The 115,343-nt window shown below is 39.4% G+C and carries 114 protein-coding genes, 1 pseudogene and 1 riboswitch (1 of these 116 only partly in view); of the genes and pseudogenes, 9 read left to right on the top strand and 106 right to left on the bottom strand.

Annotated features, from left to right (window positions below; all coding sequences use genetic code 11):
- Positions 1-432, top strand: partial view of a hypothetical protein gene (locus tag ACJ004_RS11955; RefSeq protein WP_410893210.1) — the 3' portion only. It extends 159 nt beyond the left edge of the window; only the last 432 of its 591 coding nucleotides appear in the window; its start codon lies beyond the left edge, outside the window; its stop codon occupies positions 430-432.
- Positions 433-651: 219 nt separating this feature from the next.
- Here the strand turns inward: ACJ004_RS11955 and ACJ004_RS11960 are convergent, their stop codons facing one another.
- The 4 genes from ACJ004_RS11960 to ACJ004_RS11975 form a co-directional block, all read right to left on the bottom strand.
- Positions 652-2,127, bottom strand: a complete 1,476-nt coding sequence (locus ACJ004_RS11960) for a sodium:solute symporter family protein (protein ID WP_410893211.1) — start codon at positions 2,125-2,127, stop codon at positions 652-654.
- Positions 2,127-2,324: a DUF3311 domain-containing protein gene (locus tag ACJ004_RS11965; RefSeq protein ID WP_410893213.1), complete on the bottom strand. Its 198-nt coding sequence runs from the start codon at positions 2,322-2,324 to the stop codon at positions 2,127-2,129. The genes ACJ004_RS11960 and ACJ004_RS11965 overlap by 1 nt, the downstream gene beginning before the upstream one ends.
- A 111-nt stretch (positions 2,325-2,435) precedes the next feature.
- Positions 2,436-3,620, bottom strand: coding sequence for a M20 family metallopeptidase (locus ACJ004_RS11970; protein WP_410893214.1), 1,185 nt, complete (start codon positions 3,618-3,620; stop codon positions 2,436-2,438).
- 12 nt (positions 3,621-3,632) lie between these two features.
- The gene (locus ACJ004_RS11975; protein ID WP_410893215.1) at positions 3,633-4,883 is read right to left on the bottom strand and encodes a Zn-dependent hydrolase; all 1,251 of its coding nucleotides are present in this window, start codon (positions 4,881-4,883) and stop codon (positions 3,633-3,635) included.
- A gap of 285 nt (positions 4,884-5,168) precedes the next feature.
- On the opposite strand from ACJ004_RS11975, the gene ACJ004_RS11980 reads away from it, so the two are divergent.
- Positions 5,169-7,019: a helix-turn-helix domain-containing protein gene (locus ACJ004_RS11980; RefSeq protein ID WP_410893217.1), complete on the top strand. Its 1,851-nt coding sequence runs from the start codon at positions 5,169-5,171 to the stop codon at positions 7,017-7,019.
- Between the two features lie 69 nt (positions 7,020-7,088).
- Here ACJ004_RS11980 and ACJ004_RS11985 read toward each other — a convergent pair whose 3' ends face one another.
- From ACJ004_RS11985 to ACJ004_RS12270, 58 genes and pseudogenes are all read right to left on the bottom strand, one after another.
- Positions 7,089-7,922, bottom strand: coding sequence for an EamA family transporter (locus ACJ004_RS11985; RefSeq protein WP_410893219.1), 834 nt, complete (start codon positions 7,920-7,922; stop codon positions 7,089-7,091).
- A gap of 160 nt (positions 7,923-8,082) precedes the next feature.
- On the bottom strand, positions 8,083-9,018 hold the full coding sequence (locus ACJ004_RS11990) for a manganese-dependent inorganic pyrophosphatase (protein ID WP_410893221.1): 936 nt from the start codon (positions 9,016-9,018) through the stop codon (positions 8,083-8,085).
- Between the two features lie 114 nt (positions 9,019-9,132).
- Positions 9,133-10,989 (bottom strand): bifunctional diguanylate cyclase/phosphodiesterase, encoded by a 1,857-nt coding sequence (locus ACJ004_RS11995; RefSeq protein WP_410893222.1) that lies wholly within the window; start codon positions 10,987-10,989, stop codon positions 9,133-9,135.
- A gap of 339 nt (positions 10,990-11,328) precedes the next feature.
- Positions 11,329-12,132: a sigma-70 family RNA polymerase sigma factor gene (locus tag ACJ004_RS12000; protein WP_410893223.1), complete on the bottom strand. Its 804-nt coding sequence runs from the start codon at positions 12,130-12,132 to the stop codon at positions 11,329-11,331.
- Between the two features lie 64 nt (positions 12,133-12,196).
- The gene (locus ACJ004_RS12005) at positions 12,197-12,520 is read right to left on the bottom strand and encodes a hypothetical protein (RefSeq protein ID WP_410893225.1); all 324 of its coding nucleotides are present in this window, start codon (positions 12,518-12,520) and stop codon (positions 12,197-12,199) included.
- A 17-nt stretch (positions 12,521-12,537) separates the two neighbouring features.
- Positions 12,538-13,443 (bottom strand): MinD/ParA family protein, encoded by a 906-nt coding sequence (locus ACJ004_RS12010; protein ID WP_410893227.1) that lies wholly within the window; start codon positions 13,441-13,443, stop codon positions 12,538-12,540.
- A 1-nt stretch (position 13,444) separates the two neighbouring features.
- Positions 13,445-14,749: a flagellar biosynthesis GTPase FlhF gene (gene flhF, locus ACJ004_RS12015; RefSeq protein ID WP_410893229.1), complete on the bottom strand. Its 1,305-nt coding sequence runs from the start codon at positions 14,747-14,749 to the stop codon at positions 13,445-13,447.
- Entirely contained in the window at positions 14,746-16,779 is a 2,034-nt protein-coding gene (gene flhA / locus ACJ004_RS12020; RefSeq protein WP_410893230.1) for a flagellar biosynthesis protein FlhA, read from the bottom strand. The genes flhF and flhA overlap by 4 nt, the downstream gene beginning before the upstream one ends.
- Positions 16,776-17,870, bottom strand: coding sequence for a flagellar biosynthesis protein FlhB (gene flhB / locus ACJ004_RS12025; RefSeq protein WP_410893231.1), 1,095 nt, complete (start codon positions 17,868-17,870; stop codon positions 16,776-16,778). The genes flhA and flhB overlap by 4 nt, the downstream gene beginning before the upstream one ends.
- Positions 17,871-17,874: 4 nt before the next feature.
- Positions 17,875-18,651, bottom strand: a complete 777-nt coding sequence (fliR, locus tag ACJ004_RS12030) for a flagellar biosynthetic protein FliR (RefSeq protein ID WP_410893232.1) — start codon at positions 18,649-18,651, stop codon at positions 17,875-17,877.
- A 3-nt stretch (positions 18,652-18,654) separates the two neighbouring features.
- Positions 18,655-18,924 (bottom strand): flagellar biosynthesis protein FliQ, encoded by a 270-nt coding sequence (gene fliQ, locus ACJ004_RS12035; protein WP_166261050.1) that lies wholly within the window; start codon positions 18,922-18,924, stop codon positions 18,655-18,657.
- 16 nt (positions 18,925-18,940) lie between these two features.
- On the bottom strand, positions 18,941-19,690 hold the full coding sequence (gene fliP / locus ACJ004_RS12040; RefSeq protein ID WP_410893233.1) for a flagellar type III secretion system pore protein FliP: 750 nt from the start codon (positions 19,688-19,690) through the stop codon (positions 18,941-18,943).
- Between the two features lie 4 nt (positions 19,691-19,694).
- Positions 19,695-20,261 (bottom strand): flagellar biosynthetic protein FliO, encoded by a 567-nt coding sequence (locus tag ACJ004_RS12045; RefSeq protein WP_410893234.1) that lies wholly within the window; start codon positions 20,259-20,261, stop codon positions 19,695-19,697.
- Positions 20,262-20,287: 26 nt separating this feature from the next.
- On the bottom strand, positions 20,288-21,145 hold the full coding sequence (locus ACJ004_RS12050) for a MotE family protein (protein ID WP_410893235.1): 858 nt from the start codon (positions 21,143-21,145) through the stop codon (positions 20,288-20,290).
- Between the two features lie 12 nt (positions 21,146-21,157).
- Positions 21,158-21,592, bottom strand: a complete 435-nt coding sequence (gene fliJ, locus ACJ004_RS12055; RefSeq protein WP_410893237.1) for a flagellar export protein FliJ — start codon at positions 21,590-21,592, stop codon at positions 21,158-21,160.
- Positions 21,589-22,911 (bottom strand): flagellar protein export ATPase FliI, encoded by a 1,323-nt coding sequence (fliI, locus tag ACJ004_RS12060; RefSeq protein ID WP_410893238.1) that lies wholly within the window; start codon positions 22,909-22,911, stop codon positions 21,589-21,591. Before fliI ends, fliJ begins: the two co-directional genes overlap by 4 nt.
- The gene (locus ACJ004_RS12065) at positions 22,895-23,722 is read right to left on the bottom strand and encodes a FliH/SctL family protein (protein WP_410893239.1); all 828 of its coding nucleotides are present in this window, start codon (positions 23,720-23,722) and stop codon (positions 22,895-22,897) included. The genes fliI and ACJ004_RS12065 overlap by 17 nt, the downstream gene beginning before the upstream one ends.
- The gene (gene fliG / locus ACJ004_RS12070; protein ID WP_410893241.1) at positions 23,706-24,716 is read right to left on the bottom strand and encodes a flagellar motor switch protein FliG; all 1,011 of its coding nucleotides are present in this window, start codon (positions 24,714-24,716) and stop codon (positions 23,706-23,708) included. The genes ACJ004_RS12065 and fliG overlap by 17 nt, the downstream gene beginning before the upstream one ends.
- 5 nt (positions 24,717-24,721) lie before the next feature.
- Positions 24,722-26,311 (bottom strand): flagellar basal-body MS-ring/collar protein FliF, encoded by a 1,590-nt coding sequence (fliF, locus tag ACJ004_RS12075; protein ID WP_410893242.1) that lies wholly within the window; start codon positions 26,309-26,311, stop codon positions 24,722-24,724.
- A 31-nt stretch (positions 26,312-26,342) separates the two neighbouring features.
- Positions 26,343-26,642, bottom strand: coding sequence for a flagellar hook-basal body complex protein FliE (gene fliE / locus ACJ004_RS12080; protein WP_410893244.1), 300 nt, complete (start codon positions 26,640-26,642; stop codon positions 26,343-26,345).
- Between the two features lie 11 nt (positions 26,643-26,653).
- Complete coding sequence (gene flgC, locus ACJ004_RS12085; RefSeq protein ID WP_410893246.1) at positions 26,654-27,109, bottom strand: flagellar basal body rod protein FlgC; 456 nt, start codon at positions 27,107-27,109, stop codon at positions 26,654-26,656.
- Positions 27,110-27,114: 5 nt separating this feature from the next.
- The gene (flgB, locus tag ACJ004_RS12090) at positions 27,115-27,507 is read right to left on the bottom strand and encodes a flagellar basal body rod protein FlgB (RefSeq protein WP_410893247.1); all 393 of its coding nucleotides are present in this window, start codon (positions 27,505-27,507) and stop codon (positions 27,115-27,117) included.
- A 156-nt stretch (positions 27,508-27,663) separates the two neighbouring features.
- Positions 27,664-28,347 (bottom strand): glucosaminidase domain-containing protein, encoded by a 684-nt coding sequence (locus ACJ004_RS12095; protein WP_410893249.1) that lies wholly within the window; start codon positions 28,345-28,347, stop codon positions 27,664-27,666.
- Between the two features lie 149 nt (positions 28,348-28,496).
- Complete coding sequence (locus ACJ004_RS12100) at positions 28,497-28,811, bottom strand: hypothetical protein (RefSeq protein WP_410893251.1); 315 nt, start codon at positions 28,809-28,811, stop codon at positions 28,497-28,499.
- Positions 28,812-28,958: 147 nt separating this feature from the next.
- Positions 28,959-29,043: riboswitch (cyclic di-GMP riboswitch) on the bottom strand.
- Between the two features lie 212 nt (positions 29,044-29,255).
- Positions 29,256-29,603 (bottom strand): flagellar protein FliT, encoded by a 348-nt coding sequence (gene fliT / locus ACJ004_RS12105; protein WP_410893253.1) that lies wholly within the window; start codon positions 29,601-29,603, stop codon positions 29,256-29,258.
- A gap of 14 nt (positions 29,604-29,617) precedes the next feature.
- The gene (gene fliS / locus ACJ004_RS12110; protein ID WP_410893254.1) at positions 29,618-29,998 is read right to left on the bottom strand and encodes a flagellar export chaperone FliS; all 381 of its coding nucleotides are present in this window, start codon (positions 29,996-29,998) and stop codon (positions 29,618-29,620) included.
- A gap of 217 nt (positions 29,999-30,215) precedes the next feature.
- Positions 30,216-31,118, bottom strand: a complete 903-nt coding sequence (locus tag ACJ004_RS12115; RefSeq protein WP_410893256.1) for a hypothetical protein — start codon at positions 31,116-31,118, stop codon at positions 30,216-30,218.
- A gap of 305 nt (positions 31,119-31,423) precedes the next feature.
- Positions 31,424-32,044 (bottom strand): flagellar brake protein, encoded by a 621-nt coding sequence (locus ACJ004_RS12120; protein WP_410893257.1) that lies wholly within the window; start codon positions 32,042-32,044, stop codon positions 31,424-31,426.
- Positions 32,045-32,178: 134 nt separating this feature from the next.
- Positions 32,179-33,069, bottom strand: a complete 891-nt coding sequence (gene flgL, locus ACJ004_RS12125) for a flagellar hook-associated protein FlgL (RefSeq protein WP_410893259.1) — start codon at positions 33,067-33,069, stop codon at positions 32,179-32,181.
- Positions 33,070-33,079: 10 nt separating this feature from the next.
- Complete coding sequence (gene flgK, locus ACJ004_RS12130; protein ID WP_410893260.1) at positions 33,080-34,525, bottom strand: flagellar hook-associated protein FlgK; 1,446 nt, start codon at positions 34,523-34,525, stop codon at positions 33,080-33,082.
- A 30-nt stretch (positions 34,526-34,555) separates the two neighbouring features.
- Entirely contained in the window at positions 34,556-35,041 is a 486-nt protein-coding gene (locus tag ACJ004_RS12135) for a flagellar protein FlgN (RefSeq protein ID WP_410893262.1), read from the bottom strand.
- A gap of 11 nt (positions 35,042-35,052) precedes the next feature.
- Positions 35,053-35,328, bottom strand: a complete 276-nt coding sequence (gene flgM, locus ACJ004_RS12140; RefSeq protein ID WP_410893263.1) for a flagellar biosynthesis anti-sigma factor FlgM — start codon at positions 35,326-35,328, stop codon at positions 35,053-35,055.
- Positions 35,329-35,600: 272 nt separating this feature from the next.
- Positions 35,601-36,176, bottom strand: coding sequence for a DUF6470 family protein (locus ACJ004_RS12145; protein WP_410893265.1), 576 nt, complete (start codon positions 36,174-36,176; stop codon positions 35,601-35,603).
- A 37-nt stretch (positions 36,177-36,213) separates the two neighbouring features.
- Positions 36,214-36,576, bottom strand: coding sequence for a flagellar protein FlaG (flaG, locus tag ACJ004_RS12150; RefSeq protein ID WP_410893266.1), 363 nt, complete (start codon positions 36,574-36,576; stop codon positions 36,214-36,216).
- 524 nt (positions 36,577-37,100) lie between these two features.
- On the bottom strand, positions 37,101-37,382 hold the full coding sequence (locus tag ACJ004_RS12155; protein ID WP_410893267.1) for a hypothetical protein: 282 nt from the start codon (positions 37,380-37,382) through the stop codon (positions 37,101-37,103).
- A gap of 63 nt (positions 37,383-37,445) precedes the next feature.
- Positions 37,446-37,562 (bottom strand): annotated as a pseudogene (locus ACJ004_RS12160) (flagellin); the annotation flags it as partial.
- Positions 37,563-37,903: 341 nt separating this feature from the next.
- Positions 37,904-39,169, bottom strand: coding sequence for a flagellin N-terminal helical domain-containing protein (locus ACJ004_RS12165; protein WP_410893269.1), 1,266 nt, complete (start codon positions 39,167-39,169; stop codon positions 37,904-37,906).
- Between the two features lie 109 nt (positions 39,170-39,278).
- Positions 39,279-39,626 carry a carbon storage regulator gene (locus tag ACJ004_RS12170; protein ID WP_410893270.1) on the bottom strand — a complete coding sequence of 116 codons (348 nt, stop codon included), beginning with the start codon at positions 39,624-39,626 and terminating at the stop codon, positions 39,279-39,281.
- A 341-nt stretch (positions 39,627-39,967) separates the two neighbouring features.
- Positions 39,968-41,422, bottom strand: a complete 1,455-nt coding sequence (gene fliD, locus ACJ004_RS12175) for a flagellar filament capping protein FliD (protein WP_410893490.1) — start codon at positions 41,420-41,422, stop codon at positions 39,968-39,970.
- A 170-nt stretch (positions 41,423-41,592) separates the two neighbouring features.
- On the bottom strand, positions 41,593-42,450 hold the full coding sequence (locus ACJ004_RS12180) for a flagellar hook-basal body protein (RefSeq protein ID WP_410893271.1): 858 nt from the start codon (positions 42,448-42,450) through the stop codon (positions 41,593-41,595).
- Between the two features lie 26 nt (positions 42,451-42,476).
- Entirely contained in the window at positions 42,477-43,361 is an 885-nt protein-coding gene (locus tag ACJ004_RS12185; protein WP_410893272.1) for a flagellar hook-basal body protein, read from the bottom strand.
- Positions 43,362-43,377: 16 nt separating this feature from the next.
- Entirely contained in the window at positions 43,378-43,809 is a 432-nt protein-coding gene (locus tag ACJ004_RS12190) for a DUF6115 domain-containing protein (protein ID WP_410893273.1), read from the bottom strand.
- Positions 43,810-43,828: 19 nt separating this feature from the next.
- Positions 43,829-44,272 carry a YaaR family protein gene (locus ACJ004_RS12195; RefSeq protein ID WP_410893274.1) on the bottom strand — a complete coding sequence of 148 codons (444 nt, stop codon included), beginning with the start codon at positions 44,270-44,272 and terminating at the stop codon, positions 43,829-43,831.
- A 150-nt stretch (positions 44,273-44,422) separates the two neighbouring features.
- Complete coding sequence (locus ACJ004_RS12200; RefSeq protein WP_410893275.1) at positions 44,423-46,603, bottom strand: HAMP domain-containing methyl-accepting chemotaxis protein; 2,181 nt, start codon at positions 46,601-46,603, stop codon at positions 44,423-44,425.
- 255 nt (positions 46,604-46,858) lie between these two features.
- Positions 46,859-49,066: a methyl-accepting chemotaxis protein gene (locus ACJ004_RS12205; protein WP_410893276.1), complete on the bottom strand. Its 2,208-nt coding sequence runs from the start codon at positions 49,064-49,066 to the stop codon at positions 46,859-46,861.
- A 15-nt stretch (positions 49,067-49,081) separates the two neighbouring features.
- Positions 49,082-49,594 carry a chemotaxis protein CheW gene (locus ACJ004_RS12210; RefSeq protein WP_410893277.1) on the bottom strand — a complete coding sequence of 171 codons (513 nt, stop codon included), beginning with the start codon at positions 49,592-49,594 and terminating at the stop codon, positions 49,082-49,084.
- Positions 49,595-49,633: 39 nt separating this feature from the next.
- The gene (locus ACJ004_RS12215) at positions 49,634-50,077 is read right to left on the bottom strand and encodes a chemotaxis protein CheW (protein WP_410893278.1); all 444 of its coding nucleotides are present in this window, start codon (positions 50,075-50,077) and stop codon (positions 49,634-49,636) included.
- A gap of 15 nt (positions 50,078-50,092) precedes the next feature.
- Complete coding sequence (locus tag ACJ004_RS12220; protein WP_410893279.1) at positions 50,093-52,108, bottom strand: chemotaxis protein CheA; 2,016 nt, start codon at positions 52,106-52,108, stop codon at positions 50,093-50,095.
- A 268-nt stretch (positions 52,109-52,376) separates the two neighbouring features.
- Positions 52,377-54,542, bottom strand: a complete 2,166-nt coding sequence (locus ACJ004_RS12225) for a HAMP domain-containing methyl-accepting chemotaxis protein (protein ID WP_410893280.1) — start codon at positions 54,540-54,542, stop codon at positions 52,377-52,379.
- A gap of 153 nt (positions 54,543-54,695) precedes the next feature.
- On the bottom strand, positions 54,696-55,097 hold the full coding sequence (locus ACJ004_RS12230) for a flagellar protein (RefSeq protein WP_410893281.1): 402 nt from the start codon (positions 55,095-55,097) through the stop codon (positions 54,696-54,698).
- Positions 55,098-55,144: 47 nt separating this feature from the next.
- Complete coding sequence (locus tag ACJ004_RS12235) at positions 55,145-55,507, bottom strand: response regulator (RefSeq protein WP_410893282.1); 363 nt, start codon at positions 55,505-55,507, stop codon at positions 55,145-55,147.
- Between the two features lie 49 nt (positions 55,508-55,556).
- Entirely contained in the window at positions 55,557-56,681 is a 1,125-nt protein-coding gene (gene fliY / locus ACJ004_RS12240; RefSeq protein WP_410893283.1) for a flagellar motor switch phosphatase FliY, read from the bottom strand.
- A gap of 1 nt (position 56,682) precedes the next feature.
- Positions 56,683-57,657 carry a flagellar motor switch protein FliM gene (gene fliM / locus ACJ004_RS12245; RefSeq protein ID WP_410893284.1) on the bottom strand — a complete coding sequence of 325 codons (975 nt, stop codon included), beginning with the start codon at positions 57,655-57,657 and terminating at the stop codon, positions 56,683-56,685.
- A gap of 64 nt (positions 57,658-57,721) precedes the next feature.
- Positions 57,722-58,612, bottom strand: a complete 891-nt coding sequence (locus ACJ004_RS12250; RefSeq protein ID WP_410893285.1) for a flagellar hook-basal body complex protein — start codon at positions 58,610-58,612, stop codon at positions 57,722-57,724.
- Between the two features lie 36 nt (positions 58,613-58,648).
- Entirely contained in the window at positions 58,649-59,086 is a 438-nt protein-coding gene (gene flgD / locus ACJ004_RS12255; RefSeq protein ID WP_410893286.1) for a flagellar hook assembly protein FlgD, read from the bottom strand.
- Between the two features lie 16 nt (positions 59,087-59,102).
- Positions 59,103-60,599: a flagellar hook-length control protein FliK gene (locus tag ACJ004_RS12260; RefSeq protein ID WP_410893287.1), complete on the bottom strand. Its 1,497-nt coding sequence runs from the start codon at positions 60,597-60,599 to the stop codon at positions 59,103-59,105.
- Between the two features lie 220 nt (positions 60,600-60,819).
- Entirely contained in the window at positions 60,820-61,854 is a 1,035-nt protein-coding gene (locus tag ACJ004_RS12265; protein WP_410893288.1) for a protein-glutamate methylesterase/protein-glutamine glutaminase, read from the bottom strand.
- The gene (locus ACJ004_RS12270) at positions 61,823-62,665 is read right to left on the bottom strand and encodes a CheR family methyltransferase (protein WP_410893289.1); all 843 of its coding nucleotides are present in this window, start codon (positions 62,663-62,665) and stop codon (positions 61,823-61,825) included. The genes ACJ004_RS12265 and ACJ004_RS12270 overlap by 32 nt, the downstream gene beginning before the upstream one ends.
- 305 nt (positions 62,666-62,970) lie before the next feature.
- Here ACJ004_RS12270 and motA point away from each other — a divergent pair, with 305 nt between their 5' ends.
- The gene (gene motA, locus ACJ004_RS12275; protein WP_410893290.1) at positions 62,971-63,768 is read left to right on the top strand and encodes a flagellar motor stator protein MotA; all 798 of its coding nucleotides are present in this window, start codon (positions 62,971-62,973) and stop codon (positions 63,766-63,768) included.
- Entirely contained in the window at positions 63,752-64,510 is a 759-nt protein-coding gene (locus tag ACJ004_RS12280; protein ID WP_410893291.1) for a flagellar motor protein MotB, read from the top strand. Before motA ends, ACJ004_RS12280 begins: the two co-directional genes overlap by 17 nt.
- A gap of 55 nt (positions 64,511-64,565) precedes the next feature.
- Here ACJ004_RS12280 and ACJ004_RS12285 read toward each other — a convergent pair whose 3' ends face one another.
- From ACJ004_RS12285 to ACJ004_RS12395, 23 genes are all read right to left on the bottom strand, one after another.
- A complete protein-coding gene (locus ACJ004_RS12285; RefSeq protein WP_410893293.1) occupies positions 64,566-65,414 on the bottom strand; it encodes a GNAT family N-acetyltransferase in 849 nt (282 codons plus the stop codon).
- A 91-nt stretch (positions 65,415-65,505) separates the two neighbouring features.
- On the bottom strand, positions 65,506-66,714 hold the full coding sequence (locus ACJ004_RS12290; protein ID WP_410893294.1) for an iron-containing alcohol dehydrogenase: 1,209 nt from the start codon (positions 66,712-66,714) through the stop codon (positions 65,506-65,508).
- 15 nt (positions 66,715-66,729) lie between these two features.
- Positions 66,730-68,256, bottom strand: coding sequence for an aldehyde dehydrogenase family protein (locus ACJ004_RS12295; protein WP_410893295.1), 1,527 nt, complete (start codon positions 68,254-68,256; stop codon positions 66,730-66,732).
- Between the two features lie 25 nt (positions 68,257-68,281).
- Positions 68,282-69,175, bottom strand: a complete 894-nt coding sequence (locus ACJ004_RS12300) for a R2-like ligand-binding oxidase (protein WP_410893296.1) — start codon at positions 69,173-69,175, stop codon at positions 68,282-68,284.
- A 23-nt stretch (positions 69,176-69,198) separates the two neighbouring features.
- Positions 69,199-70,719, bottom strand: coding sequence for a long-chain-fatty-acid--CoA ligase (locus ACJ004_RS12305; protein ID WP_410893297.1), 1,521 nt, complete (start codon positions 70,717-70,719; stop codon positions 69,199-69,201).
- Between the two features lie 51 nt (positions 70,720-70,770).
- A complete protein-coding gene (locus ACJ004_RS12310) occupies positions 70,771-71,715 on the bottom strand; it encodes an MBL fold metallo-hydrolase (RefSeq protein WP_410893298.1) in 945 nt (314 codons plus the stop codon).
- A gap of 229 nt (positions 71,716-71,944) precedes the next feature.
- Positions 71,945-73,150, bottom strand: coding sequence for an ABC transporter substrate-binding protein (locus ACJ004_RS12315; protein WP_410893299.1), 1,206 nt, complete (start codon positions 73,148-73,150; stop codon positions 71,945-71,947).
- Between the two features lie 88 nt (positions 73,151-73,238).
- The gene (locus ACJ004_RS12320; RefSeq protein WP_410893300.1) at positions 73,239-73,946 is read right to left on the bottom strand and encodes an ABC transporter ATP-binding protein; all 708 of its coding nucleotides are present in this window, start codon (positions 73,944-73,946) and stop codon (positions 73,239-73,241) included.
- Positions 73,939-74,703, bottom strand: a complete 765-nt coding sequence (locus ACJ004_RS12325) for an ABC transporter ATP-binding protein (RefSeq protein WP_410893491.1) — start codon at positions 74,701-74,703, stop codon at positions 73,939-73,941. The genes ACJ004_RS12320 and ACJ004_RS12325 overlap by 8 nt, the downstream gene beginning before the upstream one ends.
- Before the next feature lie 5 nt (positions 74,704-74,708).
- The gene (locus ACJ004_RS12330; protein WP_410893301.1) at positions 74,709-75,740 is read right to left on the bottom strand and encodes a branched-chain amino acid ABC transporter permease; all 1,032 of its coding nucleotides are present in this window, start codon (positions 75,738-75,740) and stop codon (positions 74,709-74,711) included.
- On the bottom strand, positions 75,740-76,606 hold the full coding sequence (locus tag ACJ004_RS12335) for a branched-chain amino acid ABC transporter permease (protein WP_410893302.1): 867 nt from the start codon (positions 76,604-76,606) through the stop codon (positions 75,740-75,742). Before ACJ004_RS12335 ends, ACJ004_RS12330 begins: the two co-directional genes overlap by 1 nt.
- Before the next feature lie 11 nt (positions 76,607-76,617).
- On the bottom strand, positions 76,618-76,887 hold the full coding sequence (locus ACJ004_RS12340; protein WP_410893303.1) for a hypothetical protein: 270 nt from the start codon (positions 76,885-76,887) through the stop codon (positions 76,618-76,620).
- A gap of 42 nt (positions 76,888-76,929) precedes the next feature.
- Positions 76,930-78,606: a long-chain fatty acid--CoA ligase gene (locus ACJ004_RS12345; RefSeq protein WP_410893492.1), complete on the bottom strand. Its 1,677-nt coding sequence runs from the start codon at positions 78,604-78,606 to the stop codon at positions 76,930-76,932.
- Between the two features lie 138 nt (positions 78,607-78,744).
- Positions 78,745-79,914: a thiolase family protein gene (locus tag ACJ004_RS12350; protein WP_410893304.1), complete on the bottom strand. Its 1,170-nt coding sequence runs from the start codon at positions 79,912-79,914 to the stop codon at positions 78,745-78,747.
- Positions 79,915-80,076: 162 nt separating this feature from the next.
- Positions 80,077-80,850 carry an SDR family oxidoreductase gene (locus ACJ004_RS12355; RefSeq protein ID WP_410893305.1) on the bottom strand — a complete coding sequence of 258 codons (774 nt, stop codon included), beginning with the start codon at positions 80,848-80,850 and terminating at the stop codon, positions 80,077-80,079.
- A 342-nt stretch (positions 80,851-81,192) separates the two neighbouring features.
- Positions 81,193-82,377, bottom strand: coding sequence for a thiolase family protein (locus ACJ004_RS12360; RefSeq protein WP_410893307.1), 1,185 nt, complete (start codon positions 82,375-82,377; stop codon positions 81,193-81,195).
- 29 nt (positions 82,378-82,406) lie between these two features.
- On the bottom strand, positions 82,407-83,555 hold the full coding sequence (locus tag ACJ004_RS12365; protein ID WP_410893308.1) for an acyl-CoA dehydrogenase family protein: 1,149 nt from the start codon (positions 83,553-83,555) through the stop codon (positions 82,407-82,409).
- A gap of 31 nt (positions 83,556-83,586) precedes the next feature.
- Positions 83,587-84,498, bottom strand: a complete 912-nt coding sequence (locus ACJ004_RS12370) for a ketopantoate reductase family protein (RefSeq protein WP_410893309.1) — start codon at positions 84,496-84,498, stop codon at positions 83,587-83,589.
- Positions 84,499-85,042: 544 nt separating this feature from the next.
- The gene (locus tag ACJ004_RS12375; RefSeq protein WP_410893310.1) at positions 85,043-85,810 is read right to left on the bottom strand and encodes a class II aldolase/adducin family protein; all 768 of its coding nucleotides are present in this window, start codon (positions 85,808-85,810) and stop codon (positions 85,043-85,045) included.
- Between the two features lie 260 nt (positions 85,811-86,070).
- The gene (locus tag ACJ004_RS12380; protein ID WP_410893311.1) at positions 86,071-86,472 is read right to left on the bottom strand and encodes a MaoC/PaaZ C-terminal domain-containing protein; all 402 of its coding nucleotides are present in this window, start codon (positions 86,470-86,472) and stop codon (positions 86,071-86,073) included.
- Positions 86,469-86,918: a MaoC family dehydratase N-terminal domain-containing protein gene (locus tag ACJ004_RS12385; RefSeq protein ID WP_410893312.1), complete on the bottom strand. Its 450-nt coding sequence runs from the start codon at positions 86,916-86,918 to the stop codon at positions 86,469-86,471. Before ACJ004_RS12385 ends, ACJ004_RS12380 begins: the two co-directional genes overlap by 4 nt.
- Before the next feature lie 20 nt (positions 86,919-86,938).
- Positions 86,939-87,703 (bottom strand): 3-oxoacyl-ACP reductase FabG, encoded by a 765-nt coding sequence (gene fabG / locus ACJ004_RS12390; RefSeq protein WP_410893313.1) that lies wholly within the window; start codon positions 87,701-87,703, stop codon positions 86,939-86,941.
- A 52-nt stretch (positions 87,704-87,755) separates the two neighbouring features.
- A complete protein-coding gene (locus tag ACJ004_RS12395) occupies positions 87,756-88,934 on the bottom strand; it encodes an acyl-CoA dehydrogenase family protein (RefSeq protein WP_410893314.1) in 1,179 nt (392 codons plus the stop codon).
- A 283-nt stretch (positions 88,935-89,217) separates the two neighbouring features.
- Here ACJ004_RS12395 and ACJ004_RS12400 point away from each other — a divergent pair, with 283 nt between their 5' ends.
- The 3 genes from ACJ004_RS12400 to ACJ004_RS12410 all read left to right on the top strand — a co-directional run bounded on the left by ACJ004_RS12400 (position 89,218) and on the right by ACJ004_RS12410 (position 92,010).
- Positions 89,218-89,370, top strand: a complete 153-nt coding sequence (locus tag ACJ004_RS12400) for a YpzG family protein (RefSeq protein ID WP_410893315.1) — start codon at positions 89,218-89,220, stop codon at positions 89,368-89,370.
- Positions 89,371-89,734: 364 nt separating this feature from the next.
- Complete coding sequence (locus tag ACJ004_RS12405) at positions 89,735-90,238, top strand: GNAT family N-acetyltransferase (protein ID WP_410893316.1); 504 nt, start codon at positions 89,735-89,737, stop codon at positions 90,236-90,238.
- A gap of 113 nt (positions 90,239-90,351) precedes the next feature.
- Positions 90,352-92,010, top strand: a complete 1,659-nt coding sequence (locus tag ACJ004_RS12410) for a PAS domain S-box protein (RefSeq protein WP_410893317.1) — start codon at positions 90,352-90,354, stop codon at positions 92,008-92,010.
- Between the two features lie 7 nt (positions 92,011-92,017).
- Here the strand turns inward: ACJ004_RS12410 and ACJ004_RS12415 are convergent, their stop codons facing one another.
- Genes ACJ004_RS12415 through ACJ004_RS12430 form a run of 4 tightly spaced genes read right to left on the bottom strand, consistent with a single transcriptional unit; the run spans position 92,018 to position 97,154 of the window.
- Complete coding sequence (locus ACJ004_RS12415) at positions 92,018-93,127, bottom strand: GerAB/ArcD/ProY family transporter (protein WP_410893318.1); 1,110 nt, start codon at positions 93,125-93,127, stop codon at positions 92,018-92,020.
- Positions 93,128-93,185: 58 nt separating this feature from the next.
- A complete protein-coding gene (locus ACJ004_RS12420; protein WP_410893319.1) occupies positions 93,186-94,292 on the bottom strand; it encodes a GerAB/ArcD/ProY family transporter in 1,107 nt (368 codons plus the stop codon).
- Between the two features lie 31 nt (positions 94,293-94,323).
- The gene (locus ACJ004_RS12425; protein WP_410893320.1) at positions 94,324-95,535 is read right to left on the bottom strand and encodes a Ger(x)C family spore germination protein; all 1,212 of its coding nucleotides are present in this window, start codon (positions 95,533-95,535) and stop codon (positions 94,324-94,326) included.
- Entirely contained in the window at positions 95,535-97,154 is a 1,620-nt protein-coding gene (locus tag ACJ004_RS12430; protein WP_410893321.1) for a spore germination protein, read from the bottom strand. Before ACJ004_RS12430 ends, ACJ004_RS12425 begins: the two co-directional genes overlap by 1 nt.
- A 197-nt stretch (positions 97,155-97,351) precedes the next feature.
- On the opposite strand from ACJ004_RS12430, the gene ACJ004_RS30215 reads away from it, so the two are divergent.
- Positions 97,352-97,588, top strand: coding sequence for a YczF family membrane protein (locus tag ACJ004_RS30215; protein ID WP_486348388.1), 237 nt, complete (start codon positions 97,352-97,354; stop codon positions 97,586-97,588).
- Between the two features lie 391 nt (positions 97,589-97,979).
- On the opposite strand, the gene ACJ004_RS12435 is transcribed toward ACJ004_RS30215, so the two are convergent.
- The 4 genes from ACJ004_RS12435 to ACJ004_RS12450 all read right to left on the bottom strand — a co-directional run bounded on the left by ACJ004_RS12435 (position 97,980) and on the right by ACJ004_RS12450 (position 101,747).
- A complete protein-coding gene (locus tag ACJ004_RS12435) occupies positions 97,980-99,209 on the bottom strand; it encodes an MDR family MFS transporter (RefSeq protein WP_410893322.1) in 1,230 nt (409 codons plus the stop codon).
- A 128-nt stretch (positions 99,210-99,337) separates the two neighbouring features.
- A complete protein-coding gene (locus tag ACJ004_RS12440; protein WP_410893324.1) occupies positions 99,338-99,604 on the bottom strand; it encodes a phage holin in 267 nt (88 codons plus the stop codon).
- A gap of 104 nt (positions 99,605-99,708) precedes the next feature.
- A complete protein-coding gene (locus ACJ004_RS12445; protein WP_410893325.1) occupies positions 99,709-101,061 on the bottom strand; it encodes an ABC transporter permease in 1,353 nt (450 codons plus the stop codon).
- Positions 101,058-101,747: an ABC transporter ATP-binding protein gene (locus ACJ004_RS12450; protein WP_410893326.1), complete on the bottom strand. Its 690-nt coding sequence runs from the start codon at positions 101,745-101,747 to the stop codon at positions 101,058-101,060. Before ACJ004_RS12450 ends, ACJ004_RS12445 begins: the two co-directional genes overlap by 4 nt.
- A gap of 223 nt (positions 101,748-101,970) precedes the next feature.
- On the opposite strand from ACJ004_RS12450, the gene ACJ004_RS12455 reads away from it, so the two are divergent.
- Positions 101,971-104,061, top strand: a complete 2,091-nt coding sequence (locus tag ACJ004_RS12455) for a transglycosylase domain-containing protein (RefSeq protein WP_410893327.1) — start codon at positions 101,971-101,973, stop codon at positions 104,059-104,061.
- Positions 104,062-104,251: 190 nt separating this feature from the next.
- Here the strand turns inward: ACJ004_RS12455 and ACJ004_RS12460 are convergent, their stop codons facing one another.
- Genes ACJ004_RS12460 through ACJ004_RS12520 form a run of 13 tightly spaced genes read right to left on the bottom strand, consistent with a single transcriptional unit; the run spans position 104,252 to position 115,332 of the window.
- Positions 104,252-104,968: an ATP-binding protein gene (locus tag ACJ004_RS12460; RefSeq protein ID WP_410893328.1), complete on the bottom strand. Its 717-nt coding sequence runs from the start codon at positions 104,966-104,968 to the stop codon at positions 104,252-104,254.
- Positions 104,965-105,456, bottom strand: a complete 492-nt coding sequence (locus ACJ004_RS12465) for an ECF transporter S component (protein ID WP_410893329.1) — start codon at positions 105,454-105,456, stop codon at positions 104,965-104,967. Before ACJ004_RS12465 ends, ACJ004_RS12460 begins: the two co-directional genes overlap by 4 nt.
- A 1-nt stretch (position 105,457) precedes the next feature.
- Positions 105,458-106,042, bottom strand: a complete 585-nt coding sequence (locus ACJ004_RS12470; protein WP_410893330.1) for a cob(I)yrinic acid a,c-diamide adenosyltransferase — start codon at positions 106,040-106,042, stop codon at positions 105,458-105,460.
- A 15-nt stretch (positions 106,043-106,057) separates the two neighbouring features.
- Positions 106,058-106,492: a bifunctional adenosylcobinamide kinase/adenosylcobinamide-phosphate guanylyltransferase gene (locus tag ACJ004_RS12475; protein ID WP_410893331.1), complete on the bottom strand. Its 435-nt coding sequence runs from the start codon at positions 106,490-106,492 to the stop codon at positions 106,058-106,060.
- Positions 106,444-107,055 carry a histidine phosphatase family protein gene (locus ACJ004_RS12480; protein ID WP_410893333.1) on the bottom strand — a complete coding sequence of 204 codons (612 nt, stop codon included), beginning with the start codon at positions 107,053-107,055 and terminating at the stop codon, positions 106,444-106,446. Before ACJ004_RS12480 ends, ACJ004_RS12475 begins: the two co-directional genes overlap by 49 nt.
- Positions 107,013-107,801 carry an adenosylcobinamide-GDP ribazoletransferase gene (gene cobS, locus ACJ004_RS12485; RefSeq protein ID WP_410893334.1) on the bottom strand — a complete coding sequence of 263 codons (789 nt, stop codon included), beginning with the start codon at positions 107,799-107,801 and terminating at the stop codon, positions 107,013-107,015. Before cobS ends, ACJ004_RS12480 begins: the two co-directional genes overlap by 43 nt.
- Positions 107,801-109,306, bottom strand: a complete 1,506-nt coding sequence (locus ACJ004_RS12490; RefSeq protein ID WP_410893335.1) for a cobyric acid synthase — start codon at positions 109,304-109,306, stop codon at positions 107,801-107,803. Before ACJ004_RS12490 ends, cobS begins: the two co-directional genes overlap by 1 nt.
- Positions 109,303-109,875 carry a bifunctional adenosylcobinamide kinase/adenosylcobinamide-phosphate guanylyltransferase gene (locus ACJ004_RS12495; protein WP_410893336.1) on the bottom strand — a complete coding sequence of 191 codons (573 nt, stop codon included), beginning with the start codon at positions 109,873-109,875 and terminating at the stop codon, positions 109,303-109,305. The genes ACJ004_RS12490 and ACJ004_RS12495 overlap by 4 nt, the downstream gene beginning before the upstream one ends.
- Positions 109,848-110,933: a threonine-phosphate decarboxylase CobD gene (gene cobD, locus ACJ004_RS12500; RefSeq protein WP_410893337.1), complete on the bottom strand. Its 1,086-nt coding sequence runs from the start codon at positions 110,931-110,933 to the stop codon at positions 109,848-109,850. Before cobD ends, ACJ004_RS12495 begins: the two co-directional genes overlap by 28 nt.
- Positions 110,890-111,873, bottom strand: coding sequence for an adenosylcobinamide-phosphate synthase CbiB (gene cbiB / locus ACJ004_RS12505; protein WP_410893338.1), 984 nt, complete (start codon positions 111,871-111,873; stop codon positions 110,890-110,892). The genes cobD and cbiB overlap by 44 nt, the downstream gene beginning before the upstream one ends.
- On the bottom strand, positions 111,870-113,336 hold the full coding sequence (locus ACJ004_RS12510; protein WP_410893339.1) for a heme ABC transporter ATP-binding protein: 1,467 nt from the start codon (positions 113,334-113,336) through the stop codon (positions 111,870-111,872). The genes cbiB and ACJ004_RS12510 overlap by 4 nt, the downstream gene beginning before the upstream one ends.
- Before the next feature lie 3 nt (positions 113,337-113,339).
- Positions 113,340-114,401, bottom strand: a complete 1,062-nt coding sequence (locus tag ACJ004_RS12515) for a FecCD family ABC transporter permease (RefSeq protein ID WP_410893340.1) — start codon at positions 114,399-114,401, stop codon at positions 113,340-113,342.
- Positions 114,367-115,332: an ABC transporter substrate-binding protein gene (locus ACJ004_RS12520; RefSeq protein ID WP_410893342.1), complete on the bottom strand. Its 966-nt coding sequence runs from the start codon at positions 115,330-115,332 to the stop codon at positions 114,367-114,369. Before ACJ004_RS12520 ends, ACJ004_RS12515 begins: the two co-directional genes overlap by 35 nt.
- Positions 115,333-115,343: the final 11 nt, after the last annotated feature.

The following is a 115,343-nucleotide window of genomic DNA, read 5'->3' on the forward strand; positions in this document are numbered from 1 at the left end:
TTAGGGATGCAAACACAATTACAAGAAAAAACACAATCCACCCAATGGAACAATGTAGGCGAACAACTGAACGATTTACGAAATCAGTTGGAGCGATACGAAAAGGCTAATCATCAACTAGTCCTTCAAATGAATGAACAGTTGGAATTACAAAAAGAGGTTGCCGAAAAAATCACGAAACAAGAGGAGTTTCAAGGTGGAGTTTTACAGCGTTTGGATACTCAAGAAGCCCTGATGGACAAAATCTCCCGTCAGATCAATCACATTCGTTCGATTCTGTTTGAACGGACGAATTACTTAGCCACTAAAATAGATGACGGGTATAAACTCACGTCAACTTATGTATATAAATTAATGACAGGTTCTGACCAGCCATTAACCTTTTTCTTAATGAATCAGAGAAAAGAAGAAAATCAAAATCAGATGGACTAAATTCACTTGGTACAAGGCTCTGTCAAACATGCCTGTTGATTTCCGCTCCAGGCGCTTCGCTTTCCGCGGGCGGTACGGGAAGCCTCCTCGTCGCTGCGCTCCAATCAACAGGGTGCCAAAATCAATAATAAGCTTTAACATAGCCTTTTACAAAAATAAAACACCCCAGTCGAGTCAGTAATCATCGACTTGGAGGTGTTTTATTTATTGATATCTTAATTATGCCACACGCTCATTGGTGTTTTTAGCAGCGTTCATTGATATGGTCACTAAACTTACTGCAAATGTAACGACTAAATTGATGATTAACGCGATAACGCCAACATTTAGGTCTTTAACGAATTGTGGCAGCGCCGGGAAAAGAGTCCCAACTGTCGAAGCACTGATTGTAATGTAGGCCACTGTAAATACCCCAACTGCAATACCTGCAAACGCTCCTGCTTTTGTGACCACATTCTTCTTAGCTAAGCTGAATACCAATGCTGGGAACAATTGTGTTACAAGGCTGTATCCCATTAATAACAAGGTTACTAGTGTGTCCCCGCCTTTAAAGGTAAAGTATAAAGCGATAAGGGCAACTACAGGGACTAAGTTCTTGGCTAATTTAGATACTTGATGGTCAGACGCTTTTGGTACAAACACCTTATAAACGTTTTTCGCTAATAAAGTAGCCGCAGACATCATAATCATGGAACCTGGGACGATAGCTGTTAATAAACCAGCCGCTCCGATTAATCCGACTACCCATGGATCAAATGTTTGCATCGAAAGCTTTAGTAAAGCAAGGTCACCTTCTGCTCCCTCTAACCCTTTCACCTGAAGGATAGCAGCAAAGCCTACAAAAAAGACAAACAATAACACTAGCTGATAAAGCGGCATGATAATCGCATTCTTACGGAATACCTTTGAACTTTGTGCTGAATAAATCGATCCGAACGTATGCGGCCACATATAGAAACCAAGTGCCGTTAATAGTACGGTAGAAATAAACCAAGATACACTTAAACCAGTTTCAGGAAGAGCAAGGAATCCCGGCTTTGCCGCTTCAATCGCTTCAAACATTGATTGGAAGCCACCATAGTAATGAATTGGCAGATAAATTCCCAAGAATAAAACAATACCTAAAATCATGATATCCTTAATGACTGCTGTCCAAGCAGAACCGTGAATTCCGGAAATCATTACGTAAACCGTTACTGCAATAACACCAATCCAGATCGCTGCAGTGGATGAAATGGAACCACCAGAAGCTTCAGAAACAATAATTCCTAGACCTTTTAATTGGAGGACAAGATATGGAATTAGTGCGACAACACCAACTAGAGAGACAAAAACACCGAGTAAAGGACTCTTATATTTACTAACAAAAAAGTCGGATTGAGACATTAATTTGTTATCCTTTGCGTATTTCCAAATGGCTGGAAGCAACCAATAAGACATGATGTACGCTAAACAGCCATACCCCAAGATATAATAAGTAGGCCCGCCCTTACCGTAAGCCCATCCACTTCCGCCTAAGAAGGTAAAAGTAGTGTAAATTTCCCCTGCCATTAATAAGAAAACGAAGATGGTACCAAAGCCACGACCGCCGACGGACCATTGTTCGAGGCTCATTTCTTTCCCTTTTTGGGCCTGAACACCAAGGAAGATGGAAAAAGCTAAAAATCCAAAAATAATAATTAATGCTGTATTCATTAGATCTCCTCCTCCTGATTTGCTGGGTCCAGTTTAAACACAATTGCCATAATTCCTGATGTAATCACTACCCAAAGAACAATGTAAAAGAGAACAAAAGGCATCCCGAACACGTAGGGAGTGACTTTATTAACGAAAGGAACTCCGCCTAGTAATCCAATAAACGGTATGATTGCAAGAAGTTGATGTAATTTCATAGATAAACCCCCAATTTTGTTTAATGATGCTGCCTTGTTTCTATCCATTTAGAGGAACCTTCGTGAATTCTATATTTCTATTATTTGCACGTAGGTTCTCGATAGAGTGATTTAAGCTAAAAATTTAAAGGTAGCATGCAGGAAAGTTTTTACCCCAATCTCTAGTGCCTCTTCATCAATTGTGAAACGTTCGTGATGATGTGGATAGGTAATTCCTTGCTCCTCATTACCCGCTCCCACATAGAAGTAACAACCTGGAGCTTTTTCCATAAATGCCGAGAAATCTTCTCCACCCATATTTGGTTTCATTAGATCAAGTGCCTCTTCACCAAGGACCTCGCGAACGGTTTCTTCTATCACTGCTGTCACTTCGTTATCATTGATGACAGGACGGTAGCCAAACTCATATTTGAATTCGTAGGATGCTTCATGTGCTTCGGTAATACCTTTGACGACGCGTTCCATTTTAGCAGGAATGGATTCTCGAAGTGTTGGATCAAAGCTGCGAACGGTGCCCCAAATTTTAACGGATCCAGGAATAACATTGTGAGTGGTCCCGCCAATAAATTGGGTAACGGAAATAACCAAGCTATCAAGTGGGTCCGTATTCCTTGAGACAATATGCTGTAAGTTAGTTACAACCTGGGCAGCAACAGCGATGGAATCGATGGTTTGGTGTGGCAGTGCTGCATGTCCACCTTTACCATTCACAGTAATCCAAAAGGTATCAGGTGAAGCCATCATCGACCCGTAAACCACCCCAACCTTACCTTTTTCAATTGGTGACCACAAATGCGTACCGATCACTAGGTCTACTCCGTCCATTACTCCTGCTTGAACCATTTCCTCAGCACCGCCTGGAAATAACTCTTCCGCATGCTGGAACAAGAAACGAACTTCCCCTTTAATTTGATCCTTTAAGCTTGAAAGAATTTTTGCTGTCCCGAGCAGCATCGCAGTATGGCCGTCATGTCCACAAGCATGCATGACGCCAGGATTTTGGGAGGCAAATTCGAATGTGTTCTCCTCTTGGATTGGCAAGGCATCCATATCCGCACGAATCGCCAGCGTTTTTCCTGGTTCTGGCCCAATTAAACGTGCAACCACACTTGTTTTTGTCGGCCTGGAAATCTCCAAGTTTCCAAACGACTGTAAGGTATCATAAATAAATTGCGATGTTTTTTCCTCATGGAAAGAAAGTTCAGGATTTTGATGCAAATGCCGCCTCCAGGCAATGACTTGCTCTTTTGTTTCTTCTGCTAGTTGATTAAGATTTAATGATGTTCTTATACTCATGCTTGCCATCTCCTATTTGTTTGTTGTTACATTCACTTTTTGAACCGCTAGATTTAGGACTGTATGATAAAGAACATTGGCACCTTCTGTACAGTCCTCTTTTGAACTCCATTCCGCGGGGTCATGACTAATTCCATTCTTGGAGCGAATGAAGATCATACCTATTGGACATAAGTCCATCAATTGCATCCCATCATGACCGGCACCACTTGGAAGGTAATAGCTTTCTAGACCTAACTTTTCAAAAGCGTCTTCTGCTGCATTCTTTACGATGTCCGAGCATGGTACCGGTGCAACCCGCTGCAGGTCTTCAATCGTTAACTTCACCCCTTGGGCTTCACAAATCTGTCCAGCCTTTTCTCTAATACTGTTCTCTACCTCATCGCGGACGATTTCACTAATATCTCGAAGGTCTAATGAGAATTCAACTCTACCTGGAATGATGTTGATTCCACCTGGTTGCACTTCAATTTGTCCCACTGTACCAACGGTGGTTCCATTCTTAGCCGCTTCTGCTTCAATTAGGAGCATCACTCTTGCTGCAGCTGACAAGGCATCATGCCTGATAGACATCGGGGTTGCTCCTGCATGTCCTACTTCTCCCTCAAATATAAACTTGAGCCATAACGGACCAGCTAATCCTGACACAATCCCGGTGGAAAGATTTTTTCCTTCAAGGACTTTCCCTTGTTCAATATGAAGTTCAACATAGGCCTTAACTTCCTCAGGTTTACGTGCTGCTTGGCCAATAGCTTCAGGCTGAAGCCCATTTGCGACAAACGCTTCTGCAATGGAGATCCCCTGCTTATCCTTATTTAGCAATTCCTCTTGTGTAAGTGTGCCAGCAATCCCCCGGCTGCCAATCATTCCAAAGCTGAATCTTGTCCCTTCTTCATCCGTAAAAGCAATGACTTCAATCGGATGTTCTGTCTCAATCCCTTGCTCATTCATGACTTGAAGGGCTTCCACAGCCGCTAGTACACCAAGCGGTCCATCAAAATTTCCTCCATTAAAGACAGAATCCACATGTGAACCCGTTAATACCACAGTAGCTGCAGGATTCAATCCTTCCTTCCTGCCGATCAGGTTTCCAACTTCATCCTCACGTACTTGTAAACTAGCTTCTTTCATAAATGTAGCTACAAGATCTTTAGCTGCTCTTTCTTCCGGAGTAAAAGACAAACGAGTGACACCATCAGATTCTGTTTTTCCAATTTCACTAAGAAGCTGCAAGCGACTCCATAATCTCTCTTTATTAATCAATGCTCTATTCCTTTCTGCCACATTCTCTGTTTGTTTAATACTTTAATGGCTTGTCTTATAATTTTTAATATATTTATAATTATAAGACTTATCTGAATATTTGTTATGTTATTTTCGACAAAATTTCTAATAAACAATTTGTGTAATATCACAAAAAAATCACAAAAATCTCCCTTTTGCATTATAATTCCTGATAAAAAACACACATTACCTAAAATAGTTTGTTACAATAGACAAAAGAAATGAAGTATTTACTTATTTCATGATAATTAGGATGTGAGGTGCATGATGAAAGAAACCCTTAGCCGACGTCAACTACAGTCATTAATCCATGTCTCCAATGTCCTAAACTCATCTCTTGATATTGATACGATTATTGATTCCATTATGGTCCAAACGGTATCAGTCATTGATGCAGCGCACGGGGGTGTTTTATTCATATATGACCCTAGCCAAGATTTGCTTATTCCAAAATCTGACAGCAATTTTACATCTGAAATTACCAGGGTTAGGTTAAAACCTGGCGAATCGATGACTGGCTTAGCTTTTTCCGCCCACAAATGCTTGATTTTTCACAACAGGACAGAAGTGGAAAAAGCAACGGCAACACTATCGGAAACTAATCATGCACTCATGGATCAATCAATTCCCACGCTTCCTTATTCATCGATATGTGCTCCTATATTGTCAAAAGGAGAATGTATCGGTGTGATAACGCTTGACTCATTTGATCCATCATTACACTTTATCCCAGAGGATATTAATCTTCTCACTGCGATTGCCCATCAAGCTGCCGTAGCACTGGAGAAAGCAAACCTTTACCGTGAGCAGGAAGAGACGGTAAAACAACTGGAAAAATTAAATAATACGATTTCCAAACAAAATGAGATGTTATCCCACTCTGTTGATATCCATAATCAGTTGGCTGCTCTTGTATTACATGGGGAGGGGCTCGATTCCATTATTACCTATTTGCATGATACAACAGGCCAGACAATTTTGTTATTTGATGATCTTGGTGAATTGATTTCCTCTGCCTTTAAAATCAACCTTACTGAAGATGAATTAATTACCATTCGGGAATTGGCACAAGAGTCTATTAAAACACCTGGAAAGATCCGTTCCTTGCCTGAAATAAATATGAACAATGAAAATCACTGGATTACCATCCTTCCGATTGGAGCAAAACCGACACTTTATGGCTCTCTGATTATCGTTTCAACTAAAAAAATGCGTGACGTTGATATTGCCGCATTAGAGCATGCTTGTACGGTCATATCACTCGAATTGGTAAAGGACCAAGCCATTTTTGAGGCACAGGAGACAATAAATGGAGAACTAATTGATGTTCTTTTTTCCGGTAAAATGGATGGTACCATTCTTCAAAAAGCAAAACAGATGGATTTCGATCCGCTGGGGGATTATGTAGCGGTGATGATTCGACTGGATGAAATGGATAATACCCATAAAAAGAACAGTATCATCCGCCATCTAGTCCAAATGGCGAACCGCGTATTTTTAAAAAATCCTTTAAAAGGGATGGCCGTCCGAAATCAAGATCAAATCGTTATACTGTTAACCTTTCACCAGAAAGTTTCCAGCACCTATGCACATCAGCAGGTGAAGGAACTAGTATCAAAATTCCAGCAGGAAATTCAGATAAAAAATTGGGGAACCACTGTTTCTATTGGCATCGGCAGAATCCATTCCAGTTTATTGAAGGTCTCGAAATCGATGCAGGAAGCAGCGAAGTGCTTACAATTCCTTCAAAGCTTTGGAGGAAAAAACCAAATAATCAGTTATAAAGAACTTGGTGTCCAAAGACTTCTCCTGCAAAATACCGAGGAGGAACTCCTAGATTTTATTATGGAAGTTCTAGGACCTCTTTTTGAATATGATCAATCTCGAAAGGGAGAGCTCCTCCCTTCGCTTTTCGCTTATCTCGAATACAATCAAAATGCGAAAGAAGCTGCCTCATCCATCCATGTTCATACCAATACATTGATGTATCGGTTAAAGCGGATCGAAGAGATTCTTTCTACAGATTTATCAGACAGCCAACAATTTTTGAATATTCATTTAGCAGTAAGCCTTTATCCGTTTGTGAAAGAAAAGCTGACACAACTGGTGAAGTAATTCACGTTTTGAATAAGGGACAGATGAGAAATGACGTGTGCATTGTGAAGTGCACACGTCATTTTTCAGTTAAACGACAGTAATAATAATACCCAGTATAGTAATCACACAAGCAGTTAGCTTAGCAGGCGTAATTCGTTCTTTAAAATAGTACCACGCTAAGAAAACAGCAAATAAAGGTGAGGTGAACGCAAGTGAGACGACCAGTGTTCCATCAGCAAACTTTAATGCTGTAAACAGACAGATCCATTGGATAATGACGGTAATTCCACGTAAACTTAGATGTTTATGAAGGCTCGGAAACCAGATCTTCGGACGGTAAATTACATAGGTAATAAGGGCAATACCGCAAGCACGGTAAAAATAAAGTGTAACTGGATTGACCCAGCCATGAACAAGTAACTGCTGAGAAGGCACCATACTAACACCGAAAACCACTGCTGAAGCAATCCCCAATAAATTCCCTGCTTTTTTCAATTCAAGAAATGGAGTTAGCGGGTTCCGACCTTTCAAATTTAAAAAATAAACCCCCACCATGATAAACAAAACAGACACGAGCACAAATGGATGAAAGCCATACAAGATAGAATTTGGAATAAACGTGAATAATGGTGTTAATGCCATATAAACTGAAAGGACGGATACCTCGATTTTGTTCATTGCTTTAAAGAACAGTAAATTCCCTAACATATCCAAGAAAACAACTAAAATTAGTAAAGATATCGAGATTGGGTTTGCTTTGAATAAATAAAGCCACGGCAATGTCAATCCAAGAAACAAACCTATGTAGGCAAATGATGTAACAATGAAACTATTATTATCTCTCATTTCCCCCACTATCTTCTTTGCATAAAGCGCATTCAATGCATTAAAAAAAGAACTAATCAGTGACAAAAACAGCATGCAAAAATTCCTTCCTCTCCATAAATTATAAGATAATTTCGATTTTCTAAATATTTAATAGATTACAACAAAAGATTATCGATGGAAAGAAGGAATTTTTTATATAGGTCTGCAAAGCAAAAAAAGCCGTCCATGAAAAGTTCATGGACGGTCTATTTTTCTACTCACCTTTAGTAAAAATATCAGTTAAAACTGGTACAATTTGCTTTTTACGAGAAACGACACCTTTTAAGGTAGCTGTGTTATTCGAAAGTGTAACATTATAAGCTTTTTCGACAGCAGCTGTTTTGCTTCCTAAAGCCAAACCAACTGAATCGTTTGTTAAGATATCAGTTACCACAAATAAGAATAAATCTAGGTTCTTTTCTTCGATAATTGTAGAAATTGCTGCTTCTAATTCGTCTTGACGAGAAAGCACATCGGCAGTGTCTACGACATTGACTTGAGCGATTTCTACTTTACTTGAACCCATTTCAAATCCTTTTGCATCAAGGCTTAACAGTTCTGAAATAGACTTATCTCGAACGTCTGCTCCAGCTTTTAGCATTTCTAGGCCATATGCATCTGCATCCACACCAGCAATTTCTGCTAACTCGCGTGCTGCTGCAACATCTTCTGGCGTACAGGTTGGGGATTTAAATAATAAAGAGTCAGAAATAATAGCAGAAAGCATAAGACCTGCAATTTGTTTACTAATTTCTTTATTGTTTTCTTTATACATTTTATTTAAGATGGTTGCTGTACAGCCTACAGGCTCGCAGCGGTAATACAATGGATCGCTTGTTTCAAAGTTCGCAATACGGTGGTGGTCAATTACTTCTAGAACACGAACATCAGAAATATCATTAGCACTTTGCTGGCGCTCATTATGATCTACTAAAATAACTGAATTCACTTCACTTGCAACCGCTTCTACCAAACGAGGAACTTCTGTGTTGAAATGGTTTAGCGCATATTCTGTTTCACCATTGATTTGTCCTAAGCGGATTGGTTCAACATCCATTCCTAATTGTTTTTTTAGGTCTGCATAGGCAATCGCAGAACAAATTGTATCGGTGTCAGGATTTTTATGACCGAAAATAAGTACTTTTTCCATTTTACTACTCCTAATCCTATTATTTTATGTAGGTCAAGCCCAATCGACCTGAGAATGGCCCTAACGAAAATTATATAATATTCTGTTTCAGGATTCAAAATAAATTATCTTAATCTATCTCCGATGATTAAAAAAACTAACCGGTAAATTACCTAATAAGTGCTTCAAATCATTCTCTGGTAGAGGTTTACTAAATAGAAAACCTTGAGCTTCATTACAACGGTGCTGGCGAAGGATTCCTAACTGTTCGCTGGTTTCCACCCCTTCGGCAATAACACTTAGTCCCAAGTTATGGGCCATTAACAGGATCGTAGTGGCAATATTTTCATCATCTTTACTTTTCGCAATATCGTTAATGAATGAACGATCTATTTTTAAATAATCAATCGGGAATTTTTTCAAATAACTAAGTGAGCTATACCCTGTTCCAAAATCATCGATTGAAATATTAACACCTAGACCTTTTAAATCATGTAAAATAGTCGTGGCTGTTTCCACATCCATTGTCATACTCTCTGTTATTTCAATCGTAAGGCTAGCAGGGTTGATCGCAGTATCTTTTATTATTTGAGCAATCATTGGAACCAGGTTGGGTTGGAAAAACTGGCGAATTGATATATTCACTGAAATGGTCGACAGAAAAAGGCCGCTATCCTGCCATTTTTTCATTTGAACACAGGCTTTTTTTAAGACGATTTCACCAATCAGGATGATCATTCCAGTCTCTTCCGCAACCGGAATAAAATAGTCTGGTGAGATTTTCCCACGGTGAGGGTGTTCCCAGCGAACTAATGCTTCTACACCGGTTATCCGATTGGCTGAAAGATCAATGATAGGCTGGTAATGAAGAATAAATTCATTCTTTTCGATGGCCTTCCTTAGTTCATTTTCAATATCTAAGCGGTCAAAATTATGCTTTTCCAAATTTGGATTATAAAATTGAAAATTGTTCCTGCCATACTTTTTAGCTTGGGTCATTGCTATATCCGCTTTCGTTATCAGCTCATCCGCGTTTTTTCCGTCTGGAGGAAAAAGACTAATCCCAATACTTGGAGTAACATAAACTTCATGACCATCAATGATAAATGGCAAAGCAAATTTATCTGATATTCTCTTAGTAATTTGGGATATTTCATGTTTTGTAACATTTTCTAATAAAATAGTAAACTCATCGCTTACTTGCCGGGACACTACATCATTATTTCGAATGCACCCCTGGATTCGTTCTGCTACTTTCTTTAGTAATTGATCGCCCACATTATGCCCAAGATAATCATTGATTCGTTTAAACCGGTCTAAATCAAAGTACAAGACCCCTAGTAATTTGCTCTCCTCTTTTTTAAAAAGTTTGATGGCAATATTTACTTTTTCATCAAATAGTCGTCTGTTGGCTAAGCCTGTTAGTTCGTCATGATGGGTCAAAAAATTAACCTTCTCTTCGGTCCGATAATGTTGGATGACTAAACTAGTAAGATAGGCCGCCTCCTGGATCACTTGTTTATCCCATTCTGTCGGTATGTATGGCAAATCATAGTAGATACTAAAGACCCCTAGGACCTTTTGCTGATTATCACAAATAGGAGAAGACCAGCATGCTTCTATCTTATGTTTAAGGGCAGTATCCTTTGTTTTCTTCCAGAGTGGATCATTGGCGATATCTGATACGATGATGAGACGATTAAAGTAAGCAGCTGTTCCACAAGAACCTTCTTTCGGACCAATCGGTATGTTCTGAATTTGATCATGGAAATCAGTTGGAACATTTGGCGCTGCACCTAAATGAAGGCTAGTCGCCTTTTCATTCATTAAATGAAGAGAACATTGACCTTCATCCAAAGCCTTTTCAACAAAAAAAACAATTACTTCTAAAACTTCTTTAAATGGGCAGCCTCTTGCAACCATTTCTAAAACATTATTTTGACCAAAGAATAATTGTTCATTGACTTTTGCTTCAATTATTTTCTTAGCCACAGCTATTCTACAACACCATTTCTTCTAAATTTTTTATTTTGATTCTTAGCGATAGATAGACTACCATTGTAGTTATCGGAAAAACAAAACAATTGTTTAACCATTTCTGCCATTTAAATAAAAAAAACACCCTTGAAAGAGTGTTTAAAAAAGGCTATTTTCGCATAGATTGTTGTTTTTCGTATAAGTTCATCAACCCGTATACCTATATGCTTCGTGGCATCTTTTCGTAATAACCTTTGCGAAAATTGCCTAGAAACATAGTAAGTAACACTAATAAAGCTCCGATAGCAACAAAGTTTACGAAAAGAGCCTTAAAAAATAGTTATCATCTTCATCTCACATGAATGAGTCTAAGGAATACCCTTTAGCTTCAAAGCTTTGTCTAATTCGGAGAATCGCTCGGGAATGGATCTGAGAGATTCGCCCCTTGGTAAGATTTAAAACTTCGGCAATTTCTACTTGAGATAGTCCCTCGTAATACAATAAGGATATAACTAACCTCTCATTTTCAGGCATTTTATCAATGCAGGCAGCAATCATTTGCCGGAAATCCGCCATTTGCATTTGGCGGTCATGGTTAACAAAATTTTCGTCTTTAATTTGATCTAAGCGGCTCTGCTGTTTCCCTTCATCTTCATTCGAATTCATTGGTTCATTAAGAGAAATCAGTGTAGATACGGACAAAGCAGCCATTGCTTTATCCACTTCATCAAACGGCATGTTCAAATATTGGCTAAGTTCCTCTTCGGTTGGCGATCTCATCAACTTTTGTTCTAGATCCCGAAAAGCACTGTTCAGTTTTTTGGCTTTTTCTCTTAATCCGCGTGGCACCCAGTCCATTTGCCGAATTCCATCAAGCATCGCTCCTTTGATCCGCCAGAGTCCAAATGTTTCGAATTGAAATCCCTTTTTATAATCAAATTTTCTGATTGCTTCAAGTAAACCAATATACCCTAACCCCATTAAGTCCTCTTTTGGAATAATACGCTGGGGGATGCTTTGACTCATTCGATTAGCCATTTGTTCAACTAAATACATATATTGTTTGACCAGATTTTCCTGTGATCTTGAATCATGATTTTCACGATAAGTCCTCCACAGAAAATCAGATGGTATAGTTTCCTTTAAACCTGCTTTCAACGTTTATCCCCTCCTGGTCTTGGGCTGTCCATATACGGATGGTATGTGTAATTTCTTCTGGAACTTATGTGTTTTCTCCTTTGTGTAAGCCGTTCAGAGGAATTTGTTGAAATGATTCTTCCCATTGGTTTCCTTCATGCCTACTTGATTCCATTTCTACGTTACTTCCCTCAACCGAATGATGTTCATGAATCGAGCTCGAGGTATTCTTTATTTTCACTTTATTCAAAACAAGGCGTACCACATAGCCCAAAACAAAGAAGACAAGAAAACCAATACCTGCTCTAAACAATGACGTTTGCCACATATTATTCGTGTAAGAAAGTAAATAGGTAAGTAGGAACGCTGTTAAGCCCAAGAATGCATTAAGCTTCCAATTTGCAGCCATCTGTTCCTCTCCTCCTTTTACTTACGTGATAAGAATATTTTTTCGAAAAAATTGCGAATCCCATTGGTTGAAGTCGAAGGAAACTCATCCGATTCAGGCAGAAAGGAATGGATTATTTGTTTCATGTTTTTGGATGCTTCACAATTAGGATACGAGATAAAAAATGGCAACTGCGATCGAACGGACTGTCGTACATGGACATCCTCCATCAAAAACCCCAGAGTAACCAATTTAAATTTCAGGAAACTACTGGATGCATTTTTGATCGCTCTAGATGTATCAACCGCCTCTCGATAGGATTGGGCACGGTTTACTACCAAACGAAATTTAGGAGTCTGTCTGGTGAATTGAAGGACAGTTTTCAAAACAGCATAGGAATCAGCAATCGCCGTTGGTTCCGGTGTAGTGACTAATATGGTTTCATCGGAAGCTAGGATAAAATCCACCAATTCCTTTGATATGCCTGCACCGGTGTCTAGTAAAATAAAATCGGCATAGGTTTGCAATTCTTGAATCTGACTCCAAAAAAATGACAATGTGTGGGGATCTAACTCCAAAAGGTCCTGTATCTCCAGTCCGCCTGATATATAATCGATACCTGCCGTCCCTTTTTCCAATACATCCCATACCGATTTCTGCCGGTGGAGAACATCCGCAAGACTATTCCGCGCCGTTATCCCCATGAGGATATTAATATTGGCCGTAGATAAATCTAAATCCAAGACAACCACTTTTTTCCCGACTGCATTTAAGCCTAAGGCAAAGTTAAGGGTGAAATTCGATTTGCCCACTCCGCCCTTTCCACTCGTAACGGTTATAACCCGGGCAGAATGGTTTCCTATTTTTTCAGGCATTTCATGTTTGGGTGCCTGCTGGACATTTAACTGATGCATATATTCTCTAAGACTTTGTGCTTGGTCCATGTTAACTTTCCTTTCCGAGCAGACATCTTGCAAGCCTTTTAGCATCGATTGTAGTAATATCTTCAGGAACACTCTGTCCATTGGTTATATACGATAATTGATACGGATATTTATAAGCAATATTTAGAATCGAACCATAACTCGTCGTCTCATCGTATTTTGTAAGTATCAATTTTTTTATTGGACTCTCCAAAAACTCTTCTAATAATACTTCCATATCTTCATATTTAGTGGTCATACTTAACACCAAATAATTATCACTTTCAAGAGGATGATTTAAAAATTGGTTAATAGATTCACGGTTTTGGACTTCTTTATAATTACGACCTGTTGTATCCATATAGATTAAATCATAATGTTCAAGTTTTTTAAGTGCCGTTCCTAGTTCATCTGCGGTACGAACTACTTCAACTGGAACATTTAGAATTGCTGCATAGGTTTTTAGCTGTTCTACTGCTGCAATTCGATAGACATCCGTGGTTATCATTGCAACTCTACGTTTTTGTTTTAACACTTGTTCTGTAGCTAGTTTAGCAATGGATGTGGTTTTCCCTACACCTGTAGGTCCAATTATATTTATCATCCGAGTTCGCTCGTGAACCACGTTTGTAAGAGGTAATTTCTTCTCAATTATTCTAGCAATAATGGTTAAAAGCTCCGTTTCGAAAACCTCTTCACCCAATTCAATCGGAGAATCATACTTCTTTAAAATACGGTTAACTATTTCCCCGACAACTTCCTCATCGACACCCTGTTTTTTCAATTGGGTAACCCACTTAGCCAAGCTACGGGGTAAGACCTCTCCCTGTCTATCGTTCATCATGAAAGTCATCATGATTTTTTTCATCTGCTGCATTTCCTCCAGCAATGGATTTTCATGATCCCTTGCCTTGGTTACTGATGAAACACTTCTCTCATAATCAATAGGCCTCGACGCTGGCACGGAATCCGATTTTTCATTGCTAGCTGAGGTTTTCGAATAAAAATTATATAACTCCTGGGGTTTCTTGTGGAAACCCGATTTATTGTCTTCTATATCTATGTAGTTGATTTTAAATTCGTTATTTCTCTTTACAGGTTGATTGGATTTCTCCTTTATTTCTAATGAAAATTTCGGCTCCGTCTTTTGGGTATCCTGATCAATGGAATAGGCTGTCACTTCATATTTTTGTTTCGAAAAAAAACCTAATATCCCGCCTTTATTTATCGTCCTGGTGTTCACAATAATTGCATTTTCACCTAATTGCTGCCTGACCATTTTTAAAGCTAGGGGCATAGAATCTGCAACGATTTTCTTTGTTTTCATATATTCACCACTCCTATACTTTGGATCTCAATAGTAGGTTCCAGCTCCGTATACGCGAGAACAGGTACGGTCGGCATGATTTTATCAACAAATTGTTTTAAATACATTCGAATCGAAGGTGAAGTGAGAAAAATCGGCAGACCTCCAGCTTTAACCACTCGGTCAATTTGTTCCTGTAAAACTTCCGTAATCCTTCTAGATGTCTGTGGGTCCATTGAAAGGTAATACCCTCCGGCTTCCGTTTGCTGGATACAATCCGAAATTCCTTTCTCTAAAGTGGCTCCAGCTGTTAAAACATTGATCACTCCAGCTTCTGAATATTGCTCTGTAATTTGACGAGTCAAGGACTGACGCACATATTCCGTTAAAACCCTAGGTTCCTTTGTATAAACCGCATAATCAGCTAATGTTTCAAAAATAGCCGCTAAATCGCGAATTGAGATTTGCTCGCGAAGTAAATTCTGTAATACTTTTTGAATATCACCGTTTGAAAGAAGATTTGGAACAAGTTCTTCCACCAGTGTAGGATGAGTTTCTTTTAAGTTGTCAATTAACTCCTTTGTTTCTTCTCTTCTCAGCAATTGATAGGCATGCTGTTTCAATACTTCTGTTAAATGAGTAGCAATAACAGATGGCGGATCCACAATCATATAACCCATAAGCTCAGCCATTTGTTTTGCCTCTATACTGACCCAAGTGGCAGGCAATCCAAATGCAGGTTCAATCACATGAATCCCCTCGATCCCCTCCCCATCTGCTCCTTGATTCATGGCGAGGAAGTGATCCAAGTACACTTCTCCGCTTGCAATTTTACTGCCGCGGAATTTTAACACATACTGGTTTGGTGTTAATTGTAAATTATCGCGAATTCTGATGGTAGGAATAACAAGCCCTAATTCAATGGCAAATTGCCTGCGGATCATCACAATTCGATCGAGTATGTCCCCGCCTTGTTTTTGGTCGGCTAATGGAATTAAGCCATATCCAATTTCTAATTCCAATGTATCAAGTTGTAACAAACTTATTACTTTTTCTGGATTGCTGATATCATCCTCCATTACATCCGTTTCAACCTGTTCATTAAGGAGTTCTTCTTTTTTCGCAGTTTTCTGCATTGTATACGCACTAAATGCTAATATCCCAGCAACGGGCAATGTTAAAAAAAGACCAATTGGAGTAAATAATCCAAGCATAAAAATGGTAACAGCCACAATGTATAGCAATTTAGGGTAATTGAAAATTTGCTGCATAATATCTGATCCCAAACTGCCATCAGTTGCCGCTCGAGTCACCGTTATCCCGGTAGCGGTTGAAATTAGTAAGGCAGGTACCTGGCTTACCAATCCATCACCCACTGATAACAGGGTGAAGGTGCTCGCAGCTTCTGCAAAACCCATGCCATGGATGGCAATCCCAATGATAAACCCACCAATAACGTTGATTAAAAGGATAATAATACCGGCTATGGCATCTCCTTTTACAAACTTACTTGCCCCGTCCATGGCCCCGTAAAAATCCGACTCCATTTCAATTTTTCGACGGCGAGCTCGGGCGTCTTGTTCACTAATTAATCCAGCATTCATATCAGCATCAATACTCATTTGCTTACCAGGCATTGCGTCCAATGTAAAACGGGCCGCTACTTCTGCAACCCTTTCCGAACCCTTGGTAATGACAATAAATTGAATGACAACAAGAATGAGGAAGACAATAAAACCGATAACCGGGCTGCCGCCAATTACAAAGGACCCAAACGTCTCGATTACTTTACCGCCGTCAGCCTTTGATAGAATGGAACGAGTGGTTGATACATTAAGCGCTAATCGAAATAATGTGGTTATTAATAAAGCTGTTGGAAAAATAGAAAAATCTAATGGTTCTTTCGTATTCATAGCCACTAACAAAATCATCAATGACGCGCAGATATTGAAGATTAATAGAAAATCCAATAGTAGTGTTGGCAGTGGAATGATCATCATAGTGACAATCAATATGACAACGATGAATACCGAAAACTCTTTTATTTTCATGCCATCATCCCCTTATACCGACCTTCTTGATAGTAAACATACGCTAAAATCTCCCCCACGGCATTGAACAATTCTTCTGGTATTGGCTGGCCGATTTCCACCGCCGCATAAAGGGCGCGAGCCAATGGTCTGTTTTCAACCGTCATAATTTTATTTTCTTTAGCGATTTCCTTGATTTTTAAGGCAATATGATCTTTTCCTTTGGCAATCACTTCTGGTGCAGCCATTGTTTCAAAATCATATTTGATAGCTACAGCAAAGTGCGTAGGATTGGTAATCACGACATCCGCCTGAGGCAGATCCTGCATCATCCGATTCATCGCCAACTGCTGCTGCCTCGCTCTCCTCTTCCCTTTTATCAAAGGATCGCCTTCCATCTTTTTATGTTCATCTTTAATATCCTGTTTGGACATCCGAATTTTCTTTTCATGAGAAAACCATTGATAGAAATAATCGGCAGCTGCCAATGCCACCAAACAAATCGCTATCGATATCCCAATTTTCACGGTGAGTGACCCTATAAATCTGGCAGAATCATAGAGGTTTTTTTCACCAATCGAAAATAACTCATTTTTCTGCTTCCATATCATCAAAAAAACAATGAGCGATGTAATAACGATTTTCATGATGGATTTGATTAATTCCACAATCGACCGCATTGAGAAAATCTGTTTTGCCCCTTGAAGCGGGTTAAGTTTTCCTAAATTCATTTTTAAGGACTCGACATTAAACATAAATCCAACCTGCATATAGTTTGCTAGAACCCCTGCAACCAGGACCACTGCAAAGATAGGCAAAACCAATTTCGTTACATCCCACAATAATTGATTAAATAACAGCTGGGTGCTGGAGATGGATAGATCCCAAAGTAAATACTCTTGGAAACTATGCCGATAGATATTCAAGCATCCTTCTATAAAACTCTTTCCGCCGATCATAAAAAAAGAGAAGCTGAACAGTAATGTGAGGGCAGAAGAAACCTCCGGGCTCTTTGCAACCTGCCCTTTTTTTCTCGCATCCCGCCGCTTATTTGGCGTGGCTTTTTCCGTCTTTTCATCAGAAAACAATTGCAAATCTAAACGAAGAAGCATCCTTCTACACCCCCATTATTTTCAGAATCGAATACATTGAGCCAAACATGTTTTCAAAAAGTATTTTTAACAAATAAAAGAAACTAGGTAAAATAAATATATATATGAAAAAATGAATCATAATTTTCAAAGGTGGGAAAACCGCAAACAAGTTCATCTGTGGCACAGTCCTCGCAATAATTCCCAAAGCGACGTCCACAAGAAACAACGTTCCAATAATTGGAGCAGCCATCATAAAGCCGATTAAAAACATCTGCTGGACACAGTCAAGCAGAAAGGACGCTAGACTGCCGTCCGTAAATGCCGGAACCGACGCTTGAATTGGAATCCAATCAAAACTAGTTAATATCCCTTCAATGAGGAGATGATGACCATCCGTTGCCAATAAAACCAGAAGTGCAAGAGCATTTTGCATCCGTCCCGTTAATTGAGAGCTAGTCCCAAACGTAGGGTCAAAAAGACTTGCCATCGAAAAACCAATCAAAACATCCATTAATGAGCCTGCCATTTGGACCGCATAGAGCAGAATATTCCCTACCATCCCCAGCACAATTCCAACCAAAAACTCTTTGAGAATTAAAACGATAATGATCGACTCGTCAAGTGATGGAATTGGTTCTTTAACCATCCCCACACAGAGGATACTAAGGACTGCACTAAAACCAATTTTGTATTGGCTGGGTATTTGACGTCCTGAAAATAATGGGGCTGTAACCATAAATGTCGTGATGCGCACAAAAATAAGTAAAAGGGTCCACAAAGTCGCAGCATCCATATTCATCACTTATCCGACAAATTGAGAAAGATTTCCCAATAAATTTTGTGTGAAATCGACCACGTGCCTCAGCATCCACGGACCAAAAAACAAGATTGAGAGAAACACGGCAACGATTTTCGGGACAAAAGCAAGTGTTTGTTCCTGAATTTGAGTGGTTGCCTGAAATATACTAACTAATAAACCGACAATTAAGGCAATCCCGGCTACTGGAGCGGTAACGATGAGTATCGTGTAAATAGCTTCTTGTGCTATTCGTAAAATTAGTTCCGTTGACATGGTTAAACTCCCCTTCTTAGAAACTCACAAGTAATGATTTAACAATTAAATGCCAGCCATCTACTAATATAAATAATAGAATCTTAAACGGAAGCGAAATCATCACTGGAGGGAGCATCATCATCCCCATAGACATCAGAACACTAGAAACAATCATATCGATGACAAGGAACGGGATAAAGATCATAAACCCCATCTGAAAAGCTGTTTTTAATTCACTGATTGCATAGGCTGGTACTAAGGCAGTGAGTGGTATATCATTCACCTGTTCCGGTTTTTTCATTTTGGCATAATCCATAAAAAGGGCTAAATCTTTTTCCCGTGTTTGTTTAGCCATGAATTCTTTCAACGGGTCACTAGCCGATTTGAACGCTTCCTGCTGCGTCATTTTACCTGCTAGAAATGGCTGTAGTGCGTTTTGGTTCATTTCAGTAAATGTCGGACCCATGATAAAAAAAGTCATGAATAATGATAATCCGATTAAGACTTGATTGGGAGGAATTTGCTGTGTTCCCAACGCATTTCGTACAAATCCAAACACGACGATGATACGGGTAAAACAGGTCATCATGACAAGTATTGCAGGTGCTATTGATAGCACCGTTATTAACAAAATGATGCGCATTGTATTGGAAACTTTATCAGGATCGCTTGATGAGCCAAAATCAATTCCTGGTAAAATGGTATCTGCTGGAGCAGCTGCATGCACCACTGAAATCAAACCAAGCGAAAGAAGAGGAACAAGTATAGCTAACTTCCTTAACATTTTCCTACTCCTCCCCATTTTCATGGTGCATTTTTTGTAAATGTTTGCGAAACACAGTATTCCAGATTTTTTTCGTATCCTTTGGAAACCACTTTGGTGTCTGCCCATCGACTGCTTGATTTTCATAGCTTTCTAATAGATGCTGATACTCTTCACCCTGAGTAATTGTACGAATTAACGTAACGTCATCCCCAACTCCAACAATATAGATGGTTTGACCAATGAGTAAGACTTGCATGGATTTGTTATTACCAAGCATATGACTGCCGATTGGAAGGACTGGTCCATTTGTTTGCATCACGTTTCCTTTTTTTGATAAAAAACGTAATAAAACAAACAATAATCCAATCACCAAAACAAACGAGAAAATAAACTTCAAGAATAAGGGGATTAAAGAAGTTGATTGACTATCCTTGGCTTTTGTCGGTGTTGCCTGAGATTTCGTTTCGCCTTTTTGGATAGAATCATAGACGGAAGGCTCGCCGCCGGATGTTGAACCTGCGGCAAAGGTTGTGGATTGAAAAGAAAATAGATAAAAAAACATAACAAAAAAAAGAATCGTGCGTTTCATGATTTTCTCCTTCCTTGGAGTTATTTCTAGTTGTTTAAATCGGCAGTGATTTGTGCGGCTAATTTAGCATCAACATTGGTAATTTCCGTTAAGATTTGAGACCGGGTAGATGTACTGATATTTTTCATGAGCTCCATCGCTACAATCGAGTTACTTTTCATCATTGATTGGATAATAACTGCAGATTGAGCTGGAGGCATCCCAGCGATTGTTTCCGCTAATGTATCCGCGGGATTCTCCTGTTTTAAAGCAAGTTCTTGCACCTGTTCTTCGACCGTTTTCTGTTCGGTTTCATAAAGTGACGGTATTTCCTTCATCATCATCGTTATTCGCGCAGCTTTCTTTGGATCCTTCATACCCCCAAGAATACTGCTTTGATGCTCTTGATCTAGCAACATTAGTGTTAAGGAAGCATCCTCCAAGGACATTGCTTCAAAAATCTTTGCAGCTTTAGATGAAGACATATTTTCATAAATCCCTGCCACTTGTTTCATATCTTCTTGAGCTTTTTGTGTTTCTTTCTCTGTTAATTGGGTCTGTAAATCCGCATTTTTCTGTTTAAGGTCCTTTAACCCGTTTTGATTGGAACTAAGTTCTTTTTGTAAGTTTGATATTTTTTGATCCTTCTCTTTGATAGTAGAATTGCTCATTTCATATTTGTTCTTCCAGTAATTTGAATCATCCTGATTTTCTGCCTGTACAGGAGTTGGGTCAGCAACCAATTGATTAATAAGCGGTATTTGATTTCCCCATTCTTGAAATGTTTTCCCTACTGGAAAGCCCATAAATTTCAATAAAAAGGCAACCAAGATGACCGTAAATACTAACGGAATGATCACAATGTAAACGATATTTGCTAGTTTTGAGCGGTGCTTTTCTTCCATTTGATTCTCTCCTCATACCCTCCGGGAATAGCGAAGGATGGCCATTTCATCCAACATGGCTTGCTCTTGTCGATTTAATTGCTGTTGAAAAGCTTCCTTGGATTTTGCTTTCCATTGATTCCACATTTTTGCTTCCTGTGATTTTTCGATTAGCAATTGGTGTTTTTGTTCTACTTCTTGGTGTATTAACTGGGATTGATGCTCCAGCTTTTTCATTTGTTGGTTGACATGGTCAATTTCATTTTGAAGCTCTTGAATCTCCCAAACTGTTTTTCGATGGACTTGGTTGTATTGGTTGAACACCTCATCCTTTACCATTTCCAGACCTTCTATTTGTTCCTCTAGTTGGGATTGTTGAAGTTTAACCGTGCCATATTCTTGATGAGCTATCTCTTTTTCTTTTTCTTTGAAATCAAGTACTTTTTGAAAGGAAAAGTTAAATTTCATCGCATGATCGCTCCAAATTGTGTTGTTAAGAAGGATTCGGCATCCTCTAGTTTAGAAGGTTCATAGATTCCTTGCCGTAAAAAATGATCCATTTGCGGCTTTAGACGCATCGCTAAATCAATATCACGGTTCGAACCCTTTTTGTATGCCCCAATATTAATTAAATCTTCTGCTGAATTAAAGGAAGCTAACAAGTTTTTAAAATTTCGTGCAGCGTTTACATGTTGATCCGAGGTTATTTCCGTCATCACCCTGCTGACACTGTTTAACACGTCAATCGCTGGAAAAATCCCCTTAGCCCCAATCGCACGATTAAGGACAATATGACCGTCTAAAATTCCTCTAACAGCGTCAGCAATCGGCTCGTTCATGTCGTCTCCATCAACCAAAACAGTATAAATCGCTGAAATAGATCCCTTTGGTCCTGTTCCTGCCCGCTCTAATAACTGTGGAAGCATGGCGAATACTGACGGTGTATACCCCTTGGTTGTTGGCGGTTCTCCAATCGCTAAGCCGATTTCCCTTTGGGCCATGGCAAAGCGAGTAACAGAATCCATGACAAGCATGACGTCCATTCCTTGATCACGAAAATATTCCGCAATGGAAGTAGCGATTAACGCACCTTTAATTCGAATCAGAGCAGGTTGATCAGATGTTGCTACAATGACAACAGATTTTTTTAACCCTTCCTCACCAAGGTTTTGTTCGATAAAGTCGAGGACTTCCCGCCCTCTCTCGCCGATTAATGCAATGACGTTGACATCCGCGGTCGTATTTCTAGAAATCATCCCAAGGAGTGTACTTTTACCCACACCACTACCGGCAAAGATTCCCATCCGCTGGCCTTTCCCCATGGTTAATAATCCGTCAATTGTTCGAACACCCACGCCTAATGGTGAATGAATCCTAGGTCTGCTTAATGGGTTTGGTGGAACCGCATGGGTAGGAACTTCCTCTAAGCCAACAGGCATTGGTTTGCCGTCGATGGGCTGACCTAATCCATCAAGAATGCGGCCTAGCAAATGGCGGCCTGCTTTTACCATCATCGGTTTACCACTAGCAACCACATCACAGCCTGGACCAATGGAACGAACCTCTCCAAGAGGCATTAGCAGCACTTTATTTTCTCGAATACCGACGACTTCCGCTTGAATGGGAATTTGAGAATTTGTTGGGTAAATAGAGCACAATTCACCAATTCTAACGTCAGGCCCCTGTGATTCAATGGTAAGGCCAATGATTTGCGTAATTTTCCCATTAACTCGAACCGGATCAACGCTGCGAATAAGCTTGGCATATTTTTCAGCTGATAATTCCACTTTCCGGCTCCCTTCTCGCTTCCAGAATGACCTTCTTTATTTCCTCAATTTGTGTATCAATCCTGGCATCCACACTTCCATAGGCCGTCCGTATAATACATCCTTTCGACGTAACAGAATGGTCAGGGATGATTTTGATTTCTGTTTCACCATTAACTACGGCAACTAAATGGGCCCGTTGTGCTTGAATGAAATCAAAATCATCGGGATGGACACAGACGGTAATAAATTCTTTTTCTTTAAAGCGGATGATATGCTGTTTAATCAGTTCAACATATTGGTCAGGATTACTAGTTAATTCCTGTTTTATGATATGGGTTGCAATAACTGTACTCAGCTCGAGCAGAAAAGGCTCAGCCTCAGAAATAATCGCTTCTTTTTGGGCAAAGGCCTGTTCTAACATGTTTTGTGCCTGCTCGATTTTTCCTAAATACTCTCTTTCAACTTCAAGCTCTGCTTCTTGCTTACCAGCGATGTAGCCATCTTGATAGCCTTTTTGTTCGGACTCTTGTGCTAGGACCGCTAATTTGTGATGATTTTCTTCCCACCATTGGTTCATTTTTTCTTCAGCAGCTTCGATAAGTGAACTTGCCTTTTGTTCGGCCGCTACAACGATCGAATGGGCTTGTTCTTTCGCCTCTTGGATTATTTTCTGTGCACTATACCCTAAAGAACCCTCTGCTTCAAGTAGCAGCTGATGATTGGCATCTTCTTCATTAGTGCTGAAAAATATTCGAGGCTGGGTAATTACTTTTTTTTCTTCCATCAAAGAGAGATGGGAGGACTTAAACACCTTAGAATAGGACGTCATCCGACCCACCTCGTGCAATGACTAACTCGCCCGAATCTTCCAAACGGCGAATGATAGAAACAATTCTTCCTTGTGATTCCTCAACATCCTTGACTCTAACCGGTCCAAGATATTGCATTTCTTCTTCGAAGGTTTCGACCATCCGTGAAGACATATTTTCGAAAATAACCTTTTTGACTTCTGGGCTTGAGGCTTTCAATGCCAAGAGCAAATCCTGGTTATCTACTTCCTGGATTACACGTTGAATGGCTCGTTTATCCAGAGTAATAATATCTTCAAAGACAAACATCCGTTTTTTGATTTCTTCAACCAGTTCCCCGTCTTTCCTTTCAAGCTGCTCGAGAATGCTCTTCTCGGTGGTCCGGTCCACACCATTAAGAATACTGACAATCGCGTCAATTCCTCCAACCACACTAAAGTCATGACGAATAGTTGATGCTAGCTTTTGCTCGAGAATATTTTCTACTTCTTTAATAACTTCCGGTGAAGTTTGTTCTAACATCGCAATTCTTCTAGCAACATCCGATTGCAATTCGTCATCGAGGGAAGCAAGAATCATTGACGATTGCTGCGGCTCCAAATGGGCAAGTACTAGTGCAATGGTCTGCGGATGTTCATTTTGAAGAAAATGATAGATTTGCATTGCATCGACACGGCGTGCAAAGTCAAATGGCTTCACCTGAAGCTGTGTCGTTAATCGGAATATAATCTCTTGAGCACGGTCTTTACCAAGGGCGGATTCTAACACATCCTGTGCATAACTAATACCACCCATTTGAAGAAAGTCTTGAGCAATACACATTTCATGAAATTCCTTCAATACTTCTTCTTTTTCTTTCGGATCGACCTTTTGAATATTTGCAATTGCAAGTGTAATCTGATCGATCTCTTCCTCAGGCAGGTACTTGAATACTTTTGCAGAAGCTTCCTTTCCCATCGCAATAAGCAATATTGCTGTTTTTTGTTTTCCATTCAACTTTAATGCAGAAGCCATGGGACTTATACCTCCTCTTCATGTATCCATGTTCTAATTACTTTTGAGAAATCTTCCGGTCTTTGTTCTAGTAATTTCTTCAATTGACTTTCAACACTCATATCCTGCTCTTCAAAATAGTCAGGTTCTTTAGCTGGTGCAGATCCAAATTCTAACTCTTCCTCTAACTCTTCTTTTTGTCTTCTACGTCTCATCATCCACCAGATCAGACCGCCGATTAAAAGAACAGCTGCAGCCGCGGCTACACCAATAAGCAACCAATTATTTGATGTTGCACTTTCCTCAGTTGTATTTTTGGCAAAGGCATGAGGGAAAACGGTAATCCGTTCATCAATCTGTGCTTGGGTTAATTCTGGATGGCCAAGCGCCGTACGAACCGTATTCGCAACAATATTTCTAATATTCTCCTGTGTAGCAGCTGATAAGGTATTGGCGTTTCCTGAATCCGGTTCGACACCGACATTTATAGTAATATCCTCAATTTGATACGGACTTTTTATGATTTCGTTATTAATACGGTTAACTTCATAGTTAACTCTATTTTCCGATTCCTCATAATTACTATCACCGCCAGAATCAGTTCCTACATATCCGGGAACATCTGTCTCTCCGGTTCCTACAACACCACCAGGATTGGATCCAGTTCCTGTGTAGGATTTAGATGTTTTTTCAGAACTAACAGCAATACCATTGTTATCTTCATCTGTTGGTTTTACCAACTTTTCTTCTGTTTTGATTTTATCAAAATTCATTTTGACGAACGTATGTACAAATACTTTATCGGTTCCGAGAATGTTCCCCAATAAACTTTGCAGATCCTGCTGAATATCCTGCTCAACATTTTTTTGAACCCTGCGCTGTTCATCATATTTATCCAGCGGCCCTTCCTCACTGTCATCATCTGTTAATGCAAGAGTCTCGCTGTACTGGTTCATTATCGTGATATTTTCTACCGGCAGATTCGGTACACTTCGTGCCACTAAAGTATAAAGGGCTTTTATTTGCTGAGAACTAAGTTTTGCTCCCGGCTCTACTTCTACCATGACAGACGCACTAGCTTTTTCTTCATCACCTTGGCGAATAAACACAGAATTTTCAGGCAAAGTTACAATTACCTCAGCATTTGCGATCCCATCCACATGTTTGATGACTTCAGCTACTTGATTTTGCATCGCTTCACGTTCAAGGATGTCGTATTGCCGATCTGTTGCCCCAAAAGATAAATTTTCACCAAAAATATCGTAATTTATTTTGTTATCTTTCGGATATCCTTTCGAAGCAAGACTTACTAATAAGTCAGGTGCATCCTTTTGCGGAACCTGCAAACTGGTGCCGGTTTCGGATAGCTTATAATCTGTGTAACCCTGCTTATCTAATTCTGCTTTAATGTCCCCAACTTCCCGCTGGGAGAGTTGACCCGTATATAATGGTACATATTGAGGGCGTGACGCAAAAAAGATAAAGGTAGAAAGGGCAACTAAAAGAACCAAAAATGTCCCTATGATGAGTCCTTTTTGTTTCGAGCTTTTTGACCTCCAGTAATTGCTGAAGAGCTCTCCTGTTTGTTTAAGTTGATCTGTCCATGATCGTTTCATCTCTCACCCTGCCTAGCTTTCTATCATTCTTTTAAAATTGCATCCGCATCATTTCTTGATAAGCTTCGATCGCCTTATCCCTCACAGTAACAGTAAGTTCTAACGCTACCTTAGACTTTTGAGATGCAATTGTAACATCATGTATGTTGTTTACTTCCCCAGCTGCCGCTTTTACCGTAAGGTCCGAAGCCTGCTTTACCGTGGTATCCACGTTCTCCAAATACCCTTGGATTATATTTGCAAACGAAGTTTTTGTTGAAGTAGAATCTACTTTTTGAAAAGGATTTTGATTAATTTTGATTAAACCAGAATTAATACCAGAAACAGCCATTTATTTCCCTCCTAACGGCCCATTTCAAGAGCTTTTAACATCATCGACTTGCCTGTATTGAAGGCCGTGACATTTGCTTCATATGCTCTTGAGGCAGCAAGTAAATCGATCATTTCCTTTGATACATCCACATTTGGCATCATTATGTATCCATCTGCATTGGCATCTGGGTTTGTTGGGTCATAGACCGGTTTGAATGGGGTCTTGTCATTAACAATTCCTGAAACCCTTACCCCTTGCAGCTGTGTTTTTGATTCTGTTTGTTTTTGCATTTCACCTTGTAAAATTTGATTAAAGGATTTTTCTCGCGGCTCCATCATAACCAACTTCCGACGGTACGGCTCCCATTTACCATTAACAAATGTTCCTCTTGTAGTTTCTGCATTAGCAATATTAGCCGATACCACATCCATTCGCAGACGCTGAGCGGTTAAGGCTGAAGCACTAATATTTAATGAATCAAACATATACCTTAACTCCTTCCTTTAATGGCAATCGATAATTGTTGAAATTCACTGTTAATTTGCTCGGTAAGTGTATAGTACCAGAGCGAATTCTTTCCCATACGAGTCATTTCTTCATCAATATCTACGTTATTACCATTGTTTTGCATTACGGAATTTGTATTCTCTACAATATTGGCTGTAGGTATATCTGCTGGATTGCCAATTACCAAATGACGAGCATCAGAACGATTACCAACAAAATTAGTTTGATTGTTTAGGTGTTTTTTTAGTACATCTTCAAACACGACCTGTTTTGCTTTATAACCTGAAGTTTCTGCATTTGAAATATTATTAGAAATAACTTGTTGGCGTAAACTTGAGGCATCTAAGGCCTTTTGTAGGAGGCTAATATTGTTCAAATGATCCCCCTCCTTTCTAACTAAAAAACTTTGAAAAATTTCGATAGTATATCAATATCATTTTATTTCCATAAATCAATATACTATAAAAAAGGTTTGCAAATCTATAACAAATTTTACATAGATGTTACAAGATGACTAATTACTGTTTTAAAATCATGCTTTAAGTTGTCCCAAATACTTGCTAACCCCATTTACCCAATGGTTGTTTAATCCAGTTGGGTCATTATCCGCACCAATGGGCGCATATTTTCCGGCAATTTTTGAAATACTTGTTAGTCCCATCCCTAAATAATTCTTACTTAGATTTCGAGCCATATCCATAATACTTTCTTCAATCGAAGAATACGACTTCAAACCATATTTCCCCATCATTCCACCCACATTATTCTTTACATAGGCTGCTTTTGATGTTCCATTTCCTGTTTCATGTTGGGCAATAGCTGTTAATAAAGCAGGATTGACATTATACTTTTGACCCGCACTAATAAACGCGTCCCCCATTCCTTTGAGCTTCCCATCCAGTATTTGATTTATCTTTTCTGAACTGATCGTTTGAAAACGTAACGGTTCGTTTGTACTGAATGTGTTATTCAGAAGTCCCGTATTAGGGATTTCATTAACTAAGGCTAAATTATTAGATGGTAAATTATCTACAAACGATTGAAGAGTTGGTGTAGAGGAAATTGGCAACTCCTTTTGGATTAATTCATTTAAAACTGAAGTAAAAAGATCACCAAAATCAATCTTGGTTGTCCCCATTTGTGATTTTACTTGCTCATTACGGGATAAAGTATTTATTAACATCGTTTTTGTAAACCAATCATCACCAATAATCAATGGAATACTCCTTCCCTTAATAGAATGCTCATTATTAACGTTCTAGCTGGTTTGTTTTGACAGAAAAGATGCGTGACAACGATGCGATCCGTGGTCACGCATTATAAAGAAGTTTTATTTAACCATTTCGTTTTCAAGGTTGAAAGCGTTTAAATGGCTCCTTCTAATAACCTGCTTACGTCACCCAAACACTCCTCCGAAAGCATTGAAACACATGTTAGTTGACCATTTTCTATCGTCCCTTCAACTAAAACAATCGAAGTCGTATCAAGTTCTTCCTTCATCGCAAGAATTTGTTTTCCCATATAAACTACATTTTTCACAATATAATAGGAACTGTTGATTGGATATCCAATTGTCACTTTAACCGGTTTCATAAAGAAGGGTTTCTTCTTTCTAAATTCCAAAAAGTCTAAAATCTTGTGATTCACCCGTTCTTCAGTTTTCACATGTTGCAGGAACATTTTTTCGCCCTCTCCTTTAACTGGTGTTAAAGAGTATAAAAATAACCCCGCCTCTACCGAAGGGGGTTAGCAGACAAAAAATGCTTTGCAGGTATAGAGTCCTATACCTATTTCGACATTTTTCCACCTAGTAAAAACACCCTATCTTTGGGCAGCTGGCTGGCATAGTGAATTACCCTTAGCCCCTTTAGCTTTGCGCCACTGATTTTCACCAGTTTTGCCTTGATCGAGATTTTGTGTTTCAGTATCCGAAGTAATCTCTTAATCAAATAATAGAATGTTTTACCATTATCGAATATCCGACTATTTTATCATTTTGTGTCGAATTAACTAGGTACTTTAGACTATTTCGTGCATAAATATGACAATTTGCCCATATTTTCGTCAAAACTTGTCACATTAACAAAAAGAAACCTATTCTTGAAACTCTAAAAATAGGTCAGTTTATCTTTTTGAGTCTAAAAATACACCATTTGTTTGATTAAAATAAGGATGATAATGTTTCGAAACCTGTTTTTGCTTTTTCATTTGATTGATGAGAATTTTGGTTTCAGTTAAACTCTTTTCTACTAACTGTGTCATAAGCTGATCAATGGCATGTATATACTGCAAACGTTGCTTCGCGTTTGGAGAATATTCGAAGTTGGTTTCCTTATTCTTCAGTTCATCCACTTTGCTCATTAACGTCTGTCGATCAATTACCAAGATCTCAAATTCCTCAAACTTTTCTTCTTCTAAACAGCGATTCATATCATTTGTCATCTTATAAATAGCTTCAATTAATTCTTCCATATTGATCCCAGACCTTAGCTTTTAGTTTTACTTAATTTCATAGCAGCAGACCATGTTTCAGTTAATTCTAAAGCAAACTCTTCCACTTCAATAAGTAAGTCCAAATTTTTACTCAGATTTGCTTCAATCAAACGTGATTTCATATAATCATACATTGAAAATAAGGAATCTGAGATGCTATATCCTTGTTTTAAGGTCACCATTAATTCGCTTAGAATATCTTGGGCCCGTAAATTATTGCTGTGGCATTCTTCTAGGTTATTATTTTGTAGTGCATGTTTAGATAATCTTATAAATTTAACCAATCCTTGATATAACATGTAGGTTAAATCCTCAGGTTTAGAGGTAGTCACTGCTTGTTTTTGATAGGTTTGATATGGATTATTTAAAACCATGATTATTTGCTCCTTTTTAAATACAATTCCTATTTACTATGAATTATCGGATGAAGCGTAAAAAAGTTAAGCACTCCCGAGAATAATTTTGGTAATCTTTGATGACTCAATATGTAAGCGTGACAATACTTACTACTAGCTATATTTGAAACTGACTAAATATAATAAAAAAGATAATCCAAAGTTAAGAATGGATTATCTTTTTTATTCATTCGAGTTAGCTGCCGACCTGAAGGACAATCCCAAACCCATCAATAAGATAGTTAAGTCTTTGATTATAGGTTTTAAGATTTTGGATTTTTGCTGCATCACCTAGCTTATTAAATGCAGTAATTTCCTTCGCTAGTTTTGAAACCTCTATTTGCAATTCGTCATTGCGTTTTTTCTCCTGCAATAATTGCTGTTCCTGTTTATCCAGTTTATCACGAAGAGCTTCTTTCTCCAGATTAATGGTTGATTTCATTCTCTCAACCTCTTCTGTGGCTTCCTGATTCTGAAGGGCCATGTTCGTTAGTTGGTATAAACCCCTTAACATCTCATTCAGGTTAATACTAGGAATTTGTTGAACATTGCTAATTAGGCCTGACAAAATATCCAACAGATCACTATCTTCCGCAGGAGTCACTTGATTCGTTTGAGGTGTCGTGGTCGTCTCTTTGATAGCCTCGACTGATGTCACAGGAACATCTTTATGGGCAATCGTTGTAAACTGATAGGCAGTTTGATTTGATGCTTGTTTTTTCTCACTTGCCTTTAAGATCGAATAGTATTTATAGTTTACAGACTGGTAACCACGGTTTAACAGTTGTGCTGTCTCCTCAAGGATCTCTGTTATGTTCAAAGCACCCTCTTCTTGACGGCCCTTGATATATTCAAACATAAAGTCAATTTCATTTTTTGTCCATTTGCGGTTGATCTTTTTTGTATCTTCAGGATTTTGATTATCATTTTCGAAATTATTCATGCTTAAAATCATCAAATTGTTAAAATAAAAAACCAATGAACCTGATCTCAAATTGTTTTTATTCTCCAACTCATGGATGAAAGCCTCTTCTGATTGTCCTAAATCGTGGTTGACTAATGCTTCTTTCAATTCAGATAGTGCATTTTTTAAACTCATAAGAATACCTCCTACATGGTTATAGAAATGAACGTATTGGTTTTAAGCAATATTATCCATACTTATAAAAATCTCATCAAACAAAATAATTTTGTTTTTTCCAAACGCCCTTCATAATCGTTGTCTTACTATATGGATTCGCTCTTATGAATTTTTTTATGGGTGTAGCTAATCAAATAAAAATTTATTTTTATTTTCATGTTCAAGTTAATTATATAAAGTTTGTAATAATCTGTAAACTATTTTGTTGTTTAACAAAAATCCCTCTAAGCAAAAGAGGGATTAATTAGTTTGATTTTTTTTGATTATTGTTCCTTGGATTTAGTTTTTCTTTGCTTTTCAAAACAATGCTGGATGATCTTTAATTGATCCTTTCGATTTATTTTTGTATATTCGATCGCCACATTTTTTCTTTCTTGGCTTTTCATGATTCGAATAATTTTACTTTGAAAAGAGATGGGCACTTCTTCCTTACTTTGGGTATTTGGAACAAAAAGTGTTCCAGTTACTTCATCACCCTCACGTAGTGGAAAATCCAACCTACTAGAGAATAATGCTCCCCCTGCACTAATATTGATGGTATGTAGTTCAGAATCATTAATAATTAATCGTAAATTAGAGTTCACTCTAAAATTTTCTCGTTGCTGAATTTTCACAATTTCATTTTCCTTTGGCTTAACTAAGCGCAATAATGGAATGGTATCTTTGGTCCTGCCGATAATTTCTGTTTTAAATTCGTATTTATTTCCTCCTGTTAGAAAGGTTACCTCTAATTTAGTTCCGATAGATAATAGTCCTAGTATTTCTCGATCTAATGGGATACTGATTAAAATCTCCGTTTCTCCCACTTCGGCCACATTGGTTTTGCAAGACAAGTCATGGCTTACTAGATCAATGGTAATCTTTTGGTTTACTTTTGGATACATACGGTCCTCCTAAAAACTAATAGTTAAATATTTACTATTCCATTATCGGAAAATGGTAAAAATAGTTAAGTGTTTATCCAATTTAATAACATAAAAAAAGGCAATCACAATAAAAATTGTGAAGCCCGAAGGAATTAACGTAAGAAATCCACTAGCGAAGGTTGAATGATTCGTGCTCCTACAGAAAGAGCTGCTCGCTGGACATTCTCCTGGGTCTTTAGGTTGGTAATCACTTCTGCCATGTCTACATCCTCTTCACCGGATAATAAACGCGTCGTAGAGACTTCAAGTCCTTCTAAACGAGAGATACTTAGCTCCATCCGGTTCATCCGTGCCCCTAATTCCGAGCGTTCTTTTAGGACATTATCCAGTTGACTATCCAATTGTGTTAAGTGATCTGAAGAACTTGCATTCGGAGACTGGAAATCAGCAACGATATCTAAAAGGACTTTAAAGATTCCTCCAGCACCGTCATTATTAAAAACATCGGTACCGTGAACATTTATTTGCACTGTGTTATTTTGTCCGACCACTAACTCCAGTTTCTCCGTGTTAGTATTACTAAATTCATTAGTTGCACTATTGTAAGGAGGAGTCTTCACATCTGAACCGGCGAATATGTATTTTCCAGCAATTTGTGAATTCGAAATCTCACCCAGATGCTCCTTTAACTGGTTGATCTCTTCCGCAATCGCATACCGGTCCGTTTCACTGTTGGTTCCGTTCGCCCCTTGGACGGTAAGCTCCCGCACCCGCTGCAGCACGGAGGTGACCTCATCTAACGATTCATCTGTCGAAGTCATCCAAGAAATACCGTCATCTGCGTTCCGTTTATACTGATCAATTTCATTTAAGGATGAACGGTAAAACATACTGCGAACAGCTGTAACTGGATTATCCGAAGGTTTATTTATGGTTCTGCCTGACGATACCTGTTCTTGCAATCGGTCCATCGTCTTATTGGTTCGCTGTAAATTAAATAATAAATTTTGATTCAATATATTTTGAGTCACACGCAAGCTCATCTTATCCCTCCTACAATCCTACCCGGCCCATGCCATTGATAATTTTATCCAAACATTGGTCCATTACCGTTACCATTCGCGCTGAAGCATTGTAGGCCTGCTGGAATTTAATCATATTAGCCATCTCTTCGTCCAGCGAAACTCCGGAGACGGATTGGCGGCGGTTGTCTACCTGCTGAATAATGACTTCAGAGTTACTCTGCATGCGCTGTGCCTCCTGTGAATCAATCCCGAGCTGTCCAATGATGTTTCGATAATAGTCATCAGCAGTGGAATTAGTTCCAGGAAAGAGAAGTGAAGTGAATTTAATATTGGCAATCGCTTGAGCGTTACTGCCATTTCCAGTTGAAGATTGACCTGCTGATTCCTCTTTTGCCGCAGCTATTAAGTTCAGTGAATTCATAATTTCTGGATTAACAGCCAAATCATTTGCACTCGTTCCAACAAAAAATGGCACTTTAGTAGTTGATACACCATTAATATTGTCCAGGTTCATCCCGCCTTGATGGATGGTATTAACGGCGTTGGCAAATGTCATCGCTAGATTATTAATCTTATCCTTCATCGAAGGAATCGTAGATTTCGATCCGCCCCCAAAGATTCCGTACGATTCGATTCTCCCTAGCAGTTCACCAGAAGTTAAGGTAACTTGGGTATCACCAATTTTAATGTTGGCGGGATCCACCATTCCATTCGAAGTATCTACAGTGAGTCTATTAGTATTTTTACCTGATACTAAAGTTACACCGCCTACAGAGATGTCTACCACACCAGTATCCTTATTTGGAGGAGAAACCTTCACTTCGACAAGTTTAGATAATTGATCTATCAGGACATCCCGTTGATCATACAAATCATTAGGTTCATAGTTGTTAGGGACAAGGCGGCTAATTTGATCATTCAGGTTTCCAATCTGAGCTGTAATGGAATTAACTTCATCTGTTTTCGTAGAAATAACAAGTTTCAGGTCATCCTGCATTTGATCTAATGACTCCGATATATGTTTAAGAGTTTCGGTTACTGCCACCCCTTTTTGACGCACAACTGCCCTTGCAGCAGCGCTATCGGGATTTTTCGCGAGTTCTTCCCAGCCTTTCCAGAACTCGTCCATTGTAAAAGCTAATCCATCGTCAGAGGGTTCGTTCAATAATTCCTCCACTTTGGTTAACGCATCACTCTTTGCTTCCCAGTAACCCAAACTCTTATTTTCGTTGCGTAACTGAACATCCAAATAATCCTCACGTAAACGAACAATCTTATTAACCTCTACACCGGTTCCTAATTGGATTTGCATACCTGGAAAGGAAACCGGCTTGGTCGCCTGCATTTCGGCCCGCTGACGTGTATAACCTGTCGTATTGGCATTAGCTATGTTATGGCCAGTGGTAGAAAGCGCAGCTTGTTGTGCCGCCAGTCCCCTTTTCCCTACCTCTAAGCTGTGAAAGGTTGAAGTCATACCTTTTTCCTCCTAAAAAATAAAAACTACCTAAATCTTTGCATCCAACATGTTCGAATAACGATTTTTCGCATTGGGACCGTAGCATATAGCTGGTTCTTTCTTTGCGAACATGCCGATCGAGAATTGAATATATGAAAGGGATGTTTGAATCAATTTTTGGTTGCTCTCATTCAATTTACTAATCTCTTGAATGATTCCACGTAATTGCTTAGCAATTTTCGTTAACGTGATTCTTGAGCTTTCATCCGCCTGGGCCTCAATTAATTCTTCAAGTGTAAAAGAATTAGCTTGGATTCCTTTTTGTTCCATACATACTTGAACGTATTGCTTTCTAATCTGCTCAAGCTTTTGAATTTCCTCAACGCACTTGCCTTCACGATAAACATGGCTTTGCAGCTCCTGAATATTCCCATCGACAAGCAAGGTTTGTTTCCCTTTGGCCAAGTCGAGTAAGCGTCGATGAGCGTCGACCATTGTTTCCATCGTTTTTATAAGTATTTTCAGAGCTTCCATTTTCTCGTCTCCTAGATGGATGTATTCTTCCAAAATGCTGTCATTTTCTCAGCTATTTTGCTGCTATTCACATGATAGTCTCCGTCGGCAATCTGCTGTTTCAATTCTTGAACCCGTTGCTGACGCTGGGCTTGCTCTGATTTCATCGCTTGAGAGATTTCCCGGCCGCGTGAAGAGATGCTCACTTCTGCAGAAGTAGATGTCTTTTTCGTTGTTTGATTTATATTAGAACGGTTCTGTTGATTTTGGTAGGAATAAAAACCATATTTTGTATCATTAATTCTCATTTCGAGTCCCTCCTATTCCTTTATTAATCATTATCGGCAGTTATAAAAAAAAGTTTAGTTTCTTTTTTAATAAATACTCTGTTTAAACTTGTATGTTGATTTCCGCTCCAGGCACTTCGCTTTCCGCGGCTAGCCTAAATAAAAAAGTTTTTATTTCGATCACTACATAATCTGTCTAATTTTATCAAAATCAGGCTGGTATTTCATTATGTATTTAAAGGGATAAACAAAAACAGCGGAAGGTTTTCTCCTCCACTGTACAAAAATTCATTTTATGATTTTGTATTGATATTGCCGCCAACAAAATCTATTTGTAACGATTGCATTTGGCGGAGGTAGACTTCGGTTTTTCCAGGTGTATAGGTATGATTGGGTTTATGTGGGGTGACCTGTATTTCAGCTCCGCCCTTTTTCCAGTCAATGCTTAACTCTGTTGGTGTATAGTTTATTTTGACAGACCCATAGCTTGGTATAAAAGCAATATTGAACTCAGCCGGACCAGGATTGGCCTTAGAGGTAACAATCGCATTGATCGTATCCGTCTTTTTATCTATCGCTGCTAATTGATCCCCTTCCTGAGAGATTTCAGAGATGGCTTCCATTAACTCCTGTTTAGCAAACTCCTCCATATCCTCAATGAATACACTATTATTCTTAAAATTTAATTCATTCCACAACTGCTCTTGATCGATATCAAGATGGCCTGGTTTACGGTCGATATTCATAGTAGACGGTACTTGTTGAATCGATTGCTCGGCAGGCAATTGTTCTATCTCTTGTACTGGCCGTGTTGTGCGTAGTCCAATTTGGGCATTTGTTTGATGAAGTTGGATTTGCGGAAGCTGCATGTTTGATCACCATCTTTGTTCTTTTTTCGCCTAGTATCTAGACTTTTTTATCGACCAATAAGCCAAGATAATCTGTCATTGCAGCATACATATCCAGTAACTTCTTTGAGGGGATCTCTTTCACGACCTCATTAGTTGTATCATCTACTAGTGTTACATAATATTCTTTTAAATCATCGTGAAACTGGAACTTCAAATGAGTATTGGAAGCTTTTAAAAACTCATTCATACTGTTAATGACTTTTTCTGTTTTTTCTTTTGATTGTAACTGGGATTGAGATTGTGATTGAGGCTGTTCTTGTTTCTCTGGTAAGATTTTTTTTACTCTAGCTGCACTCTCTACTTTAGGTACAGTATATTCCGTTGTTTGGGCAGTAGAATTGGACAACTTGTCTACCATTTCTTTAACCTCCCTTTAATTCGTATCAATTAAACACTATTATCGGATGAATAAAGGAAATGTTTAGAGTTATTGAAAAAAATAATCCTATCTAAATACTTCCTACAATTATATTGTACAACATGGTAATACATGAAAAAGAGACTTTGATAAACAAAGCCTCTTTTAATAATATTAACGAAAAAGTTGAAGAACTCCTTGTGGTTGTTGGTTCGCTTGCTTTGCGACTGTATCTTTCGATTACAGAATAGACTATATCTTCATCCATGTTTTTCATGGAACTGGGCACTTCGAACAGCTTTGTGCTGCTCTACGAGATTCATAGTCATAGCTTTTGCCTTAGACCGTGTTCTCTAGTCGTTGAACCTTCTCCAAAGTTTCCTCACAGGAGCTTGGCTGCTGATTATCCATTGTTTCATCCTCATCATTTTCAAACCTTCACACTTACCGTTTCCAGTTACGTTGTGGTTGATGAAGCTTTAGGAAGTTCCAGCAATTCACCCAGTTATACTCTAGCGTAGTCATTACGCTAATTTTCCAGAATTAAAATAAGTATTAAGCAGTTCCTCAACAAAAGACTTAATCTCTTCCCTATCGATATCCTCAAAATTGTCTGGAGCATTGTCTAAAGAAGATTTGAATTGTTCAATTTCCATAATGAACTCATCTTTTATATCATCAGAAAGGAAATTATAGCCACACATATCTTCTATAATAACTTTTACAGTTCCATCAACTACATAAGAAAAAATTCCGTAATCCCCTGATTCTTTTTCTACTTTTACAATTGGCTGAAATTCACGCAAAAAATAATTCCTCCTTAAATGACAAGAAGCCAGTTAAAATACTGACTCCTTGGGCTAAAAATATTAACGAAGTAATTGTAGAACTCCCTGAGGCTGTTGGTTAGCTTGAGCCAGCATTGCTTGTGCAGCTTGTGCAAGAATTGAATTCTTAGTTTGGTTCATCATTTCTTTCGCCATCGTGCGAACATTTACTTTCGTAAATGACCAGACTATATCTTCACCCTCTAGCAATCTAGTAGGGGTCGGGCACTTCGGATTCACAATGCTGATGACCATTGTTTCACCTATGGATTTCATCATCATAGCTTACGCCTTAGATGGTATATCCTAGTCGTTGAACCTTCTCCACTCTTTCGAGACAGGAGCTTGGCTGCTGATTGCCCAATCTTTTCTTTTTTCAAACCATCACGCTTGTCGTTTCCAACTACGTTGTGGCAAGAAAAGCTCTAAGGGGTTTCCAGCAATTCACCCGATAATGATCTCTAGCCGTTACCAGCTAGGACGACTGTGCTTGTTACTGCTTATGCAGCTAAAGCATAATCTACGTCACGGATACGAGATTCCGCAGCTGTAAGGTTTTCAGAAGAAGTTCCTAGGTTATTAATTGTGTGTTCTAAACGGTTTTGGAATGCACCAAGTTTAGAACGTTCACCAGAAACTTGTTTAATTGCTTCATCTAAAACCTTAACTGCATCATTAGAACCCGCTTGTGTTAAAACGCTAACGTCTTTCACCATTTTGTTATTAGCCTTATCACCAAGTGAATTAGTGCTAATTTCGTTAATATCAATTGTCATGTTTTGGTCCTTATTTGCACCAATTTGAAGAGTTGCTCCACCACCCGTAACGGTAACAGTTTCTGAATCAGTTGCTGCACCTTTAGCAACAAATTCCGCACCATGAAACCCTACTGTTTGGCCTAAACCTGATACCTGCTCTGTAGCTCCATTTGGACCAGTTACTGTAATCACAGCATCAACACCACCTGTAACAGCACCACCAAAATCAGCAGCATCAGCTCCACCTAATGTAATGTCTTTGTTAGAACCAAACTCTGTTTGATCTAGTTTAACAAAATCAGTACTTATAGTTGCTTGTACACCTGTTACATCTTTGTATTCGTTGATTTTATTTACAACATCTTGCGTAGTTGCAGCTGTCATACCTGAGAAATTGATTTTTGTTCCATTAATTACTAACTCTTTGCCTGAAACATCTACTGGTGCAGTATTCAGGTCAAGAGTACCCGCTAATGCTGTAGCTTTTGTAGCAGCTGTATCGATTGTTACATCGTAATCACCTTTTGTTAAACCTGTAGCAGATGTAATATCTACTTTAGTTTTGTCAGTAGAAGTTCCTGTAACCCCAAGGCTACCATTTAATAGCTTTTGAGTATTAAACTCAGTTGTTCCAGAAATTCGATTTACCTCAGATTTTAATTGTTCAACCTCTTTTTGAATTTCTTTTCTGTCATCTAATGTATTTGTATCATTACCAGATTGTACAGATAACTCGCGCATACGTTGAAGAATATCATGAGTTTCGTTTAAGGCACCTTCAGCAGTTGCAATCATTGAGATTCCATCTTGTGCATTTTTGCTTGCTTGATCCAAACCACGAATTTGTCCACGCATTTTTTCAGAGATTGCTAGTCCAGCTGCGTCATCACCTGCACGGTTAATACGAAGACCAGAAGCTAATTTCTCCATTGACTTTGATTGGTTTGTAGATGCAGCATTCAACTGTCTGTGTGTGTTAAGTGCCGCAATATTGTGGTTAATACGCATAATAAAATTCCTCCTTAGAATTCATTGAATATGATTTTGTATGGGATATATCCCAATAAAAAAATTATCTATAATAAACCCTTTGGGGTTATTATCAAAAATTAACTTATCAAAAGTTTTTTGCTTTTTGATTGTTTGATAATTGATTACCTTTAAACAATTCTTCACGATAAATATTGATCTCTTTTGGTGCATCAATCGAAAAGCGAAGTATTCCTGATTCAGTCTGGAGAATTGTGACTTTTATGTTGTCTCCAATTAAAGTAGGAGTCCCAATTATTCTAGTTCCTTTTCTCAGATAATCCATACTGCCACCAATATCTTTCGCCCTAGAAATCGGCATTCCCTTAGGGACATCGATAACTGGTTTTAGTTTAGAACCAATTTGAAGAACAGTAACTTTAATGACATCATCTATGATCACTGATTGACCAATTTCTCTGCCTACAATGAGCACATTACCATCCTCCATGATTCAATTACTATCACTATTCTAATTATCGGATGTTCAAAAGAAATGTTTAGTAGTTTTTGAAAAGATATTTCAAAAAAAGTGGTTAACAAGTAAATCTTTGTTAATATTATTATCGGTTATTCAAATAATTTGTTTAGAATTTTTTTATTTCTATTACTTCGCTTTTAAAGATTTCCTTGTTATTAATTATTATCGGCAGGTCAAAAATATTGTTTAGTGATTTAAACAAATTGTTTGATAGTTTTTTATTAAATCTATTTAATAAAAAAACCGTAATCTTAATAGGTTTTTAGACCAAATAAGATTTCGGTTTTTTCTCTCGTTTACATTCCTAACTGTGACGAAAGCCAAGATCCTTGAGAATTGAGTTGTTGTAGTGCTTTTTCCATTGCACCGAATTGTTTCCAAAGTCTGTTCTCGTATGCATTAATCTTGTCTTGCTCTCTACCGATGTTAGCGTCCAGAGATTTGATTTGTTTAGCCATATAGCTATTTGTATCAACAATGGAATTCGGAGATCCAGCTAATGAACCCAATTGTGTAATAGTTAAATTTAATCGATCATAAATTCTCCATCCAAAACCACTTTTCTCATGAAGAACATTGTCTGTTGCTGTTGTGGCAGAACCTGTTGATGTCTCTTTTGATGTAAACAGGTTCTTAACATCTTCTAAATTCGTTTGTAGAACTCCTTTTAGTTTAGCTTCGTCTAAAACCAATTTACCCTTATCAAGATAATTACTAGAGAAGTTAATTCCAATATCTTTTAATGAATTAAAACTCCCAGAATTTTGAACAGTAGATAATAGACTGTTACGCATTTCTGTCAGAAATGATCTTAAAGTTGAATCACTAGTTAACAACCCACTCTTCGCTTTTTCATCCCACAATTTAATATCGTTCTCTTTCATCTCCGTTTTCTGATTATCTAGTAATGGTGGATAATCCCGATAGCGTTTTTCAGTTAACCTCCCATTTAAATCAGCAATAAGTTCATTATATTTATCCACAAATGACTTAACACTGTCAAAGATACCTTGCGTATCGCTGCTAACTTGCACTGAAATATTACTATTTGCAGGTATTTTTTCCTTTAATGTAAACGAAACCCCTTGATATGAAAATTTATTAGAAGATACGGTAATTTGTATCCCATTTATTGTAACAGTACCAGGTTTTGAATCGGACCCGACAATTGTTGTTGGATCTGTTGTATTGGTTATATTAAAAGAGTTAGGTTCAGTTACACCCACAATATCAATTTTTTGTGGACTCCCTGTACCAACTGTGGTAAAAACCAACGAACCCCCAACACTCGCTGCTTTGACATTTGTACTTTGTTCATTTATTTTTGCAATAGCTTGATCAAAGGTAAGATTAGGGTCGAGAGTAATGTCCGAACCGTTAAGTTTAAATGATAATCCAGAAGCCAGAACACTGGCAGAGGCACTGCCAAAACTTACACTTGCTGGTTTGGCTGATTCAGCAGGAGTTGCTTCGGAAATCACAAAATCAGATAATGTGCTGACCCCAGCAGTAGATACTTCTATTCTAGTATCACTACTGCTAACAGTTTGCTTATTAAACGTCGATTGCAACCTCAACCCTTCCATTGCTTTTCGAAACTCATCAACTTTTTTGTTAACGTCTCGATACGCATCAGATTTCCAGGTTGATAAGATTTTTGTTTGTTGCATTTTGTTTAAGCGACTGCTTTGAGCTTTGACCAGGTTGGCGACAATTTCATCCGTATTCATCCCTGAGGCAAGGCCGCTCACTCTCAATGTATTACTGCTATTAATCAATCTATTCACTCCTTTTCCATTCATGTATCACTTAAAATAAATAATAGTTTGTAATCTATTATCGGTTTAAAAATAAAAAAGTTAAGTATTTTTATTGAAATCTACTATGCAAAAAAGAGACGCTAAAAAACGTCTCGATAAAATCATCTTAAAATCCCATTCGCAATCCCAATCATCTGATCCGCGTAAGATACTGCACGTGAGTTCATTTGAAAGCTTCTTTGCGAGGTCATGAGATCCGTCATCTCTTTCGTTAAATCCACATTCGATCCTTCGAGATATCCAGATAACATCTGCACCTCATCAGGATTCATCATATCTACATAATTGGCAGCATTGGAGCCTTCAGGCAGCACTGTCGTATCAATGGCGTATTCATTTCCACCTGCATTCTTAAGAATATGAGGGTTTTGAATATCAACGATCGCCACTTGTTGAGTTGAAACAAATGGAGTTCCTTTGCCATCTTTATTTTTCAAGTGGATTTGTCCGTTCGCTTGAATGTTCACTTCATATTGACCATCCAATTCAATGGGCTGGCCACTTTGATCTAGTAAATAGCCGCCATTTGCGTTGACTAAATGATAGCTTCCTTGTTTATTAGGACTCGGACTTAAATGAAAATTGCCATCCCGTGTGTACTTGACTTCATCAGGGGCTCCAGCCGTCTGGGAAGGGTAACCGACTTGAAAAAATCCCTTGCCTTGGATCATCAAATCAAAAGGATTCCCTGTTTGGGTTGCTTGTCCTTGTTCCATTACTAGTTGGGTAAGGCCCGTACGAGTACCATATCCGACACGGAGCCCATTTGGTGTGAGGCGGCCCACCTCTTGATCCGAACGACCTTGATTGTTGAGTTGAGAAGCTAAGATTTCTGAAAAACTTTGGTCTTTTCGTTTAAATCCTGTCGTGTTCACATTGGCGATATTGTTAGCCGTAGTATCAATTTTTTGTTGGTAGGCCTGTAATGCACCAGAAGAAATATATAGTGACGTATTCAATGGTCTATTCTCCTATTCTGGATGGGTTATCCGTTAATCTTTCCGACAGAGTAAAGTTGTTCTAGTGATGTATTATAAGCACCGACTACTTTTTGATTGGCTTCATAGGCACGGACCGTTGACATCATGTCGGTCATCGTTTGACCCAGGTCTACATTGGACTGTTCAACGAACCCTTGGTGTAATGAAACTCCAGGATTTGTCCCTGCATTGTCCTGCATAAATACCAATGGATTTTCGGAGGTGTAAACATTGGTACCCTTCCGAGTAAGGTCATACGGATTTTGAGCAATGGCTATGCCGATTTGACCTAGATTCGTTGTTTTCGTCGGGTCATTTGTTTTAGCAATTAGCTGCCCCTCAGCGTTTATGGTCAAATCCTCTTTTTGGATACTTCCAGTGATTTGAATCGGCTTGTGATCTGCCCCTAATACACGATACCCCTCAGATGTGACTACATTTCCATTCGCGTCTAAATCCCATTTCCCGTTCCGTGTGTAGCCAACGGTCCCATCAGGTAACTGGACAGCAAAGAAAGCAGTTGGTTTGACTGTCCGCCCGTTTACTACCTGTAAAGGAATGTTTTGGTCTTCAATTGCAACATCCAGAGGTAAATCTGACTGGACAAGTGTCCCTTGAGCAAAGCTCGGAATGCGTTCCTGAGCATACACACCATTGGTTAATTCTCCAATACGTACATTCTGACCTGGAATGGATAGCTCTGCGGCACCAGGAATATTTTCATTAAAATCTTGAATTCGTTCTATTAATAGTTTAGGAAATGCCCGCATGACCGTGTCATCCTTTTTAAATCCTGGTGTTTGCGCATTCGCGAGATTATTGGAAAGTGCTTCTTGTCTCCGCTCCAAAGAAAACATTCCGGAAGCAGCAGAGTACAAACCTCTTAACATGAAAAAACCCCTTTTCTTAGGTACGTGCTTGTACAGCCAGTTGGAGAATGAAAGAAACTTCTCCGGAGCCTTTTCCGAGTTGCTTAGCGATTTCATCCACGGTTAGACCCTTTTCTTGAAGTTCGAAAATCTCCTTGTATCGATCATTTAAAAATAAATTCTGTCCACTGTTGCTGGTCTTAGTTTTAGACTCCATTTTGGCGGATGCTTTATATGCCTTTAACTCTGCTTTCCATTGTTCATGCTCATTCTGAATGAGTGTTTGATGGTGCATCAACAGCACTTTTAGCTCATGGATTTCACGACTCAATATTCCTTGGTTTTCGATTATTTTTTTATGTAAATCCTGCTGGTCATCCGATTTTTGCCGAGAAAAAACTTTGACGACCAAATACAGCACAACAATGATACTCACAACTAAAAGCGCTTCAATTAGATAATACTGCACTTTATCGATCCCTTCTTACTCAAGTATAAAGATTAATCAACAACCCCTTGATTTCTCCAATCTTATCCAATATGGAAAGACCAGCATTTTGCTGATTTATCACATGATCGGTTAATTCTATTAATTTACGGTCAAGGACTTGAATGGTTTTCAGGGTTTTATTTCCCCCATACAGGTCCCAGCTTTCAGTTTGATATAAACCCACACCATTTTTTGTCACTTCACCCATGAATCGTTTAACCAAATCCTTATATTTTCGCAGTTCACTAAAGGTTGGATTTTCACTTAAGCGCTGTCCCTGCTGGTCGACTTCTTGCAGGATTTGCTGGAGATGATCCTTCGTAAGTTCCTTGGAATAGGTATTGATTATTTTTTGAAAGGATGCTGTAGTGGTTGACGAACGATCGCTTACCGGCAGGCGCGAATCACCTATATTTATTCTTACTGGATCCTGTATTTTCAAGTGAATTCACCCCCTTATATTTTTTCAAAATCTATCTTCAAAAAAATATCAAAATAAATCAAAATTATGTTGTAATTATACCCTAACTTTTCATTTATTTCATTAAAAAAATGCCTCCACTTGCGAGAAGGCATTTTTATCAAAAATCTTTTATTTTAATCTCTTAATTTGTTTATTGACGTCCGTAATTGCAGTTACGACTTCTTCTACTTCTTTGGATTGAGTATCAATACTAGAATTAAGCTCTTCCGTTTGTTTTTGAACATTCCCAACCTCTATTGCAATTTCCTGTCCATATCTTGCTTGGTCATTGGTGGCAATTAACATTTGTTGAACCATATCTTTAATGCTGTTGATATTACGAACAATTTCTTCCGCGGTTAATGCCTGTTCCTTCGTAGCAATGGTCACTGAGCTTGATTGGTTTGTGACATTTTCAACGGCTTCCACAATCGCGTGACTTCCTTTTGCTTGTTCCATTGTCGCAATCGAGATTTGGTGGATCTGGTCCTTTGTATTAATAATGCCTTTAACGATGGCTTCAGCGGTTATGGATTGTTCTTTCGTGGAATGAGTCATTTCTACTGCCTGACTGGTTACACTTTCCACCGCTTTTGTGATAAATTCGCTATTCTTCGTTTGTTCTTCCGTGGCTTTGGCAATTTGATTCATTTCTTCTGTTACCTGTGCAATACCTTCTGAAATTTTCCTAATCGCCTGGTTCGTCTTGTCAGCCAGCTCATTACCTATTTTTACTTTCTCTGCACCATCTTTGATAGAAGCTACCGCAACAGTCGTTTCACTTTGAATCCCTTTGATTAGGGCTGCAATTTCTCTGGTTGCATTTGCGGAACGTTCCGCTAGTTTACGAACTTCATCAGCCACAACTGCAAATCCTTTTCCATGTTCCCCTGCTCGTGCCGCTTCAATTGCAGCGTTAAGTGCGAGAAGGTTTGTTTGATCGGCGATATCATCAATAACAGCCACAATACTGCCAATTTCCTCTGAACTTTTCCCCAAGTTTTCCATCACGACACTAGTTTGGTCAATAACTTGAGATATTTCTTTCATCCCATTCAAAGTTTCATTTAAGGAGATGGTTCCTTCGTAAGCGTCATCCTTAACGGCATTACTTAACTGGTTAACTGTTTGTGCACTAGCGGCTACCTGTTTGATCGAAACAATCATTTCCTCAACTGTTTCAGAAGTTTGTTCAGCAGTATCTGTCAAACCTACAGCATGTTCGCTGACTCCTTTAAAAGATTGACTCATTTCTTCAATCGAAGCTGAAAAATTTTCTACACTTTCACTAACATTACTAGCATTACCGGCTACCTGCTCAATGGAAGCCATCATTTCCTGGATAGCTGATGATGATTCTACAGAAGAAACGGCTAGCTGGTCAGCACTTTCTTTAACTAAATTAATAGAATTGCTCATTTGTTCTATAGCTGCAGAGATTTCATCGATTCTTGACGAGGTTACATTCGTGCTCCCTGCTACTTGTTGAATAGAAGAAACTAATTCGATTATTGCCTCGTTTGCTTTATTCATTGAAGTATCTAACACTTGAGCACTAATAGCCGTTTGATCAATCGAATTTTTAATTACTGTAATAGAATTAGTGGAGACCTCTACATTATTTACAACTCCATTTACTGAACGGCGGATGAGATTAATCATAAGCAGTGCAACAAATACGATGAAAATGAAAGCAACTATTCCCATAGTTATGATTTCAATTTTGAAGCTAATAGCATCATGCTCAACTTGCTTAATAACTGTATCATTAAATTTGTTAGTGCTATCAGATAATAAATTAAGCTTTTCAATAGCCCTATCAGCAAGAGGTTCAAGGATAACCATTTGTTTTGATACATCTTTGTTATCCATATTATAAGACTTTATTAATATATGTACCTGTTTCATATATTCTTCAAATGACTGATTAAAATGCTTTAGGGTTCTTTTGTTTTCTATACTACCTGTATACTTTTCCAAATTATTAGACAGTATTTTTACTTGATATTCTTCTGAATTTATTGTTTTTTCAATTGATGGTAATTTATTCTTTTCCTTTTCTATCGCATACTTTGTTACAAGCCACCTTATTCTCGTCACATGTTCTATCAATTCACCTTCCAATTGTAACTCTGGTACTTTTTGTTTACCAAGAACATTCATATTATTCGACAGAATTCTAATATTTGAATATGCAGTTATAGACACAATAGCCAAAAAAACTAATACTAGAAAAAAACTCCCAATCAATTTTGTTCTTGTTGACATTTTTTTTAAGTTTATTCTTTTAAACATTTTATTAATAAACATACTAACCCTCCGAATTACAAATTATGATTTAAATTCCCTCTTATAAGATGGAATTTCTAAGGAAATTGACTTAATTAAGAAGGAATTATTTATAGGTCATGGTCTATATTTACCATATTATTTTTGATGTTTGTTTATTTTTTGATGTTTTTTACAAACTCTTAATAAAAAATCAAAAAGTTATAAAAATATTTTTATCGAAAACAAGAAAAAACCCTCGCAATTTTGCGAAGGCCTATTTAAACAATAACCTTTTTAGTTTAATCTTTTAATTTGTTTATTGACATCCGTAATTGCAGTTACGACTTCTTCTACTTCTTTGGATTGGGTATCAATACTAGAATTAAGCTCTTCCGTTTGTTTTTGAACATTCCCAACCTCTAAGGCAATTTCCTGTCCATATCTTGCTTGGTCATTGGTTGCAATTAACATTTGTTGAACCATATCTTTAATGCTGTTGATATTACGAACAATTTCTTCCGCGGTTAATGCCTGTTCCTTCGTAGCAATGGTCACTGAGCTTGATTGGTTTGTTACATTCTCAACGGCTTCCACAATCGCGTGACTTCCTTTTGCTTGTTCCATTGTTGCGATCGAGATTTGGTGGATCTGGTCCTTTGTATTAATAATTCCTTTAACGATGGCATCAGCCGTAATCGACTGTTCTTTCGTGGAATGAGTCATTTCTACTGCCTGACTGGTTACACTTTCCACCGCTTTTGTGATAAATTCGCTATTCTTCGTTTGTTCTTCCGTGGCTTTGGCAATTTGATTCATTTCTTCTGTTACCTGTGCAATACCTTCTGAAATTTTCCTAATCGCCTGGTTCGTCTTTTCAGCCAGTTCATTACCTATTTTTACTTTCTCTGCACCATCTTTGATAGACGCTACCGCAACAGTCGTCTCACTTTGAATCCCTTTGATTAAAGTTGCAATTTCTCTTGTTGCATTTGCAGATCGTTCTGCTAGTTTACGAACTTCATCAGCAACAACCGCAAATCCTTTTCCATGTTCCCCTGCTCGTGCCGCTTCAATTGCAGCGTTAAGTGCGAGAAGGTTTGTTTGATCGGCGATATCATCAATAACAGCCACAATACTGCCAATTTCTTCTGAACTCTTCCCTAAGTTTTCCATCACTACACTAGTTTGATCAATAACTTGAGAAATTTCTTTCATACCGTTCAACGTTTCATTTAAGGAGATGGTTCCTTCGTAAGCGTCATCCTTAACGGCATTACTTAGCTGGTTCACTGTTTGTGCACTAGCTGCTACCTGTTTGATCGAAACAATCATTTCCTCAACCGTTTCAGAAGTTTGTTCCGCAGTGTCTGTCAAACTAACGGCATGTTCACTAACTCCTTTAATCGAGTGGCTCATCTCTTCAATAGATTCAGAGAATTTTTCCACACTTTCAGTTACGTTACTTGTATTTACCGCTACTTGTTCAATAGAAGCCATCATTTCTTGAATAGCCGAAGAAGTTTCCTCAGCAGATGAGGCAAGATAGTCTGCACTTCCCTTTACCAAATTAATAGAGGCGCTCATCTGTTCCACCGCAGCAGAAATTTCATCGACCCCTGATGCCGTTACATTTGTGTTTCCAGCCACCTGTTGAATAGACGCTACAAGTTCGCTGACGGAATCGTTGGCTTTATTCATCGATGCATCTAATTCTTGTGCGCTGATGGATGAATGATCAATAGATTTCTTAATTTCAGTAATAGAATTGACGGTGATTTCCGCATTTTTAATAACTCGAGTTACTGTTCGACGAATAAGGCCGTTAATTAAGAAGGCAATTAAGACACTGAAAATCATCGCAATCACGGAAATGACAATAATTTGGATAAGGGAATTGGTAGATTTCTTCTCGGCGTCTTTGATAACTGTAGTGGTACTTTTTTGAGCATTTTGAGCAACCTTTTCAAGGTAACTTATTGTCGTATCCCCATGATAGGCTAAGACCCCTAATCTTGCATGTGAAGTGTAATAATCGTCGCCGCCTGTTTTTTGAAAGAATGATGGAATAACAGTTTCATATTCTTTAAAGTTCTTGGAGAACTCTGAAAATAACTTTTTATCATAATCCGTTGCTTCGACTTTATTCATTTCTTTAATATTATCTTCTACTTTTGTTATGTCTTCTTTGACAAGCTTTTCGATTTTATCCTGTTCTTCTTTACTCTGTTCATAAGAATACTTGGTTAAATTTAATCGAATATTGGTGACGCTATCCTTTAAGTTAGCAATAATTTCAAGCTCTTTTACTTGAGTGTTTCCTAAATATTTAACATCATCACTAAGAACATTAATTTTATTGTAGGAAACGATTGATACCGATCCTAAAAATATGAGGAGGATGATAAAACTGCCCCATAGTTTTACACCCATTGAAACATTATTTGCCATTCTTAAATACTTTTTGAATAGACCTGACACATTACTCTTTTCTTTGTTCGACATTTTCCCATTCTCCCCTTATGATTCAGCTGCCTCTTTACGATTAATAAAGGATTCTACCATTTGTTTTAATTCATCTAAATTCGTTGTGTCATCTAGGAGCTTTTCTATATCTAGCAGAATGACTAAACGGTTTTCTAATTTAGATACGCCTAAAAGGTAGGAAGCATCCTTTGATTCTAATAGATTGGTGTAATCAATTGTTTCTGGAGGAAGCTCCAGTACATCGGTAGCGGCATCCACTACTAATCCAATTTCTTTATCATACACCTTAACAATGATGATTCTCGTTATATCTGTTTGCTGTAATGACTCTCCTGTTAAGGCGGCACGGATGTCCACGATGGGCGTTAATACACCACGTAAAGAAGTCACTCCTAATACATGCAGCGGTCGATTCGGATAAGGAGTAATTGAAATCGCCTGCATCCGTTCAATAGAGACTACCTGACTGATATGTACACCATACTCGATCTGGCCCAATTTAAAAATAAGTACCTTAGAATCCTGAAACTTGATATGATCCTCCATATGATCCCCTCTTCTTTTTACATTTTAGACCCTTATTGCTTAGTCCTCGGCGTCCGCTTCGTTACCCTCAGATTTCATCAATTCTTCAATTTTTACCAGTATAATTAAACGGCCTTCATATTTAGCTATGCCCTCAAAAAAGTCCGTATTTACACCACTAGAAGCAGCAGGTTCAATCGAATCAGTATCCACATTAATAACATTACTTGTTTTCTCAACAATTAAACCCAATTCAATCTCTTCATATTTCACAATGATCATTCGTGAATTTTCTGTGTATTGTCCTTCTCCAAGCTCTAACTTGTTTTGAAGATCAATAATTGGGATGACACTCCCACGAAGATTGATCAAACCTTTCACATAGTTAGGAACATTGGGTACTCTTGTAATAGGGCTGAGTCGTTCGATGGATTGGACATGATCAATGTTCAATCCATATTCTTCATTTCCTAGTGTAAAGGCGATTACTTTAATATTCCCCATCGTCATTCACCCTTTCTAATTAAAAAACTGATTGGAATCTATGATTAGGGCTACTTGACCATTTCCTAAAATCGTCGCACCAGATATAAACTTAAGGTTAGTTAAATATCCGCCTACTGATTTTAAGACGATTTCTTGCTGCCCAAGGACCGCATCAATCACTATTCCTCTAGTCATATTCCCTTTTCGGACAATAACTATAAACTGCTCTTGTTTTTTAACTGATGTTTCTGTTGCTGGCACTTGAAGGATTTCATTTAAATAGACCAACGGAACAACCTGTCCACGGAACTGAATGACATCTTGGCCTTGAAGGGTAGATACATGATTTTCAGCTGCAGTGGTAATTTCAACGATTGAATTGAACGGAATAGCATATGTCTCTTCTGCTGACTTCACTAACATGGCATAAATAATCGATAATGTTAATGGCAGCTGGATATGAAATATGGACCCTTTTCCTGGTGTCGAATCAATCGTAATTAAACCGCCCAAGGATTCAATTTTGGTTTTGACGACATCCAGGCCGACACCGCGCCCAGAAATATCCGAAATTTTATCGGCTGTACTAAAACCTGATGAGAATAACAAGGCGTAAACTTGCTGATCGGTCAGCGTTTTGGCTTCCTCATCTGATACAACGTCACGCTCGATTGCTTTATTCAATACCTTATCACGGTTAATACCCTTTCCATCATCAGATACCTCAATGAATACATGGTTTCCGCTATGGTAGGCTTTCAATTGAATTTTGCCTTCTTCTGATTTATTGGCAGCCATTCTTTCCTCAGTTGTTTCCAGCCCATGGTCTAAAGCATTTCTTAGAAGGTGTACCAATGGATCTCCTATTTCATCAATCACGGTTCGATCTAATTCCGTTTCTTCACCTTCGACGATTAACTGCACTTTCTTATTCAATTCTTTGGCAAGGTCACGGACCATTCTCGGGAATCGATTAAATACTTGTTCAACCTGCACCATTCTCATATTTAAGATGAGACCTTGGAGATCCGTTGATATCCGGGTCATATGTTCCACTGTCTCCGTCAGTTCGGAAAGATGTGACTTCCTGGCAATCTGATCGAGCCTGCCGCGATCAATAATCAATTCACTAAATAGGTTCATTAACTGATCTAATTTATCAATATCGACTCTGATGGATTTTGACCGCTGTTTTTTCTTATTTCCGCTCGAATCTTCTTTATCCTGCGGGCGAGGCGCTGATTCACTTTTTTCTACTTTTTCTTCTGGTAAACTTCCTGTATTTTCGGGTTCTTGATCACCCATTTCAACAACAAGTACTTCGCGAATCTCTGAAACATTAATCAATTTTGAATGAACTTCTTCAGAACTGTGTTCAGATAACATTAATAGAGTGAAGGAATCACCAAAATTCTCTTCTTCTATTTGTTCAACAGAAGGATTTGTCTGAATTAGCTCACCAAGTTCTTCCGTAGCTTGAAACACAAGGTAGGCCCGAATCGATTTCATGACACATCGTTCATCTATGGTTACTTTTATTTGATATAAGTTATTACCAGTCCTTCTCGCTTCGTTAATGACAGTGGATTGGAATTCATCCAGTACAAATTCCGCCGTCGCTGCCACCTCACGGGAGGCACTTAGAAAGTCGGGAATTTCTGGTGCAGCCGATGGGTCTTGAATACGTTTTAATTGTAAAACGACATCGGTTACATTTTCTTTTCCGTCTCCACCTTGCTCAATGCTGTCTACCATTTTTTCGATTAAATCTACACATGTAAAAATAACATCCATGATTTCTGGAGTAATTTTCAATTTAGAGTTCCGAAGAAGATCCAGGACATTTTCCATCTCATGTGTTAATGAGGCTAAATCATCAAACCCCATTGAGCCCGCCATCCCTTTAAGGGTGTGTGCAGAACGAAAGATTTCGTTAACAATTGCTGTGTTTTCTGAATCTGATTCAAGGTTCAATAGTTCATCGTTAATCGCCTGAAGATGTTCTTTCGATTCTTCAATAAACATTTCTAAATAATTACTTAGATCCATTTCAACTTCCCCTCGCTATGTAGCATACAAAAGTAGTACTAAAGCTTATCAAAATGTCATATTAGAAAAATGACAAATATATACCTCATCTTAGCATAAATTTTGATAATAATAATCAAATTTTTTGATAGTTTTTTAGTTTTCGATTGGAAAATAATTAGGTTTTTATGCATTCTATTTTCAATAGGACACTTTAAGTGTTATAAATGAAAACGCCTCCGCATACATCGCGAAAGCGTCCATCTTAAAAATAGCTATTTCGTTTCATTTAATTCAGTTTCTTTATTTGTGAATTAACATCCGTAATGGCCAGTACTACCTCTTCTACTTCTTTAGACTGCGTTTCGATGCTGAAATTTAGCTCTTCCGTTTGTTTTTGGACATTACCAACCTCTAAGGCAATTTCTTGTCCATATCTTGCTTGGTCATTTGTTGCGATTAACATTTGTTGAACCATTTCTTTTATGCTGTTGATATTGCGAACAATTTCTTCCGCCGTTAATGCCTGCTCTCTTGTTGCATTAGTCACGGAACTTGATTGATTTGTAACGCTTCCAACTGCTGCAACAATGGCGTGACTTCCTTTTGCTTGTTCCATTGTTGCAATCGAAATTTGCTGAACCTGGTCCTTCGTATTAATGATGCCTTTTACGATGGCTTCTGCGGTAATTGATTGTTCCTTTGTGGAATGAGTCATCTCTTCAGCCTGACTAGTCACACTTTCAACTGCTTTGGTAATAAACTCACTATTTTTTGTTTGTTCTTCTGTTGCTTGGGCAATCTGATTCATTTCCTCCGTTACTTTTGCAATACCCTCAGATATTTTAATTATTGCTTGGTTCGTTTTGTCAGCTAATTCATTGCCAATTTTCACTTTTTGAGCGCCATCTTTGATTGAGGCTACAGCAACAGTCGTTTCATTTTGAATTCCTTTGATTAGCTTTGCGATTTCTTTCGTTGCCTTAGCAGATCTTTCAGCTAGCTTTCGGACTTCATCTGCAACAACCGCAAATCCTTTTCCATGTTCTCCTGCTCGCGCCGCCTCGATCGCAGCATTGAGGGCTAACAGGTTTGTTTGATCGGCGATATCATCAATGACAGCCACAATACTGCCAATTTCCTCTGAGCTTTTTCCGAGGTTTTCCATTACCTTACTTGTTTGATCGATAACTTGAGATATTTCTTGCATGCCATTGAGTGTTTCATTTAAAGAGATTGTTCCTTCATAGGCATCATCCTTAACAGCATTACTCAGCTGGTTCACGGTTTGGGCACTAGCAGCTACCTGTTTGATGGAACCAATCATTTCTTCGACCGTTTCTGAAGTTTGTTCAGCCGTCTCTGTCAAACTTACGGCATGTTCACTTACTCCCTTAATGGACTGGCTCATTTCTTCAATTGATTCAGAGAATTTTTCTACACTATCAGTTACATTACTAGTACTAACTGCTACTTGTTCAATCGAAGCCATCATTTCTTGGATCGCTGATGAGGTTTCTTCAGCTGATGCAGCTAAATAATCTGCACTTCCCTTTACCAAGTTAATTGAAGCACTCATTTGTTCCACTGCAGCTGATATTTCATCGACCCCAGAAGCTGTTACATTCGTGTTTCCAGCTACCTGTTGAATAGATGCAACTAGTTCGCTTACAGAACCATTGGCTTTATTCATCGAAGCATCTAATTCATGTGCACCAAGAGCTGTTCTATCAATCGATTTTTTGATTTCGGTAACAGATTTTGTAGTGGTTTCTGCATTTTTTACAACTCCAGCAACCGCACGGCGGATAAGTCTATTGATCAAAAACGCAACTAAAAGACTGAAAAACATCGCAATGATAGATACAACAATGATTGCATCGATCGCACTTGATGAATCTTGGTCTGCTTTATTGATAATATTATCGTTCGTCTGTTTGACACCTTTAGAAAGCTTATCTAAAGAAACAATGGCTTTTCCGCCTAATGAGGATAATAAAGACATCTGTTCATGAACTTCCACATAATTATTACTTCTTGATTTCTCATAGAAGGATGGAATATACGCAACATATTTTTCAAAGTCTTGACTAAAAGCTGTTATTAGCTTTTTATTTTCAGCCGAGTGATTTAGTTTTTCCATTTCTTTCACATTCTTTTTGACCTTTGAGGCCTCTACCTCAATATATTTTTCAAGGTTTTCTTTACTCGATTTCTCTTTCTCATAGGCATGTTGCGATGCATATAATCGAACATTAGTTACTTCTTCTTTTATATTTCCGATTATTTCGAGTGAAGGGACTTGATTATTACCAATATCCTCCACATTATCACTTAAAATGTTTATTTTATTAAAAGAAACTAAAGAAATCGACCCTAAAAATAAGAGGACAATAATAAAGCTGCCCCATAACTTCACACCCATCGAGAATTTACTTGATGCATTACTAAACATTACTTACCTCTCCTTTTATGTAAAAAAATAACTCTCTCAAACCAACCACATATTAACAGATTTTTTGATTGTTTTTTATATTAGGTTATTTAATAAAAAAGCGAGAGTACTAGGAACCGACCATTTTGGTTCCATTCACATCTCGCATTTATATTATAAGTAATGTGTTATGTAGCCACCAGCCTTAGTCTTCTCTTGGCTATGCTCTCTCTCTTCTTTATCTGTTTGCTGATCTATCTGGTTGATTTTTGCCCTGCAGCTTTTGCAGGTTTTCCCAGCGCGAATCATATTCCCGCATGTTTCACAGGGATATGTCAAATTAGGAAAATTCCCCATAATAATTCGTCCAGATAAAATAAATTGACGGATTTGAACAACAGACACCTGGGTTTCTTCACTAACTTCTTGAATGGTGCTGCCTGGATATTCACGAAGGTAGGCGGCTGTCTTTAGATAATCTTCTTCGTGTTTTTGGTAACATTCATCACATATGTTTCTAATCCGAAGGTAAAGCTTCCTACATTTTGGACAATTCCCCAGTTGTGGCGTAGCCAAAAGTCCTCACTCCCTTTTTGCCTATTCGTAAAATATTGAAAAACCTATTAACTACCTAATACTTTTTTGATAGACTCCATTACTCGGTCTGGTTGGAATGGTTTAACTACGAAGTCCTTCGCTCCTGCTTGGATCGCTTCCAATACCATCGGCTGCTGTCCCATCGCCGAACACATGATTATTTTAGCCTGTGGATGAAAAGCTCGAATCTCCTTTACTGCCGTAATACCATCTTTTTCGGGCATTGTAATGTCCATTGTCACAATATCAGGAGTCAGTTCCCGATATTTATCAACTGCATCGGCTCCGTTTACTGCTTCACCGGCAACCTCAAATCCATTCTTTGTCAAAATATCTTTCAACATCATACGCATAAATGCTGCATCATCAACGATTAATACCCTAGCCATAATTTTCTCCTCCAATATTCAATAGTGTAATTATATTATTGTATAATAATTAGTTGCTCATTTTGCTTATACGATCGATTGGGCTAATTATATCAGTAATCCGCACTCCGAAATTTTCTTCAATTACGACAACTTCCCCTTTAGCTACCAGCTTATGGTTTGCTAGTATATCCACCGGTTCTCCTGCCAATTTATCTAATTGAATAACGGCTCCAGGTCCTAATTCAAGAATTTTGCGAATTTGCATTTTTGTTCGCCCCAGCTCCACAGTAATTTCTAATGGAATATCAAATAACATATCAATATTTCCTGCATGAGAACTACTTGATGGGGCATCTGAGAATGCAGCATATTCGACTTTTTGAACATTTGCACTTGGAGGTGGATTCGGCGTGCTTTGAGAAACAGATGTTCCATCATATGAAGAAGCAGGTACGGAATGCACTGACACAGTCTGTTCTTGCACATGGTTTATTGGCTTCTCCGCCTCGACCACTTTCGGTGCCGGCTGCTCACTAATCGAAAGGACTTTTTGAATCATGTCCTTCCCAAATGATAAGGGAATAAATTGAATCATGTTTGAGTCAATTAGATTTCCAACCTTTAAACGAAAGGATATTTCTAAAATAACCTCTTCATCAAGTTCTTCTAGTTTTTTGGGCGGGAAACCAAGGATGTCGATTGTCGGAGGTGAAATATCCACCTTTTGACTAAACATGGTTGACATGGATGTCGCCGCAGAACCCATCATTTGATTCATTGCCTCTTGGACTGCACTTAGATGCAATTCTGAAAGTTCAGGATCAAGAGCAGTACCGTCGCCACCCATCATTAAGTTAGCAATAATTTTTGCATCATTCTCTTTAATCATCAACAGATTTTTACCACGAATTCCCTCGGTATAATCCACATGAACAGCTACATGCTTTTCATTTATTACTTCCTCTATTTTTTCCTGCTCAATCACAGCAAGTGTAGGTGTGGTAATTTCCACCCGTTGGTTCAGTAAAGAAGATAAAGCCGTGGTTGAACTCCCTAAAGCAATATTTCCAATCTCCCCTAAAGCATCTTGCTCCATGGAGCTCAAAAAGTCATCGATCGATAACTCGCGCTTATCATTCATTTGATTAAATAGTGCATTAATCTCATCTTGAGATAGTAACCCCTCGTTCATCCTATATGTCATCTCCTTCAGAGTGGATTGTTTGATCGATTTGGACTGCATATCGTCCTTTTTGAACGCCTGGGTTACCCAAAAATCTTGTCACTTGATCTACTTTCACTTGAATTTTCCCGGTTTCGATCCCAATCACATCTCCAATCTGAAGGTTGTAGAGTTCGGAAATCGGTAAGGTGGCCCTGCCTAATTCAGCGATCACAGGTACACCGATTGAGTCCAAGTTTTGTTTTATTTTATTTTCCTGAGGGTCAGTTGATTTTGACATTGTTGAAAGCCACTGATGCGTTGATAATTTGGGTAATACTGGCTCCACAATAAGATGCGGAAGGCAAAGCGTCATTCTCCCCGTTGTCTCTCCAATTGTAGTATGGAGCGCAATGACGATCACTGTGTCATTAGGAGAAGAAATTTGAACAAATTGTGGATTTGTTTCAATGCCATCCCATCTTACTTTAATATTTTCAATGTTTCTCCAAACACTTTGATACATGTCTGATGCACGTGAAAAAATCTTTTGTAAAAGAACTGTTTCTATTTCCGTTAACGCTCCGTTACGGGAAGCAGCGTCCCCTTGACCTCCTAGTAACCTCTCAATTACTGCGTTAGCCACTTGTGGATTCACTTCCATAACCATTTTTCCATCCATCGGTTTTACTTCAAATACGTTCAAAATGGTTCGCGAGGGGATAGACGCGATAAATTCTTGATAGTTTACTTGATCTACCAGGTCAATTTCGATTTGAACGAAGGTTCTAAGCTGCGCTGAAAGATAGGAAGTCAGCAATCGAGTGAAATTCTCATGTATTCTTGTTATGCTTCTTAGTTGTTCTTTGGAGTAACGCATTGCGCGTTTGAAATCATATAGTTTTACTTTTTCATCCTTAACAGTTACATCGGATGCCTGAATTTCCCCATTGTTTAAGGCGGATAACAGGGCATCGATTTCTTGTTGTGATAATACATCTGCCAAAGGGCTACCCCCTAACTCTTCCCTGAGTTATCAATCATCTAAATTGCTCTAACTAGCGAAAAAATTATCGTTTTAAATTTACTACTTCTTCCAAAATCGAATCTGAGGTCGTAATCGTTCTTGAATTTGCTTGGAACCCACGTTGTGCAACAATCATCTCAGTAAATTCATCTGTTAAATCAACGTTTGACATTTCTAGTACTCCAGAATTTATTTGCCCACCCTTATTGTCTTCGATGCGGCTAAGTAATGCTGGTCCAGAGTTACCATTTTCCTGAAAAAATGTATTCCCTACCTTTGTCAACCCACCAGGATTAGAAACAACTGTAGTGGCTAAGGAAATATTATTAGTTTGATCAGCTGTGTTGTTCATATAGTATTTTTCCGTACTTGGATCATAAGCTAATTTCCCACTTTGGCCATCTTCACGAACCACATTAATATAGCCATCCGAATCTATTGAATACGAATTGAATTTCAGATTATTTTTTTCATCTTCTTTAATGTTAATTCGGGCAGTATCCCCTGCTTCATTTACACCTAGGACATAATATCCATTAGAGGTAACTAAATCACCATTTCCATCACGTGTGAAATTGCCGGCTCTAGTTAAATATTCTGGCCCTCCGTTTTCTTTTGGACTAACTACAAAGAATGCATCTCCGTCAATTGCTAAATCTGTACCAACATTTGTAGTCATTGGACTACCCGGAGTAAAAACAGTATCAACAGAGCTAATTTTCACCCCAAGCCCAACCTGTTTCGGATTTACACCTCCACGGTCACTTGAAGGTGCCGTTGCACCCGCCATGTTTTGACTAATAATATCTTGAAACATCACACGACCTTTTTTAAATCCTACCGTATTGACATTCGCAACATTGTTTCCAATAACATCCAGTTTTGTTTGAAAACCCTTCATGCCAGAAACTCCAGAGTATAGAGACTTTAACATTTTGTTTTCCTCCTAATTTCTATTCTAATAATGGGATTATTTCGCTTCTATTGCTGCTTGCTTTATTTCAGTAACGTTTTCCATTGGGATCTTTTCATTACCAACTATGTAAAAATAATTTCCATCCTGACTAGTTACTCCAGTTACTACACCGGTTTTTGGTGCTGTTGTACCATCAGGTGTCCAGCTAACCTCTTTACCAATCACAGCTGCATATTGGCTCATTTGGCTGCCTGCAAATTTATCAAACGCCTTATTCAAGTTCGTCATTTGTTCTAAAGAACTAAAAGTGGCCATTTGCGCAATAAAATCTTTATCCTGTAGTGGACTAGAAGGATCTTGATGGGCCAATTGCGTGGTTAAGATTCGCAAGAAATCATCTTTTCCAAGCACGCTTTTTTGTTCATATGGTTTCACATTATTATAGATGGAGTTATTTTTAGAAACTGTTGTCACATCTACCCAATTACTCATTCATCTATTCTCCTTCCTAAGCAGTGAAATCGATTCGAGAAGTGGTCTTGCGAGTAGACCCACCGTATGTAATCGATAAACTCTCCAGCTCTCGTTCGTTTTGTTCCGTCGATTCGTTTTGTCCTTTTGAACCATCCTGTGCTGAGGTGTAGGTTCGTTGTTCACGAGATGAATGTGACGATCCATCTTGGGAAAAAGTTAATCCAGACTGACTAGGGTCCGCAGTTCCCGGGGATTGCTGTAAGATATCTAGCTTTTGCACCTGAAGCCCAACTTGCTGGAGTGCAGCTCTCAGGTGTTGTAACTGACCTTCTAACAACTCTTTAGCTAGTGGTGTATCGGTCAATATTTCCGCTGATACCTGTCCATGCAGAGAATTTACTTTTATCTCTATATGACCTAAATGTTCAGGATACAAAGAGAACTTAGCTTCCGTACTTCCTGACTGGCCATTGGATAACTTCAAATTCCGGCTAATCCATTCACTAACTTCGGGAGCAAACTCAGAAACGGTAAGCTTCGGTGGAAGAGACCCAACCTCTGACTGAATACTGGTCGCTTGCTGTTGATGAATGGCCATTAGTGGCTGTCCACTTACCTTGGTTAGGTCATCCATATGTGGAGTTCGTGGAGTGCGAACCACTCGATTTTCTTCAGAAACACGGCTAACTGCATGTGTAACGGAAGAGAAAATCACTTGATTTTTATCCAAACTCAATTCTGGTTGCGATACATAGAAAGCGTTTTGATTTAGTTCATTTTGCTGCTTTAACCCGTCGGTTACTTTTTTTGAATTTAATTCATTCGAAATTATTTGAATTTTTTGTTTAATAATATCTGGAACTTGAAAGGATGCGCTTTCTATTTTCGAGTTTAGATCGCTAATAATCGGGGGTAAGTTCTTTAAATCCACCGATGTCAGCTGATCCATTCCTTGAACCAATTCCACCAATTGTGCCATTACCTTACGATCCTCTGGTGAATCTTTTGGTAGCGAATTTAATGTAATTGAATCCTCTGATAGTTGTGGCCCACCTGTTGAAGAATCAAAAACTAGCTGTGCTTCCTCTGACTGCTGTATTTGCTGAATTCTAGCAGCTAAAACCGTCAAAACAGAATCAATTTTATCCCAGTCTTCTTCGCTCTCGTACATAAGTCCTTCTTGAGTGGTTTCATTACTTGGATTAGTCAATTGGACCTCTTCTAGATCCGCTGATTCCTTATCAGTAACTTCCCCACTTTGCTTCATCAGGCTATATTCTAAGTTTTCTAAACTACCAGATTCACTTTTAGTTGCTTCTGTGCTGGTTTTCAACGGATCAGGTACGTTTTGCAAAGAAGGTATGTATATCTTCTGCCCGTCTCTTTTGTTTGATTGACCTAAAGAATTAAACATCGCTAATATTTGATCAAAGGAATGAACGGGATCTTCTGCAAGAGAGGCGGACTTGGTTTTTGCTCCGTTCAATGATTTAGTTTGATTGATTTTGATACCATTTTGTGTAATATCCAAACAATTTTCCTCCTCTCAATTTTGATACATGACTTCAATTAATCTACATTATACCTTATTCACCTGTATTCGTCATGAAAAATTTCTATTAACAAAATTATTAATTTTTTATCCAAAAAATTACTTTTTGATAGTTTTTGTATTTGTTTTCGAAGCATAAACAATAGAAAAACAGGTAGAAAAAAACACTACCTGTTTCAATTCACTAATCATGAATTAATTATATAGTGGATATTATTTCCTGATAGATTTGAGACAACTCATATTGCTCATCTGCAAATCCTGCTTCTAACACGGCTCTTGGCATTCCATATACAATACATGAGTCCTCTGCTTCCACGAATACTTTTCCATGGTATTTCTTTACAAAACTACAACCTTTGGTCCCGTCACTACCCATTCCTGTTAAGATCACGGATAACAGCCTATCAGTAAAAATAGGTGCTGCCGAACTAAGGGTAATATCGATAGATGGTTTGTATAATTCCTGCACATCATTATGGTTTTCCACTTTAAAAATGATCTTCCCTTCTAGTCTTTCAAAACGTGTTTGATAACCTGATGGGCATATATAAATCGTACCAGCTTTGGCTTCCTGTCCATTATTGGCCTCTTTAACTTCTAATTGACAAAGAGAATTGAACCTCTCGGCCAAATGTTTAGTAAAACCAGGCGGCATATGCTGCGCAACAACAATGGGAATGGGGAAATCCTTTGGGAAACAGGGCAATATGGTTTGCAAGGCTTTGGGCCCCCCGGTGGAACACCCTATAAAAATAAGTTCCGTCTGCTGCTGGTTCACATAACGGACTTTATGACTATGCGTCGGAACTGTTTCTACGATTGTCTGGAGCTTTGCTGCTACAATTCCTGCTAATCGTTGTGTAAGTTCCTTACTCTGATTGCCGCCATTCTGGTTTCTAATCAGGTTTTCTTTTAAAAAGAAATCAACTGCACCCAAGGCAAGTGCTTGTAAAGTTTCCTGTGCACCCTCTCCGGTGCGTGAACTAATCATCACCACGGGAACAGGATCATTCTTCATAATCTGTTCCAATGCCTGTAGTCCATTCATTTCCGGCATCTCCACATCCATGGTGACAAGATCGGGCTTGAGTCGTTGAACCTTTTCGACTGCTTCCACCCCATTCCTTGCGATTCCAACCACAAAGAACCGAGGGTCCTCTTCCAGCATTAGACTAATCGCTCTGCGCATAAAAGCAGAGTCATCGACCACTAATACACCGTATTGTTTCATCCTGATCAGATTCCTTTCGATAATAAAAACTCTTATCTGAGCGTACTTTTTGAAACCCCATGTTCGGATCAGTTATCGATTCTGCATGACCAAGAAATAGGTAGCCTGCAGGTGCTAAATTTCGGTATAAACTTTGAATCACTTGTTTAGTTTTATCCTGATCAAAGTAGATCAAAACATTCCTGCAGAAAATAATATCTACTTCACCAATTTCAGCTACTTCATCCTTATGAAGGAGGTTTAAATGATAAAATTTTACCATTTTTTTAGTGGAAGCTTTAATTTGATATCCACCATTTTCATCAATAAAATATTTTTTCAATAAGGTTTCGGGAATTCGCCGAAAAGCAAATGAACTATTATGATACCATCCTTTTTCAGCTTTTTGGAGGACTTTTTTATTAATATCGGTCGCAATAATCTCAACAGTTCCTGGTAAGAAGCGGCCCGCTTCTTGGATTAACATCGCCAGTGTATAAGGCTCTTCACCACTTGAGCAAGCGGCACTCCATATCCTTAGTGGTCGATCTCTATTTTTCTCTTTCATCAGTGGCAGTACAAACGAACAGCACTCTTTTAATTGGTCTTCTTCTCGATAAAAGTAGGTTTCATTGATCGTTAATAGCTCTATAACCACATCCCATTCTCCAGGTGCTGTGGTAAGATATTTACAGTAATCCTCATACGTTAAACCCAGTTGATTCACCCGTTTTGATATTTTATCTCTTAAAATTGAAAGCCGATCATGAAAACCTAGTCCACAATAGTCATAAATGATTTGGCTTAAATTAGCTAACCCATTCTCTTGCATGTGCATCACCCTATTTCTCGCTCCGCTTTCAAATCAAAGAGCAGCTCTATTTATACCTAGTTTACTAGGTTGAATGTTATCTGTTAAAAATTACTAAAATGAATTTTCCATGGTACGGATACATATTAATTCAGTATAAAATTACTAGATAAATAGTCACCCGTCAATTAGAATTCTTAAAAGTTTTAACAATAAAAAAATTAATCAAAAACATTTTGATTAAATCAAAAAACGTTATTGTCGAAATATCTCGATTGACGTACAATTATATTACAAACTTTTTAATAACATTGAAGGAGAATATGATGTCTAGTATTTTTGGTATTATCTTGGCATTGGTAGCAATAGGAGTCGGGATGGTTTTAAAAGGGGCTTCACTATCTGCATTAAACAATCCGGCAGCATATCTCATAATATTTGGAGGAACAGCAGCGGCAATTTTGATTGCTTTCCCATTTAGTGAGATTAAAAAGTTTCCTATATTGTTAAAGATCGCCCTATTTGAACCAAAACTCACCTCTAAATCTGATCAAGTTGTCAGCTTAGTAAAATGTGCAGAAATTGCGAAAAAGGAAGGGTTATTAGCTTTAGAGGAAATGGCTAATAATACACAAGATCCTTTTTACAAAAAAGGTCTAGAAATGATTATTGACGGCCATGATCTTGAGTTCATTGAAGAAGTCTTATTGGATGAAGTCGCAGCCATAGACAAACGACACAAAACGGGAGCGCTTATCTTTACCCAAGCAGGCACCTATGCCCCAACATTAGGCGTACTTGGCGCCGTAATTGGATTAGTTGCTTCATTAGGTAACTTAAATAATGTTGAAAAACTGGGACATTCCATTTCAGCAGCTTTTATTGCAACGTTACTAGGGATTTTTTCGGGTTATGTGTTATGGCATCCCTTAGCCAATAAATTGAAGCGAATTTCCAAACGGGAACAGGAGTTTAAGCTTCTTACTATTGAGGGATTACTTGCCGTTTATCAAGGTGTTACACCTAGCTCATTAGAAAAGAAATTAACTGTCTACATTCCGCCAAAGGAACGGAAAAAGTTCGATAAGGTAAATGAGGAATCAGTCAATGAGAAAACAGCGTAATAAATTCGATGAAGAGCATGAAGAGCATATTGACGAATCTTGGTTGATCCCATATGCGGATATCTTAACACTTTTACTTGCATTATTTATTGTATTATTTGCATCTAGTACGGTCGACAAAGAAAAATATCAATCTATTATGGAATCGTTCAAATCTGAATTAACTGGAACGAAGATCGAAAGTACTAACACTGGCCTAAGTGTTAAGCCTTCTGATCAAAAAAAGGAGGATCAGACTCCGAAAGAACCACCTGCGACTCAAGCGGCTGCTCCCGCCCCGAGTAAGGATGAAATCGAGCTCAACCAATTAAAAGAGAAATTAGCCAAATATGTTAAAGAAAACGATTTGGATGCGGTAATTACTTTACAAGACACAAAACGTGGGGTTGAAATATCCTTAAAGGATGTTATTCTATTTGATCCCGGAAAAGCAGAATTAAAGTCGAGCTCTTTCAAAACACTAAATGTATTAGTCGGTCTAGCAAAAACAGTTGATAATCCAATAAGTATAGAAGGTCATACCGATAACGTTCCGATTAAAAATGCAGCATACGCTTCGAACTGGGAGCTTTCCTCTGCCAGAGCTGTTAGCGTTCTTCATCACTTTGAATCCAAAAAAATTGCCAAAAAGCGCTTGCAATTTGTTGGATATGGAGAATATCGGCCCATCTATCCTAACAATACAAAGGTACATAAGCAAGCCAATCGAAGAGTAAATATAGTTATACTACGGAAAGCCTAAAATCATCATTAAAAGCCAGATTCCTATCTATTTAGGAATCTGGCTTTTTATTTTACTATTTTTTCACCATTTGTACCTGCTCCGTTTTTTTCTCAAACCCAAGATCCATCAGGATCGGAATGATTGGGTTAGTCATCGAGGTATTAATGGTCATAAAGTTGACTGGGTGATTTGTTTCTCCAGTAATTGAATTCAAAATGGATATAAACGTCTCTTCTTGAGGGACTTCAAATAGTTCAATCTGATATAAAAATACTTTTTCCAATTGTCCCTGTTGATTCCATGCCCTTTTAAATAAGGAATAGCCAAGTGGATTCTGTTTTTCGTCAAAATAAATTTGTGCTTCCCCTGACCTCACACTCTGCCACTGACATTGCCATGGAAGATTTTCTTTATAAAATTGGTAAGTTGGGAGCTGTTCGGGACGAATAGCTTTGCAAGGAATCGGAGTATTTTTCAAATCTACCATCCCAGTTAAATAAACTAGGGAATCGATTATTTCATAGCCGAATTTTTGATATAAACGGATGGCTCTTTCATTTTCCTTTATTGCTTCAAGGGTAGCAATTTCGACTCCTTCTTCGGAATAAACTTTTAAGGCTGCCTCCATTAATAGATTGGAAACACCCTTCCCACGGTAATCGACAGCTATTCCGGTTCCGCCATTCCAGACAGTCTTTCTCCCGTCAATGACTCGAAATCCATTTAAAACAATAGCTATAGGTTCTTCGCCATCAAAAGCAACTAGCGAGTGATTCATGGATAATCCTTCGTTTATCAAACGGTTATAAAATAGTTCGGGTGTCATTTCTAATTGCACAAAATAGCCTTCAAATCCACGATTCCAAGCCGTAATTGTATCTTGAATGGTACATTCCGTTAATTTTTTAAAAATTAGATTCATATTTTCCTCTCCTATTGCTCTAAAAAATAGTCATGTAAAAAACCATTATAAATGAAAATAAATCCATAATGGTTTTTCCACTTATTCTACATTATTTAACTGTCAAAGGAACCACCTTTTGCCCAATGGCCGCAATCAATTCTTTTGGCATTGGAAAGCTTAATGCGGCTGGATCCTTCATCACCGCTGGAATGGCCAATTGGAGTGCCTCTTCGGTAATATTGAATTGCTTGAAATCAGCCGGTAATCCTACCTTATACTGAAGCAATTTAATTTTTCCAATTACTTTTGCTAACGCTGTTTGTGGAGTATCACCCTTTACATCCACGTTTAAGGCTTGTGCTAATTCAGTGGCCTTTGGCAGATATAAATCAGGAACCAATTCCATAACCACTGGTAAAAAGACGGCATTTGCCAGGCCATGCGGAATCCGGAACAAGGCTCCGTATGCGTGAGCCATATTGTGGACAGGAATTGCATTCAAGGCAAAACTGAAAGCAGTAATTCCCATTAAGCTTGCTTGCAATAAATCCATCCGGGCATCAAGGTTCGAACCATCCGCCACTGCGACTGGTAGATTTTTTTCAATTAAGCGAATCGCATGAAGGGCATAGGCATCGGTTAGTCCTGTTGCTGTTGGGGAGGCAAGGGCCTCGATCGCGTGTGTTAAGGCATCAAACCCAGTAAATGCTGTTATTACTGGTGGGAGTCCAACGGTCAGATCAGGATCCAATATCGCCATATCGGCATTAATAAATGGATTAATGATATTCGTCTTCATTTGGATATCTTCATTAAAAATTACGGCAATCGGTGAAACCTCTGAGCCAGTACCCGCTGTTGTTGGGATCGCTATATGCGGAATCGGCATATAATTTGCTTTTGGAAAGGACTCATATAGTAAACCACCGGGGATCGCCTCTTTGATATCGGTCAAACCTTTATAGAGCGCGTATTTTACTCCCTTTACAGTATCCAGGACACTGCCCCCGCCGACAGCCAGTAAGGAATCCGCCCCGATTTCTCTTGCATAACGGACCGCTTCATTGATGCATCTGCTTTCGGCATCCTGTTTAATATCAAGAAATTGGCCAACCAGTTCAGGCCCAGAACCATGCCCTGTCAGTGAAAAAATATCGGCCACTTTTTCAACAATGCCTGCTGCCTCTAAGCCTCTGTCACTTAAGAGGAGTACGCGTTTGGCACCTAGACCTGCAAAAAGACTTGGGACCATCGCTCTTGAGTTTGAACCGCTGTAAATTCCCGTACGTAACATAAACTGTGATAAGGTTGTTTTCATTTTCATCCTCACCTCTTATTTGTTTTGGCCAAACAGAATTCCGTACCAATTGCGTCGTTCGAGCTCTGGTGTCATCGATGTATGAACATGCTTTACCTGGGTATAAGCATCGAGTGATTGCTGTCCCATTTCCCTGCCTATTCCACTTTGTTTGTACCCGCCAAACGGGGTATCACTGCGGAGCATATGCCAGTCATTAATCCAGACCACACCCGCCTGGAGTTTTCTTGCGACCGCATAGGCTTTATTGACATCGCGAGTCCAGACTCCTGCTGCTAAACCATAAATCGTATCATTCGCCATTCGAATCGCCTCGTCCAAGTCTGAATAACGAATCACACAGAGGACCGGTCCAAAAATTTCTTCTTGGGCTATTTTCATATCATTGGTGACATTCGTAAAAATCGTTGGTTCGATATAATGTCCCTCTTCACAGCCAGCCACCCTCACTTCCTTGCCACCGCATACTAGAGTCGCTCCTTCTTGTTGCCCTGCTTCAATATAGGCAAGAATCGTTTCCTTTTGTTTTTTCGAAATAACAGGACCAACATCAGTAGCTGGATCAAGCGGATTCCCAAGTTTTAATTTACTGGTAAGTGCAACTAAGCCTTCAACCACTTGATCATAAAGCTTATCTGGGACAAATAATCGTGTCCCTGATTCACACAGCTGGCCGGAATGGAGAAAAACTCCAAAAAGGCTTCCAGGCAGGGCGATGCTAAGATCGGCATCCTCTAATAGGATATTGGGTGATTTACCGCCTAACTCTAATGTGGTTTTCTTAATCGAACCTGCAGCCAGTCCCATAATTCGTCTGCCCACCTCTGTTGACCCAGTGAACGCCACTTTGTCAACCTTTGGATGGTTTACTAATGCTTCGCCCACTGCCGCGCCTGGACCTGAGACTACGTTAATCACGCCTGGAGGGACAACGGATGAAATAATTTCTGCTAGTTTCAAAGTGGACAGCGGCGTGTAACTAGCCGGCTTAATGACAATTGTATTCCCCATCGCCAGGGCCGGAGCAATCTTCCATGTCGCGATGACCATTGGCAAATTCCAAGGAGTGATGGCTGCACATACACCAATTGGTTCACGCCAAATAAAATTGTGTGCCGGTCCTGGGAAGGGCGGAAGAGGAAGTGTTTCCGAGAATGGATATTCTACCGTAAAGTTGGCTAAGGTTTGGAACAAGTCAACCATTTGTAAAATATCACTGCTGCCGATCCGACGTACCGTTCCGCCTGAACTGATCGCTTCTAAGTATGCTAGTTCCTCGGCATGTTCAGCAATTTGATAGGAAATCGCATACAACACCTTGGCGCGGTCTTTGGGCTTCATGTTTCTCCAGTCACCTTGGTCAAACGCCGCACGGGCTGCATTTACAGCGCGGTCAACATCTTCCGTTGTTCCTTTTGCCACCCGTGCAACTAGTTCACCATTGGCAGGGTTATACACATCAAACGTTTCTTGACTGCTTGCAGCCTCCCATTTTCCGTTAATAAAGTGGGGAAATGTTTGTACGTCTACCTTTACCGTCATCATAATTCCTCCTAATCTTAAATCGCTATAAAACACCTAATTCACTTTCTGAAAATCTATAAATCTCTTCGATTTTTTTGCCTTTTGCCCGTGCTAAAATCTCCATTCGGACAGAAAGTTGTTTTAACGTAAAGTTCATGATGTCCACCGGATCCCCGCCGAATGCACTTACCTCCCTTCCTGCAATGCCTTCTTGGTTTAACCTAATCGCTAATGGAGTCAGTTCGCCCATTTTGGCAGCTACAAAATCAAAGAGATGTGGATGTTCACAAATCAAACGTTGCAAAAGGAAGGTACCATAGCCGATATGCCTGGACTCATCCTTTTTTAAATGACCGATCCCTGCGAGCAGACCAGGCATGATGCCAGCGGTTTCTAAGGCATTATAAAAGGAAAAATAGCCGGTTTCTGCTAATACACCTTCGACAAACATGTTGTACACCACAGATGCTTCAGCGATGGATTCTGGGGATTGGTTGGTAATAAGCCGTTCCATTGTCGATGGGAGGATTTCATAGAAAATCTTCTGATAGGTTTCGGTATGAAAGTGGGACAGGTCCCCGCGTTCCCCAATTGCGTTCAATACTAGCCGAAAAAATTCTGTATGTTTCGCTTCTTCGTATAAAAAGGTCGTGAGGAACATTTCTTCCTCCAAACGCCCTTCTTTCGCAATCGCCATGATAAGTGGAAGCAAGTCTAATGTCACCGCTTCCTCACCCGCTTGAAACTGAGAAATCAGCCGTAAAATATCCTCCTGCTGCTCCTCATTCATCACTTTCCAATCCTTTTGGTCCTGACTGAAATCAATATCAGCCGGGTTCCATGTCCCTAACCGTTTTGCTTTTTGGTATAAGCGGTACGGGAAAGAATCTTCAAGCAAACCTCGACTGCTGGTTGTTAATATGGTTCTTTTTTCCATATGTGTTCTCCTCCTTTTTTCCATTACGGTTTGATTACAATTTCTGAGGCGTGCTTACGGAGATGTGTTTTTAAAATTTTCCCGATACCATTCCTAGGTAATGCCTCTAGAAAAACAATTCTTCGTGGTGTTTTATTTTTCGCTAAATGGTCCTGGCAATAGATGATTAGTTCTTCTTCGGTTACTTCAGTTTCTGGCTTTTTTACGACACAGGCAACCATTTCTTCGCCCATCCGTTCATCTGGCACACCAACAACCGCTGCCTCCACCACTTGGTGATGAGCAGTTAATATTTCTTCCACATCACGAGGATACACATTAAAGCCGCCTCGAATAATTAAATCCTTTTTTCGATCAACAATATAGACATAGCCCTCATCATCGATCCGGGCCATATCTCCCGTAAATAACCAAGAATTTTTTAAGACACGGCTGGTTTCTTCGATATTTTGATAGTAGCCGGGCGTCACATTTTCACCGCGGACGATTAATTCACCCACTTCACCGGGGGAAACTTCCTCACCATTTTCATCGACAATTTTTAATTCCACTCCTGGTATTGGGATGCCTACTGAACCTGGTTTTATTTCGATGCCTTTTCTGTGGGCGGTAACAACGGGAGCAGCTTCGGATAACCCATACCCCTCGTACACCTTCGCACCAAATTTTTGTTCGAATGCATGTAATAAGGCTATTGGGAGAGGAGCAGACCCCGAACCTACTGATTCAAGACTGGAGGTGTTATATTGGTCGGCTTGTGGAAAAGACACTAAGGCATGAATCATTGCAGGAACAGCTGAGAACGTCTTCACTTTGTATGTTTCAATGGCCTTAAATACCTCTTTTGTATCAAAACTTGAAAAAATAACAATGGAGCTTCCTGTTAGATAGCAAATATTTGAAACCGTCAAGCCATACACGTGGGCAAGCGGCAGGACTCCAAGTGTGGTGCCCCGCTCTGTTTCATTATGTTTTGCCGAATTCTCGGCATTGGAGTATAAGTTTTTATGGGTTAATAGCACGCCTTTTGGACTTCCAGTGGTACCTGAGGTGTAAAGAATGACTGCGGTATCATCCGCGTTCCCGTCATTGATTATATGAGCTTTCGTTGGGGCGAACACGTCATAGAAGTTTTTCGCTCGATCATCTGATGGCAGATCGACTACAATCAACAATGGCTTAACCGTTAGTCCTTCTAGTGACTTTTCAACATTACTGCGGACAGCGGAGGAGGTAATGACTGCTTTTGCCCCGGAATTTCTCGCGATGTAGTGAAGTTCCTTTGGATGGAGAGTAAACATAACTGGGACAATCGTTGCTCCTGCCCTGGTAATCCCTTGATAGGAAAAAAGGACCTCAGGGCAATTGGGCATACAAACCATTACCCGATCACCCTTAGCAATTCCGAGGTTGCGCAAGCCACTTGCTAATTGATCCGCGTATTGCTTGGTTTCTACATTTGTAAACGTCTTTTCTTTGTAATATAAAAAAGGATACTCCCTGAATTCTGCGATATTTGTATCAAGCAGGTCTTTCAGCTTCATTCCACAACATCCTCTCCTTTGATTTGTCCGAATAAACCTGTATTGCTATTGCTAGTTCAAGTGATACCTGATAACCGAACCTGTTTGCTGATAATTTACCTGCTGTCTTTCTTCAAGTAAGTCCAAGTGGCCTTGAATTTGTGATAATCCTAAGAACACTGTATGCCCGTGCAAACGAGGATACATTTTCGTGCAGATTTCATAAATCGATTTTTCTCCGCTTGCTAGAATCGTCAGAATCTGCTCACAGCGTTTTTCCTGTTCTAGTAATCTGGTTTTGATTAACGATAGATGATCGGTAAATGCCTCACCATGACCTGGGTATATCATCTTCAATGGCAGGCGGCTTACTCTTTCGAACGAGTCTCGGTATTGCAGTAGCGGCCGCGGACGATTAACCTCACCTGGATTAGGTGGCTCGATAAATGCATTCACGGAAAAAGCATTTAATAAATGATCGCCAGCAAAGGTATCACCTGTTTCCGGGTTCCATAGCAAAATATCCGATTGGCTATGGCCGGGAACGTGAACCACTTCAAACTCCTTCCCACCAAGCGGTATAACATCACCTTCATTTATATAGGTAACATTCCGCCAGTTTTCCTCTTTCAAGGGCCGTTCAATAAAGTGCTTTAATGGGTCGGCACCACAGCTTGTTAAAAACTGCTGAAAAAAAGCCTGGAATCGTTGATACTCGTCCATCCCAGCATTAATGGAACCTCTCGCCTGTTCATGGACATAGATTGGCAGCTCTGTTTCTTCCTGGATGAAAGGAATGGCTCCAGCATGGTCAATATGGATGTGGGTAAGGATAATCTGATCAATATCCTTCAATGTAACTCCGTGCGTATGTAGTTTGCTTTTAAGTTGTTGAAAGGACGCTTTCCCAGGGTTACCGGTGTCAATTAACGTAACTGAATCTCCCATCGCCAAAAAGGCATTGACCGTCCCCTCGGCAAAATGGGTTTCCAATTCAAGCGGAACTATTCTAAACAATTTGATCCCCTCCCTTCTCAAACATTATTTAACTATTACTTTTGACAGGAGGAAAAACCTAAGCACTATCAAAACTATATTTCTCTCAAGCGCTAAATATGAATATGTTTTCCTTCATAGTCAAATTTTTATTTTTTTCGAAAAATAACTTTAGGAAAGGAACCCCCTTGAAATATACGTAAATGAATTTACGTACGATTAACAAGGGGGTCTTCATCAATAAATGCTGTTATTTCTTTAACTTAATAGGGACGACTTTTCCATCCTCAATAGCGGCCACTTCTAATTCACCATCAAAGCCTCCGCCAGCGAACTTAGTAAAGTCATAAATCTTGACATTATCAGGAATATTTTCAACTCCAGCTTGCATTTGTGCTTGGATTTTTTCAACGTCATCGACGGATCCAGCTGCCTTCATCGCTTCTGCAAAAATATAGGTGGCAATATAATTGAGACCGGCTTCGGACCCAGGGGTCTCCCCATACTTCTCCTTATATTTCTTCGCAAAATCAGGGATTGCTGGGCTGCTAGATTCAATTAACGGCATTACACCGATGGAGCCATTTAAGGCATCATAGGAACCAGTAACGGCTTTCATCTCATCGAACTTTGCTTGGTCCATCACAATAAATCCACCCTTAAAGCCTAATTCTCTTGCTTGCTTCGCCACTTTTGCTGTAGGTTCAGAGGCACCACCGATAAATAGTACATCTGGCTTTTTCTTTAAGGCATTGGTGACGATGGTAAAGAAGTCAGTTTCTTTTGCAAAGTCAATGGAAGAATTATAAACAACCTTCCCGCCCTCTTTTTCCCAATGATCCTTAAGTTTGTCAGACCAATCCTTTCCATATTGGGAAGCAGTTGGTAGAAAAGCTATCTTCTTTCCGAATTTCTCCATTTCATAACTAGTAAAAGGTTTTAAATATCCATCATAACGAGGAGGAATTCGAACGGTCAGTTTATTACCCACCTCAGAAACTTTTGGTTCACTCGTATATGCTCCAATGATAAATTTATCTTGTTGGTTGAATACCTGAAGGGCAAATACGCCGCCGCTATGTGGTGTAAAAATAATAGGGGTTTTATTTTCCTGTATTAATCGCTTGGCGTTAGCCCCTGCTTCATTTGGTAAGTATTTATCGTCTAATGAAACGATATTTAGGTTATACTTTTTCCCGCCGACTTCAATTCCGCCAGCACTATTTATCTCCTCGGCAGCCATCTTCACGCCATTTAAAGTTCGCTCCCCGTAGAATGCTGCTGGTCCGCTTAATGGTCCTGTGTAGCCAATGTTCACAGTCCCAGCTCCATCTTTATTACCGTTTGCTGCCGGCTTGGTATTAGCAGTTTTTTCAGATGTACTATTACATGCTGCCAAACTAAAGATCATGATAAAGATAAAACCCGTCATTAACAGAGATTTGATTCTTTTCATTCGTTTTCCCCCTTGTATTTACCCTGAATTTTCAGTAACTTGCAGTGATGAATCGACCGTTCATCACCTCCTTTAAATACATGGTGATCTATGCCCCTATATAAGCTTTTCGTACTTCATCGTTAGCAAATAACTCCTGGGATGTTCCTTGAAGAACGATGGAGCCATTCTCAAAAACATAGCCTTTATTGGCGATTTTTAGGGCTGCATTCGCATTTTGTTCTGCTAACAATATCGTCGTTCCTTCTTTATTGATTTTCTGGATCACTGCAAACATTTGCTCTACAATGAGCGGAGCAAGTCCTACCGATGGTTCATCGAGGAGCATCAGTTTCGGTTTTGACATTAATGTCCTGCCGATGGCCAGCATTTGCTGCTGTCCGCCGCTAAGCGAGCCGGCAGCATCATTTCTTTTTTCCTTTAAGATAGGAAAAAGTTCGTATACATGCTCAAGTGCCTGTTTAATTGATGCTTTATGACGGCGATGTATATAGGCACCCATGCGGAGGTTTTCCTCCACTGACATGGCTGGAAAAAGCATTCGTCCCTCTGGGCATTGACCGATACCTAATTGGACAATTTGATCAGCAGACCGCTTGTTTAGCTTTTTCCCTTGAAAAATGACTTCTCCTGCAGCAGGCTTACTTAAACCGCTGATGGTTCGAAAGGCAGTACTTTTTCCAGCTCCATTTGAGCCTAATAGGACGACAATTTCCCCTTCGTTTACTTCGATATTTACGTCATGAATGGCAGTAAAGCTTCCATATTTGACAGAGACATTTTTTAAATTAAGCAATTGCGCTCCCTCCCAAATAAGCCTTAATAACCATCTCGTTATTACGAATTTCATCAGGACTTCCTTCGGCAATCTTTTCCCCATAATTCAAAACCATGATTTTATCTGCAATTTTCATGATCATTTGCATCTTGTGTTCAATTAAACATACAGTAATTCCTGAAGAGACCATTTTTTTCATTAATTCGGCGAGGCCTTCTGTTTCATCGGGATTAACCCCTGCCGCAGGTTCATCAAGAAAGACAATTTCCGGATCGGTTGCGAGAGCTAATGCAAAGGCGGTTCGCTTTTTCTCTTCTTGTGTTAATCCGCCAACGAGTTTACTGGCAACATGTTTTAAATTAACAAATTCCAGTACTTCCATTGCTTTTTCGCGGCATTGTGCCTCTTCCGATTTAAGACGTGGTGTCCTGAAGATTGCATCAAGCAGGTTTGATTTTGTCCGTAACCGGTGTCCAACGATGACATTGTCCAAAACCGTTGATTTCTCAAACAGGTTTGTGGTTTGAAACGTGCGGGCCACCCCTAACTTGGCGATTTTATCGGAAGGTAAGGTGGTAATATCCCGGCCATTATAAATGACAGAGCCTGCACTCGGACGATGAAATCCGCTGATTAAGTTAAAAAATGTAGATTTCCCTGCCCCATTTGGACCAATGATGGCATTGATTTTCCCTTTTTCGATGGCAAAATCAACATTGTTTACGGCTACTAATCCACCGAATCTTTTCGTTAAATTCTTCGTTTCCAAAAAAATCAATGTTATCCCTCCTTTACCTGCTTGTCAGAGAGTAGATCCCCCTTGATTGGACTATTTCCACTGACATTTGTCCGATGCCGTTCTTTTTTTGCTTTAAATTTTGTATACGTGCTAGAAACAGCACCGACAATTCCGCGCGGGTAAAAAATGACCAACAATGTTAAAACAGGTCCAAAAACGAGCATCCGGTACTCCTGAAAACCCTGCAGCTGTTGTGAGAGCCATACGATAATTAGTGTGCCGACAAGCGGGCCACTCAAGGTACCAATCCCGCCAATAAGCAAATAGGTAAGTAAATCAAAGGTAATTGAAATGGAACCAATTTCGGGTCCGATAAACCGGACAAACGAGGCATAAAGTGCCCCAGAAAGGCCGGCAAACAGGGTCGAAAGGACAAAGACTGTTAATTTATTTCTCATTGTCGAAATCCCAATCGTTTTCGCTAGATCTTCACTATTACGAATGGCGATATAGGTTCTTCCAGATAATGAATGAACAATTCGATACATGACCAGAACAACAAGTAACAAGAAAAACAAAACCAGATAATAATGGGAAATCTCGGATTCGAACGTGATTGGACCTATTCCTGCTGGTGCTGGAATCCCAATCAGCCCCCGTACCCCTTCTGTCAAGCTGTCCCATTTATCAATAATCAGATAAAGGATATATCCCAGGCACAAGGTATAGATCGCGAAAAAATGCTCCTTTGTCCGAAAAGCGATGATTCCAACAACAAGTCCAATGAAACTAGTAATTAACAGCGATAGTAGAAAGGCAAGCCAGAAATTCATTTCCGCCTTTACTGTTAAGATCCCTAGTGAATAGGCGCCGATTGCAAAGAAGCCTGAATGTGCCAATGATAGATAGCCAGTATACCCTGCAAGTAGATTTAGCCCGTAGACACCAATCATCCAAATAAATGAGAGGGTCATGACGTGAACAAAATAGGTGTTATCGGTCATTAATGGAAAGACGACAGCCAATAAAATGAATAGAGAAATGATGTTTCGTTGATTCATTACCTTTAACATTAATGCTGGCCCCCCTTTGAAAACAGTCCGGTTGGCTTTACGGTTAATATAATTACCAGTAGAACAAAGGCAATAATGTCCTTGTAGTCGTTTGAAAAATATGTCGCACCTAAACTTTCGCTAAATCCTAAAATATATCCGCCGACAATGGCCCCGGGAATACTCCCCATCCCGCCAAGGATAATGATGACAAACGCTTTTAAAATAACAAGTTGTCCCATTCCTGGAAATACTAGATTAATAGGTGCAGAGAGAGAACTGGCAATCGCAGCAAGCCCTCCAGATATCATAAAGGTAAGCATTGCCACCTTGTTCGTGTTAATCCCAACGAGGTTTGCACCTTCACGATTTTGGGACATCGCGATAATGGTTGCCCCAGTAAAGGTCTTTTTTAAGAAGAGATATAAAAGGACCATGACAACTAAAGCCGCAACAACGATGAGAATTCGCTGCACTGTAAACGTTAACCCCAGAACCTGGACGACCTCTCCGTATGGTGTAGGCATTGTCTGGTATTCAGCACCCCAATAAAATTGGGCGAAGGCTTCTAAGAATAAGAGAATACCAATCGCAGCTATCTTATCGTGGATGGGCGGTGCTTCTCTAAGCGGGTGAAAAACGAACCTTTCCATTAAGACCCCAATGAAACCAACAACAATGATAGAAACGAAAATGGCAATCCAATAATGCATTCCAAATTTGGTCATCATCGTTAAGGTTATGTATCCACCCATCATGTATAATGCTCCATGCGCAAAATTTGGAATGTGCAGGATTCCATAAACGAGTGTTAATCCTAAGGCAACAAGGGCGTATACGCTTCCGATGGTTAAACCATTAAATAGCTGCTGAATAAGGATCTCCATAGTCTCCCCCTTTAATTTTGGTCAAAGTATTTTATTAATAGGTAGGCTCTTTTAACTTGCCTGTTGATTTCCGTTCCAGGCGCGTGCGGTTCGCGGGCGGTCCGGGGAGCCTCCTCGTCGCTGCGCTCCTGCGGGGTCTCCCCTGCCCCGTCCTCCCGCAGGACATTGAATAAGCTTCGTCGAATCAACACCGCACGAAGGAAATGCGATAGCATTTTCGAGGATCTTGCGCCTTCCACTCCAATCAACAGGGTGCCAAAATCAACAATAAGCTTTAACATAGAAAGATTTCCAATTGGTCAGCTCCCTTTGAAGAAACAAATTTACTGAACCTGATTTAAGACTTTCACTTTTTCCTCTTCTTGGAGGGTTCGCCATAGAATCTTACCGCTCGATGTCATTGGGAACTGCTTTCTAAACTCAATTTGTCTTGGATATTTATAGGCAGCCATATGCTGTTTCGACCACTCGATTATTTCCTCTGCACTCACTTTCCCTTCAAAGCCCTCGTTTAAAATCACAAAGGCCTTGACGTTTTCGCCCTTTCTAGCATCCGGCACACCTACAACACAGGCCTGTTGAATGGCCGGATGCTTATAAAGGTAAGATTCAACTTCGGTTGGCCATACCTTGTATCCGGAAGCATTGATCATCCGTTTGACACGGTCAACAATGAAGAAATAACCTTCTTCGTCATACCGGCCGATATCACCCGTCCGGAAGAATTTCTTCCCATCAATGTCAATAAAGGAACTTCTATTTTCGTCATCACGGTTAAAGTAGCCGACCATCACCTGCGGTCCATTTACAATAATTTCCCCGACTTCCCCGACACCTAGTTCTTTTCCAGTCGCAGGTTCAATGATTCTAGCATCGACATCAAAGGATGGAATACCAAGACATTGCATTTTCGGTCGTTCCGCTGGATTGAAATGGGTCTGGGCAATCGTTTCGGATAGACCATAGCCTTCTACAAAACGCAATCCAGAAAGTTGAAATAATTTTTCCCCAACCGCTTCAGGTAACGCAGCACCTCCTCCGGAAATCGAAGTTAACGAGGCGATATCCTCTGCTTTTAGTTTTGGATTGGCTAGAAAATCAACAATCATTGTCGCAATTGTCACCCAGTGGGTACAATTTAGTGTTTTGATCATCTCTACGGCGAGGTCTCGATTCCATCTTGTTAAGATGACCATTGTGCCCCCACTGTAGATCGGCATATGCATACTGTGAACCATTCCTGTTACGTGAAAAAGCGGCAAGGACATTAAATGAACCGCATTTGGCGTCGTTAATGACCAGTGACAAGCACCCACTGTGTTTGCATTGACCGTTCGGTTGGTATGCATACATCCTTTTGGCAGTCCCGTTGTCCCTGAGGTATAAGGGAGGCAGGCTAGATCATCGCCCTTGGCTGTATGTTCCGTTGGTGTAAGGTTTGCCTGAATCACCTCGTTCCACAGATAATGTCCCGCTTCTGAAAAAGGCACTCTCGGAGTCTCTACTTCTTTCGGTAACATTCCTTCAAAACCAGCGCCTGCGTAATCCGAATAGGCAGCGATAACCAAATTCTCTAATGAAGCTTTCCCTAACGATGGCCGGATGCGGTCATATAGTTCCTGTCCTGCGATAGCTGTCCTAACTTCACAGTCACTAACATAAAATTCTAATTCGTCAGCAACCAACATTGGATTAATTGGAACAACCACGGCATTTGCTCGTAAAATGGCATAGTAGCCTATCACAAACTGCGGTGAATTCTGCATGAATAGTAAGACCTTTTCACCTGTTTGAACGCCGAGTTTGTGTTGAAGGTATCCGGCTAAGGCGTTTACTTCATCATCAAGTTGTTCGTAGGATAACTTATTGCCGTAATAGTAGATTGCATCCTGGTCTGGGTAACGCCTAGCACTGACTTTGAGGTTGTCATACAGAGAAGTGGATGGAACTTTTAAAGACTTAGAGATTTTTGGCCAATATGGATAATGAAGAGTTAGCAATGGACTTCGCTCCTTGTTTACTAGAATGGTAGAGTTTATTGTAACCGCTGTCATCTTAAGAAAACCTGGTTAACATTTTACTAGGAAGTGGGGGGCAATAGTTGCCTCCCATTCCTCTCTTGTGCCTGACACCACAAATTATTCTCGTTCAATGATCGTGGCAATCCCTTGCCCGCCGCCGATACAGGCGGTAATCAGCGCATATTTGCCAGCTGATCTTTTTAGTTCATAGATTGCTTTTGTAACAAGGATGGCTCCTGTTGCCCCGAGTGGATGTCCATGGGCGATGGCTCCACCGTTTATATTAACTTTATTAAGGTCCATTTCAAGTTCGCGATTACATGCTAATACCTGTGCCGCAAAGGCTTCATTAATTTCAATGACGTCGATATCATGTAACGAATATCCTGACTTTTGGAGCACTTTTTTTACAGCAGGAACTGGTCCGATTCCCATAATGTTTGGGTCTACACCGGCAACGGCATAGGCTCGAACCACTGCTAGTGGGTTTAGATTTAATTCCTCTGCCTTTTCTCGTGACATAATCACAAGGGCTGATGCTGCATCATTTAAGCCGGAGCTATTACCTGCTGTAACGGTACCGCCTTTTAGAAAAGCCGGCTGCAATTTTGCCAATGCTTCATAGGTTGTTTGCGGACGCGGATGTTCATCGACTTTAAAAATGATTGGTTCTCCCTTTTTTACTGGAATCGAGATAGGAACAATTTGCTCATCGAAACGCCCCTCCTCCATCGCGATCGCCATGCGTTGTTGGCTCTGAAGTGCAAATTGATCCTGTTCTTCTCGAGTAATCTGATATTTTTCCACCAGGTTTTCAGCGGTAATGCCCATTGGCGGATCACCAATTTCTTTCGGTGAGAGCTGAGATTTTCTAAAACTTGGCGGTACCGGGCTAAACGGTTTTTCAGGTCGATCCATCAAATATGGTGCGCGGCTCATGCTTTCTGTCCCACCGGCAATATAGATATCACCATCCCCCGCGCGAATCGCTTGGGCAGCAAGATTAATAGCATTGAGTCCGGAACCGCACTGCCGATCAACCGTTAGTCCGGGTAAATCTATTGATAACCCTGTCTGTAAGGCTGTTAATCTAGCAATATTTCCCCCGCCGGAAAGAACATTTCCAAAAATAACATCGTCAACCATTTCAGGATTAATATTTGCGCGTTTAACGGCTTCTTTAATGACTTCAGCTCCTAATACGTGGGCAGGAACACCAGCAAGAGCACTCCCCTGTCTGCCGATCGCGGTTCTGACTGCTGAAACAATAACTGCATCTCTTTTCATAGCTCTTTCACCTCTTGGATTTGAATATTTTTATTTGAGTTAAGCATTTTTAGGAAAAATTTTTGATTTTTCTAGTGACAAAACCTTTATTAATTCCATTTATTTGAAGAAGCGAGATTTTTTTATCGATTTTTGAGCGAATTCCCCGGTTTTATGAGTCCCTTACATCGCATGGGCGCCGCCATCGACAACGACGATATCTCCCGTTACAAAATCGGATGCTGGTGCCGCTAGGAATAAGGCAACGCCTTTAAGATCATTATCAGTACCAAATTTTCTTAATGGGGTACCTTCAAGAATTGCTTCTCCCCCTTGATCCAACAACCCTTTTGACATTTTCGTAGGGAAAAATCCTGGGGCGATTGCATTGACATAAATGCCGCTAGGTCCCCATTTGACAGCCAAATCCTTTGTAAAAGTAATGACTGCCCCTTTACTGCTGTTATAGCCGATGGCATTCATATACTTTGGATTACTGCCCTTTAAACCAGCTACAGAAGCAATATTAATTATTTTTCCTGACTTTTGTTCGAGCATCACTTTTCCAACCGCTTGTGACATTAAGAAAGTACCGGTAACATTGACATCCATCACCTTTTTCCAAGCTTCGAGCGGCATTTCTTCGACTGGAGCCCCCCAGGAGGCACCACTATTGTTAACGAGAATATCAATCCGACCAAATCGTTCAATCGTCCGGTCGACGACATTCCTAATATCCTCTGGGTTAGTGACATCACACTTTAAGGCAAAACTATCCACACCGATTCTTTTTAACCCTTCACTTACTTCCTCACAGGCTTCCAATTTTCGCGAACAAACCACTACATTTGCGCCCGCTTCCGCAAAGCCTTCAGCTATCTGTTGTCCAAGTCCCCTGCCTCCGCCAGTAACAATGGCAACTTTTCCGGTTAAATCAAACAACTCTTTCACATTCATCAATCGTTCCTCCTAAAAAATCATTTCTATCCGAGCTGCTTGTCTGCTCTTTAGTAAACAGTTTCTAGCCCCGGCTTCCAGAAATACTAACCAGTTGGTATGTAGATACCCATAATAATATCAAAATTTTCATAATATTCAACATCTAATTATTCGTCAATTTTTTCATTAATATTGTAAAAACATTTTATTAGGTAATGGCTCTGTTATACTTGCTTGTTAATTGCAGCGAAAGGCGCGTGCTGTCCAGGAACTTCCTCGGGGCCGATTTCTGCAAGGTTATTCTGGTAATATAAAAAATTTGCTGCCTGTTTCTGCAAAAAACAAGCAGGATATTAAATTTCATCCAATCAGTTCGACCATGATCGCCATTCCTTGTCCGCCACCGATACAAAGTGTGGCGATTCCCCTTTTTTCCTGCCTGCGAATCAATTCATGAATTAAAGTAGTCATAATCTTTGCCCCAGTAGCCCCCAGTGGGTGGCCTAAGGCAATTGCGCCGCCATTTACATTCACCCGATTCATGTCCAAATCTAACTCGCGGATAACTGCTAATGCTTGTGAAGCAAAAGCTTCATTTAATTCAATCAAATCAATTTCTTTCAGAGTCAGACCCGTCCGATGTAACAGTTTTTTTACGGCAGGAACTGGTCCAATTCCCATCAATTCAGGAGAAACACCTGCTGCGGCCCAATCAATGATTCTTGCAATCGGTTTCAAGGCTAAGCTTTCTGCATGGTTGCTAGAAGTAAGAACTAAGGCTGCTGCACCATCATTTCGACCACACGCATTTCCGGCGGTCACCGTGCCATTTTCTTTAAATACCGGTTTCAGCTTGCTAAGTGATTCAATCGTAGTGTCTGGTCTTGGGTGTTCATCTTCACTAAACAAAAATGAGTTCTTTTTTCTTGTTATCTTAATCGGAACCATTTCATCCCTGAACTTATTATTCTTTATCGCATCTGCTGCTTTTTGCTGGCTTTCAAGGGCGAAGGCATCTTGGTCTGCCCGTGAAATACTGTATCGTTCCGCAACATTTTCAGCAGTGATGCCCATCCCCAATTGATTCCCGTAAATCTCATGAGGCTGTTGGCCCGCTTCAGTATTTGAATCGACAAGTTTTGCATTATCACCGCCAAATCGTGTATTTCTTAAGTAAACGGGCGCATTACTCATACTTTCCGTACCTCCTGCAACAACAATCTCAGCTTGTCCAGATGCGATTTGCTGGGCTGCTGATGCTACTGCCTGCATACCAGATGCACATAATCGATTAATGGTAAAAGCCGGTGTGGTGTCAGGCACTCCTGCTCTTAAGGCAGCGACTCTGGCCACATTGGAAGATTCTGTAGACTGTCTCACTTCTCCCAAAATCACTTCGTCGACTTGACTAGCTAGAATCCCTGCCCTTTTAATCGCCTCTTCGATTACAATCGCGCCAAGGTGTCCAGAATTAAGGTCTTTTAATGACCCACCATATCGACCAACAGGCGTTCGAACGGCACTTAAAATAACAATATCATTCATCCTATCACCCTCCTTTTCAAAATAATGGGTTAGTTGTATTCCTTTTCTAATTGCCCTGCAATGATATTCTTCTGGATTTCCGACGTTCCTTCATAGATCCTCGTGATTCGTGCATCGCGATAAAAACGTTCAACAGGGTAGTCAGCAATATAGCCAAGCCCGCCGTGAATTTGCACTGCTTTATCGGCGACGCGGTTGTATACCTCTGAACCATAAAGCTTGAGCATGGCAGCTTCTTTAATTACGTTCATCTCTTTGTCGACCATCCAGGCGACACGGTAGGTAAAAGAACGCAGGGCTTCAATTTCAACCGCCATTTCAGCGAGCATATGGCTGACTGCTTGATTAGAAATGATTGGCTTCCCGAATTGGATCCGTTCCTTCGCATATCTCGTTGACATGTCGAGGAGCTTTTGACAGGATCCAAGATTACGTGACGCGAGTCCTGCCCGGCCATTCGTCAAAATTTTTAACGCATTAACATACCCCTGTCCTTCGACCCCTAAAACATTTTCTACTGGGACCTCGCAATCTTCGAAGATTAATTCAGCAGAATGTGATCCCCTTAGGCCCATTTTTTTCTCTATCGCGCCTACTTTAAAACCAGGAAAATCTTTTTCAACAATGAACGAAGTAATTCCCTTCGCACCCTTTCCAGGATCGGTTGAAGCCATCACAGTAAATACACTCGCCTCTGTCGCATTTGTGATATAATGCTTTAAACCGTTCAAGATGTATTTATATCCTTTTCTGACAGCTGTTGTTTTCAAATTAGCAGCATTTGAGCCTGCTTCTGGTTCCGTTAAAGCAAACGCCCCAATCTTATCTCCGCTAGACATATCGGGAAGAAATTTTTTCTTTTGTATTTCATTTCCCATTTCAACAATTCCAACCGTTCCAATCCCTGTATGTGCCCCAATCAAAGTGGTGTAGCCGTTATGAGTCTGACCAATTTCCTCATATAGGGCACATTTACCGACCATACCAATCCCCAGTCCGCCGTACTCTTCGGGAATACTTAAGCCAAATAAACCTATCTCCTTAGAAAGATTGATGATTCTTTCTGGGATATGGTTTTCTTCCTCAATTTGCATGGCTACCGCTTCAACTTCTGTTTGGACAAAATCTCTGACATTCTTTTTTAGAAAAAGAATATCCTCATCTAATTCAAAGTTCATGTTAGCACCTCCTAAAAATGATATTCCTGTGTTAATCCTTGCTAACCTGGTATTTTAATAGATAATAGATTGTTTCAAGAACAGGGGTTTCTACCTTTACTTCCCTTCCTTTTTTGACGATATATCCGCAGATTGATTCTAATTCCAGCGGTTTACCTTTCATCCTATCCTGAAGCATAGAGGTTTGATGATCCCTCGCTAATTGACCTTGCGCCAAAATAGTTTCATAATAGTCCTCTTCCATGTCAATGCCTAATCCAACGGCTACAGCGATTGCTTCTTTACAAATTTTTACCGCCAGTTGGTGTAAGCCCTCATCATCATAAATGGCACCAACCTTTGACTTAATCAGGGCTGTTAATGGATTAAAAGTGACATTCCACAACAGCTTGTTCCACTTAATTTTTATAACATTGGTAGAAGGAAAAGTTTCGATGTTTGCCTCATTAAATAATGTAGAGATCTCATTTACTTTTTCACTTAAACTATTGTCTAAAGGCCCGATAATTAATCTTGGAGGTACACCAATCTGCTTAACAACACCCGAGTCCGTTACGATTGCTTGAATATATGCAGCCGCTGATAGGATTCTATTTTCTCCAAAAATGGAAGAGAGAATTTCTTCATTGTCCACTCCATTTTGAAGCGTCATGATAAGGCAGGTTTCTTTTAAAAACGGCTGAAGATGAATGGCAACATCCTTCGTATTTGTCGCTTTTACACAAAACAACAGCAAATCTATCTGGGAAAATGCTTCGTATTGGTCCGTAAAGATTCCATCGATAGCGAAATCTTCCCCTTCATTTTCAATCATTAAGCCTTTTTCCTGCATTCGCTCAAGGCTTTTTCCTCGTGCTAAAAAAATCACATCATGGCCAGCCTTCTTCAAAAGTCCGCCAAAGTAGCCGCCGACCGCACCTGTTCCTGCAACACCAATTTTCATGAAAATCCCCCTGAAATTTATGTATGCAATGATTTGATCTTTTTCCTACGATTATACGATCCGCAAAAGAATGGGAGTAATTATTGTCGACCCAAATTCAGTCTCTAACGGGTTAACTGTCGACAATAGACTTTATTGTCGACCCAGATTCATTCTCTAACGGGTTCTCAGTCGTCAATAGACCTTATTGTCGACCCAAATTCAGTCTCTAACGGGTTCTCAGTCGTCAATAGATCTTATTGTCGACCCAAATTCATTCTCTAACGGGTTTTCAGTCGTTAATAGACCTTATTGTCGACCCAAATTCAGTCTCTAACGGGTTCTCAGTCGTCAATAGATCTTATTGTCGACCCAAATTCAGTCTCTAACGGGTTTTCAGTCGTCAATAGACCTTATTGTCGACCCAAATTCCTTTTCTAAAGGGTTCTCAGTCGTCAATAGGCCTTATTGTCGACCCAAATTCATTCTGAATATGGTTTACGGTTGTCAATAAACTTTGCCACGAAAAATTACCTTCGTAACCACTTTAAGTTCAACAGCAATCCTATTCTAATAGATCCGGCTGCTCTTTTATGATCCTGTTCCATAGTGGCTGGAATTGAAACCAGCCCGCTTCAGAGGTTCCTACCGTTTCGTACGTTACACTTGCATTTTCATCCTCAATGAGAACCGGCTTCCCTACCGACTCTGCCAGCAGTTGAGCCTGACAAGAACGTTCCATTGTGACAAACCACCAGGCTGCTTCATCAACTGATTTCCCGACCGTAAGCAAGCCGTGATTTCGTAATATGCATGCTTTACGGTTCCCAAGTGCTTTTCCAATTCGTTTTCCTTCCTCAATATCTAAAACCACGCCAGTATAATCATCAAATAATGAATGATCATTATAAAAAGCACAGGCATCTTGGGTAATAGGATCGAGCAGGCGTCCAAGCGATGACCATGACTTCCCGTAGACAGAATGGGCATGTGCTGCTGCTATAACATCTGGGCGTGCGGCATGAACTTGGGAATGGATCGCGAAGGCGGCATGATTAACAGGATATTTGCCTTCGACAACAGCTCCCTCATGGTTACAGAGAATTAAGTCCGAGGCCTTAATTTGGCTAAAATGCATTCCAAACGGGTTAACCCAGAAGTGATCTTTCAACTCCGGATCCCGTGCGGTTATATGTCCTGCTACTCCTTCATCAAAGCCAAATTTCGAAAACAATCGGAAGGAGGCAGCTAATTTTTGTTTTAAATGCTGCCGCTCCTCCTCCTTCGTTGAAAAAACTGGCGGTTGATAGCTTAATACCATTTTGGATGACATGGATTCACTCCTCTTTATTGAAGGCCATTTTCGCATAGATTGATGTTTTTCGTATAAGTTCATCAAACCGTATACCTATATGCTTCGTGGCATCTTTTCGTAAGAACCTCTTGCGAAAATTGCCTAGAAACTTAGTAAATGACTCTTATTAAGCTCCAATAACAACATAATTTACGAAAAGAGCCTTATTGAGGGATAACAATAAACCCAGCACCAAGATGAGATAATCTCTTGGTGCCGGGTCATAAATTCACTTATGCTTAGTATTGGTGATACAATACCTCACCTTTAAGCACTTCATTTCCTTGTTGATTCACCGCTTGGACACTAAAGCGCAGGTTTTTTTCCTGCTTTTCTTTAAGCGTTGCTTTCAGTGTAATCACATCATTCAAAAATACCATCCCTTTAAAGCGGATAGAGTAATCCTTCATAAAGCCTTCTTCATAATAATCAGTAAAAAGCTTAGCAAGATTCCCCATCGTCCACATTCCATGTGCAATGATTCCTGGTAATCCGGCCTTTTTTGCCTCATCATCAATGGTATGAATGGGGTTAAAATCTCCAGAAGCCCCTGAATATTTAATCAGATCCATTCGTGAGACAGGCTCCAGTTGAATTTCCTTAACTGATTCTCCAACTTGTAACGCGACTAGTGTACTCATCGTGCCAGCACCTTCCTCACAGCTTCAGATATGACAACCGTTGAGGTTGAACTAAATATTAAACTGCCTGTTGCATCCTCACCATAATTTTCCAGAACCAAGAACCCCATTTCCCCAAAGCTCCCTTTTTTCTCAAAGTAGTTCTTCACCTTGGAATAGCAGAAAATCTCCTCTCCAACTCTTATGGGACGTTCGTAATGAAAGGTTTGTTCACCATGGATTAGGCCTTTATTTGGAAGATTTAATCCTTCTATGACACCATAATCAAATGTCCTTGGAAAAGTTGGCGGTGCAATATTGTTCTGATATCTAGAATTTCTCCCTGTTTCCTCATCAATATAAATCGGATGAATGTCACCAATTGCTTCTGCAAATTTTTTAACGGCTCCTCTTTCGACCGCATTTTTAACTTTGTTCGATTGTTTACCTATCTGTTCTTTAAACAATTCATCTTCACCTCACCTAGTTAACATTTTGGTCCGCCAGCTACATAGATTACTTGACCATTGACGAATGATGATTTTTCATCAGCAAAGAAGGCTACAGCATTGGCAATGTCTGCAGGCTTTCCACTTCTGCCGACTGGAATATTTGATACACTCGCTTGAATGAGCTGTTCAAATGGAATCCCGATCCTCGCAGCCGTTTCTTTCGTCATTTCCGTTTCAATAAAACCAGGAGCTACCGAGTTGGCTGTAATTCCATATCTGCCTAACTCGATTGCGAGTGTTTTTGTAAAGCCCTGCAACCCAGCCTTTGCAGCAGCATAATTGGACTGACCGCGATTTCCAAGTGCAGAAGTCGAGGAAATATTAATAATACGGCCATATTTATTTTCGACCATGTATTTTTGGGCAGCGCGGGCAGCATTGAATGATCCTTTTAAGTGCACATCCATAACCATTTGCCAGTCTGCATCTGTCATTTTAAAAAGTAGATTATCACGAATGACTCCAGCATTATTGACGAGAATATCAATGGACCCGAATGCCTCAAAGACTTCTTTCATTGCTTTTTCGACTTGCCCTGCATCCACAACATTTGCAACCTTTGAATAAACGTCATAACCCTTTTCTTTTAATTCGCTGGTTGTTTCACTTAACGCTTCTTCATTTAAATCGATTAAAGCGACCTTTGCTCCTTCTTGTGCAAAAAGCTCAACAATCCCCTTTCCGATCCCGCGACTACCACCTGTGACAAATGCTACTTTCCCTGTAAATCTCCCTGCCATTGCTATTCCTCCTGAGTCTATAAAATTTGTAGATTGCGCTTACAATCCATTCTTAAACAAATTGACCAATTTTGACATGACCCTTAATCAGGTTTCGTGCGATAATCATGCGTTGAATTTCATCTGTACCATCGTAAATTCTCCATAGCCTTGCTTCGCGATACCAGCGCTCAATCGGTAATTCCCTAGTATACCCCATCCCTCCGTGAATCTGAAGGACACGATCGACAACATTGTTACCCATATTAGCCCCATATAATTTTGCCATCGATGCTAAGTGCCGGTTATCTTCACCGTTATCAAGCGTAAAGGCTGCGTTCAACACCAGCCACCTTGCCGCTTCAATTTCTACAGCGGAATCAGCGATTTGCCATTGGATTGCTTGTCTTTCCGCAATAGGTTTACCAAAAGTGACCCGTTCCTTGGCATAGTCAATCGCCATTTGCAGCAAGCGTTCAGCGGTTCCAACAGCTCTGGCACCAACGACCCAGCGTGCAAAACCGATCCACTCCAGACCAAGATTATAGCCTTTGTGTAACTCACCAAGGATATTTTCCTCTGGAACACGGACATTATCGAATACTAAGCCGGCTGGACCCCATTCTCCCATAGTATGTATATATTCAGATTTCCAGCCCATATCACGGTCTACAATAAAGCAAGTAACCCCTTCGCGGCCATGTGTCACTTGGTGCATTTCCTTATCAGTAATCGCAATCGCCATAACAAAATCTGCTTCGTTTCCGCCAGTAATGAATGTCTTTTCACCATTTAAGACCCATTCATCGCCGTCTTTCACGGCCGTCATTTTAATGTTTCTTGTATCTGAACCCGCACCAGGTTCAGTCATGGCAAAACAAGATTTTTTCTCTCCGTTAATGGTAGGAATTAAGTATTTTTTCTTTTGTTCTTCATTTCCATAGTAAAGTATATTATCAGCGCCTCCACCAAATTGGAACGGAACAAAAGTTTTTGAAACTTCCATTAACACAATTGCCATCATCATTTGCCCAAGGTTTGCCCCACCATATTCTTCTGGTGTGTTAATACCCCAAAAACCAGCTTCTTTTGCTTTTAATTGCAGTTCCTTAAGCTTACCAGCAGGAAGACTTGGTTTACCTTCTCGTTCATTTCTAAGCACATCGTTTTCAAGTGGAATGAGTTCTTTTTCTACGAATCTTCTAATTGTTTTTTGAACCATTTTTTGTTCATCAGTCAAACGTAAATACATATCATTCACTCCATTCATATTCTTAAAATCTTGTATAATGCTGTTAATTAATCATATGCTAAATAGTTTACGGGCATACCTACCGGTTGGTATGTTAACTTTATTTTATTCCGAACTTTCAGATAATACAAGTTAATATTTTCCTAAAACGTAAAAAAATTCACCCAATCCTCAATTAATGAATAATTTCTGTTTTGATGACTATTTTTCTGGTTTTTTACAAATGATAATTATGATATTCAATAGAATATCATCGTTTCAAATCCTTTGATGAGGTGATTTGATGAGCTATAAAGATCAATTAGATCCGCACTCCGAGCTTTTTCATTATGGTACGACGAGAGCGAAGCATACCAAAGCACAGGTTAATGGGCAAACGCAATTGTCACAAAACCAGATCATTCTAAGGAGTAATACCAAGGCCCACCGCTGGTAAGGTTTTGGTCTAGAAACGAATAATGGCCAGTTAAGTACTAGACTGCCATTAAGAAAAGACCTTTTCTCGGAAATCAATTTCGAGAAAAGGTTTTTCTTTTTCTAAGGCTATTTTCGCATAGATTGTTGTTTTTCGTATAAGTTTATCAACCCGTATAACTATATGCTTCGTGGCATCTTTTCGTAATAACTCTTGCGAAAATTGCCTTGAAACTTAGTAAATGACCCATATTAAGCTCCAAAGGCAACAAAGTTTACGAAAAGAGCCTTTTCTAACTAATATGTTATTACAATATTGATAATATTCGTCCCAATCGATAATATAAAAGCTATTAGACAATATAAAAACTGGAGTGGTGAATGGTATGTTTGGGGACTTCGAAATTAGAGATGCAAATAGAAGTGATTTGAAGACAATCGTCGATATTTACAATACAACAATAGCAAGCAGGATGGTGACTGCTGATCTAGAGCCAATTACAGAAGAAAACCGCGTGCAATGGTTTAACGACCATTCCCCTGCTTTTCGTCCTTTATGGGTTGTTGAAGATCAAGGCTCGATTTGTGCATGGGTTAGTTTTCAATCATTTTACGGCCGACCAGCCTATCATGCAACTGCAGAAATAAGTATCTATATTCATCCAGACTTTCGTGGTAGAAAACTGGGAAAATATTTAATCCAAAAAGCCATAGACGCCTGCCCTAGTTTAAACATCAAAACCTTGCTTGGGTTTATTTTTGGTCATAATGAACCTAGTATTAAGCTTTTTACAAATTTTGGTTTTGAAAAATGGGCACACCTTCCAAATGTAGCTGAGTTGGATGGTGTTGAGAGAGATTTACTGATTCTTGGCAAAAGAATCCACTAAACCAATAAGTAACGGAAAATTACTATTTCCACTATTGTATTATTCCAAAGTAATGGATTTTCTAGTACTATAGATTAATGTACATCATTTTTTGATAAGAACTGGAGATTTCCATGAATAAAAAAAAACTGATACTTTTTTACCTTATTACAAGTATTATTTGGATATATGGGTCCAATTATTTAGTTAAGCAATATTTGCCCTCTTCTATAGTTGATGTGGTTGAAAGGGCAAAAGAATTCTTTTATATTTTGGTTACTGGAGGATTTATTTATTTTTTCATTAGTAAAAAAGAGGAATTAACTGCTTCCCAGGAAGATCAACAACGTTTATCGACCTTAATTAATTCAATGGTTGATTTTGTTAACTTTAAGGATGGCGAAGGCAGATGGATTGAAGCCAATGAATTTGGCCTACAATTGTTTCAGTTAGAGGACGTGGACTATCGAGGGAAAAAGGACTCTGAATTAGCCAATTATTCCGATTTTTATAGTGATGCCCTAAGATATTGTGAAATATCTGATGAAGAGGCATGGAATAATCGAGCCATTACCCGGATTGAAGAAGTCCTTCCGGTCCCAGATGGATCGTCAAGAATCTTTGATACGATCAAAGTGCCGCTATTTAATCAGGATGGCAGTCGACAAGGCCTAGTAATCATCGGACGTGATATTACAGAAAAAAAGGAAATGGCCTTAAAATTGGCAGAAAGCCAGCAACAATATAAATCTTTATTTGAATACAGTCCAGATATTGTTTATATGATGGACCTTAGTGGAACCATTACCAATCTAAACCCGCAATATGATGTCATTACAGGCTGTAAGCGAGAAGAAATGATTGGAAAAAATATTAAAAATTTGTTACCGAAAAAGTATGTAAGGTATCTACCTAAATTTATTTCCACGGTTGTGGAAGAAATTAAACCCGTCATGTATGAGGTAAACATTCCACATGCTAATGGAAGTCGGCTTATCTTACAATGTACCTCCCTTCCTATCATTATCAATGGTAATATAGCTGGGATTATAGGCTATGGCAGTGATGTAACCAAATTAAGGGAAACTGAAGAGCGCCTTCGAAGGACGGAAAAGTTATCGATTGTTGGTGAATTGTCCGCAAGTGTAGCTCATGAAATTAGGAATCCGCTGACCTCATTAAAAGGGTTTGTTCAGCTTTTACAAATGGAAGATGAAAAGCACCAATATTTTTATCAAATCATGCTAGACGAATTGAATCGAATTAATCATATTGTCGGTGAACTATTGTTATTAGCTAAACCACAGATATTGAAATATACTCATGCGGACCTTCAAAAGTTATTGAAGGATGTCATCTCACTGTTAAGCACGGAAGCTAGTCTTTATAATGTTCAAATCGATTCCTCCTTTCCGGAAAAGGAAATCGTCATTGAGTGTGAACCCAACCAACTCAAGCAATTATTTATCAATATTATCAAGAATTCGATTGAAGCGTCACAAAAAGGTGGGACCGTTTCAATTAATTTGGAACAGTCAGAAGTAAATAAGGTTAATATCGTCATTAAAGACAATGGCTGCGGTATTTCAAAAGAAAGATTAGAGAAAATTGGCGAACCATTCTACTCATCTAAAGAAAAAGGGACGGGGCTAGGATTAACAGTTAGTTTCAAGATCGTTCAATCACACCAAGGCACGATCCATATCGACAGTCAGAAAAATCACGGGACATCCGTTCAAATTGCGCTGCCTGTAAATCAGAAAACTACAAAAAAGAATAAGAAAATAGTTTAAGCCCGCACTAGGATGCTGGGCTCTTCTTTTTCTTTCTATTCCGAAAGAAAGCAATAATCAATAATAAAGAAGGGATGATAATTTGAAATGGCCAATGCAAATAAATAGGGACAACCTTAAGCCCTTCTTTTATATGTTCCGAATAATTTGATGCAATGGTAACTGATGCAAATAAGACGATCAGTCCTAAAGGAAACCCGATCTTGCGTTGATTCGGTATTTTAAAGATATCAGCAGCACCAGCAACTGCAGCGTAAAAGTAGATGGAAATCTTAAAAAATCCACCAATTACCAAATAGAGCATAAATAATACATCTAAACGTTCAATAAAATCAGCAATTTGAATTTTTCCTACTGTAGTTAAAAGTGGGAAAGTGGAGTGACTAAAGAGACCCACTCCTAATACCGAAATATCTACTATTATTGTTATCGTAATATTTATTCCACTTAAGATCATTCCTGATAAACAGACGATTTTAGCCTTTTTTTTGTCAGTTACGAATGGGAGCAGCATTGTAAATACGACCATTTCTCCAAAAGGAAAGTTGATGGTTTGGGTTAAAAAGATTTTTATAATGGGTTTCAACCCATTTTCTAAAATGGGTTTTAAGTTCCCTAAATGAATTAAACCAGAAAAGACGATTAACAGCATCCCTAATATCGCTGTAAAGTAGACAATTCCAAAGTAAATTTCACCAACACGGGCTAATACCTCAAACCCCTTATGGATGACATAGATAATCGTGATAATCATCAAGGTATTGATAACAAATAAGGGTGTACTATTATAAATAGTTGATGATAATAACTCTCCAAAATCTCGTAATACCCTTGAGGCCGTATATAAAAAATAGACAATGTATAATCCCCCAATAACCCGTCCAAGCCATTTTCCTACTATTTCTTGAACATAACTAGTTAAGGGAAGGTCAGGGTAGTACATAAATAATCGGTAATAAATTAAAAAGACCATAATTCCGCCAGCTAAACCCAACAAGATAGCTAACCAAGCATCTTGTTTAGCATCTGATGCGATCCCAACCAGAATTGCACTGCCCATTTCAAACAAAACGACCAGCACGAACAATTGGGTTGTACTTATTTTGGCTTTTTCCATGTACTCATTCCCCCCCCCCTTAAAAAGGTTATTATTAATAATCTCAAGCCTAGATGGTTTATGCTGGGCTTGTTTTTTTCTTTTTATTACGGAAAAAAGCAATGATTAGTAAGAATGAGGGGATGATAATTTGGAAAGGCCAAGACAAATACATCGTCACAATAACCAACCCCTCCTTGATAAATTCTGCGAAATTGGAGGCAACTGTTATGGATGAAAATAAAACGATTATTCCAATTGGAAAAGCAATCTTCCGTTGGTTTTTAAATTGAAAGATATCAGCAGTCCCGGCCACTGCAGCGTAATAATAAATGGCTATTTTAAAAAAACCACCAATGACTAAATAGAGCATAAATAATACATCTAAACGTTCGATAAAGTCGGCAATTTGGATTCTCCCAATTGTGTTTAATAAGGGAAAGGGGGATCGATAATAGAGTTCCACCCCTAAAACAGAAATATTAACTATGGTTGTAATGGTAATATTGATACCAGCTAATATCATCCCGCCCACACAAACTATTTTCGCCTTTTTTTTATCATTTAAAAACGGGAGAAGCATCGTAAAAACAACCATTTCTCCAAAGGGAAAGGTGAGGGTTTCTCTTAGAAAAACCTTTATTACTGGTTTCAACCCATTTTCTAAAATTGGTTTTAGGTTTCCTAAATGAATTAAACCAGAAAAGACGATTAACAGCATGCCTAATATCGCTGTAAAGTAGACAACTCCAAAGTAGATTTCACCAACTCGGGCTAATACTTCAAATCCCTTATGGAGTAGATAGATTATGGTTAGGATCATCAAGGTATTGATTACAAAAAGCGGAGTACTATTATAAATTGTTGTAGTTAATAACTCTCCAAAGTCTCGTAATACCCTTGAGGCAACATAAATAAAATAAACAATATATAAAAACCCAATTAATCGTCCCAACCATTTACCTAATATTTTTTGAAGATAACTCGTTAATGGCAGTTCAGGATAATACATATATAATCGGTAATAAATAAAAAAGACAAGGATTCCTCCGACTAATCCGAACAAAATAGCTATCCAAGCGTCCTGTTTCACTTGTGCTCCGAGCCCAAGAAGAATGGCACTTCCCATCTCAAACATGAAGATAAGGACGAACAATTGGTACGGACTAACTTTCGCCTTTTCCATGTACTCTAATTCCCTCCCCTTTTAACAAAGGCTATTTGTTAATATCAGACCAAAACGGATTAGTTCGAACCCCTTCTCGTCGAACGTAGGAATTTACCTTTACATTAACCTCAATGTCTGCAAAATTATTGTTCCAATTCCCCTTAAGCTTCCTCCATACCTTTGGATTGGCTTTATGAACAAGATCACCAAACCCAAAGATATCGCACCTTAGTCTCTGTGCTTCCTTAACTGAAGACTTTACTTCTTTTTTAATTTCATTCTCAGTTAGCTTTTCAATTTTTAAAATTGTTTTTGGATCCATTAAATTAATTGCTGTATTTGCTTCACTAATCCAGCCCTCATTCTCAATTTTAATGTTTATCACAGGTTTACCGTTTTTAAATATTGTTGAAACTTTTGTTTTTGACCTAATCGGGACAATACTTAATGCATTCTTCTTTCCCTTCCATTTAAGTGTAATATCAGTACTCTTTGCTTTATCTAAGACCCAAATGATCCCACGAGCATTATTACTTTCAATCCAATCTATTAATGCACCATCTTTAAATACTGCTAAGCCATCTGCTGCAAGGAATGCATCGGTCGTCGTTTTTTGCAAATTAGTTGCTTTGCTAGCATCTTCTTTCCTTCCAATGAGTCGATACCCATTTGCAATCGGCTCTTTCCCGTTTCCGGTAATTCCATCAATAATCTCATCAATATTTACACTTTTATTTTCCCCTTTCATTGCTTCAGTAAATTTGATCTCTTTTGTAACTTTGGTAACAGGTAGTTTATCAAGAATAGTTAGAGTAGTGACGATTTCCTCTGCAGTAGAATCTCTTGCAATAACTAACTCTGTAGTAGTTCTAAACTCTGGGTCCCTTGCAAATGCATCCAACAAATTAAGCATTAAATTTCTATCTCTCGCCACATCTTCGCTAATAACGACTAAATTGGTGTGGGCATAATATAAACGGCGCGAGACCTCTTTCGTTGCATTTCTCGCTGCCTCAGTAACCGTTCTACCTTCGCTTTTATATACGGCGATCGGCAGCCCCTGCCCCCCACCCGTTTGTCCTGCTGAAACATTCCCAGGATTAACAAGCTGAAACGAGATATGGTACAAATCGTCTTCTCCCCGATCTATACCAAGTGCCATCACAAAGGCCAAATCCGTAAGCTCTTTCTGATTCCAGCAGGCACTTAAGACAGGAACAGACATAATCAATACCAAAATAATAATTAAGCTTTTTTTCATCACTCTTCACCATTCTTGGATTGATTTTCCGGTTGCTTTGGTGGTCCTGGCTTTTGATTTTCCGATTGCTTTGGCGGCCCTGGCTTTTGATTTTCCCCTGTCCTCTGCATATTGCCTTTGCTAATAAACATAGGTCTATTTTTCATAGCCCAGATGGGAAAGCGAACAAATGCGTCTTGTTGATTACGGAGATTAAAAGGCGCCAGCGGCATCATGTATGGGATGCCAAACGATCGGAGCGAACACAAATGAATGGACATGAACATTATGCCTAACATGATTCCATAAAAACCTAACATTGTCGCTAACCCCATTAAAACAAAGCGAACTAATCTAGCGGCAATGGCCATCGCGAAAACTGGAGTGGAAAAGTTTGCTATCGCTGTGATGGAAACAACAATAACCATAACAGGCGAGACGAACCCAGCTTGTACGGCTGCTTGCCCAATTACGAGAGCGCCTACAATCGACACGGCTTGACCGACTGCCCTTGGAAGTCTAAGTCCCGCCTCCCTCAAAATTTCAAAGGTAACCTCCATGATTAATGCCTCTACAAAGGCTGGAAAAGGAACATTTTCACGTTGTGCGGCAATTGCAATGGCCATCGTGGTCGGGACCATTTCTTGATGGAAGGTAGTCGCAGCAATATAAACAGAGGGTCCAATAACTGCGATAAGGAATGCTAAAATTCTTAATAGTCGTATTCCTGTTGAAATGTCAAACCGTGAATAGTAATCATCCGGTGCTTGAAAAAATTGAATAAAAATGGCTGGAACTGTGACAACAAACGGAGTACCATCCACTATTATGGCAATTCTCCCTTCAAGTAAATGTGATGTCACGACATCTGGCCTTTCAGAGTGGTATGTCGTTGGAAATGTTGTCCAAGTTTGATCTTCAATTAATTGCTCTATATATCCAGAAGCAAGGATGGAATCGATATTGATTCGTTCAAGCCTTTCTTTGACTTCTCCAACAATTTTTTCATTGGCAATGCCTTTTATATACATAATGGCGAGATCAGTTTGGGAAACAGATCCTATCTTCATGGAATCCACCCGTAAATTTGGACTTTTTATCCGGCGGCGAATTAATGCCGTATTCGTACGGAGTGTTTCCGTAAACGAATCTTTTGGTCCTCGGATGGATAATTGTGTTGTAGGCTCCGTAATCGACCGCCTTTCCCATCCTTTTGTTTCGCCACTGATAGCTTTATTGGATCCCTGTAAAAAGATGACCGTATCTCCTGAGAATAATGAATCATATACCTGATTCCAATTATCAATTGTCTTGACACTTCCAATTGCCATTGTTTTATCCAGCATGAATTGAAATATATCAACCGGTCCTTCGGGTACTTCTGCCTCCATCACTGTTTCTAAAATATAGTCAGCTATTACTATTACACTTGCCAATCCATCAATATAAACAAGAGCCCCTTTATGGGAACCAATCTTAAATTCCCGTATGACAATATCACCACTATTGCCAACTTCTTCTTTTAAACGAGAGATATTCTCATGATAATCTCTTAAAATAGGCAAGTCCTCTGGTTTTAGCGGATCTTGTTTTTGCCTATAATTATCGTCCTGTCTCTTTTTTTGTTTATTTTTGAGCATTTTAGACAAAATCGACACAATACCCGCCTCGCTTAGTAATATTTAAAAACTTTACTCCCAATACTGGATATATTGCCCAAGGCATACCACTTTATCCCATTGAAAGAAGTATTTATGCAAGCTCAAGTCATTTTCAGGTCAGAATAAGGAAACGCTTTAAACAGAACAATAAGTGCAATCTGATTCCTGAAGGTGTGATGAGGTTGAAAATATTTTTTGTGACAAGCCTACTGGCGATTTTCTCAGCCCTACTAATTATTACTTTGGATCTTATAATGGGGTTAAGTATTACCGGGATTGTTTGGAAGGCGATAAACCCTTTTAGGGTAATGGAACCGGCGGAATATGTGATTATTTTTTTATTTTTTGCTTTTTTCGTCATCGATACCTTTGGTTCATACTTAAATAAAAAAAAGGAGGATTCATCCAATTAAAACTTTCATAAAAAAATTAAGAGCCTCCTTTATAATGGAAGGCTCTTATCTGAATTAGATTTCTGTAATTTTTTTTCTCTTTTATGGAACAACCTTATGAATAAAGCACCCGCATAGGATAGTCTACTCCACCATTTTCTCTTTCTTTTTATATTTGGCCCATATACATATCGATTCCAAAAAAAATAGAAAAATTCCTCAACTACCAATAATAGGACGAAACATAGAGCGGAAATAGTTATCCAATACCACATTTTAAGAACTCCTTTTCACACAGATATTTAATCATATTCGAAAACCCTCTGGGATGTACTATCAAAATCTTGTGCCGTTCACAATGGAACTATCTGGATATTCTTATTTTAGCAAAAATTTACTAATTTGTGGACTATTAGGTGAATTTTGTGTTTTTTTTATTTTGAGTCACTTTTGTGTTCATAAAAAATTTATTTCCTGCCGAGAAGAAGACCACGCCTCCTAAAGTTGTGATCGAAAGGATCCAAAACATGATTTGGCCTTGAAACTGACTTAGAAGATAACCACCGATAAGTGGCCCTAGAAAATTTCCTATTTTCCGGAATTGTGCTGCACCGAAATAGGTGCCGCGCAAATGTTCCGGGGCAAGTTGATCAATCATCATGCTGTTGGAAGGAAATATCAGAATTTCACCTATTGTTAATAACACGATAGCCAGAATAGCCGTTGTCCAGCCGGTTACAAAACTGAAAGCAACTAATCCTGCTGCCATAAAAACTGTGCCGACAACCATTACCTGCATTAACCGAAACTTCTCAGCAACATGGCTAATCGGCATTTGCAGGAAAACCACCATCACGGCATTGATTGTTATCAAAGTTGAAAAAATAATAATGCCATTTTCTACATTTCCCTCTAGGATTTGCGGAAGGTTGGAATCAATTTGAACATAGCCCATGTTGACTAAAATAATTCCAATGATTAGATATCTTAATGCTTTATCTGTTCTTAAAATGGTAAAAGCATCACCAAAGGAGACAACCCTTTTGCTGTGTCCGGCTTGAGGTAAGACAAATTTCTTCAATAGGATCACCAGCACAAATGAATACAATAAATAGGTAGTACCGGTTATAGCAAACGATAACTTTGCTGATGTGCTGGCTAAATAAGCTCCAACCAATGGACCCACGGATGCACCAATATTCATCGCTGTATATCGCAAGGAATATACCTTCATCCGCTTTTCCTTATCGGTTAAATCGGCCATCAAGGCCTGAGAGGTTGGCTCAAAAAATGAGTTACACAGTCCATTTAATGCGTTTAACAAAATAAACCATCCCTGACCAGTAGCTGCCGTAAATCCAAAATAAACAAGTGCGACCGTAAATATCGATATAAGCATAACAGGTTTACGTCCAAATCGATCCGATAAATGACCGCCGATAAACCCTCCAACTGTTGCCATTAACGGACTCATCCCGACGGTTAACCCGATGACGATAGGCGACAAATCCATATGTCTAGATAAGTAGATAGAGAGAAATGGAAGCGTCATAAAAGCTGCCCCTCTTGATAAAACGGTTCCAATTAATAAAACCCACACGATCGGATGAAATTGTCCGATATAGTTCTTTACTTTTGCCATATATGTACTGCCTCTCATAAATTTTTTAGTCAATATCTAGTTAAACAATTTGCGTGGATAATGTAAAGAATTTTCCCACTCTTCTAACAGAAAAAGCCAGCTCCATTAAGGAACTGACTTCTATTAATTTATTTTGGTTCTTTGTATGTTAACGCTCGCTCACTGTCCCCAAAACCCTTTGTGGTTGGATCCTGTACAATGCCTAACAGGGACAACAAAACAAAGAAGACATTTACAAAGGTTAACACACCATTTTGAATGGCATCAGTAAGTTGAAAATCAATGATTCCAAAAGAATTTAGACATGCTAATACCATTTGAGCAATAATCATAATTTGCGAAATAAATGCGATTACCCAGTTCCGGTTCCTCAATCGTACTTTCCAGTTAATCATCTTCCCCCATCCCCTTCCTCTATGTTAAACAATCTTTCTATTAACATATGCTTGGACTAGGGAATGATTGTCCGCGAATATCATGGGTTTTATTTTTTACCTCACTAAACTTCTCTGCGCATTGCTTTTAATACATCTACCTTAGTTGCCCGCTGTGCTGGGCGCAATCCTGAAATAATGGTCACAGTATAACAAATAACTATACAAATAATCGGTAAAACAGGCGGTATATCACTAAAGATTAGGTTTAGGTCTGTCTCTTGGCCAAAAGCTTGTTTGATAATGATTGGAATCGCAAAATTAACCGTATAACTAATACCATAAGAAACGATTGTCCCAATAAGTGCGCCGATTAACCCAATATAACTGCTTTCAAGTAAAAAGATTCGTTTAATGGTTTTCGGGTTAGCGCCAATTGCTTTCATGATTCCAATATCAGGAGCTCGCTCGGTCACAGCCATTGTCATCGTATTGTAAATACCAATGGAAGCGATGAGAATGGCGATCGTCCCAATAAATATAAGACCTGCCTTCGCAATCATAAACACCATATTTATCTCTTTTAATTCATTTACAACCGAATATGTAGCATAATTCCTTTCTTTTAATTGATCAGATATTTGTTGAACTGCTTCCATGTTTTTAGCATAAATTTTAACTTCATCATAAGTATTTTTATGGCTCTCAACGTCATCAGGTATTTTCTTCATATTTGCATCCAGCATGTACCCTTTTGGTGTCCCTGTAAACGACTCAATATCCGTCAACATCTCATCCGAAATAAAGACACTACTATCTTGGGCCCACTCTTTTGTTGGTTTTTTAGAGATTCCCACCACTTTCAATGGTAGCGTTTTTTCGATTTGTTTTCCCTCTTTAAACTGCCGGACCGTTAAGTTAATTTCCTTGCCAAGTAAATCGCCTTTATAGCGATACTCAGCTTTAAGCTGTCCTTTTTCATCATACAAGTCATCTCCAGCGTTCTTGTCAGCAAGATTAAGAAGGAAATTATAGCCGACGACCACTTCATTTTTCTCTTTTGGCAGACGGCCCTCCGATAGTTCGAAGCCAGCTTTTATTTCGGCAGGGAAATTTGCCACAAAGGTTGGCGCCCTCTCTTGATAAATTCCAATTGTAAACGAACCTTCCTGCTGTAACATTTTCCTTCTTGTCACCGCTTTAACATTTTTTATCTTTTCAAACAATCGCACATCTTTGTCATTTAAAGGTCGATACACACCCTGTTCTTTCGTTTCTTTGCCATGTACATCGATTTGGGTAATCACCCTCTGTTCAGTGATCTCCTTTACCACTGATTTCTGTAATCCAAACCCTACAGAGGCGAGCACAATTAAAAAGGCACATCCCATGGCTGTTGCTAGAATCGTCATAAATACTCGCGTTCTATTTTTCTTCATATTTTGGCGGACAAAGCGGAATTGATCTTTTAACTTCATACAAGTACCTCCTCGACAATGCGGCCATCTTTTAACTCAATCTTGCTGTTACCGATATCGGCCACCTTGTCATCATGGGTGATAATCAAAAAGGTAATTCCCAAATCCTTATTTAATTCCATGATGAATGTCAATAACTCTTCCTCTGTTTCACTATCAAGGCTTCCGGTTGGCTCATCGGCAAGAATAATCGGCGGATTAACTACTAAGGCACGGGCGATACTTACCCGCTGCTGCTGTCCGCCTGACAGTTCTCCAGGGTAATGATCCTGGTAATCTAGCAATCCCACCTTTTGCAGCATTGCTTCTGTTCGCATTTTTCGTTCCTTTTCATTCACACCTTTTAAGATCAATGGCAATTCTACATTTTGAAAAGCGGTCATGCTAGGAATCAATTGAAAGCTTTGAAAAATAAATCCTAGATGATTGATCCTAAAATCAGCAAATCTCGATTCACTGAGATCGGATACCTTTTCCTCACTTATCCAAATTTCCCCCTCTTTCGGATGAATGAATCCACTGATTAAATTAAGAAGCGTCGATTTCCCTGAACCGCTTCTGCCAACAATGGTAACAATTTCACCTTCTTTGACATTAAACGAAATATCTCTCAATACAGGAATAATTGTTTGTCTTCCTTTTTTTCCAATTACAAAATCATGACTTAAATTCTTTATCGTAATCATCTTATCCTCCTGTTTCCCAATCACTTCATCTTAATAGACGAAGCAAACTCACATGACCCCTACAAAATTTTTGATATTTTTTTCCAAACTTATTAAACATCTTAAGTTATTTTGGTTACAAAGGGGAATATTACCAGCTATATGGGCTTTTACTAGTCATTTTAATTAATAAAATTTATAATAAAAGAATTGAAAAATTACTTTTTGAAAGTAAGGAGATCACATGGAAAAATTGCATCCTTATTGGGAAAAGATTGTTCGTTTCTGGAAAAAGAAACATTTAACCCAAATATTATTATTACTAATCCTTGTCGTTGTTTTAGCTACCATCCTCTATTTTGGCTGGCTCGCGATGAGAGCAAATGTAGAATCACTGAAACAAGGCCTAAGTCAGCCGACGGTTATTTATGATAAAAATGGAAAAATCGCGAGTAATGTTGCCACCAATCGGACCAAAGGAGTAAAAATCGAAGACTTGCCAAAATATGTCCCAAATTCGGTAGTCGCGATCGAGGATGAACGATTCTATGAGCATGGCGGCTTTGATATAAAAGGGATTGCACGTGCCTTTTTCAGTAACTTGTTTGCAGGACGGATAACGGGCGGCGGCAGTACGTTAACCCAGCAGTTAACGAAAAATGCCCTTCTATCTCCGGAACGAACTTATAAGCGAAAAGCCGAGGAATTATTTTTAGCTGTAAAAATTGAGAAGGTTTATTCCAAAAACGAGATTTTGCAGATGTACCTTAATCAGGTTTATTTCGGTAGCGGTGCCTGGGGCATCAGTAACGCTTCCAAAAAATACTTTGATAAAAATATCAAAGACGTGACGGTCAGTGAGGCAGCCATGCTAGCCGGATTGCTGCATTCACCGAATTATCTTGACCCCTATAACAACTATAATTTAGCCATGAAAAGACGAAATACCGTTTTAAGTAAAATGAAAGAACTTGGGATGATTACTAGTTCGCAGTATAACGAAGCTAAAAAAGAAAAGATCCGTCTTCATGATGGCGGCGGAAGCAATGTTGAACGAAAATACCCTTATTATGTGGATGCGGTCCTAAATGAAGCGATTAATAAATATGGTTTAACACAAGAGGAAATTCTTACCAGAGGTTACAGGCTTTACACTGCGATGGATCAAAATCTCCAGACTGCTCTTGAAAAGGTTTATAGCGAAGACTACATGTTCCCGCGCAGCAGAGGAGGAAAGCTGGTTCAAAGTGGCTCTGTTCTAATGGACCCTTCTACAGGCGGGGTGAGTGCCCTAGTTGGTGGCCGCGGGGAACATGTTTTCCGAGGCTTTAACCGTGCAACCCAATTACGAGCTCAGCCAGGGTCGTCAATCAAACCACTTGCTGTTTATACACCGGCCCTTGAACAAGGCTATAAATATTCATCCGAGCTCGTCGATAAACCGATCACCTTCGGAAAATACAAGCCAGAAAATTTCTCAAAAACCTATGAAGGCAAGGTTGAAATGTACAAGGCGCTTGAGAAGTCGCTGAATATCCCAGCGGTATGGCTGCTAAATGAGATTGGCTTAAATAAAGGGATAGATTCCTTGAAAAGATTTGGCATCCCTGTCGAAAACGAAGATAAAAATCTGGCAATCGCACTGGGCGGGATGAGTAAAGGGGTCTCCCCACTTCAAATGGCTAACGCCTTTTCCGCATTTCCAAATGGCGGAAAGCGTGAAGATAGCCACTTAATTACCAAAATCGTCGGACCGACGGGAAATGTTATTGCTGAACATAAAGCAAAAACTACTAAAGTAACATCAAAAGAGGTCACGGATGAGATGACAGCGATGCTCTTAAATGTAGTCGAATCAGGTACTGCAAGGCGGGCCCGAATCTCTGACGTACAGATTGCCGGGAAAACGGGGTCCACTCAGTTACCATTTCGTGATATTAGTGGAACGAAGGACCAATGGATGGTCGGATATACGCCGAATCTTGTCGGCGCCATCTGGATAGGGTTTGACCAAACCGACCGCGAACATTACCTGCCAAGTCCAAGTTCGGCCAATGTGGTGCCGATTTTTAAGGAGATTATGAAGGAGTCCATCACGCATCTACCAAAGGAAAGCTTTGATGTGGTTTCTATAAATAATCAACTCGCAGGTAATGTCCCTTCAAAGATAAACTTTAATGAACAGGCAAAGAAAATTAGTAAGGAATTAAATGAAAATGCCCAAAAAATCGGGGAATCGATAAAAGAAAATGCTCCAGGTTGGAAAGAAAAGCTCGACAAAGCTCTCTATAAGTTCGGTAAGGGAGTTAATTCAATTATTGAAAGATTTCAATAAAGGCTATTTTCGCATAGATTGTTGCTTTTCGTATAAGTTCATCAACCCGTATAACTATTTGCTTCGTGGCATCTTTTCGAAAGAACTTTTGCGAAAATTGCCTAAAAACTTAAGTTATGACCCTTATAAAGCTCCAATAGCAACAAAGTTTACGAAAAGAGCCTTAATAAAAAATAGCACCCATGAGGTGCTATTTTTTGATTTGTAAGGAGTGAAACAAGTTTCCAGTAATTTTTCGTAATTCTTCTTCTTGGTCGGGTTGAACAACAACTAAAAAACAAGTGGATGGGCCCGCCGATTTTAACATATCAACGTTTGTGGTGACCATTTCTTGAGTTAGTTCTTCACTAGGAAACATTTGATTAAGTTCATGTAATATCCCTCTAGAACCGACCGGCCAAAGCATCGCCCCCTGAATCAGACTGACCTCTTTAAAAATCGCAAGTGGGGCAACGTGATCGGCTTGTTCGATGACTTCGTTTCCAACCAGCGGCAAGCCCACCACTGCCATTTTCAAGTGGTTTGCGAAAGCAATATCTGTGGTTTGAGCAAGCGGCTTTTTACCAATTACAACTAAACCAAGGGCAGATTGCAGGAGTGAAAAGTTACTTTCTGTACTTCCTGTAATCCGTATATTTAATATCTTTAGTTCGGATAACCCCTTGTCTATTCCTTTAACCAACTCATCCCAAGGTTCATTACCGCAAAAATTATGGAGCAGCACTGAAATCGGGTCCCCTCCTGCTGCGATACATTCCATAACGGCAACTCTAAATGCATAATAAGCAACCGTTTCATAGGGTACATGAACTAGGTCCTGCTCCTTCATCCCAATGGCTCCGCTATTATCACAAGCAATAATAAGGGAGTCCACACCGTTAAAGGGAATGGTCATTATATCCCTCATTGTTTTACATTCCGATTGGATAACCCCTGCGCCACAAGGGAAGATAGACGTGGAATAGCAACAATTGCGATGACCGTATTGATGATGGAACCAATCAGCAGGGAAGGTACAATCCCTAAATAAAAACCTATATTCATTAAATAAATGAAAGGTAATGGAGCTACAAAAGAGTTTCCTATGATGAAGACCGTACTTGCTAAAATCTTATTTTTTTTATAAAGGCGTCCAAAAACCCACACAAGCACGGCCATTTCGCCAGCGATTAAAAAGTGCAGGGGGCCTAATGGGAAACCACCTATTAATGCCGATAATAGATGACCAAACACCCCCACTAATGCACCTGCCCCAGCACCAAACAAAACGGATGCCAATAGTGCTGGGAATACATCCAACGCGACGCTGCCGACAATAGCTGGAATCTTAATCATCGCACCGACAACAGACAAGGCTGTTAACATGGCCAGGCCGCTAACCAATTTTCCTTTCATGCTATTTGTCCTCCTTACGCTTCCCATCCCTAAACACCTTCGCACTGCGAACATATTCTACATCGCTGACTTGCAACCGGCAGTTAATTACTCTTGCCAGTGCAAAGAAATAATCTGATAGTCGGTTTAGGTACATTAATGCGAGTTCCGAGGTTTTTGGGTCAGATTTTACCAACTTAACAACTAATCTTTCAGCTCTTCTAGTCACCGTTCTAGCGATATGAATCGATGCCGACGGTTTAGTTCCTCCTGGTAAAATGAATCTTTCCAACTCTGGTGCTTCTTCAATGTATTCATCAATTTTCTTTTCAAGATAGTCAATGGATTCTTGTTCAAGTTTTAATTGTCGCTTCTCGGTCACATTGGCGAGGTCGCCGCCACAATCAAACAATTCATGTTGGATTTTTTCAAGATCTACGAGCACATCCTTAAATAGTGCAGGGTCCAATTCTTGAATGGCCTGACCGACAAAGCAATTGACTTCGTCAACGGTTCCGTATGCTTCCACTCGAATATCATCTTTATCTACCCTTCCGCCGATAATGCTTGTTTTCCCTTTGTCGCCTGTTCTTGTGTAAATTCTCATTAATTCTATTCCCCTTTACTTTATCTTTTGATTTAATCCATACCAAATAACGTCAACTTTTTCTGATTTGGCTGTGATATCTTGATAGGCCCAACCTGTTACATCCCGCCATCTTCTTTTTTCTGCTTCCATTGGTACAATACCTTTTGATATATCCGTTCCAATCACAACTAACTTACGATCAAACCCGGCTTGTTCCCAAGTGAGCCAATTTTCTAAATAATTAGACCAAATTTCCCTGCATTTATCGGCAACGATTGTCGCGGATAATTGTTTTAGCCATATTTCTACTCCCTCAAGGATGACCACATCGTGAGCGAATTCAATTAAATTTTTCGGCAGAGGGTGGTTGTCGTATGCGGACACCCATTGTTTATTCTCATACACGTTGTAGGTATTTTTTACCCATGCTCGTTTGCCGTTAAAGGCACCTCCAATAATAAAGTGCACCGTTCACCCCTCCTTAGCGATTCCCTTTCAAATATGAGTTCGTATCCTTGGTCATGATTTACCTGCCAAGCCCAAAAATCATTGGGATTCGGGGCAAACCTTGATAATAGATAGCGAATTACCCCGCCATGTGTAATCACCGCAACACTCTCCAAGTTGGACGTAAGAATCTCTTCGGCAATCTTTGACCAGCCAGAATCTATCCTCTTGTTGAACTCTTGAAAGGATTCTCCCTCGGGCGGACAATGAGCGAAAGGATCTGTAAGCCAATTGCGATAGAGGCGAATTTCTTTTAAGTCTTCGTACGTTTTCCCTTCCCACTTACCGAAATTCATTTCTCGTAATTCTTTAACAAAATGCGGGCTAGCATGGGGGAATAACCTTTTGGCTGTAAGAACACATCTTTTCAAATCACTAGAATAATAACGTTGGTATCTTTTAGAAATTGAGTTAGCTTTTGTTTCAAAGCATAAGGGTGAATCATTCCAGCCTAAATAGGCTTTTCGTTTGTTTTCTTCGGTTACGCCATGACGAAATAATGCAATAACCACACGGTCATCCACAGTAGTAACTCAGTCCCTTCAACAGCAGCTCCTAAGACATCCCCGGTAATTCCGCCAAACCATTTCATCGCTTTCCGACGAAAAAGGAATGAACAACTGGCTGCAACCAGAATCAATAATCCTATTATCAAGATTTCTTTATAAAAAAAACTGATAAGAATGAGAAGACTAACTAAATAAAGGGGATATGGCCATAGTGCTTGCGGTTTGGCCGCATTCTGGAACAATGTACCGAGTCCTTCATTTTTGGCTGCCTTAACCGTTAACAACAGAACGCCCATTACACTTTTACTTAAAAAAGGAATCAAAGCAATTATGATAAATAGTCCGTGTTCGATATTCGCTGTACTCTCATAAATAAAGAGAAAACGACAACTTAATAAAACAAGAATGGACAGAACACCAAATGCCCCCGTTCGCGGATCCTTCATAATTTCAAGTCTTTTCCCCTGATCTTGATAGGAAAAATAAGCATCACTGGCATCTATCCAACCATCTAGATGAATTCCTCCCGTTAAGAGAATTGTTGCCAGCCAAAGCAAGAATGCCGATGCAAGATGGGAAAAAGGAGTAAATTCAAAACACAGAAAGCATATGACTACATAAATAATTCCTTGCATCAATCCGACTAGCGGGAAAGTTTGTACTGCCTTTTTAAGATGCTCCTGATCCATTGGTAATTCTTTAGTAATAGGTATCGCCGTAAAAAATTGAATATTAATTAAGAAACCTTTCCAGATCCTCATTATTTTGAACCCCATTGATTAATGAGCTTTTTCATCAGATCCCATTTTAAATGACTTTTCATTTCATTTGCGATCAAATCAAATCTCTTATCTTTATAGTCGCTAATGGATCGAATTTCTGCGGCCGGCATTCCTTTCTTTTTCCGAATCATGTTTAACCATTGATTTCTCCATTCATCATTATGAAATAGATGGTGAAGATACGTTCCAATGATTTGACCGTTATTACCGAAATAACCATCCTCTTCCCCATTAGCAAATATTAAAAACGGACAGACATCTTTAGAAAATGTAGTTTTTCCTAAATGGATTTCATACCCCTCTAGCCGCTGAATGCTTGGCAATCCTGTTGCTTTGTGATACTGGGCAATGACTCGATTGGTTTCTTTTTCATTATAAAAAATAGTTGTTGCCGGGATAATTCCTAACCCCGCTTCTGTGAAATTCGCTAGGCTGGTGTCTGAACCAACTTCATCAATCAATTCCTCCCCGAGAAATTGATACCCGCCACAGATCCCAACAACAAACCCGCCATTTGCAATATGGGTTTCGATGAGAATATCTAACTGTTTATCACGTAAATGCTTCAAGTCGCTGATGGTACTTTTTGTCCCCGGAATAATGATCGCATCTGGCTGTCCAAATTCACTCGCCTGATTAACCCATCTGAGAGAAACATCTTCTTCAAATAAGAATGGCTCCAAATCACTATAATTTGAAATAAACGGCAGGTGGATAACAGCAATATCAAGTATTCCGTTATTTCGCTTTGAAAATTGGGTCCGAATTGATAAGGAATCCTCCCCATCTATCATATGATTCTCTACATATGGCAATACACCTAATACAGGGACACCTGTTTTCTCTTCTAGCCACTGAACTCCATCTTCAAACAAACTGATATCGCCGCGAAATTTATTGATAATTATCCCGACCACTCTTTGCCTTTCGTGAGGATCCAAAAGATCAAGCGTGCCGACAATGCTTGCAAACACACCGCCTCGGTCAATATCAGCAACCAGGACAACTGGTACATCCGCCAATTCGGCCACCTTCATATTGACGAACTCGCGATCCTTTAAATTAATTTCAACTGGGCTGCCTGCTCCCTCGATTACCACTACATCAAAGTCATCGGCAAGCTGGTGTAGTGATTTCTTTATCACCGCTAACCCCTGCTCATAAAAGTAATCCCGATATCCACGCCCCGAAAGGGTTTGAATTGCTTTTCCTAGATAAACAATTTCAGAGTCCTGATCTGAACGTGGTTTTAAGAGAATTGGATTCATCCAAACAGTGGGCTCCACTCTAGCAGCCTCCGCTTGAATACCTTGCGCTCTGCCAATTTCTTTTCCGTCTCTAGTCACATATGAGTTATTGGACATGTTCTGCGACTTAAACGGGGCAACTCTTACTCCCTCGTTGGCAAGGATTCGGCACAGGGCCGTTACGATTAGACTTTTGCCTACATCTGAAGCTGTGCCCTGAATCATGATTCCTTTCATCGTATTACTCCCTTCATTATGATTGGGATCCCGGCTTCTACTAAAAACACTTTGTCTGCTTCCTTGACTAAAAACTGATGGATTTGTCCTAGCAAACGTCCGTAGGCAAACACCATTTCGTTGCCATGTATAGATTCGTTTAATACTTCATTACTCACGATAATCATGGTCCCGGCACGTTCCTTTATGGAACTAATACCCGAAATAATATTTTCTTTAACGTTTGATAAAAACCGGTTATCCCAGTTTTGCTCCGAAGAAAACAGTTCATTATTTAATAGAGTGGTGACACAATCTAATAAAACCACATCTTCGGCAGTAAACTCATCAGCAATCTTGCCTATTCGAAGTGATTGTTCATACGTTTTCCATTGGTAGGTCCCAGCTAAACGATCGTGTTGGTGCTTTTTAATTCGTTCCATCATTTCAGAATCGGAAGCAACACCCGTTGCAAGATAGTTCAGTCGGCCTTCTGACTTCCTAGCGATTTCCACTGCCTTCCTCTCAGCAAAGCTGCTCTTCCCGCTTCTTACTCCCCCCGTTATGAAGATGAATGGGGTTGCCGCCATTGTGCTAACACCTCCATTAGTTGATTATTTTCTTCATGACTTTTTATCGCAAAACGCAGCCATCTTCCCTCCAAGCCTGGGAAATTAAATGTATGGCGTGGAATGACGCCATGATGAAGAAGAAACTCAAATAAGGAGAACTGATCCTTTGAAAGTGGATCCTGCAATAAATAGAAATTAACTTTGGAAGCTGAAACTAAAAATTCATTTTGCTTAAAAAAAGCAAAAAGCCTATTCCGCTCATAATCAATATATTCTTGTGTCTCTTTAATAAAAGACTCATTTTGTAGACACAGTTCGCCAGCGAGTAATGCAATGGTATTGGTACTCCAATGTGATTGCAGTTTGCTAAGTTCTGAAACAAGCGCTGGTTGAGCGACTAAATACCCTAAGCGTATGCCTGGAATCGCAAACATCTTTGTCATCGAACGAATAATTATTAAATTTAAAAACTTGTTTATGTATGGTACAAATGAATCATAATCGATTAAAAAATCAAAAAATGCTTCATCCAAGATGATAAGGCAATCTCTCTTCTCACATTCCTCGATGATCGATTTAATGGTTGTCGAGGGATATTGAATGCCTGTTGGATTATTAGGGTTACATAAAAATAAGGCATCCGCATCGATTAGACTTGAACGTAAATCATCTATGTTTAGGTCAAAGTTCGGTTCTCTTAGTTGATGATAGACAATTTCACAATTGTTGGCCTGACAGGTTTTTTCATATTCTAAAAATGTTGGCTCCACGATGATGACTTTTTTGCCGGCAAGCATTCTTGCAAGGAGTGTGATAAGTTCTGCTCCGCCATTTCCAATTAAAATGGAATCACTCGGGATCTGTTCTGATTTTGAAATCCTATCCTTTAACTGTGTGGCAAATGGATCGGGATAAACAGTAATTTCTTCAAAAAAATCCGTCCACTTTTCTTTCAAAACAGGTGGTGGACCAAGTGGATTGATATTTGCACTAAAATCAATATACTGCTTCGGGAGTGCTAACCCCATTGCCTTAAATAAATATTGAGGATTCGAACCATGTGACGGCCAAATCAAGGAGCATTCCCCCTATCCATAATAGTAGTAAAAATAATAAGACCGTTTTGTTAAGAATGGAATTGGCCTTGAGAATATGCTCCGCTTCGATTGGCTGAATAGGATCACCCATTTTTGCACGATTGGAAACGATTCCTTTGTAATAATTAATACCTCCAAGCTGAATCCCTAAAATAGCTGCAACAGCAGCTTCCCCCCATCCGCTGTTTGGGCTTGGATGCTTTTTGGCATCCCGGAACAAAATCGACCAAGCTTTTCGGAATCCTGTCCTTTCTGGTCGCTTTCCAAGCAGCATGATGATTCCGGTTAATCGACTCGGGATCCAATTCATCACATCATCCCATTTTGCGGAAGCCCAGCCATACTCTTTATATCTTTCGTTCATGTGTCCCACCATCGAGTCACAGGTATTAGTTGCCCGATAAACCATCGCAAGCGGGGCTCCACCAATGAGTGCCCAAAACATAGGGGCAGTTACCCCATCACTAGTATTTTCGGCGACTGTTTCAATCGTCCCCCGTGCAATTTCACCTTCATCCAGCGCGGTTGTATCACGTCCAACAATATAAGATAGTTTTCTCCTGGCTTCAGTAAGGTCCCCTTTCATTAATGGCTGATAGACCTCTAGCGACGCACCCTTCAAACTTTTTTGGGCAATGGTTGTCGAAATAATGATACTTTCTACTAAAACCCCAACAAAAGGATGAAGCCAATATCCTCCTAAAACTAGTGTTAATACAATAAAATAAACAACGAGTAAAATAAAAAGGAGCATGCCCACCCCTTTCCGTTGTTTAGACTTCCCCTTATTCCAGCGTTTTTCAAAAAATGTAATCATCATCCCTATCCATCTTACCGGATGGGGCCAATTGGGTGGATCACCAATAAAAAAGTCAATAATATATGCAATTGTAATAGCGGCTAAATGATAAAGAATCATTTTCGTTTCCTTTTGCTTGATTTTAGAATCGCTTCTGTCGTGCACTGATAAACAGCCTTACTAATAAGTTTCCCAAGAGGGGTTATGGTTCCAGCATATTCTAACAACTCCCCAGATTGAGTAGCAGCAATTAAAATACTATCTGTCGAGGTACCGGTAGCAATCGTTCCGGTCACTTCATCGATTACCTTAAGATCATTTAATGCCTTTACCTTTGCTTCAGTTGTGGTCATGATGCTTTGGATAAAGGCTTCCTCTGTTAACTCCCCAGTAACAAAAATCCAGGTATTAATCGTTCCAGGTACGATGTCAAATGAATGCTGCTCACTTTTCGAGGCATCGATTGCATTGCCTACCCCAGCTGTCACAACAACAAATATGGAGAAGCCTTCACCGATATACCTTTTGTAAACAACATCTTCCAATATTACCGCTGTCATCATCCCAACCGTTTCAGACGGCTCAAACCCTTTTGATTTTAAAAATGAGGCCATTTCTGACCGATGATCATTACAATTGTAGTCCTTGTTAACATGCCGGTTCACAAATGTCTGATGCCATCCGGTACCTGAACCAATGACTCCTGAGGACATGGTTCTTAATGGCAGCAGGGATGTTAGCATAATAAATTCGTTTGATATATGTAACCTCGACTCATCGAGATGAAAATCGATCACTTCGTTTTTCACTTTTGGCAGTAAGACCATTTGTGGTGCAGCAACTTTCGGATGGGGATGTTTTTGAATGTCTGTATGATATACTTCTCTTATTCGTTCTTCCCGAAGCACCTCATTAGGAATATGATCGATATTAATCCGCCCATTTTCAAGAAGAAGCAGCCGATCACAATAAAGCCCCGCAAGGTTTAAATCATGAAAAATGGAGATAACGGTTAAATCGTTTTCTGCTGTCCATTGTTTTAAGAAATCCAGTAATTCCTTTTGATACGATAAATCCAAATGGTTCGTGGGTTCATCTAAAAGAAGAATTTCAGGCTCTTGGGCTAATGCTTGCGCGAGGAATACCCTTTGTTTTTCACCGCCCGATAACTCCTGTATATTTTTATGCTGGAAGCTGGCCACACCAATTTGCTTCATTACTCGTTGGACAACTTCTTCATCGACATTACTCCAGGTTTGAAACAAGCCTTTTTGATGGGCATAACGCCCTAGAGAGACGGTTTCTTTAACCGTGTAGGAGAAAGATTGAGACGAATGTTGGGAAAGGACGGCAATAATTTGTGCCAACTGTTTTGCCTTGTATTCCTGGAGCCGTTCTCCATGGATCAGAATCTCCCCTTGTTGGATTGGTAAAATTCCGCTCAGCATTTTCAAAAGGGTCGTCTTTCCACTTCCATTCGGTCCTAATATCCCGAAAAGTTCTCCCTTTTCTACGTCAAAAGAAATGTCCTTGAGTACTGCTTCACTCGAGTATCCACCGGAAACCTGTTGAACGTTCAGCATCCTTTAACCACTTCTTTCCGTCCTTTTTCTTTGTAGCAGGATTATTGCAAAAACCGGCGCTCCAATTAAAGCAGTAATTACACCGATAGGTAATTCAGTAGGAGAAATGATTGTTCTTGAAATCAAATCAGCTAAAATTAAAAAACCACTTCCTGTTATGATCGATAACGGCAGGAGATGCCGATGATCAGGCCCCCATAATAATCTCGAAAGATGGGGAATCACCAAACCGACAAAACCAATGGTGCCTGACACCGCAACCGCTGCGCCAGTTAAGATAGAGCCCGCTGTTAAGATAAGCAGTTTTCTTTTTTGAACATTGACCCCTAAAAGCTGTGCTCGTTCTTCTCCAAACGACATAGCATTTAGTTCTTTGGCATTAAACATTAGCAGACCTGAGCCAATGATAAAAAATGGTAAAATGATTTTTATGTAATCCCAGCCTCGCATGGATACACTTCCCAAAAGCCAGCCAATAATTTGCCGGAGCTCATCCCCTGTCAGCGCAATCATGAGTGAAATAATGGCTCCTAAAAAGGAACTAAAAATAATACCTGTTAAAATAATCGTTTCCACTCGAAGGGAGCGCTCAATTTTACTTGCAAACATAAGGACTAGAAAGATAGTAAAAAAAGAAAATAGGATGCTAAGCAATGGTAAAGTGAAGGAACCTATGAAAGGAATCGAAAGCTGGAAAAATAACGTCAACACAGCACCCACCGACGCGCCGGAGGATACTCCTAATGTATAAGGGTCTGCTAACGGGTTTCTGAGCAAACCTTGAAAGGCTGCCCCTGCAATAGCAAGAGAAGCCCCGACAAGACCTGATAATATCACTCGAGGTAAACGAATATTTAGGACAATACTCGAATACATGGGGTCAATTGTTTCCAATGAGATAACCCCAAATAACTTAGCAGTGATAATCTTAATAATGGTAAAGATTGGAACGGACACCGTTCCAATTGAAATACCTAATAAGATAGAAAGAACTAGGAAAATCCCCGCTATAATATAGGCAAGATACTTATTATTTAAAAACTTCAGGATAGACAGCCTTCGCAAGATCTTCTACTCCTTCAATAATCCTAGGGCCTGAGCGAGTAACGCGATCAGAATTCACATCGACTACTTGCTTATTTTTTACAGCGTTGACTGTTTCCCAGCCTTTTCTGCTTAAAACTTGCTCCGCCGGATTTTTCACATAGTACCCGTATGTAGTAACGATAACATCTGGATTACGTTTAATCATTGCCTCTTGATCAATTTTAATCCAGCCTTCTTGATCATTTGCGATATTTTCTGCATTAATGACACTAAGCATCTGATCCATAAAAGTATTCTTTCCTGGTGTATAAATTTCTGGAGCAGGTGAAACCTCCACAAATACCTTTTTCTTTTCTTTTATTCCCGCAGCCTTTGCTTTAATTTCGGCCAATTTAGCCTTCATCCCTGTGATCATCTCATCTGCTTTCGCAGTTTCACCGGTAGCTTTTCCAATCATATCAATGGAATCATAGACTTGGTCAAAATTTTGAGCATCATTAACAACTAAAACTGTAATCCCAGCATCTTTTAGCTGCTGGAGTCCCGCCTCAGAGTTGTGCGCAGAAGAGGCATGGGCTAACACTAAATCAGGCTTTAAGGAAATGATTTTTTCTAAGTTAATTTCTTGACCGCCGACTTTTTCCTTTTTTGTTGCAGACTCCGGATAATTATCGAAATCAGACACGCCCACCACTTCTTTATCGAGACCTAATGCAAAAGCAATTTCAGTATTACTTGGGATAAGAGAAACGATCTTTTCAGGTTTCTTTTCGATAATAACTTTGGTTTGGGTTGCATCTGTAATCGTTAGGGGATATGTAATCTCCGCCGTTTTCTTTTCAACGCTGGATTTATTGTCTTCGTTAACCTGGTCTTTCTTTTCAGCACAACCTGCTAGAACTCCTACTGTCAATAATACTACTAACAGCAATGAATACAACTTTTTCATTTTTCTCCCTG

This window comes from Neobacillus sp. 204 (assembly GCF_046562815.1).
Taxonomy (GTDB): Bacteria; Bacillota; Bacilli; order Bacillales; family Cytobacillaceae; genus Neobacillus.

Coding starts and splice junctions, on each gene's coding strand:
- ACJ004_RS12510 (WP_410893339.1), bottom strand. CDS start 113,336: ATGCTGAACGTTCAACAGGTTTCCGGTGGATACTCGAGTGAAGCAGTA.
- ACJ004_RS12425 (WP_410893320.1), bottom strand. CDS start 95,535: ATGAAAAAAAGCTTAATTATTATTTTGGTATTGATTATGTCTGTTCCT.
- ACJ004_RS12415 (WP_410893318.1), bottom strand. CDS start 93,127: ATGGAAAAAGCCAAAATAAGTACAACCCAATTGTTCGTGCTGGTCGTT.
- flaG (WP_410893266.1), bottom strand. CDS start 36,576: ATGGTAGACAAGTTGTCCAATTCTACTGCCCAAACAACGGAATATACT.
- fliF (WP_410893242.1), bottom strand. CDS start 26,311: ATGAAACGATCATGGACAGATCAACTTAAACAAACAGGAGAGCTCTTC.
- ACJ004_RS12365 (WP_410893308.1), bottom strand. CDS start 83,555: ATGAACTTTGAATTAGATGAGGATATTCTTTTTCTAAAAAAGAATGTC.
- ACJ004_RS12455 (WP_410893327.1), top strand. CDS start 101,971: ATGGAAAAATTGCATCCTTATTGGGAAAAGATTGTTCGTTTCTGGAAA.
- ACJ004_RS12440 (WP_410893324.1), bottom strand. CDS start 99,604: ATGATTAACTGGAAAGTACGATTGAGGAACCGGAACTGGGTAATCGCA.
- fliS (WP_410893254.1), bottom strand. CDS start 29,998: ATGGTTTTAAATAATCCATATCAAACCTATCAAAAACAAGCAGTGACT.
- fliE (WP_410893244.1), bottom strand. CDS start 26,642: ATGGCTGTTTCTGGTATTAATTCTGGTTTAATCAAAATTAATCAAAAT.
- ACJ004_RS12265 (WP_410893288.1), bottom strand. CDS start 61,854: ATGAAACAATACGGTGTATTAGTGGTCGATGACTCTGCTTTTATGCGC.
- ACJ004_RS12395 (WP_410893314.1), bottom strand. CDS start 88,934: ATGTATTTACGTTTGACTGATGAACAAAAAATGGTTCAAAAAACAATT.
- ACJ004_RS12165 (WP_410893269.1), bottom strand. CDS start 39,169: ATGCGTATTAACCACAATATTGCGGCACTTAACACACACAGACAGTTG.
- fliT (WP_410893253.1), bottom strand. CDS start 29,603: ATGGAAGAATTAATTGAAGCTATTTATAAGATGACAAATGATATGAAT.
- ACJ004_RS12410 (WP_410893317.1), top strand. CDS start 90,352: ATGAATAAAAAAAAACTGATACTTTTTTACCTTATTACAAGTATTATT.
- ACJ004_RS12300 (WP_410893296.1), bottom strand. CDS start 69,175: ATGGAAAAAAGAACCATATTAACAACCAGCAGTCGAGGTTTGCTTGAA.
- ACJ004_RS12220 (WP_410893279.1), bottom strand. CDS start 52,108: ATGGATCTAAGTAATTATTTAGAAATGTTTATTGAAGAATCGAAAGAA.
- fliP (WP_410893233.1), bottom strand. CDS start 19,690: ATGTTAAGGAAGTTAGCTATACTTGTTCCTCTTCTTTCGCTTGGTTTG.
- ACJ004_RS12490 (WP_410893335.1), bottom strand. CDS start 109,306: ATGAAAGGAATCATGATTCAGGGCACAGCTTCAGATGTAGGCAAAAGT.
- ACJ004_RS12200 (WP_410893275.1), bottom strand. CDS start 46,603: ATGTTTATTAATAAAATGTTTAAAAGAATAAACTTAAAAAAAATGTCA.
- ACJ004_RS12445 (WP_410893325.1), bottom strand. CDS start 101,061: ATGAAGTTAAAAGATCAATTCCGCTTTGTCCGCCAAAATATGAAGAAA.
- cbiB (WP_410893338.1), bottom strand. CDS start 111,873: ATGATTCTTTATCATTTAGCCGCTATTACAATTGCATATATTATTGAC.
- ACJ004_RS12135 (WP_410893262.1), bottom strand. CDS start 35,041: ATGGAAGCTCTGAAAATACTTATAAAAACGATGGAAACAATGGTCGAC.
- ACJ004_RS12470 (WP_410893330.1), bottom strand. CDS start 106,042: ATGAGAATTTACACAAGAACAGGCGACAAAGGGAAAACAAGCATTATC.
- fliG (WP_410893241.1), bottom strand. CDS start 24,716: ATGGCTTCTGCATTAAAGTTGAATGGAAAACAAAAAACAGCAATATTG.
- ACJ004_RS11960 (WP_410893211.1), bottom strand. CDS start 2,127: ATGAATACAGCATTAATTATTATTTTTGGATTTTTAGCTTTTTCCATC.
- flgK (WP_410893260.1), bottom strand. CDS start 34,525: ATGACTTCAACCTTTCACAGCTTAGAGGTAGGGAAAAGGGGACTGGCG.
- ACJ004_RS12210 (WP_410893277.1), bottom strand. CDS start 49,594: ATGGAGGATCATATCAAGTTTCAGGATTCTAAGGTACTTATTTTTAAA.
- ACJ004_RS12100 (WP_410893251.1), bottom strand. CDS start 28,811: ATGTTCCTGCAACATGTGAAAACTGAAGAACGGGTGAATCACAAGATT.
- ACJ004_RS12430 (WP_410893321.1), bottom strand. CDS start 97,154: ATGCTCAAAAATAAACAAAAAAAGAGACAGGACGATAATTATAGGCAA.
- ACJ004_RS12205 (WP_410893276.1), bottom strand. CDS start 49,066: ATGTCGAACAAAGAAAAGAGTAATGTGTCAGGTCTATTCAAAAAGTAT.
- ACJ004_RS12380 (WP_410893311.1), bottom strand. CDS start 86,472: ATGAGTACACTAGTCGCGTTACAAGTTGGAGAATCAGTTAAGGAAATT.
- ACJ004_RS11980 (WP_410893217.1), top strand. CDS start 5,169: ATGATGAAAGAAACCCTTAGCCGACGTCAACTACAGTCATTAATCCAT.
- ACJ004_RS12295 (WP_410893295.1), bottom strand. CDS start 68,256: ATGACGGTAAAGGTAGACGTACAAACATTTCCCCACTTTATTAACGGA.
- ACJ004_RS12250 (WP_410893285.1), bottom strand. CDS start 58,612: ATGTTAAAGTCTCTATACTCTGGAGTTTCTGGCATGAAGGGTTTTCAA.
- flgC (WP_410893246.1), bottom strand. CDS start 27,109: ATGTTTGATTCATTAAATATTAGTGCTTCAGCCTTAACCGCTCAGCGT.
- ACJ004_RS12450 (WP_410893326.1), bottom strand. CDS start 101,747: ATGATTACGATAAAGAATTTAAGTCATGATTTTGTAATTGGAAAAAAA.
- fliJ (WP_410893237.1), bottom strand. CDS start 21,592: ATGAAATTTAACTTTTCCTTTCAAAAAGTACTTGATTTCAAAGAAAAA.
- ACJ004_RS12045 (WP_410893234.1), bottom strand. CDS start 20,261: ATGAAACGCACGATTCTTTTTTTTGTTATGTTTTTTTATCTATTTTCT.
- ACJ004_RS12405 (WP_410893316.1), top strand. CDS start 89,735: ATGTTTGGGGACTTCGAAATTAGAGATGCAAATAGAAGTGATTTGAAG.
- ACJ004_RS12270 (WP_410893289.1), bottom strand. CDS start 62,665: ATGCAAGAGAATGGGTTAGCTAATTTAAGCCAAATCATTTATGACTAT.
- fabG (WP_410893313.1), bottom strand. CDS start 87,703: ATGGCAGGGAGATTTACAGGGAAAGTAGCATTTGTCACAGGTGGTAGT.
- flhA (WP_410893230.1), bottom strand. CDS start 16,779: ATGAAAATAAAAGAGTTTTCGGTATTCATCGTTGTCATATTGATTGTC.
- ACJ004_RS12010 (WP_410893227.1), bottom strand. CDS start 13,443: ATGGACCAAGCACAAAGTCTTAGAGAATATATGCATCAGTTAAATGTC.
- ACJ004_RS12460 (WP_410893328.1), bottom strand. CDS start 104,968: ATGAGGGATATAATGACCATTCCCTTTAACGGTGTGGACTCCCTTATT.
- ACJ004_RS12065 (WP_410893239.1), bottom strand. CDS start 23,722: ATGACGTCCTATTCTAAGGTGTTTAAGTCCTCCCATCTCTCTTTGATG.
- fliY (WP_410893283.1), bottom strand. CDS start 56,681: ATGAACGAGGGGTTACTATCTCAAGATGAGATTAATGCACTATTTAAT.
- ACJ004_RS12335 (WP_410893302.1), bottom strand. CDS start 76,606: ATGGAGATCCTTATTCAGCAGCTATTTAATGGTTTAACCATCGGAAGC.
- ACJ004_RS12375 (WP_410893310.1), bottom strand. CDS start 85,810: ATGTCATCCAAAATGGTATTAAGCTATCAACCGCCAGTTTTTTCAACG.
- flgD (WP_410893286.1), bottom strand. CDS start 59,086: ATGAGTAATTGGGTAGATGTGACAACAGTTTCTAAAAATAACTCCATC.
- motA (WP_410893290.1), top strand. CDS start 62,971: ATGTCTAGTATTTTTGGTATTATCTTGGCATTGGTAGCAATAGGAGTC.
- cobS (WP_410893334.1), bottom strand. CDS start 107,801: ATGAGGATCTGGAAAGGTTTCTTAATTAATATTCAATTTTTTACGGCG.
- ACJ004_RS12315 (WP_410893299.1), bottom strand. CDS start 73,150: ATGAAAAGAATCAAATCTCTGTTAATGACGGGTTTTATCTTTATCATG.
- ACJ004_RS12050 (WP_410893235.1), bottom strand. CDS start 21,145: ATGGAAGAAAAGCACCGCTCAAAACTAGCAAATATCGTTTACATTGTG.
- ACJ004_RS11965 (WP_410893213.1), bottom strand. CDS start 2,324: ATGAAATTACATCAACTTCTTGCAATCATACCGTTTATTGGATTACTA.
- ACJ004_RS12340 (WP_410893303.1), bottom strand. CDS start 76,887: ATGTTAAAGCTTATTGTTGATTTTGGCACCCTGTTGATTGGAGTGGAA.
- ACJ004_RS12495 (WP_410893336.1), bottom strand. CDS start 109,875: ATGGCGGCAACCCCATTCATCTTCATAACGGGGGGAGTAAGAAGCGGG.
- ACJ004_RS12520 (WP_410893342.1), bottom strand. CDS start 115,332: ATGAAAAAGTTGTATTCATTGCTGTTAGTAGTATTATTGACAGTAGGA.
- ACJ004_RS11970 (WP_410893214.1), bottom strand. CDS start 3,620: ATGAGTATAAGAACATCATTAAATCTTAATCAACTAGCAGAAGAAACA.
- ACJ004_RS12215 (WP_410893278.1), bottom strand. CDS start 50,077: ATGGGGAATATTAAAGTAATCGCCTTTACACTAGGAAATGAAGAATAT.
- ACJ004_RS12290 (WP_410893294.1), bottom strand. CDS start 66,714: ATGAAAACAACCTTATCACAGTTTATGTTACGTACGGGAATTTACAGC.
- fliQ (WP_166261050.1), bottom strand. CDS start 18,924: ATGTCAACGGAACTAATTTTACGAATAGCACAAGAAGCTATTTACACG.
- ACJ004_RS12185 (WP_410893272.1), bottom strand. CDS start 43,361: ATGTTAAGAGGTTTGTACTCTGCTGCTTCCGGAATGTTTTCTTTGGAG.
- ACJ004_RS12400 (WP_410893315.1), top strand. CDS start 89,218: ATGAGCTATAAAGATCAATTAGATCCGCACTCCGAGCTTTTTCATTAT.
- ACJ004_RS12280 (WP_410893291.1), top strand. CDS start 63,752: ATGAGAAAACAGCGTAATAAATTCGATGAAGAGCATGAAGAGCATATT.
- ACJ004_RS12355 (WP_410893305.1), bottom strand. CDS start 80,850: ATGAATGTGAAAGAGTTGTTTGATTTAACCGGAAAAGTTGCCATTGTT.
- flhB (WP_410893231.1), bottom strand. CDS start 17,870: ATGCTTCTTCGTTTAGATTTGCAATTGTTTTCTGATGAAAAGACGGAA.
- ACJ004_RS12235 (WP_410893282.1), bottom strand. CDS start 55,507: ATGGCTAGGGTATTAATCGTTGATGATGCAGCATTTATGCGTATGATG.
- ACJ004_RS12305 (WP_410893297.1), bottom strand. CDS start 70,719: ATGAAGCTGAAAGACCTGCTTGATACAAATATCGCAGAATTCAGGGAG.
- ACJ004_RS12435 (WP_410893322.1), bottom strand. CDS start 99,209: ATGGCAAAAGTAAAGAACTATATCGGACAATTTCATCCGATCGTGTGG.
- ACJ004_RS12350 (WP_410893304.1), bottom strand. CDS start 79,914: ATGAAAAGAGATGCAGTTATTGTTTCAGCAGTCAGAACCGCGATCGGC.
- ACJ004_RS12370 (WP_410893309.1), bottom strand. CDS start 84,498: ATGAAAATTGGTGTTGCAGGAACAGGTGCGGTCGGCGGCTACTTTGGC.
- flgL (WP_410893259.1), bottom strand. CDS start 33,069: ATGAGCTTGCGTGTGACTCAAAATATATTGAATCAAAATTTATTATTT.
- fliR (WP_410893232.1), bottom strand. CDS start 18,651: ATGAATATGGATGCTGCGACTTTGTGGACCCTTTTACTTATTTTTGTG.
- ACJ004_RS12330 (WP_410893301.1), bottom strand. CDS start 75,740: ATGTTAAAGGTAATGAATCAACGAAACATCATTTCTCTATTCATTTTA.
- ACJ004_RS12285 (WP_410893293.1), bottom strand. CDS start 65,414: ATGAATCTAATTTTTAAAAAATTAACGGAATGTACCATTCAAGATACA.
- ACJ004_RS30215 (WP_486348388.1), top strand. CDS start 97,352: ATGAGGTTGAAAATATTTTTTGTGACAAGCCTACTGGCGATTTTCTCA.
- ACJ004_RS12145 (WP_410893265.1), bottom strand. CDS start 36,176: ATGCAGCTTCCGCAAATCCAACTTCATCAAACAAATGCCCAAATTGGA.
- ACJ004_RS12120 (WP_410893257.1), bottom strand. CDS start 32,044: ATGTATCCAAAAGTAAACCAAAAGATTACCATTGATCTAGTAAGCCAT.
- ACJ004_RS11990 (WP_410893221.1), bottom strand. CDS start 9,018: ATGGAAAAAGTACTTATTTTCGGTCATAAAAATCCTGACACCGATACA.
- ACJ004_RS12360 (WP_410893307.1), bottom strand. CDS start 82,377: ATGAATGATATTGTTATTTTAAGTGCCGTTCGAACGCCTGTTGGTCGA.
- ACJ004_RS12420 (WP_410893319.1), bottom strand. CDS start 94,292: ATGGAAAAGGCGAAAGTTAGTCCGTACCAATTGTTCGTCCTTATCTTC.
- flhF (WP_410893229.1), bottom strand. CDS start 14,749: ATGAAAACAAAGAAAATCGTTGCAGATTCTATGCCCCTAGCTTTAAAA.
- ACJ004_RS12465 (WP_410893329.1), bottom strand. CDS start 105,456: ATGAAAGGAAAATTGGTTAGCGGCCTGGCCATGTTAACAGCCTTGTCT.
- ACJ004_RS12115 (WP_410893256.1), bottom strand. CDS start 31,118: ATGAGTTTAAAAAATGCACTATCTGAATTGAAAGAAGCATTAGTCAAC.
- flgM (WP_410893263.1), bottom strand. CDS start 35,328: ATGAGAATTAATGATACAAAATATGGTTTTTATTCCTACCAAAATCAA.
- ACJ004_RS12225 (WP_410893280.1), bottom strand. CDS start 54,542: ATGTTTAGTAATGCATCAAGTAAATTCTCGATGGGTGTGAAGTTATGG.
- ACJ004_RS12005 (WP_410893225.1), bottom strand. CDS start 12,520: ATGGCTGCAAATTGGAAGCTTAATGCATTCTTGGGCTTAACAGCGTTC.
- ACJ004_RS11985 (WP_410893219.1), bottom strand. CDS start 7,922: ATGCTGTTTTTGTCACTGATTAGTTCTTTTTTTAATGCATTGAATGCG.